This window comes from Ruegeria sp. AD11(2025), from assembly GCF_056542405.1.
The window spans coordinates 57,180-170,370 of sequence record NZ_JBQFZU010000006.1; the positions used below are offsets into that span (position 1 = coordinate 57,180).

Below are 113,191 nucleotides of genomic sequence, written 5' to 3' on the forward strand. Positions count from 1 at the left end.
CCATGAATCCCCCGGTGCCCAACGACACCTGACCGCAATACCCCACCAGAATGTTCAGGCCGATCGCCGCGATCGCGTAGATCAGGAACGGCAGCAACAGCGCGTTGGCCAGATAGTCGTTGATCAGGAACGGAATGATCCCGAACGCCACCGCCAGCACGACATAGTACCGATATCGGTCGAACTTGATCGGAAAGGTCTGGCTGTCATCAATGTACGAGGTTTTGAAGTCCCCGGCCTCACGATAGAACATGTCTTACTTTTCCCATTCTTCCTGCGCCCGATTGCGGGCTTCGGTGTCAAGTTGATTGGACCCTTTGGCGTACCCGCTCGCCTCGGAAGCGCGGACCAGTTTCAGATAAGCCAGCACGCCCATGATCAGCCCTGCAAAGGCCAGGATCGCCGCGATGGTCAGCTGACCGTCCGTCAGATCGTCCGATGTGAGGGCGATGTATCCAAAGGCCCAGAACCCGGCCCACGCGACGACATTGATGATGGCGATGAATTTGGTCATGCCCTACACCCTCTCGATAATCTTCTCGCCAAACAGGCCTTGCGGCCGGAACACCAGAAAGATCAGCGCCAGAACATAGGCAAACCAGTTCTCTGTTGCACCGCCCACCAGCGGGCCGATCGCGAACTCGAACAGTTTTTCACCCACACCGATGATCAACCCGCCGACGATGGCGCCGGGGATCGAAGTGAACCCGCCCAGCATCAGCACCGGCAGTGCCTTGAGCGCGATCAGCGACAGTGAGAACTGAACGCCCGATTTGGTGCCCCACATGATCCCGGCGACCAGAGCGACAAAACCCGCAACCGACCAGACCATGATCCAGATGAAGTTCAGCGAAATCCCAACCGACAACGCCGCTTGGTGGTCATCTGCCACCGCGCGCATTGCCCGGCCTTGCTTGGTGTATTGGCTGAACGCGACCAGAGCCGCCACCAGCAGCGCCGCAATCACCGTCGCCACGATGTCGAGATTGTCGATGAAGAAGCCATAGCCAAAGATGTTGTACGTGCTCTCATCGATCCACAGGTTGATACCCTGCGGCAGGCCCACATCCAGCGTCTTGATCTCGGATCCCCACATCAGGTCGGCCACGCCCTCAAGGAAATAGGCCAGACCGATGGTGGCCATGAACAGGATGATCGGCTCCTGCCCGACCAGATGGCGCATGACGAACCGCTGCACCGCCCAGGCCAGCAGCACCATGACACCCATAGTCAGGATGATCGCCAGCAGCGCCGGCACATTCCAGCCGAACTTGTGCACATGTGTCCCGAAGGTCGCGTTGATCAGATGCGCGAACGGCACCTGACCGCTCATGATACCGACCAGTGTCATCGCCGCGAACAGGGCCATAACCCCTTGGGCATAATTGAAAATTCCGGATGCCTTGTAGATCAGCACAAAGCCCAGCGCGACCAGCGCATAGAGCACCCCGGCCATCAGACCGTTGAGGATGACCTCCATCGCGAATACGAGTTGTTCAGGCATCTGCGCCGCTCCTCATGTCTGTCGGATGCTTAGTCATGGCTGACCCCCAGATAGGCATCGATGACGTCCTGATTGCTGCGCACCTCGTCTGGTGTGCCGTCGCCGATCTTCTTGCCGTAATCCATCACGACCACCCGGTCGCTCAGGTCCATCACCACGCCCATGTCGTGTTCGATCAGGGCGATGGTGGTGCCGAACTCGTCGTTCACGTCGAGGATAAAGCGGCTCATGTCCTCTTTCTCTTCGACATTCATGCCGGCCATCGGTTCATCCAGCAGCAGCAGCTTGGGTTCGGCCGCCAGCGCGCGCGCCAACTCGACCCGTTTTTTCAAACCGTATGGCAGGCGGGAAACGGGTGTCTTGCGGATGTGCTGGATTTCCAGAAAGTCGATGATCTTCTCAACGGCTTCGCGGTTTTGCACCTCTTCCGCCTCGGCCTTACCCTTCCACCAGGCCTGCTGGAACATGTTGGTCTTCATGTAGTTCAGCCGCCCGGTCATGACGTTGTCCAAAACGCTCATGCCTTCGAACAGGGCAATGTTCTGAAACGTGCGGGCAATGCCTTGCCGGGCCACCTCATAGGGGCGCATCGGTGGGCGTTTGGCCCCATGAAACCAAACCTCGCCCTCCTGCGGGACATAGAACCCCGAGATCACGTTCAGCATCGAGGACTTGCCCGCCCCGTTCGGCCCGATGATGGCGCGAATCTCGCCCTCACGAATGTCGAATGAGATATCCTTGATCGCAATCACACCGCCAAAGCGCAGGGTGATGTTTTTCATCTCCATCACCACGCCGCCGATCTTGCGACCGTCCTCGGTGACATATCCTTCGGTACTATCCAGCATCAGTCACTCCCTGACTTTTGCAAAAACGGGACGGCGGGCGGGGCGATGACCAGAGGTCGAGCGGCGCACGACCGGCACTCATTCCGCAGCCACCTTGTGCTGCGCCACCGGTACCACCGGCGCGTCCACAATCTCCAGCGTCGCCGAGATCGACCCCTTGCGGCCGTCCTCATAGGTCACCTCGGTCGTAGTTGAGACACTCTTGGACCCGTCGTAAAGCGCATCAATGATGTCCTGGAACTTCTCTTCGACGAACCCGCGCCGCACCTTCCGCGTGCGGGTCATCTCACCGTCATCCGCATCCAGTTCCTTGTGTAGAACTACAAAGCGATGCACCTGGCAGCCCGACAGCATCTCATCAGCCGCCACGGATTTGTTCACCTCTTCCACGTGGGACTTTATCGTCTCTAACACACGGGGATGACCCGCCAGTTCCTGGTAGGACGCATAGGCCACATTGTTGCGTTCCGCCCAGTTCCCCACTGCGGTAAGGTCGATATTGATGAAGGCGACGCAGCGATCCTTGCCATTGCCGAACAGCACGACCTCCAGAATATCTGGATAGAACTTCAGCTTGTTCTCGACATATTTCGGCGCGAACATCGAGCCGTCGGCCATCTTGCCTACATCCTTTGCGCGGTCGATGATCCGCAGATGACCCGAGCTTTCCTCGATGAATCCAGCGTCTCCGGTGGCCACCCAGCCTTCGGCATCCTTGGTCGAAGCGGTGGAATCGGGGTTGTTGTAGTACTCGACGAACACACCGGGCGAGCGATAATAGATCTCGCCATTATCGCCGATCTTCAACTCAACCGCCGGCGCGGGCACACCAACCGTATCGGCACGCACCTCACCGTCCGGCTGAACCGTGATGAAAACGGTGGCTTCGGTCTGGCCGTAGAGCTGCTTCAGGTTGATGCCCAGCGACCGATAGAAATCGAAAATCTCCGGCCCGATCGCCTCACCAGCAGTATACCCCACACGAAAGCGGCCATAGCCCAGCGTATCCTTGAGCGGGCCATAAACCAGCAAATTGCCCAGCGCATATTTCATACGGTCGCCAAAACCCACGGGTTTACCGTCCAACAACAGGCCTCCGACCTTCTTTGCATGGGCCATGAAGTGATGGAACATGCGCTGCTTCAGCTTGCCCGCATCCTCCATCCGGATCATCACATTGGTCAGCTGAGTCTCGAACACGCGCGGCGGGGCGAAGAAATAGGTCGGCCCGATCTCGCGCAGGTCGGTCATCATCGTGTCGGCGCTTTCGGGGCAGTTCACGCAGAAGCCGCACCAATAGGCCTGGCCGATGGAAAAGATGAAATCCCCAACCCAGGCCATCGGCAGGTAGGACAGGATGTCCTCGTTCCGGGTCAGGTGGTCAAATTCCGCTGAGTTTTTGGCGCTTTCGATCACGTTGCGGTTCGACAGCACCACGCCCTTGGGCTTACCCGTGGTGCCCGAGGTATAGAGCATCACGCAGGTGTCGTCATAGGTGATCGCAGCAGTTCGCTGGTCCAGTTCCACATCAAAGCGCTGATGGCCCGCGCTGCCCTCGGCCTTCAGGTCTTCCAGCGCATTCATCTGGGAGTGGTCATATTTCCGCATCCCACGCTTGTCGGTGTATAGTATGTGTTTGACCTGATGGAGATTTTCCTGAATCTCGATGACCTTGTCGACCTGCTCCTGATCGCCGCAGACGACATATTTCGCGCCGCAATGTTCCAGCACATAGGCCATCTCTTCGGCGACCGAGTCCTGATACAGAGGCACCGGAACCGCGCCCACCATCTGTGCCGCAACCATCGACCAGTAATGCGCCGGACGGTTGCGGCCGATCACGGCAATATGGTCACCCTTTTCAACGCCAATCTCAAGAAATCCAAGCGCCAGCGCGCGGACCTCGGCAGCGGTTTCCGCCCAGGTCCAGCATTGCCAGATGCCGAATTCCTTTTCCCGATAGGCCGGGGCATCCCCGAACTGTGTCGCATTTCGATGTAGCAGCGCCGGAAGGGAGGCCATCCCGTCCGCGCCCGACTGCGTCTGAGCCAATCTCTCTCTCCTCCCCACCCGACCCCTCCTCCGGGTCGGAAATGGCGGGTCCGGGATGGTGCCCGAACGCCAATGCCCCGATAAGGGACGCGAGAAAGATCATCGTCAAGTTTTGCCTGATGTTTTCTCAATTATTACGAATTGTAACAGGCGACCGGAAAAGTGCTGCGCCAAACCAATGTAGTCTCATTGGGAAAGGGTGAGGTGGCAACAATCGCATCTCTCCCTCCACGATGCCCAAAAGTTGACGTGAGGACACTCGAATGCGATCCTGAACCTTATTTTCTTTGGGAGAGTAATTATGAAACATATTGTAGCCGCCATGATACTGGCCTTTGCGTCAACCGGCGCTTTGGCGGATGATCAGAGTTCTGACGACGTCCACTGGAGCATTGTTATGTCCATCAACGAAGGCATGGGGGACAACGTTGTGCCACTGTTGACCCGGATGTCGGACGCAACGATGACCAACGAACCCGACGCATTGATCTATGAGTATATGCGGTCCGGCGACACGGTGCATATCTATGAACGTTATGCCAATAATGCGGCAGCAATGGTCCATATGGGGAATTTTGGATCAAATTTCGCTGACGATTTTTTTGCCACCTTCACTGTCGAAAGCATAGCCGTCTATGGCCCGGCCGAAGATGATCTCAAAGAAGTCTTTGCAGACGCACCAGCGGTCTACCTGGAGAAAATTGCAGGCTTTGCCCGCTGAGCATCCCAAGGCGTTGATCGATGCGGTTTGCCTAATTCAACAGAGTTCGGCACCGGCGGCGCAGTGCTGCTACAACCAATCCCGCAATATCGGGATCAGCGGCACGTCCGCCGCAGGCATCGGGTAATTGCGCAGCTCTTTCGCATGCGCCCATTTCAGCGCCTGACCTTCTTTGGACTGAGGAATGCCTTCCCACTTCCGGCAGGCAAACAGAGGCATCAACAGGTGGAAATCATCATAGCTGTGGCTGGCAAAGGTCAGGGGGGCGAGGCACGAGGCCCAGGTGTCGATGCCCAGCTCCTCATGCAATTCGCGGATCAGGGCGGCCTCGGGGGTTTCGCCGGGTTCGATCTTGCCGCCGGGGAACTCCCACAGGCCGGCCATGGATTTGCCCTCCGGGCGCTGCGCCAGCAGCACCCGGCCCTCAATATCGATCAGGGCGACAGCAGATACCAGAACAGTTTTCACGAGCGGTAATCCGCGTTGATCTCAATATATCCATGGGTCAGGTCGCAGGTCCAAACGGTGGATTGCCCCTCACCCAGCCCCAGATCGACGGCGATCACCAGATCCTGACCTTTCATATAGGTGGCCGCGTCTTCCTCGCGGTAGTCCGGGCTGACCCAGCCTTTTTCGGCGACCAGAATGTCGCCGAAAGAGATGCTCAACAGGTCGCGATCCGCTGCCGCACCGGATTTACCGATGGCCATGACGACGCGGCCCCAATTCGGGTCCTCACCCGCGATGGCGGTTTTCACCAGCGGAGAGTTGGCGATGGCCAGACCGTGCACCTTGGCATCCGCGTCCGAGGCGGCCCCGGTCACGCGGATTTCCACGAACTTCGTGGCCCCTTCACCGTCACGCACCACCTGCTGGGCAAGATCCAGCATTACGGTTTCCAACGCCTCGGCAAAAGCCGCGCTGCCGGTGGCATTCACACCCGAAGCTCCTGTTGCGCACAGCAGCAGGCTGTCCGAGGTCGAAGTGTCACTGTCCACGGTGATGCAGTTGAACGTCCGGTCGGTCTGCGCACCCAGCATCGCCTGCAATGCCAATTGCTCGACCTGCGCATCGGTGAAGATATAGACCAGCATCGTCGCCATATCCGGCGCGATCATGCCCGAGCCCTTCGCAATCCCTGCAATAGAGACTGTTTTGCCGTCGATCTCGACCTGTGCCGAGGCGCCCTTCGGGAAAGTGTCGGTGGTCATGATGGCGCGTGCGGCATCCTCGATGGCATGGCGGCTGAGCCCCGCTTTCAGCGTCTCAAGCTGGGCAACGATGCGGTCGTGGGGCAGCGGTTCGCCGATCACGCCGGTAGACGAGGTAAAGACTCGCTCGACCGGAACTCCAGTGGCTTTGGACACAGCCTGCGTCACCTCGGCCACCGAAGTCTGACCGTAATGCCCGGTGAAAGCGTTGGCATTGCCCGAGTTCACAAGAATCGCCGCCGGGCCGTCACTGGCCCCACCGATCTTGTCCTGACAATCCAGCACCGGTGCCGCGCGGGTGGCAGACCGGGTAAAAACCCCGGCCACCGAAGTGCCCGGATCCAGAACCGCCAGCATGACGTCGGTGCGTCCCTGATAACGCACGCCTGCCTCGACGGTGGCGAAACGCACACCGTCAATTGCGGGCAATTCGGGAAAAGCCGCCGGAGCCAGCGGAGAGACCTTGGTGATCGTGGCCACGAGTGTTTACTCCTGAATCAGATCGGTCTGACGCAGAACCTCGGGACCGGCGCCTTCCAGCGCAGGGCGTTCAATCTCGGCCTGCTGTGTCAGTTCGTCGATCCGGGCCTGAATGACTTCTTGCTGCAGGGTCTGGCTCAACTCGGCACGGACCTGCTCCAGTTCGGGCGCTTCGGATTTGCGCTTGTCGTTCAGGGTGACCACGTGCCAGCCGAACTGGGTTTTCACCGGCTCAGATACCTGACCCTTTTCCAGGCTGATCACGGCCGCCTCGAAGGCTGGAACCATCTGGCCCGAGCCGAACCAGCCCAACTCACCCCCATTCGGACCGGAGGGGCCGGTCGATTTTTCCTTGGCCAGTTCGGCAAAATCGGCGCCGTCGTCCAGTTGCGCCTTGATCTCTTTGGCTTCTTCTTCGGTTTCCACGAGGATGTGGCTGGCGTTGAATTCATCCGCACCTTTGAAATCGGCGTATTTCGCGTCATAGGCCGCCTGGATCGTCTCATCCGTCAGCTCTTCTTCGATCAGCGCATTCACTGTCTGCACCGCCCGCAGGGACCGCGTCTCGTTTTCGATCGCCAGCGTATTCAGCTTGGACAAAGCATCCTGCTGCTGGCCCAGCAGGGTCTGCTGGATCAACTGGTCGACAATCAGTTCGTACAGGACGTCGTCTTCGATCTGCTGGTATTGTTCCGGCAGAACCGCTCCGGTGGCGATGACGTGACCCAATGTGATCTCATCCCCGTTCACGCGCGCGATGACAGTGCTGGCGTCGGGTTTGGTTTCGGCGGCCAATGGCAGGGCCATCGTTGCGGCAAGCGCCAGCGATGGCAGAAAAGTGAGGCCTTTGGGCATGGAATCATCCTATTTCTTTGCCGCGACAGGGCGCAGCGTTGACACTCTGGGACCTGCCGCTTACATCGCTTTGAAGCCTTGGACAGGGCCGCCTTTCACCCCCCGTATCTATGGGTTGCGCGCAAGGTGGGCAAGCCTGTCGCAACCACGATAAGAACAGATCCGCTGGAGTGAACATGCTGGGACTCGGAACGCTCGCCAAAAAGGTGTTCGGAACACCGAACGACCGCAAGATCAAGGCGACCCGCCCGCTGATCGAAAAGATTAACGCGCTGGAACCCGAGTTCGAGAAGCTGTCCGACGAAGGCCTGATCGAAAAGACCGCCGAGTTGCGCAAGCGCGCGCTGGATGGCGAAAGTCTGAATGATCTTCTGCCGGAAGCCTTTGCCAACGTGCGCGAAGGCGCCAAGCGCGCGTTGGGTCTGCGTGCCTTTGACGTGCAGCTGATGGGCGGAACCTTTCTGCATCAGGGCAACATCTCGGAAATGAAAACGGGTGAGGGCAAGACGCTGGTCGCCACCTTCCCTGCCTATCTGAACGCGCTGACCGGCAAGGGCGTGCATGTGGTCACGGTGAACGAATACCTGGCCAAACGGGACTCGGAATGGATGGGCAAGGTGTTTGCTGCCGTCGGCATGACCACCGGCGTGATCTGGTCGGGCCAGCCCGATGCCGAAAAGAAAGCCGCCTACGCCTGTGACATCACCTATGCCACCAACAACGAGCTGGGCTTCGACTACCTGCGCGACAACATGAAGGCCGATCTGGCCGAGATTTACCAGAAGTACCACAATTTCGCGATCGTGGACGAGGTCGACTCGATCCTGATCGACGAGGCGCGGACGCCGCTGATCATCTCGGGTCCGTCGCAGGACCGCTCGGACCTGTATACCGCCATCGACGCACTGATTCCGTCGCTGAGCGATGATCACTTCTCGCTGGACGAGAAATCCCGCAACGTGACCTTCACCGACGAGGGCAACGAGTTTCTGGAACAGCAGCTGATTGCCGCAGGCCTGATCCCCGAAGGCCATTCGCTTTATGATCCCGAAAGCACCACGGTCGTGCATCACGTGAACCAGGGCCTGCGCGCGCACAAGCTGTTCACGCGCGACAAGGATTACATCGTGCGTGACGGCAATGTCGTGCTGATCGACGAATTCACCGGCCGCATGATGCCGGGCCGCCGCCTGTCGGAAGGCCTGCATCAGGCCATCGAAGCCAAGGAAGGCGTACAGATCCAGCCCGAGAACGTGACGCTGGCCAGCGTGACCTTCCAGAACTATTTCCGCCTGTACGACAAGCTGAGCGGCATGACCGGCACCGCGCTGACGGAGGCCGAGGAGTTTGCCGAAATCTACGGTCTGGGCGTGGTCGAGGTACCAACCAACAAGCCGATCGCCCGTTTGGACGAAGACGATCAGGTCTATCGCACCGGTGCCGAGAAATACAACGCGATGATCGAACAGACCAAAGAGGCGCAGGAAAAGGGCCAACCGGTCCTGCTGGGCACCACGTCCATCGAGAAATCCGAACTGCTGAGCCAACTGCTGCAAAAAGAAGGAATCGCGCATAACGTTCTGAACGCCCGCCAGCACGAGCAAGAGGCGCAGATCGTCGCCGATGCCGGCCGTCTGGGCGCGGTGACCATCGCCACCAACATGGCCGGCCGCGGTACCGACATTCAGTTGGGCGGCAATGTGGAAATGAAGGTTCTGCAGGCGCTGGCGGAAAACCCCGAAGCCGACCCGGCACAGTTGCGCGCCGCCGAAGAGGCGCGTCACGCGGAAGAAAAAGAAAAGGTTCTCGCCGCAGGTGGTCTTTACGTGATGGCGTCCGAACGCCACGAAAGCCGCCGCATTGACAACCAGCTGCGTGGCCGTTCGGGCCGTCAGGGCGACCCGGGCCGCACGGTGTTCTACCTGAGCCTCGAAGACGACCTGATGCGCATTTTCGGGTCAGAGAGGCTGGACAAGGTCCTGACCACACTGGGCATGAAAGAGGGCGAGGCCATCGTTCACCCTTGGGTCAACAAGTCGCTGGAACGCGCGCAATCCAAGGTCGAAGGCCGCAACTTCGACATGCGCAAGAATGTTCTGAAATTCGACGACGTGATGAACGATCAGCGGAAAGTGGTGTTCAGCCAAAGGCGCGAGATCATGTCCTCGGATGATCTGTCCGAGATCGTCTCGGACATGCGCGAACAGGTGATCGACGACCTGATCGACGAATACATGCCGCCGAAATCCTATGCCGATCAGTGGGACACGGACGGTCTGCACGAGGCGGTCAAGGACAAGCTGACCATCGACGCGCCGGTTCAGGACTGGGCCGCCGAAGAAGGCGTGGATGACGAACAGGTGCGCGAACGCCTGATCAACGCTGCCGATGAGATGATGGCGCAGAAGGCAGCCGCCTTTGGCCCTGAAAACATGCGCAACATCGAAAAACAGGTTCTGCTGCAGACCATCGACAGCAAATGGCGCGAGCATCTTTTGACGCTGGAACATCTGCGCTCGGTCGTGGGTTTCCGCGGGTATGCCCAGCGTGATCCGCTGAATGAATACAAAAACGAAAGCTTCCAGCTGTTCGAAGGGATGCTTGACAGCCTGCGCGAAACCGTGACCCAGCAATTGTCGCGCGTGCGTCCGTTGACCGAGGAAGAGCAAAAGGAAATGCTGGCGCAGATGGCGGCTCAGCAGGCACAAGCGCAAAAGTCCGTTGATCAGGCTGCGGACCGTGCCGAAGCCACGGCCGAGGCCCAAGCCTCGGGCGATCCGCTGCCCGGTTTTGACGAGAACGATCCCAGCACATGGGGCAACCCGTCGCGCAACGACCGGTGCCCCTGTGGGTCGGGCAAAAAGTTCAAACATTGCCACGGACGCCTGACCTAACGTCAGCTAATCGCAGACACATTGAGTCCCCGCCACGGCCACATATTGGCCGTGATTGACCATCAATGTGCGACTCGCTCCTTCAACTGGGGAGGGTGTCTTGTTTGTAATTAAGAACTACGTGACCACCGGCGGCACTGTCGTATGCGCGTTGGCGATTGGTTACCTGATGCAAAACGGGTTTCCTGCCGGACCAAACGGTTCGCAGGATCCTGAAATTGTGGCCACCGCCCCGAACGCAGCTGTGTCCGGGCTGGAGGACATTGTCCTGACTTCCTCGCCACCCGCTCCGGGAACGGACCAGATCACATCATCGACGCAACGGACGTTAAAGCCCCGCCGGTCAACGCCCTCTGACCGCGCCGATTGTGGCCTCAGCGCCCGGGCTCGTGCCGTGCCCGGTGCCGCCGCCCGCCTGATCGTCAAAGCCCCCTGCCACGGCAATGAGCGGATCGAGGTGCATCATAGCGGTCTGACCGTCACGCAGGAAACAGACGCAAACGGCACATTGGATCTGACTATACCGGCCCTGTCGGAATACGCGATCTTTCTGATCTCGCTTGACGATCAGAAAGGGACCGTAGCCACCACTCACATTCCCGACATTGGCCAGTATTCCCGCGTCGCCCTGCAGTGGCAGGGTGAAACCGAGCTACAGCTGCATGCGCTGGAATTTGGCGCCAGCTATGGCGACGCGGGTCATGTCTCGGCCGGGTCCGACACGCAGGGTACGGGCAACGTCGTGCATCTGGCACAGCCTGCATTTAATGATGCCCGCAACGTGGAGGTCTACTCTTTTCCAGCGGCGCAGTCGCCCCAATCTGGGTCGATCGTTGTGACGGTCGAGGCCGAGGTGACCGAGGCCAATTGCGGTCAGGACCTGAGCGTTCAGTCCCTGGAACTTCAGTACGACCGGAGCTTGCGTTCGCGTGACCTGACGCTGAACTTTCCGGATTGTTCCAGAACCGGTGAGTTTCTGGTGTTGAATAATCTGTTTCAAAACCTGACAATCGCGGCAAACTAAACCCGCAGGCAGGCTCGAATTTCCAATGACATTTCTTCGTGTGGCGGCGGCCGCACTGTTTTCGGCAACATTTGCCTCAGCTGTTCAGGCGCAAGACATTACGCTCACCTCTCATGACGGCAAGGTCGAGGTGACCGGAACCCTTCTGGGCTTCGATGGCGAGTTTTACCGCGTCGACACCCAGTTCGGCGAGCTGACCGTCGACGGCTCAGGGGTCAGCTGCGACGGACCCGCCTGTCCCAACCTGATCGACTTCGTGGCTGAACTGCGGTTTTCGGGATCGTCCGTTATGGCCGAGAAGGTGCTGCCCGCGCTTCTGATGGGCTTTGCTGAACAGGAGGGGTTGTCCGCAAAGCCCCTTACGAAGCAAAGCGACAAACTGATGTATGAACTGCACCAGACCGGGCGCGAAGCCCCGCTTGGACGGTTCTTTTTCGACATCGGCAATACAGGTCGCGGTTTTACCGACCTGATCGCAGGGCAAACCGATATCGTGATGGCCTTACGCGAAATCCGCCCGGCTGAGCACAAGGCCGCCGAGGCCGCCGGTCTGGGAGACCTGACCCGTGCGCGCCGGTCGCGGGTTGTGGCACTGGACGCGCTTGTTCCCATTGTGGCACCCGGCAACCCGGTCCCGCATATTTCCCTATCCGATCTCGCGCTGGTGCTGTCCGGTGAGATTGCCAACTGGTCTGCCCTGGGTGGGCCGGACGCACCGATTGCCTTGCATCTGCCCGATGCCGGGTCGGGATTGGCGCAAGGGGTCCAGGATCGTTTTCTAACCCCCGCCGACGCTTCCCTGTCGAACACCGTCCTTCGACATACGCGTAGCAGCGACCTGGTGCGTACTGTGGCCGATGATCCCTTTGCCATCGGTATCGCCAGTCAGGCCGAGGCCGATATGGCCCGTGCCTTGCCGCTGGCCGGAGGATGTGGTCATGCTCTGATGGCCACCCGGCAAACGATCAAGACCGAGGATTACCCGCTGACCTCGCCCATGTTCCTGTATCTGCCCCAGCGCCGCCTCCCCCGTATCGCCCGTCAGTTTCTTGCCTATACCCAAAGCTCTGAGGCACAGATGGTGATCCGCGATGCGGGTTTTGTCGATCAGGCACCCGAGAGGATGCCCATCGAACTGCAGGGAAACCGGTTTGCAAATGCCGTTGCCTCGGGCGGCGCCGAGGTTGGTCTGGAAGAGCTGCAGCGTATGGTCACGACGTTGCGGCCTTTGTCCCGTTTGTCGTTGTCTTTCCGGTTCGAGACAGGGTCCTCGCGGCCCGACGCGCAATCGCGGTCAAACATCCAGCACCTGGCCCAACAGCTTGAGGCTGGTACGCTGGATGCACGCAAACTGGTCTTTGTCGGCTTTAGCGACGGCGAAGGCGAAGCAGCGGCCAATGCGCAGATTGCCCTGCTGAGGGCAAAAACGGTGCGTAATGCGGTGCTGGCTGCGGTGGAAACCGCGATCCCCGACAGTATCGAACTTGAGGTCGACGGGTTCGGCGAGGCCATGCCGATGGCCTGCGACGACACCGATTGGGGCCGCAAGGTCAACCGCCGGGTCGAGGTCTGGGTTCGGTAGCCCGCTACAGATACCCTTCCGATCGAAAGCTCAGTTCATTTGATTTTCCGATGATCAGGTGGTCATGCAGTGTCAGGCCCAAAGCCAGACAGGCGTCCTGAATCCGGTTGGTCATGTCGATATCTGACTGCGACGGGGTCGGATCGCCTGATGGGTGGTTGTGCACAAGAATCAGAGCCGATGCATTCAGTTCCAGCGCCCGTTTCGCCACCTCACGCGGGTAGACCGGCACGTGATCGACGGTGCCCTTGGCCTGTTCCTCATCTGCGATCAGTACGTTCTTGCGGTCCAGATAGAACACCCGGAACTGCTCGGTCTCGCGATGGGCCATGGTTGTGTGGCAGTAATCCAGCAACGCGTCCCAGCCCGAGATCACATGTCGCTGCATCACCCGCGCACGCGCCATGCGGTGGGCGCAGGCCTCGAGGATTTTCAGGTCGGTGATGACCGTATCCCCAACGCCCTTGATCTGGCGCAGCCGTTCTTCGGGCGCGGTCAGCACCCGGTTGAAATCGCCAAATGTATCCATCAGCGCCCGTGCCAGTGGTTTGACGTCCTGCCGGGGGATGGATCGGAACAGGGCCAGTTCCAAAAGCTCATAATCCGGCATCGCCGCTGATCCACCGGACATGAACCTTTCGCGCAGCCGTTTGCGGTGATCTTTGATATAGGATGGCAACCGCCCCGAAGGCAGCGGCTGCACCGGGGCTTCGTCAGTTTCAAACAGCATCGGGGCTTCGGCAAAGGCGTCCTGGGTCATACGCCAAGACTGGCGCAGAATCGGTTTCCGAAAGGTTAACGCGCCTCACCCGCCATGCGGGCCGTGGCGCGGCGGACCAGCATATGCAGCAGGATCGAGAACACCCCCAGCGTCAGCATCGCCGCAAACATCAGATCGGTCTTGGCCCGGCCATTGGCCAACAGCATCAGATACCCCAAACCTTGCGAGGAACCGACCCATTCACCGATCACCGCCCCGATGGGCGCATAAACCGCCGCCAGTCGCATCCCCGACGCCAGCGAGGGCAAGGCGGCCGGTATCCGGATATGCCACAACACAGCGCGCGGGTTGGCCTGCATGGTGCGCGCCAGATCGAGATACCCGGCTGGCGTCCGCATCAGCCCGTCGAAAAAGGACGAGGTAATCGGGAAATAGATGATCAGCACCGCCATCGCCACCTTGGACCACAACCCGTAGCCCAGCCAGAGGGTCAACAGAGGAGCCAGCGCAAAAACCGGCAGCGCCTGCGTGAACACCAGCATCGGTTGCACCAGAACCCGCGCGGCGCGGGAATTGGCCAGTTGCAACGCAGTGACCACCCCCAGAACCGTGCCACAAGCAAGCCCGACCACCACCTCAATCGCAGTGATCCACGTGTGTTCGGCAATCAGCCAACGGTTCTGCCACCATGTTTCTGCGACCAAGGCGGGTCCGGGCAGGATGAATTTGGGCAGACCGGTCAACGAGACAATGGCCTGCCAGACCGTCAGTGCAAACAGGGTCGCGGCAAGGGCCGAAAGGTACTTCACGCCGCCTCCTCTCGCAAAAGACGCAGCAGCGCACCTTGTGTCTCCAGCGACCCAAGGTCATCGACCTTGCGCGGAACGGGCGCGGCTGGCGGCTGGCAGGGGGTCAGGCCGTGCTGAGTCATCACCAAGATGGACTGGCCCAGCCGGGCGGCCTCGGCCGGGTCATGGGTGACCAGCAGGACGGTCCGCCCCTGCAAAGCCTCAGCCGCCAGATCCTGCATGTCCGCGCGGGTGCGGGCGTCGAGCGCTGAAAACGGCTCATCAAGCAGCACAATCGGCCGATCTTCCATCAACGTGCGCGCCAAGGCCACGCGCTGCCGCTGCCCTCCCGAGAGTTCGCGGGGTCTCTTGGTCACGTGATCCTGCAGGCGCATCCTTTCGATCAGCCGGTCGCGGCGGGCAAGATCCGGCTTCTCACCCCGCAGCCGCGCGCCCAGTGAAACATTCTGCGCCACCGTCGCCCAGGGCAACAGCAGATCGTCCTGCGCCATATAGGCTACGCGCTCGGTCACCAGTTGGATATCGCTGGCCGCAATCTTGCCGGTGAACTCAGCCCCGGTGTCCAGCCCTGCAATCAAGCGCAGAACCGTGGTTTTTCCAACACCCGACCCGCCCAACAGGCACGTCCATTGCCCCGCCCCAAGGGTCAGCGTCAACGGTGCGAACAGAGTCGCGCCACCGATTGTGGCCGAACCGCTGATGGTCAGGTCGGGTGCCGGGGTCACGGGGTCAGGCCCATTTGCCAGAAATTCACCTCAAGCTCTGTCGCGGTGCGGAAGGTCCGACACAGACGTTGCCACCGCGGTGAGGCCTCGAAATCCACCCCAATGCGACGTGTTAGAGCCGTATCCAGCAATTCTCCGACCGCCTGACACGCCTCTTGAAAGTCTGGACTGGCATAGGTGTTGATCCAGTCCTGATAGGTGACGGATGTGGCCTCGGTGGCCAACCGGGCACCGATCTCACCATATCCCATCACACAGGGCGTCAGCGCGGCCAGCAGGTCCAGCAGATCGCCACTATACCCGGCCTCGAGCACGAAGCGGGTATAGGCCATGTTTTCCGCCCGTTCCTCGGTCGCGAACAATTCTTCGCCCGAGATGCCTTCTGCCGCGCAAATACCGATATGCAGCTGCATCTCTTCGGCCACCAGCGCGTTTACCGTCGCAACAGCTGTCAGCATCTCGGAATGGGTCTCGGATTTCACCACCGCCAGTGCCCAGGCGCGGGAAAAGTGGATCAGGAACACGTAGTCCTGCCGTAGGTAATGCAGAAACGCCGCGCGCGGCAGGGTGCCGTCCTTCATCCCTTCGACAAAGGCGTGGCGGGTATAGTCCCGCCACGACCCTTGCGCCGCATCACGCATCAGCGTGAACGCTTTGCCGTATCCGCTCATTGCACGGTCACGTCGATGGTGATGTCGCTGACCGGGTTGATGCTGTCGATCATGCCGCTGTCTTTCAGGAATGCCTCGAACCGGGCATATCGGCCAGCGTCAAAGCCCGCGGGACGCAGGGCAAAGCGGGGCAGCGTGTCGACCCAGGCGCGGGCGTTCAGCTCATCCTGCAACTCGGGCGAAGTGGCGGCGAAAATCTCCCAGCTTTTCTCCGGGTTGTTGACGATGAACTGGGTCGCCTTTTCGGTGGCAGCCAGAAAACGTGCAACCTTTTCGGTGTCCATTGTTTCGGGGTTGGCCACATAGATCAGCTCATCGTAGGGCGGTACACCTTCTTCTTCGATATAAAAGCACCGGCCGGCTACGCCTTCGATATCCATCTGGTTCAGTTCAAAGTTGCGGAAAGCCCCGATCACCGCGTCCACCTGACCGCTCATCAGTGACGGCGATAGCGAGAAGTTCACGTTGATCATCTCGATATCGTCCAGCGCGACGTCATGGGTGTGCAGCATCGCCGACAGAACCGCCTCTTCCACACCGGCGACAGAGAACCCGACTTTCTTGTCCTTGAGGTCGGCCAGCGTTTCAATCGGACCATCCTCAAGCACCAGCAGGCAGTTCAGCGGAGTAGCAACCAGTGTGCCGACGCGTTTCAGCGGCAGGCCCTCGTGAATCTGCAGGTGCAACTGGGGCTGATAAGACACCGCCAAATCCGCCTGACCAGCGGCCACCAGACGCGGTGGCGCCGAGGGATCGGCGGGCGGAATGATTTCGACCTCAAGCCCCTCATCGGCGAAGTAACCGTTTTCCTGTGCCACGATAATGGGACCGTGGTCGGGATTGATGAACCAGTCCAGCAGAACGGTCATCTTGTCTTCGGCCCAGGCGGGCGCGGCGGCCAGCAGGGCGATCATTGTGATCAGTTTCTTCATGTCTCGCGTTTCCTTTTCGCTCATGAGGTCGAGGCCGCGACGAGGACAATCTCGCCCGGCCAATCCGGTTGCAGTTCTTCAGCGGCCCGCCACGCGCGAAGGCCGGTAGCGCAGCAAAGCGCCAGTCTTTTCCCTTTATTTGGCTCTGATTTGAGTGACTCCACGGATTCGCGCCGGACATTGGGATGGATCGGATCTGGGACCTCATCCGGACCGCGCAATTCGATGATCAGGTCTTCTGAGGTCAGTTGATTGGCCGAAATGAAAGCAAAGCGCCGTTCTGGCTCGGGAGCTCCGTCAAAGCGAAATGTGGTGCTGCGGAACGTTTGCCCATCGATCTGCAACATCTGTCCCAGCGGCGAAGGCTGAAGGCCAAGGATCAGGTTCAGTGCCATCTGCGCCTGCATCGCGCCGATAATTCCCACGACGGGGCCGAGCACACCAGCCGTCGCACAGCTTGCACCGCTGTCAGGTGCATCGGGAAAGACCGCCCGCAGGGACGGCGCTCCACCGCAAAAGCCGCCAACATATCCCGTGAACCCCAGCACCGATGCTGAAATCAAAGGCCTACCGAGCGCGAAACAGGTGTCAGACAGGACATAGCTGGCCGCATAGCTGTCAGCGCAATCAAGAACCAAATCAACCTGTTCCACGGATTCAGTCACATTTTTATTTGTCAGAGTCTGTTTTTTGGCAATCACAATGACTTCCGCGTTCAGGGATCGACAGCGATCCGCCGCGACCTCAACCTTCGAACGGCCGCTGTCTGCCTCGGCAAACAACGTCTGCCGGTGCAGGTTCGACAGCGCGACCTCATCACGGTCCATGATGGTCAATTGACCTACCCCAGCCCCCGCCAGTAGTGGCAGCGCCGGGGCAGCCAGCCCGCCCGCGCCCACCACCAGAACGCGCGCGACGGACAGGCGGGCCTGTCCTTCTGCCCCGACCTCGGGCAGGATTGTCTGACGAGAGTAGCGGTTCATCGCGTGGCCTCGATCCATTGGCGCACGCGGGCCTCTGGATCAGCGTTCAACGTGATATCAGTGACGGCTGATACGATATCGGCCCCCGCCTGCAACACACCCGGCGCGCGTTCAACGCTCATCCCGCCGATACCGACCAGAAGGATTTTACCCACCCGCGCCTTCCATTCGGTGACCCGGGGCAAACCCTGCTGATGCCACTTCATCTTTTTCAGGATCGTCGGATAGACCGGCCCTAACGCCACATAGTCCGGGTCTATCGCCAGAACCCGCTCCAACTCATCGTCATCGTGGGTCGAGACGCCCAGTTTCAGCCCCGCCTTGCGGATGGCAGTCAGATCGGCCGCGTCCAAGTCCTCCTGTCCGAGGTGAATCCAGTCACACCCGGCCTCAATCGCCTGCTGCCAGTAGTCGTTGATCACCAGAACCGCGCCATGCTGGCGGCAGAGATCGCGCGACAGGGCAATCTGTTCGCGCACCACCGCATCGGGCTGGTCCTTGATCCGCAACTGTACCAGTTTCACACCCAAGGGCAGCATCCGGCGCAGCCAATCCGAGTGGTCGAAAATCGGGTAAAACCGGTCGAGGGTCATGACAGAAAGGCCTTTCCGATCACCGGGGTGGAGGGTTCCGCCATATCGCGCGCTTCGATCGGGTCAGCCTGATATGCCAATTGTCCGGCCTCAATCGCCAGCATCATCGCGCGGGCCATGGCGGTAGGATCTCCGGCCCGTGCCACCGCGGTGTTCAGCAGAACGGCGTCATATCCCAGCTCCATCGCCTGCGCCGCATGGCTGGGCAGTCCGATCCCGGCGTCGATCACCAGCGGTACCTCCGGGAATTCAGCCCGCATCGCGCGCAGAGCGTATACGTTGTTCAAGCCCCGGCCCGACCCAATGGGCGCCCCCCAGGGCATCAGAACCTCGCAACCCGCCGCCAGCAGACGTTCTCCCACAATCAGGTCGTCAGTGGTGTAGGGGAAAACCTGAAACCCGTCCCCGGTCAGGACGCGTGCGGCCTCGACCAGTTGAAACACATCCGGCTGGAGGCTGTCGGTGTGACCGATCAGTTCCAGCTTGATCCACCTTGTGTCAAACACTTCCCGCGCCATATGGGCGGTGGTCACGGCCTCTTTGACGGTGTAGCATCCGGCGGTGTTCGGCAGGACCAGCACACCCATGTCGCGGATCATCTGCCAAAAGGTTTGCCCGGCCCCGGCTTCGCGCCGCAGCGACACAGTGGCAACCCCGGCACCACTGTCCCGAAACGCCTGTTCCAGGATCGCGGGGCTGGGATATTGCGCCGTACCCAGCATCAGAGGGTTGGGCAGTTGGGTGCCGTAGAAGCTCTTCATTTTCACCCCCCCTGCATTGGCGCAACAACCTCGACCCGGTCGCCATCAGCCAGTTTGTGGGTAATGCGCAGACCCGAGGGCACGAAATCCTCGTTGACGGCCGTCGCCACCCGGCCTGAGAACCCGCATTCGACCAGCAGGTCCGAGAGGGTTTCGGCGCGCACCTCGCGCGATTCACCATTAAGCTCGATCTTCATCGACCATCTCCGAATGTTTGTTATCCAGCGCCAGATCCGCCACGCCCTGCGCCAGCGCCGGGGCCAACAAATAGCCGTGGCGGTATAGTCCGTTGGCATAAATCGTGCGCCCCAGCCGCCGGATACGCGGCAAGTTGTCAGGAAAGGCCGGGCGCAGATCGACCCCGATCTCGAGCACTTCGGCCTCACCAAAGGCGGGGTTCAGCGCATAAGCCGCGCTGAGCAGTTCCAGCATCGAGCGCGCGGTGATGCGGCTGCTGTCCTCGCTTTCGATCATCGTCGCGCCCAGCATGTAAATACCGTCGCCACGGGGTACGATGTAAAGCGGCATCCTTGGGTGCAGCAGACGCACGGGCCGCGTCAGGGTCACGTCCGGGCAGCGGATTACCAGCATCTCACCCTTCACGCCCCGCAGATCATGCAGCACTTCGCGGGCGTGCAAACCCCGACAGTCGATTGCGTTTTCAAGCCGCGATGGAGCGAGTTTGCGGTGGAATTGAACCCCGTGTTCCAGCAAATGCTTATGAAGGTCCCGCAAGGCCTGGCGTGGGTTTAGATGCGCTTCATTCGTGAAATGGAGACCCTTGCTGAATCCGTTCAGATCAGGCTCTAACTTGGCGATTTGGGGCTGCTCGACGTCCCTGTAGCCTTCGGTCCGGCGGGCAAACCGGCGCAGATCGGGCAGGTCGCGCGGGCGGGCCACGACCAACGTGCCCCGCCGGTCCACCGGCGTTCGCTTCGCCCACCAGCCCAGCGCAGCCTGACCCAACCGCAACACCGGCTCCTCGGCGTTTTCATACTCACACCAAGGGGCCAGCATACCGCCCGCCCACCAGGAACACCCATGCGGACCCGGAGGGCCGGCGGGATCGAAGACCTGAACCCTTACTCCGCGCGAAACAAGCTCGCTGGCCACGGCCAAACCGGCCACACCCGAGCCTATGACCGACCAGACCGTCACGCGGGCCAGACCCGGTGAAAATGGTGGACCGGCCCGTGTCCATGTCCGATCATAAGACCGTCCGCCCGGGCAATAGCGCCCTGCAGGTACTCATGCGCCTGCGCGACGGCCTCAGTCAGGCCGAAGCCCCGAGCCAACCCCGCTGCAATCGACGACGACAAAGTGCACCCGGTGCCATGTGTATTGCGCGTTTCGCGCCGAGAGGCGGTGAACTCGGCCACCCGACCGGAGGTATCAACCAGCAAGTCATAGCAGATTTTCCCGTGGCCATGTCCCCCTTTCATCAGCACCGAACCCGCGCCCAACCCACACAAGGCAAGCCCTTGCGCGATCATCTGATCGGGAGAGTCGGCCTCGGCACCACCCAGTAAACAGGCGGCTTCGGGCAGGTTCGGGGTCAGTACGGTAGCGCACGGCAGAAGAAGATCGCGCAAAGTCTGCACCGCGTCCCGCGCCAACAACGCATCGCCGGATTTCGCAATCATCACCGGGTCCAGCACGACGGGGCCATCAAACCCGGCAATGGATTCCGCAACCGTTTGTATAATCTCTGGCGTCGCCAGCATCCCGATCTTGATCGCGCCGACGTCCAGATCGGTCAGAACCGCCTCGATCTGGGCGGACACCACATCCAGCGGTATCCCATGCACCGCCGTCACCGCTTGGGTATTCTGCGCCGTCACTGCCGTAATCACGCTGGCGCCGTACACGCCCAAGGCGGACATCGCCTTGAGGTCTGCCTGTATCCCGGCCCCGCCACCACTGTCCGAGCCCGCAATTGTCAGGGCAATATGCGCCATATCGTTGCTCCAATTCAAAATGGGCAACGGGGCATGGAAAACGTCTTAGCACTGTGAGACCGTTCCCTACGCCGGTATTGCCCGGATCAGGTTCGATGGGTTAGCGCATTTACGCCTCTCAGCCCTTTGATCAGGGCACCCCAACGGTTGGGCGGACAATCTCAGGGGTTGGCAGGGGAATCAAGGGCCAATTTTGGCGCAGTTGACAGGCAAACTGGACTTATGGGGTGAAAAAAAGCCGGCCCATTGGACCGGCTCATTTATTACAATTACTGGATGCGGACTCAGCCTTTCATCCCGTCCCAAAAGGACTTGACGGAAGAGAAAAAGCTATTCGATTCCGGGTGGTTATCCTCACCCAGATCGTCGAACTCGCGCAGAAGTTCTTTCTGGCGAGCCGTCAGGTTGACCGGAGTTTCCACAGCCAGTTCGATGAACATGTCACCAACACCGCCGCCGCGCAGGGCAGGCATACCCTTGCCGCGCAAGCGCATCTGACGGCCCGATTGGCTACCGGCCGGAATCTGCACGCGACCACGGCCACCGTCAATGGTCGGCACTTCGATCGATCCGCCCAGCGCGGCCTTGGCCATGCTGACCGGCACGCGGCAATACAGGTTCACGCTGTCGCGTTCGAACAGTTTGTGATCGGACACTTCGACAAAGATATACAGATCACCCGGAGGACCACCGCGCATCCCGGCCTCACCCTCGCCTGCCAGGCGGATTCGGGTACCGGTTTCGACACCGGCGGGGATATTGACGGACAGCGCGCGTTCTTTTTCGACGCGACCTGCTCCGCTACAGGACTTGCAGGGATTCTTGATGATCTGGCCCAATCCGGAACAGGTCGGACATGTGCGTTCAACAGTAAAGAAACCCTGTTGCGCACGAACCTTGCCCATGCCCGAGCAAGTTGGACAAGTGACTGGTTCCACACCACCTTCAGCACCCGAACCGTCACAGGCCGAACAGGCAACGGCTGCGGGCACGCTGATGGTTTTCTGCAGGCCCGAGAACGCCTCTTCCAGTGACACCCGCAGGTTATAGCGCAGGTCGGACCCGCGTGCGGCCCGACGTCCGCCACCAGCGCCACCGCGTTGGCCACCCATGAAATCGCCGAACAAATCGTCGAACACATCAGAGAACGCGCTGGAGAAATCGCCTTGACCGAAGCCGCCGCCGGGACGACCGCCGCCACCGCCCATGCCGTTTTCAAAGGCGGCATGACCAAATCGGTCATAGGCGGCCTTTTTGTCGGCATCGCGCAGAACGTCATAGGCCTCGTTGGCTTCTTTGAACTGCGATTCAGCATCCGGGTTGTCCTTGTTGCGATCGGGATGCAATTCTTTGGCCTTCTTGCGAAAGCCCTTCTTGATCTCGTCCGCCGATGCGCCCTTGGACACGCCGAGCACATCGTAGTAGTCGCGTTTTGACATCAGTGTTTCCTTCTGCCTCAACGTAATCGGGCCGGCCCGGCAACCGGACCGGCCCGAATTGGCCCGGTTACCCGTTAGTTACGCTTATCGCCGTCCAGATCTTCGAACTCGGCGTCGACGATGTCGTCATCACCAGCCGGAGCAGCATCTGCCGCTGCAGGTTCGTCGTCGGCCTCTTCGGACTGCGCCTTGTAGATGGCCTCGCCCAGCTTCATCGCAGCTTCGGTCACGTTCTGGATACCGGACTTGATCTTGTCAGCATTTTCGGTTTCCAGCTCGTCCTTCAGTGCGGCAATCGCCAGCTCGATGGCTTCGATGGTGGTCGGGTCGACCTTGTCGGCATGCTCTTCCATCGACTTTTCAGTCGAATGGATGAGGCTTTCCGCCTGGTTCTTGGCATCGACCAGCTCGCGGCGTTCCTTGTCGGCTTCCGCGTTCTCTTCGGCATCCTTGACCATCTTTTCGATGTCCTCGTCGGACAGACCGCCCGATGCCTGGATGGTGATCTTCTGCTCTTTGCCGGTGCCTTTGTCCTTTGCCGAAACCGAGACAATACCGTTGGCGTCGATGTCAAAAGTCACCTCGATCTGAGGCATGCCACGCGGTGCGGGCGGGATGTCTTCGAGGTTGAACTGACCGAGGATCTTGTTGTCCGCAGCCATTTCACGCTCACCCTGGAACACGCGGATGGTTACGGCGTTCTGGTTGTCCTCGGCGGTCGAGAAGACCTGAGACTTTTTCGTCGGGATCGTGGTGTTGCGGTCGATCAAACGGGTGAACACGCCACCCAGCGTCTCGATACCCAACGACAGCGGGGTCACGTCCAGCAGAACCACGTCTTTGACGTCACCCTGCAGAACACCGGCCTGAATGGCGGCACCCATGGCAACCACTTCGTCCGGGTTCACACCTTTGTGCGGCTCTTTCCCGAAGAACTTGGTGACCTCTTCGATCACTTTCGGCATCCGGGTCATGCCACCGACCAGAACAACTTCGTCCACGTCGGCAGCCGACAGACCGGCGTCTTTCAGAGCAGCGGCACAAGGCTTCATCGACTTCTTGATCAGGTCCGAGACCAGCGATTCCAGCTTGGCACGGGTCAGTTTCATGACCATGTGCAGCGGCTGACCGTTCGAGCCCATCGAGATGAACGGCTGGTTGATTTCGGTCTGCGAGGTCGAGGACAGCTCGATCTTGGCCTTTTCTGCGGCTTCCTTCAGACGCTGCAGGGCCATCTTGTCTTTCGACAGGTCGACGCCGTGTTCCTTTTTGAACTCGTCCGCCAGGTAGTTGACGATGCGCATGTCAAAGTCTTCACCACCCAGGAAGGTGTCGCCGTTGGTCGACTTAACCTCGAACAGGCCGTCGTCGATTTCCAGAATGGTCACGTCGAAGGTACCGCCACCGAGGTCATAAACCGCAATGGTTTGGGTTTCTTGCTTGTCCAGACCATAGGCCAGCGCGGCAGCAGTCGGCTCGTTGATGATCCGCAGCACTTCCAGACCGGCGATTTTCCCAGCGTCCTTGGTGGCCTGACGCTGTGCGTCGTTGAAATAGGCCGGAACGGTGATGACCGCCTGCGTGACTTCCTCACCCAGATAGCTCTCGGCAGTTTCCTTCATCTTACCCAGAGTGAAGGCCGAGATCTGGCTTGGGGAGTACTTTTCACCGCGGGCTTCCACCCACGCGTCGCCATTGCCGCCATCGACGATGGCATACGGCACCATTTTCTTGTCTTTTTCGACTTCTGCATCATCCACACGACGACCGATCAGACGCTTGACGCCAAAGATCGTGTTGTCAGGGTTGGTGACCGCCTGACGTTTGGCAGGCTGACCGACCAGTCGCTCATCCTCGGTGAAGGCGACGATCGAGGGCGTGGTCCGCGCCCCTTCTGCGTTTTCGATGACCTTGGGCTGCGAGCCGTCCATGATGGCCACACACGAGTTGGTGGTCCCGAGGTCGATTCCGATTACTTTTCCCATATGTTCAATCCCTTTCTCTTCAAGGCGATGTCCGAGGTCCGAACCCGTTATGGCACCCGGCCCCGATCTGATATGCACGAACGGTCCTACACCATCGCGCGTCCCGGCGTATATAAGGGCGTGAAACGAGCCCTGCAAGCGGTGTAAAAGGCAGGTTTTCGGGAATCTGCAGCCTTTTTGGCAAGGTTTTGGTTAGGATTGGGGAATCTTGAATGGCGCGACTACTTTTGCGCGGTTTTGAAATCAGGAAAGGCTATCTGGACAGCGCAGCCCAAGTGCAGTTGATCGAGGTACTGCGCCCGATTCTGAAATCGGCCCCCTTGTTTCGGCCAGTGACGCCTTCGGGCAAAGAGATGTCGGTGCGCATGACTTCGGCCGGATCGCTGGGCTGGGTGACCGACAGGACCGGATACAGATACCAAGGACAGCACCCCAAAGGGGCGGATTGGCCCGCGATCCCTGATTCCATCCTTGATATCTGGCACCAATTGGCCAGCCCTGACCGCGACCCCGATTGCTGTCTCATCAACTATTACGGTGAAGGTGCCCGGATGGGGCTGCATCAGGACAAGGACGAGGTCGATTTTTCCTGGCCGGTGCTGTCAATCTCATTGGGGGATGACGCGCTGTTTCGCATCGGCAACCAGACGCGCGGCGGCAAGACCGAGTCGATCTGGCTGAACTCCGGCGACGTGGTGATCATGGGCGGCCCGGCCCGGCTGACATATCACGGGATTGACCGTATCCGGTTCGGGTCTTCGAAACTGCTGCCCAAGGGTGGTCGGATCAATCTGACCCTGCGCGTGGCAGGCTAGCGGCGCGCGCTCCAGCTCTGGGATACATGCTGACGCGAGAAAAAGATCCCCAAAAGCCCGATCAGCAGCAAGGCCAGCCCAACCCAAAGCGCATATTCCCAACTGGTATTGCGGGGAAAGTAGTTGCGGAACACGAACCCCCTGCACTGGTCGATGATGTGAAACAGTGGGTTCCACGCAAACATGGCCAGCGTGGCGCCACCCAACGCATTTGCCAGAAACATTTTCCCCGAAAAGATCATGTTCAGACGGCGGTAGATGTTGCTTAGAATCGTGGAAACGGTTGGCAACCATGGTTTCAGGGCCATGAATACCACACCGACGGAACATCCGGTGAACCAGGCCAGTATCAACATCCCAAAAGCACCGCCTGGGTCCTGAATCTCAATTGGCGACACAGTGACACTGTAAAGGAACAGTATGATGATGATTGTGACCATCTGCGTATAGAGCGTGCCGAACGCGGTCGCCAGCAACATGACCATCATGTTCATCGGCGAGTGCAGCATCATCGGGTTACCCCCGGTGCTGACCCCCGCCACCGAACTGACAGATCTGATATGCGTCACAAACAAGAAAACGCCGGACAGCAGATACAAAACGAACTCGCCCCGGATTCTGGCAATACGCGGGCCCATGAAAGACATGATCACGTAAATCACCGCGACCAGGGCCAGGACTTGCAGAATATTGACCAGGATGGCCAGCACCGCGTTGCTGTGTTGTGATCGCACACTGCGCACAACGGCATGGAAAATAAGCTCGGCGGTTGTGAACGCGCCGCCCAGTAATGTCTGGTTTCGCTTGAAATAATACACCCGAAGCGTCTTTCCCGTTTTTTCGCCTGTAATCTGCCACGAATTTCTTGCCGATCCGTAACCGGCACATCATAAGGCCGTCAGGATATTCGATCAACAAATCGCAGGAACGGAGCATTTTTGTGACCTACGACGCCCTCATCCCCGTCATTCGACGTCTGGCCCTGGAAGCGGGCGACAAGATCATGGAGATTTACAATTCGGATGATTTCGACGTCAAAGTCAAATCCGACGCCAGCCCTGTGACCGAAGCGGACGAGGCCGCCGATGCGTTGATCTCGGCCGGTCTGCGCGACGCCTTCCCCGACATCCTGCTGGTGACCGAGGAACAGGCCGCTTCACATTCGAAAAAGGGTGACACGTTCCTGATCGTCGATCCGCTGGACGGCACCAAGGAATTCATCAACCGCCGCGGCGATTTCACGGTGAACATCGCGCTGGTGGAAAACGGCGTTCCAACCCGCGGCGTGGTTTATGCGCCTGCGAAAGAGCGCATGTTCTATACGCAGGCCAATGGTCAATCGGTCGAAGAAACCGGCGCGCTGGACAAAGCGCAAGCCGGGGATGCTTTGCCGATATCAGTCTCTAAACCAGACAATTCGGCGCTGTTGATCGTGGCGTCGAAATCGCACCGGGATCAGGCGACCGAGGATTACATCAACAAATACCAGGTACAGGACAGCAAGAGCGCGGGCTCGTCGCTGAAATTCTGTCTGGTGGCAACGGGTGAGGCCGATCTGTATCCCCGTGTAGGTCGCACGATGGAGTGGGATACCGCCGCAGGTCACGCCGTTCTGGCGGGCGCCGGCGGTAAGGTTGTGCGCTTTGATGACCACACACCGCTGACCTATGGCAAAGACGAATATGCAAACCCGTTCTTTATCGCCTACGCTCCGGGTGTTGAGCTGAAGGAGGCCTGATGTCCGTTCTGATCGCCATTCCCGCCCGTTACGCCTCGACCCGGTATCCGGGCAAACCGCTGGTCCCGCTGACCGGCGCCAGTGGCAATGCAATGACCCTGATCGAACGGTCCTGGCGCGCGGCATGTTCGGTCTCGGGCGTCGACAAGGTGGTTGTCGCCACCGATGACGACCGCATCCGCGAGGTGGCCGAAGGCTTCGGGGCCGAGGTGGTGATGACCTCGGAAACCTGCGGCAATGGCACCGAACGCTGCGCCGAAGCGCATACTGAGCTTGGTGCCGGTTACGACATCGTGGTGAATCTGCAGGGCGATGCGCCGCTGACCCCACACTGGTTTGTTGAAGACCTGATCGCCGGATTGCGCGCCGCGCCCGAAGCCGGGGTAGCGACACCGGTTCTGCGTTGTGACGGCAACGCGCTGAACAGTCTGCTGAACGACCGCAAGAACGGGCGCGTCGGCGGCACCACCGCGGTGTTCGCCGCCGACAACAGCGCGATGTATTTCTCGAAAGAGGTCGTCCCCTATACCGCCGAAACCTTTGCCGGAGACGACGCAACCCCGGTTTTCCACCATGTCGGCGTCTATGCCTATCGCCCCGATGCGCTGGCCGCCTACCCCGCATGGCCCGTTGGTCCGCTGGAGCAACTGGAAGGGCTGGAACAGCTGCGTTTCATGGAAAACGGCCGCAAGGTTCTGTGCGTCGAGGTCGAGGCCAAAGGCCGCCAGTTCTGGGAGCTGAACAACCCTCAGGACGTCCCCAAACTGGAAGAAATGATGGCCGCCATGGGGTTGGAGTGAGGTCTTTCCCCCAATCGACATAGGCCTGACGGCGTAGCTGTGCACAGTTAATAAACCTGGAAGAATAGATGACCAACATTCTTGTAACCGGCGGTGCCGGATATATCGGATCGCACGCCTGCAAGGCGCTGGCGCAGGCAGGCTATACACCAGTGACCTATGACAACCTGATCACTGGCTGGCAGGACGCAGTAAAATTCGGCCCGTTCGAACAGGGTGACCTGCTGGATCGCGCCCGACTGGATGAGGTCTTTGCCAAGTACAAACCTGCCGCCGTGATGCACTTTGCCGCCCTCAGCCAGGTGGGTGAAGCCATGTCCGAGCCCGGCAAATACTGGACCAACAACGTCACCGGCTCGCTGTCCCTGATAGAAGCTGCGGTCGCCGCAGGTTGCCTGAACTTTGTCTTCTCGTCGACCTGCGCCACCTATGGCGAACATGACAATGTGGTGCTGGACGAAGACACGCCGCAAGAACCGCTGAACGCCTATGGCGCATCGAAACGCGCCATCGAGGATATCCTGCGCGATTTCCAGGCCGCACACGGTCTGAATCACGTCATCTTCCGCTATTTCAACGTCGCCGGCGCCGATCCGGACGGCGAGGTGGGCGAATTCCACCGCCCCGAGACCCATCTGGTGCCGCTGATGCTGGACGCCATCGACGGCAAGCGCGACGGGCTGACCGTGTTCGGCACTGATTACGACACGCCGGACGGCACCTGCATCCGCGACTATGTGCATGTCTGCGATCTGGTCGATGCACATGTGCTGGGTCTCAATTGGCTGGAACAGGGCAAAGGCAGCCGGGTGTTTAACCTGGGAACCGGCTCGGGCTTTTCGGTGATGGAGGTAATCGGCCATTCCAAAGCCGTCACCAATCGCGAGGTGCCGTATTCTATCGGCCCCCGCCGCGCCGGGGATTGCACCAAACTGGTCTCGGGCTCGGTCCGCGCCGGGCAAGAGCTGGGCTGGACGCCGAAAAAATCAACGTTAGAGACGATGATCGGCGATGCCTGGCGCTGGCATCAGAACGGCAATTACGCGAAGTGAGCCGCCCATGACCGACCGTGCAACCGATACTCTTCCGCCCATAGGATGGGTGCAGAAATACCGGTTGCGTCTGAAACGGCGGCGGCTGCTGTGGCGATCCTTCCGCAGCCGCCATCAACTGACCAGCCTGAACGATCAGACTGCACAGATCAGGCCCGGTGCCGTTCTGGCCTTCACCACGCTGCGCAATGAACTCAACCGCCTGCCGTGGTTCTTCCGCCACTATCGCGCGCTGGGGGTAGATCATTTTCTGATCGTGGATAACGGCAGCGATGACGGCTCGGTCGATTTCCTGCGTGATCAGCCGGATGCGTCGCTGTGGCAAACCCCGACCAGCTATCGCGAGGCGCGATACGGGCTGGATTGGCTGACATGGCTGCAAATGCGCTATGGGCATGGTCACTGGACCTTGATGGTGGATGCTGATGAGCTGCTGATCTATCCCCATCACGACAGCAAACCCCTGCAGGACCTGACCGCAGAGCTTGACCGGCAAGGCCGTGCCGCCATTGGCGCGCTGATGCTGGATCTTTATCCCAAGGGTCCGCTGGGTACGCAAAGCTTTGACCCTGAAACCGACCCGACCGAGGTTCTGAACTGGTTCGATCCCGGCCCCTACCGGGCGCAGCGGCAAAGCCCTTTGGGCAACCTGTGGGTACAGGGCGGCGCGCGGGAACGCATGTTCTTTGCCGACCGGCCCCGCCATTCGCCGACGCTGAACAAAATCCCTCTGGTCCGGTGGTCGCGACGCTATGCCTTTGTGAACTCGTGCCACTCGGCCCTGCCCCGGTATCTGAACGCGATCTATGACGGTCCCGGGGGCAACACCCCTGCAGGGGTGTTGCTGCACACCAAATTCCTGCCCGAAGTGGTCGGCAAGTCAAAATCCGAGAAAGCGCGGCGTCAGCACTTCCACGATCCCGACCAGTTTGCTGCCTATTATGATGCAATCGCCGACCGTCCCGACATGTGGACGCCCCAATCGGTCCGCTTTCAAGACTGGGCCCAACTGCAGAAACTGGGCCTTATGGGGAATATTTGCTGAAAAGCCGCATATGTGACTAACCAATTTTAAATGCGTTGCTATGAAAGATGCAAAGGTGGCATAAATCGGCAATTGCCCGGCACCACTCTGGATCGTCCAGCCCCCGGGCAAGCTCGCGGAACAAAAAAGGCAGAGCGCACGCGTGAGCCTGTTGGATTCATACCGAATGAGATTGCGGCGCAAGCGCCGCCTTGCGCGCTGCGTTCTGAAACAGCGACAGCTGAAGCCGGTGTCCGACAAAACCGCCAACATCCGAAGCAACGACGTGTTGTTGATGAGCGTGTTGCGAAACGAAAAAATCCGCCTGCCCTATTTCTTGGATTATTACCGCAAGCTGGGCATCGACCATTTTCTGTTCGTCGACAATGACAGCGATGACGGATCGCGCGAATATCTGGTCAGTCAGCCCGACACCTCAGTCTGGCACGCGCAAGCCAGCTACAAACGAGCCTCGTTCGGGCTGGACTGGTCTAATTACTTGCTGCGCAAATACGCGCATGGACGCTGGGTCCTGACCGTCGATCCGGATGAGTTCTTCATCTACCCGTTCTGCGACACCCGCCCGATCGGTGCCCTGACCGATTGGCTGGATGGCTGCGCTGTGCGCAGTTTCGGCACCATGCTGATCGACATGTACCCGCAGGGGCCGGTGGATGCGGAACTCTATCGCGAGGGGCAGGATCCGTTTGAGATCGCCCGCTGGTTCGATTCCGGCAATTACATGATCACCAAAAACCCGGATTACGGGAATCTGTGGATTCAGGGTGGCCCGCGCGCGCGGGTGTTTTTCCGTGACACCCCCTCGAAGGCGCCGGCGCTGAACAAGATCCCTTTGGTCAAATGGGACCGGCGCTATGTCTATGTCAGTTCGACACACTCGCTGCTGCCGCGCGGGCTGAACCAGGTCTATGACGAATGGGGCGGCGAAAAGACCAGCGGCGCCTTGCTGCATGCCAAGCTCATCAACACTTTGGGTGAAAAGGCGCAGGAAGAGATGCAGCGCCGCCAGCACTTCCGCCGGTCGGGCGAGTACCGCGCTTATGCCGAGGGATTGGGGGACAAGCCGGTTTTCTGGTGCGAGCAATCCGAGAAACTCATCAACTGGCGGCAGCTTGAGATCCTTGGCCTGATGTCGAAAGGAAACTGGGCATGAGCCGTCTGGGCGTCATCATGCTGGTCCACACGGCACTTCACCGGGCCGAGCAGGTGGCGCGCCATTGGACAGCCTCAGGCTGCCCGGTGGTGATCCACGTGGACCGCAAAGTACCCGCCCGGGTCTATACCGAATTCACCGCTTCATGTGCCAACGACCCGCTGATCCGGTTTTCCGACCGTCATGTCTGCGAATGGGGTGGTTGGGGCATCGTTGCGGCCTCGCAATCCGCTGCGGAACTGATGCTGAGCACCTTTCCGGACGTGCATCATGTCTACCTGTCATCAGGCGCCTGCCTGCCGTTGCGGCCGGTAGAAGAACTGATCGACTATCTCGCGGACCGGCCCCGCGTTGATTTCGTCGAAAGCGCCACCACCGCCGATGTCAGCTGGACCATTGGCGGGTTGGATCAGGAACGATTCACCCTGCGGTTCCCGTTTTCCTGGCGCAGAAACCGCAAACTGTTCGACGCCTATGTGAAGTTGCAGCGCGCGCTCGGCATACGCCGAAAAATCCCCGACGGGTTGGTGCCGCATATGGGCAGCCAGTGGTGGTGCCTGACTCGCCAGACCCTCTCGGCCATTCTGCAGGACCCCAGGCGACAGACTTATGACCGCTATTTCCGGCGTGTCTGGATTCCGGATGAAAGCTATTTTCAGACGCTGGCGCGGCTCTATTCCACCCATATCGAAAGCCGGTCGCTGACCCTGTCCAAATTCGACTATCAGGGTCGGCCGCATATCTTCTATGACGACCATCTGCAGCTGCTGCGCCGCTCAGACTGCTTCGTGGCGCGGAAAATCTGGCCGCACGCAGATCGGTTGTATCAATCCTTCCTGGCCGATCAGAACAGCGCCATGCGACCGGCCGAGCCCAACCCGGGCAAGATCGACCGTGTGTTTTCCAAAGCGGTCGAGCGTCGGACCTGTGGGCGCGACGGGCTGTATATGCAAAGTCGCTTTCCGCGCCACGGCAGCGAGAATGGGCTTACCTCTTTCCCCTATTCGGTGTTCCAAGGCTTTACAGAGCTGTTCGAAGGGTTCGAGCCCTGGCTGACCGAAACCACGGGTGCGCGCGTGCACGGGCATCTGTTCGGCCCCGAACGTGCCGAGTTTTCCGGAGGTCAATCGATTATCAACGGGTCGCTCAGCGATTGCGCCGTTCTGAGGGACTATAACCCCACGGCCTTTGTTTCAAACCTGATCTGGAACACCCGAGGCGAGCGGCAGTGCTTTCAGTTCGGTCCCGCGGATACCCAGCAAATCAACTGGTTTCTGACCCGGGACAGGAACGCGCAAATCTCGGTCATCACCGGGGCCTGGGCGATCCCGCTGTTTCGGTCAAACAGGAACTTTGCCGACATCCGCAATGAAGCCGCCCGCCTGCAGCAAATCGAGACCAAACAGCTTGAGGTTCTGAACTCGGTCTGGACCAAGGCGCGGGTGCGTATCTGGTCGCTGGCCGAGTTTGTGGAATCTCCGATGGAGCCCTTGCAGACGGTGATCGAGGAAATCGGTACCTCACGCGCCAGCCACCTGACAAAGGCACCGTTGATGGTGGATCTTTCGGGGTTCGGGAAATTCCTTCAAAATCTCAAGAATCAGGGGATGCACCCCTATCTGATGGGCGACTTCCCCACCGATGATGTGTTTGGCGCCCGCGCCCGGCCGTTCAAAAAACCCTATCTGGTGCAATAGCCTGTGATGACGTCGGAATTTGACTATTTCATCGTTCTTGCCGCGATGCGCACCGGGTCCAACCTGTTGGAATTCAACCTGAACGCACTGGATGGGGTTACCTGCCATGGCGAAGCGTTCAACCCGCATTTCATCGGCCGCCTCAAATCCGAAAGCCTGCTGGACGTAACGCTTGAGGAACGGGACGACGACCCGATGAAACTGGTCCAGGCGATCAGGTCCGCACCGGGCGAGATCAACGGGTTTCGGTTCTTTCAGGGGCACGATCCCCGTGTATTAGAGCCTGCGTTGTCCGACCCGCGTTGTGCCAAGATCATCCTGACGCGCAACCCGCTGGACAGTTACGTTTCGCTGAAAATCGCGCGCGAAACCAAGCAGTGGCAACTGAAGAACATCAAACGTCGCCGCGAGGCACAGGTTGAATTCGAGCCGCAGGAATTCGAGAAGTACCTGGACCAGCAGCAGGAGTTTCAACTTCTGCTGCTCAACGCGCTTCAAACCTCCGGGCAGACCGCGTTTTACATCGCCTATGACGACCTGACCAATCTGGACGTTCTGAATGGGTTGGCCGCATGGCTGGGGGTTCCGTCGCGGCTGTCCTCGATCGACGACACGATCAAGCCGCAGAACCCTGATATGGCCCTGTCAAAAGTGACTAATCCGGAAAAGGCCGAGCAGGCGCTGGCCCGGATCGACAGTTTCAATCTGCACCGCACTCCGAATTTTGAGCCCCGTCGCGGGCCCGCGATCGGCACTTATGTCGCCACACCTGAAACGCCGCTGATGTACCTGCCAATACGCGGCGGGATCGAGGGACCCGTGACCCAGTGGCTGGCCGAACTTGATGCGACCAAGACCGACAAGCTGATCACAAATCAGAACCGCAAACAGACGCGGCGCTGGCTGCAGGCCCACCCCGGACACCGGAAATTCACCGTGCTGCGGCACCCGCTGGCGCGGGCGCATTCGGCCTTTTGCTCCTATATCCTCAGCACCGAATCCGGTGCCTACCTGAAAATCCGCAACATGCTGCGCAACCGGTTCAAGATGCCGATCCCCGGCCAGCTGCGTAAAGGTAACTATTCGCGCGATCAGCACTATGAGGCGTTTTCTGCCTTCCTCACCTTTCTGCGGCAAAACCTGGCCGGACAGACGCCGGTGCGGGTGGACGGTGTGTGGTGCAGCCAATCTCAGGCCCTTGAGGGGATGGCTACTTTTGCTATCCCCGACCTGATCCTGCGAGAGGACGAGATCACCGCCGCCCTGCCCGATCTGGCGCGCCGGATGGGGCACGACCATCCGCCGACACCCGGCCTTAGCGCACCGGATGTCCCGTTTACGCTGGCCGAGATTTACGACGACACGCTTGAGGCGCTGGCGGCGGATGCTTACCAGCGCGATTACATGCAATTCGGGTTCGAGGCTTGGAAGCCGCTTACGGGCGCAGCGTGATCAGCGTACCCCGGTTTACCATCGCATAGATCTCTTCGATCTCTTCATTCTTGACTGCGATGCAGCCCGCGGTCCAATCCGGCGTCTTTTTGGCGCGCTTACGCTCGGACCGTTTCTTGGGCTCACCGTGAATGAAAATATCACCGCCCGGATCCACACCCGCCGCCTTGGCCTGCGCAATGTCATTCGAGTTTGGATAAGAAATGCCCAGCGAAAGGTGATAGCTGCTATTGGGGTTGCGCCGATCAATCAGATAGCTGCCCTCGGGCGTGCGACCATCGCCACGCTGGGTCTTTGTCCCCGTCGGAGCAAACCCAAGTCTGACATCGTATGATTTGAGGATTTTCTCATTGTGCAGAAGGTACATCTTCCGCGCACCCTTGTTGATGACCAGTGAGGTCACTTCGGGTCCATCATAAGTTAGAAATCTGGGGCTTGCCGAGGCACAAGCTGAAAGACTCAGCGTTGCCATTGCGCCCAATCCAAATGCTCGACGATCCATGTTTCACTGCCTGCTCATTTTTTTCAGCATTATGCCAGAAAATGGAAAAACTGAAATCACTTTTTGCTGTGTGATTGTTCGGTCAGACGACGCTCGATGCTTTCCAACCGTTCCAAAACCTCATCACGATAGGCGTCGGTTTTCACCTCATCCTCGGCATGGTGTGCATCCTGCATCGAGTTCACGATCAGACCCACCAGCAGGTTCACCACCGCAAAGGTGGTGACCATGATGAAGGGCACAAAGAACACCCAGGCATACGGGTACACCTCCATGACCGGGCGCACGATGCCCATCGACCAGCTTTCCAGCGTCATGATCTGGAACAGCGTATAGGCCGACTGACCCAAGTCACCGAACCATTCAGGGAAAGACGTCGAGAACAGCTTGGTCGAGATTACCGCACCGATATAGAACAAGATCGCCATCAACAGGAACACGCTGGCCATGCCCGGCAGAGCTGAAATGAAGCCTTCGACAACCCGCCGCAGGCGGGGTGCCACCGAGATAACACGTAAAACCCGCAATATTCGTAGCGCCCGCAGCACCGACAGCCCCCCGGCACTGGGAATCAGGGCAATGCCGACGACGATGAAATCAAAGACATTCCAGCCGTTTAGAAAGAACCGCCGCCCAGTGGCCAGCAATTTCATGGCGATCTCGGCCACAAAGATGGTCAGACAGATGCTGTCAAGCGTCACGATCAAGGGGCCGGCGGCCTCCATCAGGGTGGGTGATGTCTCCATCCCCAGCAAAATTGCATTGAAAATGATGACCCCGGTGATGAACCGGCCGAAGATGGGATTTTCAATGATGCCAAGCAGGCGTTGATTGAATCCCATTGTGACTTTCTCCTGTGTGCTCATGATGTGGGCCCCAAGACAAACCGCGCGGCCAGTTCGGTGTGTGATGACCATCGAAATTGGTCCACCACCTGTACCCATTCAAGGGTGTAGCCCGCGTTAACCAGCGTTTTTGCATCCCGGGCGAAAGTGACCGGATTGCACGATACATAAGCGATCACCGGGCGCTGCGCCTGCGCCAGTTCGGATATCTGTGCCTCGGCCCCTGCGCGGGGCGGGTCGATGACGACAGCGTCAAAGCTCTTCAATTCATCCGGCATCAGCGGGCGGCGGAACAGATCGCGGGCCTCGGTGGTGACGCGTTTCAAGCCTTGCGCACGACGCCAGCCCTGATCCAGGGCGTCGGTCATCGCGGCCTCACCTTCGACCGCGTGGACCTCAGCAGTTTCGGCCAGGGGCAGTGAGAAGGTACCGCTGCCTGCAAACAGATCAACAACCCGCTTTGCACTCTGCGTGGCCAGCAAAACCGCCTGCATTAGAGCCTGTTCACCGTCTTTTGTCGCCTGCAGGAACGCACCGGGCGGCGGCACAACCCCGGCCACGCCAAACCGCTGCACCGGAGGCTGGCGCATCGCGATCACCTCACTATCCCAGCTCAGCCGCGCCAGCCCGTGTTTCTCGGTTGCCTGCGCCAGCGCCAGTTCCAGAGGACCATCCAGGGGCTTGCCGCCCTTGACCGCCACATCCAGACCGCCTTCGGACAGGGTCAAAGTCACCGCCAGTACACCCTTGCGGCTGCCACCCAGAACAGCAAGCGCTTCGGCCACCGGAATGGCCGCGATCAGGGCCGGGTCCAGCAAATGACAGTCAGGAATCTCGGTAATCGTGTCCGAGGCGCGGCCATGAAACCCGGCCAGCGTGCCCTTTTTCGTCCGTCGTACCGCGATTGTCGCCCGGCGGCGCGAGCGTTCCGCAGAGGTGTGGATCGGACGCATCGGCGCCTCCAACCCCTGTGCCGTCAGGGCGGTACGCACTACCTCGACCTTCCAATCGGCCACGAATTCATCCGCGGCGTGCTGCAACTGACAGCCACCGCAGGCCTTGTAGTGGCGGCACCGAGCCTTCACCCGCTCATCCGAGGGCGTTTCAACCCGGATATCGGTCAGCAACTGGCCAACCAACGTGCCGCTGACCACCTCACCCGGCAGGGTCCGGGGTGCGTAAACGGGACCGTCGGCGATGCCATCGCCCTGATGGCCCAAGCGGGTTATGGTGAACTGCTGCGTCATGGAAGGCCTGATACCGGGGCTTTGCGCGCAACAAAACCCCTTTGCAAGCAATGCGCGTTATTCGGCGGCTTCAGCCTGAATGAACCCGCCGGATTGACGGTGCCAGAACCGGGCATAGAGCCCGCCTTGATCCAACAGCGCGTCATGGGTGCCTGTCTCCACTATCCGCCCTTCATCCAAGACAATGATCCGGTCCATCTCGCTGAGCGTGGACAAGCGATGTGCAATCGCCAGCACGGTTTTGCCCTGCATCACCCGGTGAAGCGCTGTCTGGATCGAGGCTTCGACCTCGGAATCCAGCGCGGACGTCGCCTCGTCCAACACCAGTATCGGCGCGTCCTTGAGAATGGCACGGGCCAGGGCGATCCGCTGCCGCTGTCCACCGCTGAGCTTCACACCGCGCTCGCCCAGATGCGCGTCATAGCCGATGCGACCATGGGCATCCTGCAGGCTGAGAATAAACTCATGCGCCTCGGCCTTTTTGGCGGCCGCGATCATCTCATCCTCGTTGGCATCCGGGCGGCCATACAGGATGTTCTCACGTGCTGATCGATTGAACATTGCGGTTTCCTGCGTAACCATGCCGATCTGCCCGCGCAGACTGTCCTGCGTCACATGGCGCACATCCTGCCCGTCAATGCGAATTGCGCCATTTTCCCCGTCATAGAGCCTGAGTAGCAGCGACACCAAAGTCGATTTCCCCGCCCCCGAGGCGCCAACAATGCCCAGCTTCTCTCCCGGGTGAACGGTCATGGTCACTTCAGTTACACCGCCCACATCGCGGCCATAGGCAAAGCTGACATGGTCGAAATCAATCTGTCCTGCCGCTACGGTCAGGCCGGTCGCGTCGGGCACATCCTCGACCCGCTCGCGCTTGGCCAGCGTTTTCATTCCATTTTCGATCTCGCCCACATTGGCATAGAGCCCCATCAGCGTAAAACTGACCCAGCCGGTCATCTGCGAAACACGGATCGAGATCGCACCCGCAGCCACAATATCCCCCGCCGTCGCAACTCCGTTGCGCCACAGCAACAGCGTTGCACCGATCAGCAGAACTGGCAGAACACCTGCCAATACCATCAGAATAAAGCGGAAGCTGGCAGACAGTTTGCCGAAGGCCAGCATTTTCTCGCGCAGATCGACCATCGAGCTTCGCGCGGCCTGATCCTCGAAAGCGGAATGAGCGAACAGCTTGACGGTCTTGATATTGGTGATCGTGTCGACCACCTGCCCCGACACCATCGCCCGCGCTCCCGCCCGCGCCGAGGACCGCACGCGAATGCGCGGCAGATACCAGCGGATCAGCAGGAAATAGACCGACAGCCAGGCAGCAAAGGGCAGGATTACCAGCGGGTGAATAGACCCTAACAAAAGCAAAGAGCCTACAAGTGAGGCCAAGGCGAACACAATTGCGCTGATCGTCTCGGACACCACCGAGGCCATCGCGTTCGACGTCTGCATTTGTTTCTGAGCAATTCGGCCCGCGAAATCGTCATCGAAATAAATGACCGACTGGCCCAGCGTCCAGCGGTTCAGCTTCGCCAGAACCAGAGGTGGGATGTTGGGCATGACGACATAGTTGTTCGAAAACGCCGAAAACCCGAAAAACACCGGGCGCAACAGCATGAAAAAAGCGGCAACACCCAGAATCGTCCACAAATTGCTGCCTGTCAGGATGTTCTGTGGCCCGCTCTCGGTTGCAAGATCGATCACGAGTCCCAGCATCCAGGCCGTCCCGGCCTCCATCGCGCCCGCCGAGGCCGAGAAAAAGGCCGCAACAAAAATCATCGGCCACGCACCCGACAGGCACCAGCGAATAAACGCCCCCAGCGTTTGCGGCGGGGGCGTTTCAGTGTTTTTGAACGGATCGATCAGGTCGGCAACCTTCATTCCGCGGCCTCCGGGTTCAGGAAGCCTCCAGATTGCCGCGCCCAGAACCGGGCGTAAAGCCCGCCATGCGCCAACAGCTCGGAATGTCCGCCCTGTTCCACGATCCGGCCGCCATCCATGACCAGAATGCGGTCCATCTGGGCAATCGTACTCAGTCGGTGGGCAATAGCGATCACGGTTTTACCTTGCATCATGCCGTAGAGAGTTTCCTGAATCGATGCTTCGACCTCGGAATCCAGGGCGGATGTCGCCTCATCCAACAACAAGATCGGCGCGTCTTTCAGGATCACCCGCGCCAACGTCACCCGCTGCCGCTGACCACCAGAGAGTTTCACGCCGCGTTCCCCTACATGCGCGTCGTAGCCGGTGCGCCCCTGCGGGTCCTGCAGATCGAGGATAAACTCATGCGCCTCAGCCTGTTTTGCAGCGCCGATCATCTGCTCTTCGGTGGCCTCGGGACGGCCATAGAGAATATTGTCCCGCACCGAGCGGTGCAGCAAAGCGCTGTCCTGCTGCACCATACCGATATGACTGCGCAAACTGTCCTGCGTGACGCTTGCAATGTTCTGCCCGTCGATCAGGATCGCCCCCTTTTCCACGTCGTAAAACCGTAAAAGCAGCTTTACTAGGGTCGATTTCCCGGCACCAGACCGCCCGATCAACCCGATCTTTTCGCCGGGATGAATTGTCAGGTTGATATGATCCAGGCCACCTGTCTTGCGCCCGTAATGGTGCGACAGGTCGCGAATGTCGATCTGTCCTTTGGTGAGTTGCAACGGTTTAGCCGCTGGCGCATCCAACAGATCGATGGGTTGGGCAATTGTCTCCATCCCCTCGGCCACAACACCCAGTTGGCGGAAGAAACTGGTCAGTGCCCACATGATCCATCCGGTCATCGCGTTCAGCCGCAGCGTGAGCGCGGTGGCTGCAGCGACCACACCGACAGAGGCGCTGCCCTGCATCCACAGGGCAATCGCCCAGCCGACAACGCCGACGATCAGCAGACCGTTCAGCGTGACCAGAACCGCATCCATGATGGTGAAAATTCGCATCTCGACCTGAAAGGTCCGGCGGGTTTCCTCGATGGCTTCGCGGGCATAGTCCAGTTCTTGATCGTCATGGGCAAACATCTTGACCGAGTGGATGTTGGTATAGCTGTCTACGACGCGACCCGTTACCGCTGAGCGCGCATCGGACGCCGCCTGCGATGCCGGGCCAACCCGCGCCACTGTCCAGCGCACCAGCAGGCCATAGAGCACGAGCCAGATCAGCAGCGGCAGAAGCAGCCGTGGATCTGCCGCCATCAACAAGATCGCCGCCCCGATCAGATAGGCCAGCGAGAAAGAAATGGCGTCAAACACCTGAAACACCGCCTCACCCGCCGCGGGCGGTGTTTGCATGATCCGGTTGGCGATGCGACCGGCAAAGTCATTCTCGAACCACCCCACCGATTGCCGCAGCACGTGCTTATGTGCCCGCCAGCGGATCAGGGTGCCGAAGTTCGGCAGGATCGTGTTGTTCAGCAACAGCACGTCGACCACATGCAGCATCGGGCGCAGCAGCAGCACGAACACAGCCATCAGGATCAGTTCAGTGCCGTGGGCCTGCCAGACCTCGGCAGGTGACCCGGACAACAGGTCAACAACCCGACCCATGTAATAGATCAGACCGACCTCGACTGCCGCAACAATGACCGAGATCAGCGCGGCCCAGAAGAAAACCCGCACGAACGGCCGGGAATAGTCCAGCATGAACGGCCACAACCGCGTGGGCGGCGTGTCGGTCTCTTCATACGCAACAAAAGGGTCAACTAGGTTTTCGAAATAGCGAAACATGGAGGGTGCTCCGATTGAGCAGGAAATTCAGGACGTGCGAAAACAGATGGCGCCAGAACACCACCCTTACGGGTCAAAGTGTTCCGGCTTTAGCCGAACCAGATCCCGTAATACATTCGCATGCCTCCCTCCAAATCAGGTAACAGGGGCACGTAACCACAATATGATTATTTTGTCATCCCTTTTTGAGACTTCGTCTCAACCGCCCAGCAGGTCCTTGCGATTCAAGGAAAAGCCAGAAGCGATCCAGCGGGTTTCAAGCTCGGCCAGTTTTTTACCCAGCGCGGGGCCGGTGAAGTCAGGGATCAGGTCGGTCGCCTGAACCGGAAAATCGGCGGCGGCACCTTTGCGCAAATCCTGCCGCATGTCTTCGGACCAGGGCTGTTCCAGAAAAGCGCAGCGCAACAGGGTTTCGTGCATCCCGCCTTCTTCCCCATAGCGGAAGCCCAGTTCGGCAATACTGGCGGTGCCTGCGGCCTCATCCCGCATCCGGGTCAGCCGTTGCAACTGCGCCTTGCTCAGGCGCAAGGTTTTGGCGATCTCAGGGGTGGCAATGGCGGCCAGACGTCGGATCGGCTCGGGGGTGACCCCGGCCTGGTGTTCCAAAACGACCAGAGGCGCCAGCGACCGGTCTTCGGCCCCCGGGGTCAGCTGTGCCAGGACACCCGCCTGACGCATGGCAGCAACCGAAGGCGCGGGATCGGGTGCGCCCATAAGCTTCAGCAGCTCGGCCCCGACCCGTTCGCGCGACAGGCCAGCCAGCCCGTCCAGATTGGCCGCAATCGCCGCCAGTGCGTCCGGGTCGAACCCGGCCTCGGCATCGCCATACCAGGCGTGGAACCGGAAATAGCGTAGCGAGCGCAGGTAATCCTCGCGAATTCGGTTTTCGGCCGTGCCGATGAACCGCACGCGCCGCGCCTGCAGGTCGGGCAGACCATTCAACGGGTCCAGCACTGTGCCATCGGGCCGGGCATAGATCGCGTTCATGGTGAAATCGCGGCGCGCGGCGTCCTCTTCCACCTTGTCAGAAAAGGCCACCACAGCACGGCGGCCATCGGTTTTTACATCGCGGCGAAAGGTGGTGATCTCGTGCGGGGCACCACCACTGACCACGGTAATGGTGCCATGATCAATGCCGGTGGGAATAGCCTTGAGACCTGCCGCCTGTGCCAGTTCCATCACCCGCTCAGGGTGCGCATCAGTGGCAATGTCGATATCCGAGACTGGTGCACCCAGCAGCGCGTTTCGAACGCAGCCACCCACAAACAGCGCCTGTGCCCCAGCCCCGGTCAACGCCGCGCAGACCTTTTGTGTTGCCGGGTCAGTAACCCAGTCTTCCGATATTTGCGTCATTCACTCACCCGCGCGGCCAATCCCCGCAACATCCGGGCCGTCGCGCCCCAGATGTAATAAGGACCGAACGGCACAGTGTAATAATTCCTTTTGTGACCCCGCCAACGGCGCGATTCAACGAAATAATTCGCAGGGTTGAGTACATGTGCAAGCGGAACCGAGAATACCTCATCAACTTCACCGGGTTCCGGGGTCAGTTGGAACGGTGCCCGTAAGATCGCGACAACCGGCGTCACGGTAAAAGATGTGACGGTCTCATGGGTCGGCAGGTGTCCCAGAATCTCGGGCAAGTCAGGCGGCAGACCGATTTCCTCCTGCGCCTCACGCAGGGCAGTGGCGGTGACATCCACATCGCCCTCATCCTGCTTGCCGCCAGGAAAGGCGATCTGGCCGGGGTGATGTTTCAAGGCCGAGGACCGTTTGGTCAGGATCAGCCGTGGTATTCCGGTTGAAACCGAGATCGGCACCAGAACGCCTGCCGGGCGCAACTTGCGGCCCTCGGGTAAAACGGTTTCCGGGTTAAGGTCGAAATCGCTCGACCCGGGACCAGGGCGGCTGAGCGCCGCCCGTAATTGCTCGGTTGGATCAGGTGTCGTCCGCATCAAATCCGACCGTGCCCGGTTCCAGCACATAATGGGCACCGCAGAACTGGCAATCGGCGGTCACTTTGCCCTCGGGCGTTGTCATCTTTTCGATGTCCTTGGCCGAGTAGATCGACAGGCTTTGCCGCACGCGGTCCTCGGAACAGGTGCAGCCGAACTGCACCGCTTGCGCGTCGTAAACCCGCGGCTGTTCCTCGTGAAACAGGCGGACCAGCAGGTCGGTCGGTGCGATCGAAGGCCCGATCAATTCCAGATCTTCGACTGTATCCAGCAGGATATTGACGCGGCCCCAGTTTTCACCCTCTTCGCCATCCACCAGATCTTCGGCGGTCAGGATCTGGCCTTCACCCTCGCTGGTTGCCACAAACGGCGAGGCTTTGGGCATGTGCTGTAACATGACCCCGCCGGCGCGCCAGTGCTCACCAACACCCGGCTCGGTCGATTTGCCGAAGCTTAGCGAGAACCGGGTCGGCAGCTGTTCGGACTGCGCAAAATATGCCTCGGCACAGGCGCTGATCGAACCACCGGCCAGCGGTGTGATCCCCTGGTAGGGCTGCGAACCCTTGCCCTGATCGATCATGATGGCGAAATAACCTTCACCCACCTGATCAAACGGCGCGCCATCGGTCAGGCGGTCGCGGTCGAAACTGGCATAGGCGCGGATCCGGGCCGGTTCACCCTCTTGCTTGGGTGCGTAATAATCGGTGGCAATCATGCGCACCGGGCCCTTGGACTGAACCTGCAACGACAGTTTCCAGCGCAGCGAAATGGTCTGGCCGATCAATGCGGTCAGCAGGGCCATCTCGGCCACCAGCGCCTCGACCTTTTCCGGATAATCATGCTGCTTCAGGATGCCGTCGAGTACGCCATCCAGACGGGCCACACGGCCGCGCATATCCGATACATCAAGTTGAAAGGGCAGGACGGTATCGTCCCACGCTATTTTCGTTCCAAGAGACATGGGGTTTCCTTAAACGCCACAGGTTGGCATACCGCCACCATATAGGTCGAACACTTCGGGTTGTAAGGGGCCATACATGATCAGACGGTTCGGTGAAACCCCGCAAGCGGGGCAGAAATACATCAGACGTGTGGGTGTTTATGCATTGTTGCCTCGTGGTCGGCACCTTTTGCTGACTTGTCAGATGGAGCCCGGCCCCGACCTGCAACTGCCCGGCGGCGGGATCGACCCCGGCGAATCACCTGTCACCGCCCTGCACCGCGAAGTGTTCGAGGAAACCGGCTGGCTTGTGGCCGCGCCACGTCGCGTTGGCGCGTTCCGGCGGTTCACCTACATGCCCGAATACGACCTGTGGGCGGAAAAGGTCTGCCTGATCTACCGCGCCCGCCCCGTACGCCGTATCGGCCCGCCGACCGAGCCGTTTCATGAGGCGTTGTGGATGGATACCGCAGATGCAACGCAAATGCTGGGCAATGCCGGTGACCGTCACTTTGCCGCTCAACACCTGAACCGGCTCTAGGGCCCGTTATATTCAAAGAAAACGGCCGAGACGTCGTCATCCGTGCCGCTGCCGGGGGCCATGGCCTGTGTCAGGCGCCAGAACATGTCGTCCAGAAACTCGGTCCCGCTGCGGCCGGGGGCGCATTCCAAAGCCATCCGACGCAGCCCTTCCTCTTCCAACAGCCCGCCACTGGCGAGCCCGCATTCGGTAAAGCCATCTGAATACAGCAACAGCTTGTCGCCGGGATGCAGATAGGTTTCGGTCTGCTGAAACGAGACGTCCGACAGCAATCCGATGGGCAGCCCGCCTTCGCCCAGAAACTCGGTCCTGCCATCGTGGCGCAACACCAGCGGGTGTGGGTGCCCGGCTTGCACCATTTTCAGATGCCCATTGCGCAAGTCAACGATCGCATAAACCATGGTAAAATACTCTTCGACACCCGCATCGGCCATCAGGCGGCAATTGAGCATTTCGGCCACCTGCTCGGGCGGTAGCAGCGCATAGAACTTGTCCATCCGCTTTTCCATCGCCACGTTCTGGTCAAAATGCTTGCTGGACAGATAGCCCCCCAGCCGCGCTGTCATCATCGCCGAGGTGATACCGTGGCCCGACACGTCGATGCTGTAGAACCCAAGCCGATTGACCCCGGGCGAGAACATTCCCACCAGATCGCCGCCAATATGGCCACAGGGTTTCAGCAACATGCTGACCCGCGACTTGCCGAATTCGCGGGTCAGTTCCGGCACCAACGAGTCCTGAATTTTCCGGGCCTGCATCAGATCCTTGTCGATGGCATCATGCGCCACGCGCAATTCTTCCAGAGCGGTTTCGATCAACCGGTTTTTCTCGGACAGTTCCCGCTGCATATCCAGAATACGCGCCCCAGCCGAAATGCGCGCGCGCAGCTCATCGGCCTCAAGCGGTTTGATCAGAAAGTCGTCGGCCCCTGCATCCAGTCCTTTTGCCACCTCCTGCTTTTCGCTTTTTGAGGTCAGCAGGATGAAGTAGCTGTACTGCTCACTGTCCAGCGCCCGGAACGCGCGGCAGAATTCCAGCCCGCTCATCCCCGGCATGACCCAGTCGCTGACCACCAGATCCGGGGGGTAGGCGTGGCACATCTCGATGGCCGCATCACCGCTGTCGGCCTCAAGCACTTCGAAGCCCCATTTTTTTAGCGAGGCAACCAGAATCCGCCGTTGCAGGCGACTGTCATCAACGACAAGTACCTTTTGGATCGCGCCAAAATCCAGCTCTGTCCTGGCCTCTGCCTGACTGCCTTCTGCCACCTGTACCCTCTGCACTGCAACCATACCTGAACGCGCCGACCCTAGCGCGCGGCTATTTAACATCCCGTGAAGGCGTCTTGATTGCGTTGCTTAACCCGCTCTTTACCCGCCTCGGGCTACGCAGGTCATGTCGCGATAAGTGTGGAGAGGCAGAACATGATCGACTGGTCCAGGGTCAGACAGCTGCGGAATGAGGTGGGCGCCGGTGAGTTTGACGAGGTGGTGCAAGTCTTTCTGGACGAAGTGCAGGAAACCATTGAACGGGTGCACCGGGACACAAACCGGGCCGAGTTCGAGCAAAACATGCATTTCCTCAAGGGCAGCGCGCTGAGCCTTGGGTTCGACCGCTTCTCAAGCCTCTGTCAGGATGCCGAACGCAACGCCGCCGCTGGCAAGGCGGCTGAGGTTGATCTGCCCGCGATTTTGAAGATCTATGACGAGTCCCGCACTGTGTTCCTGACTGACAAGGCCGTGAACCTGACCTAGATCACGAACTGCGCCAATGTCTCGTCTTCGGTGATGTCGGTATAGGTGAACCCGGCCTCATCCAGATGCGCGAACAGGCGGGCGAAGTTTTCGGGCTTGCGGGTTTCGATTCCGATCAGGACCGAGCCGAAATTGCGCGCCGATTTCTTCATGTATTCGAACCGGGCGATGTCATCCTCAGGGCCGAGAATGCTTAGAAACTCCTTCAGCGCGCCGGGGCGCTGCGGCAGGCGCAGGATGAAGTATTTCTTGACGCCGGAGTAACGCTGCGCCCGCTCCTTGACTTCGGGCAGACGCTCGAAATCGAAATTACCGCCTGAGGTGACGCAGACCACAGTCTTGCCACGAATAAAGCTTTGGACATCAACAATGGCCTCGATCGCCAGTGCGCCGGCGGGCTCCAGCACTATGCCTTCGACATTCAGCATCTCGATCATGGTAGTGCAGATGCGGTCTTCGGACAGGACCAGCACGTCGGACAGATGGCGATCCTTCAACAGCTCAAAAGGTTTCGCACCGATTTTCCCCACAGCCGCGCCGTCGACAAAGTTGTCTACCCGATCCAGCGCCACCGGATGCCCCGCCGCCATCGCCGCGTGCAGGCAGGCCCCACCCTTAGGCTCGACAAACAGGCAATGGGTCCGGTCCCCGAACCACGTCGCCACGCCCGAGGACATGCCACCGCCACCCACCGGCAGGATCACGTGATCGGGCAAGTCGCCCAGCTGTGCCTCAATCTCAACCGCCAATGAGGCCTGCCCTTCGATCACATCCTCATCGTCGAACGGAGACAAAAAATGCCCGCCCTGCTGCGCGCACCACGCCTGCGCTGCGGCCAGCGTGTCGTCGAAATAGTCGCCGATCAGGTGAATCTCGATATTGTCGCCGCCAAAGATGCGGGTCTTTTGGATTTTCTGCTGCGGCGTCGTCACCGGCATGAAGATCACACCCTTCACGCCCAGATGCTTGCACATATAGGCCACGCCTTGCGCGTGGTTGCCCGCACTGGCGCAGACAAAAAGGTCCTGCCCCTGCTGCTTGCGCATGGCATTGAACGCGCCGCGTATCTTGTAGGACCGCACCGGGCTCAGGTCCTCCCGCTTGAGCCAGATATCCGCGCCATAGCGGTCGGACAGATGGGCATTCCGCTGCAGAGGTGTGGGCGGAAACACGGTGCGCATTGCCTGTTCGGCGGTGCGGGCGCGGGTCATGAAATCAGTCATGACCGTTTCACTGCCGTATCACCGCCGAAAGGGCAAGGAATACATATGTGTACGTGGCTCAGGAGAGCTCGCGTTTTTCAACACAAACCCCATAAAACGTTGTCAGAACGCTCAAACTGGTCATTGCAATCGCCCAGTTCACAACAGACTGAAGCACAAACCCAAGAAGTTCAGAAAACGCTCCGAAAAACCCTGATACAAGACCAAGAGCAAAGCCAAACGCGCCCAAAATTACAAAAACGAGCAGGACCGCCGTCGCAATGGGCCGCGTAGCACGCCACGAGTCATCAAGCTTAATTGGCTTACCTACAGCGCTTGCTGGAAGCACCAAGCTAAGCCGCTGAATAACCCAAAACATGAAAATCAACCCGACGACCAAAAGAGCTCCGCCAAACAATGAAAGCGAACCGCCTGCAAAACCTCCGGCTGCGTAAACTACGCCGAACAGCAGAGCTCCCAAACCTATGAGGATCGCCCCCAACAAGAAACCCCATCCAAAATACGAAACGATGCGTGCCCCGTTGAAATCCGGAAATGTTTTTTCCGGGTACTCTTCCAGCAGGCAATAACGATGCCATGAAACGGCCACCCAAAGGGCCGCAACGTAGTTCAAAAGGCCAAGCAGCAATACGCCGCCAAACTCTCCTTGTTCTCCGCTGAGATAGGCCGGCCCCTTAACAATGAACAGCACCACCCCCAGAAAGGAAACTGCAATGATCGGAGAAGACACGCGCAACGCAGTTCCGAAATCATTGAAAATCATCCCAAGCGCATGTTTGAAAATCTGCCAACTCAACATCGAAAACCGCCCTCTCAACCAATCCTTGTTCTCTTTGCACCCGTTTCACCCCAATTCCCGCCCAGCGTCAACGCAGATAACTTGCCCCCGCTTTCAAAACCCGTTAGGGGCCAAGCGTTCTACGCATAAAGGGAAGTCAGATGTCCGCGCCCAAGAAAGTTGTTCTGGCCTATTCCGGTGGCCTTGATACCTCGATCATCCTGAAATGGTTGCAGACCGAGTATGGCTGTGAGGTCGTCACCTTCACCGCCGATCTGGGTCAGGGTGAGGAACTGGAACCCGCCCGCAAGAAGGCCGAGATGCTGGGGATCAAGCCCGAGAACATCTATATCGAGGATATCCGCGAAGAGTTCGTCCGGGATTTCGTCTTCCCCATGTTCCGCGCCAACGCACAGTACGAAGGCCTGTATCTGCTGGGCACCTCGATCGCGCGCCCGCTGATCTCGAAACGTCTGGTTGAGATTGCTGAAGAAACCGGTGCTGACGCCGTAGCACATGGCGCGACCGGCAAGGGCAACGATCAGGTTCGCTTTGAGCTGGCAGCTTATGCGCTGAACCCCGAGATCAAGGTTATTGCCCCATGGCGTGAATGGGATCTGACCAGCCGTACCAAGCTGCTGGAGTTTGCCGAAGCAAACCAGATCCCGATTGCCAAGGACAAACGCGGCGAGGCACCCTTCTCGGTCGATGCCAACCTGTTGCACACCTCGTCGGAAGGTAAGGTTCTGGAAGACCCCGCCGACATGGCGCCCGACTATGTCTATCAGCGCACCGTCCACCCCGAGGATGCGCCGAACGAGCCCGAGTACATCGAGATCGGTTTTGAAAAAGGCGACGCGGTCAGCATCAATGGCGAAGCGATGAGCCCCGCCACCATCCTGACCAAGCTGAACGAATATGGCGGCAAGCACGGTATTGGCCGTCTGGACCTGGTCGAAGGTCGTTTCGTGGGTATGAAATCGCGCGGCATCTATGAAACGCCGGGCGGCACCATCCTGCTGGAAGCACACCGTGGCATCGAATCCATCACCATGGACCGTGGCGCGATGCACCTGAAAGATCAGCTGATGCCGCAATATGCCGAATTGATCTATAACGGTTTCTGGTACTCGCCCGAGCGTGAGATGCTGCAGGCCGCAATTGACAAGAGCCAAGAACACGTCACCGGCACCGCCCGCGTGAAACTGTACAAAGGTCTGGCCTCGACCGTTGGCCGCTGGTCGGATCACTCGCTCTATTCCGAAGCACATGTGACCTTTGAGGAAGATGCAGGCGCTTACGATCAGAAGGACGCGGCAGGCTTCATCCAGTTGAACGCGCTGCGCCTGAAACTGCTCGCAGCACGGGACAAACGCCTGAAGTAGAGGAACTTCTGCACAAAAAAGTTGAATTGACCGGACGGGTCGCAACTTTGCCGCAGAATTGCCCGGTTGGTTGAACACACAGAACGGGTCGGTCCAGTAAGGAGTCCGGCCCGTTTTTCATTCAATCCAATCGAGGCATTCATGCAGGCAGATCACCGACAGGAACCCCCGGCAGAATTTGAGTTTCGGGGATCAGCGAGCGAGTACTTCGGCATCTGGATCGTAAACCTGCTGTTGTCGCTATTGACCTTTGGCATCTACAGCGCCTGGGCCAAGGTGCGCTCGAAAAAGTACTTTTACCAGAACACCTATGTCGCCGGGCGCAGCTTTGATTATCACGCGACGGGCGCGCAGATCCTGATCGGGCGGCTGATCGTGATCGCCGGGATCATCGCCTTCACCGTTCTGGGCGCAATTCCGCTGGTGAACCTGGTCATGTTGCTGGGTTTGGTGTTCCTGATCCCCTACCTGCTGGTGCGGTCCTTGCGGTTTCAGGCACGCATGTCCAGCTGGTCGAACGTGCGGTTCGATTTTCAGGGCAGATGGGGGTCGGCCGCGGCCAACTATTTCCTATACCCCCTCATCGCGGCGCTGACGATCTATACCACATGGCCCTTCGTGACCCGCTCGATCCAGAGGTTTCACGTGAACGGGCACAGCTTCGGCACCACGCCTCTGCATTTCGACAGCCCGATTGCGCCTTTTTACAAGGCCTTTCTGGCAACAGCTGCCTGGGTCATTGTCAGCGTTGCCGTGATTGGTACCCTGCTGGGGGTGAACCTGTCCACGTTCGACGCATTTCTGGCCCTTGAAGACAACCCCGAAGACATCACGGCAATCCTGGCCGTTTTCACGATCTACGCATTTCTTCTGCTGGTGCTGGTTCCAGCAACGATCATTTATCGCGCCATGGTTCGCAATACGGTCTACAACTACACTATTCTGGGCGACGGGCACCGGTTCTATTCGGATGTGAACGCCCTGCGTCTGCTGTGGATTTCCGTTTCGAATGCTGTAATTGTCGCGATGACACTGGGTCTGATGCTGCCCTGGGCGCATGTACGCCGGGTACGCTATCTGGCCAATCACACCACATTCGTCCCTGCCGGTCCGCTGGATGATTTCGTGGGCGACGTCAGCGCACAAGTCAGTGCCATTGGCGACGCCTACGGGGATATCGAGGGCTTTGACATTGGCATCGCGGTCTGACCTTTGAGCACGTTTCCCGAAGATATCGGCGCGCCTGTCCACGGGCGCGCCTATCCGCCTCTCAGCTCGCGCGAGATCCCTGCGCGGCTGGCAGTGGGCACCAATACCGTCTGGCTGATTGGCGATCAGGGTCAGATCCAGACCCGCTGCACCCCCGAGGAGCTGTCGGTGGAGACCCGCGTCGGATCAACCGAACGGCGGGTGAAGTTCCCGGACGGCACCCTGTTTCTGACCGACAAGCACGCAGCGCTCGAGCATCTGATCGCCGACTCCAGCGGATCGCGCCTGCATCAGGCAGAGAAGTTCCACCCCCGTCTTATCCTTGTCACACTGGCCAGTCTGGTCGCGATCTGGGGTGTGTGGAAATACGGGCTTTCGGTGCTGGTGGCGTTGGCGGTGTGGATGACCCCTCCGCCGCTTGTGGCCGCCATTGATGCCGGTGTGATGCAGGCGCTGGATCAGATCATGACTGAGCCCAGCGCCCTGAGCGACCAGAACAAAGCCAGGGTTCAGGACAGTTTCGATCGGGTCCTGGCGGCGCTGGGTCCCGCAGCCGAGGATCACGACTACACTCTGGAATTCCGCGACCTTCCGGGAATGGGCCCGAACGCCTTCGCCCTGCCGGGTGGCACGATTGTGGTGACCGACGACCTGGTGCGGCGGGTCTCAACCGATGCGCTGGCCGGGGTGATCGGGCATGAGATCGGGCATGTGGCCGAACAGCACGGGCTGACACAAATCTACAGCTCGCTCGGGGTGTTTGTGCTGATCGGGATGATGGCGGGCGATACCGGCCCGGTGCTGGAACAGGTGCTGCTGGAAGGTAACCTGATCCTGTCCCTGTCCTATTCCCGCCAGCACGAGTTGGCAGCGGACCAGTTCGGCGTCGATCTGGCCAAAAAGGCTGGTTTCGACCCCAATGGCCTGTCGGACTTCTTCGAGTTGCTGGAACAGGAATTCGGCGATCAGGATATAGATTGGCTCAGCACGCACCCGCGGTTCGAGGATCGTCTGGAAAACCTGAAATCCGTGACCCAAGGTCACTAGGCGCGGGCTATTGCCTGCGCCCCGACTGCCCCCTAACCCTGTGGCTGAAACAGGAGGGACCCCATGACACTTGCCGCTATCGCCGATGGCATTCAGAAAAATCTGGTCGGGCGCAGCTTTGAAGGCTCGCTGAAATTCGACTGCGGCGATGACGGCGTCATCGTGCTGGCCGACAATCAGGCCAGCACGCAGGATCGCGACACCGATTGCACCATCCGCATCTCGCAGGACAACCTGACCAAGCTGCTGACCGGCAAGCTGAACCCGATGACCGGGGTGGCACTGGGAAAGCTCAAGATCTCGGGCAATATGGGTGTGGCGATGAAGCTGGGGCAACTGTTGGGCTGAGGCGATAAACTCGTCTCACCACCGCGTGACAAACCATGTCAGCGGATTGCGCCGGTGCATAAGTCAGGGCAGCCTGATCCCGAAAGGAGCCCTGCCATGACCCGCATCGCCTATTTCGACTTCGTCAAACCAACGCTGCTGTTTGCTTTGATCGCACTGGCCGCCCTGCTGCGCGCCGCGCCCGCGCCGGCCGCCGGGACCGAGACCCTGACGGTTGCGGGGGGCTGTTTCTGGTGTGTCGAATCCGATTTCGAATCCGTACCAGGCGTGATCGGAGCGGTCTCGGGCTTTACCGGCGGTAAAACCGCAAACCCGACCTATGATCAGGTTACCAAAGGCGGCACCGGTCATTACGAGGCGGTCCAGATCACATTTGACCCGGCCCGGGTGTCCCGTGAAACGCTGCTGAACATGTTCTTCCGCTCGGTCGATCCAACCGATGCAGGCGGTCAGTTCTGCGACCGGGGGGACAGTTATCGCACGGCGATTTTCGTCTCTAACGCGGGGGAAAAGGCGCTGGCGCAGCAGGCCAAGGCTGATGCGCAGCGCGCCTTGGGACAAACGGTTGTCACGCCGATCCTGCAGCAAGGCGCGTTCTTTCCGGCAGAAGCCTATCATCAGGATTACTACAAGGGCACCAAGCTGGTCCTGACCCGCTTTGGCCCCAAGCGCCAGCACAGCGCCTACAAAGCCTATCGCAAAGCCTGTGGCCGCGATGCCCGGGTCAAGCAACTCTGGGGCAGCGCGGCGCCGTTTGCCGGGTCTTAATCGAACCGCGCCTCGTGCACCTCTTTGAGGTCGGGGATCACATCCGCCGTTCCGTGCCGCGTGACCATCAGGGCCGCGGCACGATTTGCCTGAGCGATTGCTTGCGCCATCGGCATCCCGTGATCCATTCCCGCCAGGACATATCCGGTGAACGTATCGCCGGCACCTGTAGTATCCACGGCTTGCACCTTATGGGCGGGAAAGTCCGAGGCCTCGCCGCGATGGTAATACCGCGCGCCTTTTGAGCCCAACGTGACGATCACATGTTCGATCTTCAGGTCGGTCACCGATTGTCCGGTGGCATCGCGCAACTGCTCGGCCTCGACCTCATTCAGGATCAGAAAATCCAGATAGGGCAATACGGCCTGCACCGCTGCGGCCTGAAACGGGGCTGCGGCGTAGCAGACGGACAAGCCCAGCGCACGGGCTATCTTTGCGGCCTCGACCTGCAGGGTGGTTTCGTTCTGCATCACCAGCAGATCACCCTGCGATGCAGAGGACAGCGCCTGCCCTAGCTGGTCCGGCGTGATTGCGTGGTTCGAACCCGGAAACAGGATGATATTATTCTCGCCCTGCGCATCCACAGCAATGATGGCGTGACCGGTGGGTATATCGACCTCAGCAACATAGCGGGTGTCGACGCCGTATTCCGTCAACCGATCCCGCGCCCAGCGCCCATCTGGCCCCACGGCCCCGATATGCGCCACCTGTGCCCCGGCTCGCGCCGAGGCCACGGACATATTTGCCCCCTTGCCACCCAGAAACCGATCCAGTCGATTGGCCGATAGCGTCTCTCCCGGCCCAGGCAGGTACGGCACATCATAAATCATGTCCGCGTTGATCGAGCCGAGATTCCAGATCGTCATGGTTTGCCCGAAATATCGCACGAGGCCAGAATGGCCATGTTCAGGATGTCATTCGCCGTCGAGACGGTCGAACAGATCTGGATCGGCTTGTCGACACCCGACAGGATTGGGCCGATCACCGTGGCGCCACCCATTTCCTGCATCAGCTTGGTCGAAATCGACGCCGAGTGCCGTGCGGGCACGATCAGGATATTCGCAGGGCCGGTCAGACGCTGGAACGGGTAACCCGCCTGTTGGTCCACGTTCAGGGCCACATCCACGGTCATTTCGCCTTCGTATTCGAAATCGACGCCGCGTTGGTCCAGAACGGCAGGAGCGCGGTGCATCTTCTCGGCCCGTTCCGACACCGGATAACCGAAGGTCGAAAAGCTGACGAAAGCCACGCGCGGCTCAAGCCCCATGTGGCGGGCCACGGCGGCCGCCCGTTCGGCGATATTCGCCAAGTCGTTCTCATCCGGCCATTCATGCACCAGCGTATCCCCGATCAGAACGATGCGGCCTTTGTGCAGCAGCGCGGTGACACCAGCCGCGCCATGGGCCGCGTCAGCGTCGAACACGTGGTTGATCCGGTCCAGAACATGCGCCGATTTGCGCGTGGCCCCGGTTACCAGACCGTCGCCATGCCCGTGCGCCAGCATCAGGGAGGAGAACACATGCCGGTCGCGGGCGGCCAGCCGGTGAATATCCTTGCGGTCAAACCCCTTACGCTGCAGGCGTTTATACAGGAAGTCGTTATAGGTATCGAGATGTGCGGTGTTGGCGGCATTCACCACCTCCAGCTCGCGCACGGCATCGCCCAGACCGGCCTCTTCCAGCTTTTGCTTGACGTCCTCGACACGACCCACAACCAGCGCCTTGCCAAAGCCCGAACGCTGATAGGTCACCGCCGCGCGCAGCACGCGGGGATCGTCGCCCTCGGCAAAGATCATGCGGCTTTGGGCCTGGCGCGCGCGGGCGTTCAGGCCGCGCAGGATGCTGGCGGTCGGATCCATGCGGGATTTCAGGCTCAACTCATACGCGTCCATGTCGATGATCGGACGGCGGGCCGCGCCGGTGTCCATACCCGCCTTGGCCACGGCGGGTGGGATACGGTGGATCAGACGAGGATCGAACGGCGTTGGAATAATATAGTCGCGACCAAAGGTCAGCGATTTGCGATAGGCCATGGCGACCTCATCCGGCACATCCTCGCGCGCCAGGCGGGCCAGCGCATGGGCACAGGCGATCTTCATCTCGTCATTGATGGCGCGGGCGTGAATATCCAGCGCGCCCCGGAACAAGTAGGGGAAGCCCAGAACGTTGTTCACCTGATTCGGGTAGTCGCTGCGACCGGTAGCGACGATGGCATCCACGCGGACCTCATGGGCTTCTTCCGGTGTGATCTCGGGATCGGGGTTCGCCATGGCGAAGATCACCGGGTTGTCGGCCATGCTGGCAACCATATCCTGCGTCACCGCCCCTTTGACCGACACGCCCAGGAACACGTCGGCACCTTTCATCGCATCTTCCAGCGTTCGCAGATCGGTGGTGATCGCGTGGGCCGATTTCCACTGGTTCATGCCCTCGGTCCGGCCCTGATAGATCACACCCTTGGTGTCACAGACGATGCAGTTCTCATGCCGCGCGCCCATCGACTTGAGCAGTTCGATACAGGCAATCCCCGCCGCCCCCGCACCATTCAGGACGATCTTCACATCCTCGATCTTCTTACCCGAGATATGCAGCGCGTTCAGCAGGCCCGCCGCACAGATCACCGCTGTGCCATGCTGGTCATCGTGGAAGACCGGAATATCCATCTCTTCCTTTAGGCGTTGTTCGATGATGAAACACTCGGGCGCCTTGATGTCTTCCAGATTGATGCCACCGAAGGTCGGTCCCATCAGCCGCACCGCACGGCAGAACTCATCCGGGTCCTCGGTGTCCAGCTCGATATCGATCGAGTTCACGTCGGCGAACCGTTTGAACAGGACTGATTTGCCTTCCATTACCGGTTTCGACCCCAGTGCGCCCAGATTTCCAAGGCCCAGAACCGCGGTCCCATTCGAGATCACCGCAACAAGGTTGCCCTTGTTGGTATAGTCATACGCCGTCTCAGGCGCTTCGGCGATGGCTTCACATGGAACAGCAACTCCCGGGCTGTAGGCCAGCGACAGATCGCGCTGCGTGGTCATGGGAACGGTGGCTTGCACCTCCCACTTGCCGGGGGTCGGATCGAGGTGAAAGGCCAGCGCCTCTTCTTTGGTGATCTTCGTTTTGGGCATCTTTTTGGTCGTTTCCATGACTTCGGGGCTGTCGCCTCATAACGCAGGAGAACGCCCGCCTCAACGAGAATGAGTTTTCGGCTTTTACAGAAGATGCGGGATTTGTAAGGTCGCGCCCGGAACACGCCAGAAAGGGACCGCTTTTGTCCACAGTCACGCCGATGATGGCGCAATATCTCGAGATCAAAGAGGCCCATTCGGACGCCCTGCTATTTTACCGCATGGGCGATTTCTACGAGATGTTTTTCGAAGACGCGGTGAACGCGGCCGAGGCGCTGGACATCGCCCTGACCAAGCGTGGCAAGCACAATGGCGAAGATATCCCGATGTGCGGTGTCCCAGTGCATTCGGCCGAAGGGTACTTGTTGACCCTGATCCGCAAAGGCTTTCGCGTCGCCGTCTGCGAACAGATGGAAAGCCCGGCTGAGGCGAAGAAAAGAGGCTCTAAATCGGTTGTAAAACGCGATGTGGTGCGTCTGGTGACTCCCGGCACACTGACCGAGGACGCCCTGTTGGAAGCCCGTCGCCACAACTTCCTGGCCGCCTATGCCGAAGTCCGGGACGAGGCGGCGCTGGCCTGGGCAGATATCTCGACCGGCGCGTTTCACGTGATGCCTTTGACCTCCGTCCGCCTCAGCCCAGAGCTGGCGCGGCTGGCCCCGTCCGAGTTGATCGTGGCCGATGGTGTACAGGATAAGCTGGGAGAACCGGTGCGCGATCTGGGGATCTCATTAACCCCGGTTGGGCGGGCCAGCTTCGACAGCACCGCCGCCGAAAAACGCATCTGCGGATTGTTTCACGTGGGCGCGCTGGACGCGTTTGGTTCGTTTGGGCGCGCCGAGATTTCGGCCATGGGCGCGCTGATCGACTATCTCGAGATTACGCAAAAGGGCAAACTGCCCCTTTTGCAAACACCGCTGAAGGAATCCGAAGACCGCGTTGTACAAATTGACGCCGCCACGCGCCGCAATCTGGAACTGACGCGATCCCTGGCCGGCGGTCGCGCCGGATCACTGTTGTCCGTGATCGACCGAACCGTGACTCCGGGCGGCGCGCGCTTGCTGGAGCAACGCCTCTCCAGCCCCTCACGCAATTTAGATGTAATCCATGCCCGGTTGGACGCGGTGTCCTACGCCACCGATGACAGCCTGACCGCCTCGGACCTGCGCGAAGCGCTGCGCAAAACCCCCGATCTAGACCGCGCCTTGTCTCGCCTGTCGCTGGACCGCGGCGGCCCCCGCGATCTGGCCGCCATTCGCAACGGGCTGACCCAAGCCGCGGCAATTGCCGGAATTTGCGAGGGTCAGGACCTGCCGGTTTTTCTGGCGACCGCTTTGCAAAACCTCGTGGGTTTTGATGATCTGTTGAACCTGCTGGACGAGGCCCTTGTCGCTGAACCGCCCCTTTTGGCCCGCGACGGCGGTTTCATCGCCCCCGGTTTCGACGCCGAGTTGGACGAAGCCCGCACCCTGCGCGACGAAGGCCGCTCGGTCATCGCCGGATTTCAGCAGAAATACGCGGAACATACCGGCATCACCTCGTTGAAGATCAAACACAACAACGTGCTGGGCTATTTCATCGAAACCACGGCCACCCATGCCGAGAAGATGCTGAACCCGCCATTCTCCGAGACCTATATCCACCGCCAGACCACCGCCAATCAGGTGCGGTTCACGACCGTGGAACTCTCCGAGATCGAAACCCGCATCCTGAACGCCGGAAACTTGGCGCTGGAGATCGAAAAGCGGCTCTATCAAAGGCTTTCTGATGGTATTCTGGCCCTTGCTGCCCATCTTAACCAGGCCGCCCGCGGGCTGGCCGAGCTGGATTTGACCACTGCTCTCGCCGATCTGGCGCGTGGAGAAAACTGGTGCCGTCCGCAGGTCGACACCTCGCGCGCCTTTGATATACAGGGTGGCCGTCACCCCGTCGTGGAACATGCGCTGCGCCAGCAAAGCGGCGACGCCTTTATTGCCAACGACTGCGATCTGAGTGCTGACCAAGGCGCTGCGATCTGGTTGCTGACCGGTCCCAACATGGCTGGTAAATCGACTTTCCTGCGCCAGAACGCCTTGATCGCACTGCTGGCCCAAATGGGCAGCTATGTCCCTGCGGAACAGGCGCATATCGGTGTCGTCAGTCAGCTTTTCAGCCGGGTCGGAGCCTCGGACGATCTGGCCCGGGGCCGCTCGACCTTTATGGTCGAGATGGTTGAAACCGCCGCCATCCTGAATCAGGCAGATGACCACGCGCTGGTCATTCTGGACGAAATTGGTCGCGGTACCGCTACTTATGACGGCCTGTCCATCGCCTGGGCCACGCTGGAACATCTGCACGCCGCTAACAAATGCCGCGCGCTTTTCGCCACCCACTACCACGAATTGACTTCTCTGGCCGGTAATCTGGAAGGTGTCGACAACGCCACCGTCGCCGTCAAGGAATGGGAAGGCGAGGTGATCTTCCTGCACGAGGTTCACAAAGGCGCCGCCGACCGGTCCTATGGTGTTCAGGTTGCGCAGTTGGCTGGCCTGCCTGCCTCGGTCGTGGAGCGCGCCCGCGTGGTTTTGGATCAACTGGAGAAAACTGAACGCGAAGGTGGCAAGCAGAAAGCCCTGATCGACGACCTGCCGCTGTTCTCAGCCGCCCCGCCGCCGCCTCCGGCGCCCAAAACCTCACCGGTTACGGATTTGCTGGATGTCATCCTGCCGGATGAATTGACCCCGCGCGAAGCCCTGGATCTGATCTACAAACTGAAAGAGGCGGCCAGAACCTGACCGCCTCGACACTGTTCAGTTCCATAGCCTCTTAGCTTGCGGGCGTCGATGACACGCCAACCTGCGCCGGGCGCAGCAAGCGGTCATGCAGCATGAAACCTTCGGCTGAAACCTGAATGATGTCACCAGCACGGGTACCGGGCACCGGCGCTTCGAACATGGCTTCATGGATATTCGGATCGAATCGGTCACCAACCTCGGGCGTGATGACTTCAATCCCGTGTTTCTGAAACACGTCCTTCAGCGCGCGCATGGTCAGTTCCACTCCTTCCAGCAGGCCAGCAGCAACTTCTTTCTGCTCATCGGTCGCCGCTTCAAGTGCGCGTTTCATGTTGTCATAGACCGGCAGCATGTCACGCGCCAGCTTCGACCCACCATACTGTTCCGCATCCCGGCGGGCTTTGTCACCACGCTTGCGCGCATTCTCGGCATCCGCCAAGGCGCGCATGAACTTGTCCTTGTAATCGTCACGCTCGGCACGCAGCTCATCCAGTTCCAGCGCTTCGTCGCTGAATTCCGCGATTTCTTCCGCCAGCTCTTCCGCTTCGGCCGTTGCGATATCGTCCAGAAAATCTTCGTTCTTGGGCTCTGCCATCTCTTACCCTCTAGCTCCGGTCGGATATCAGCTTGCCGACCAGTTGCGCCGTATAATCCACGATCGGCACGATCCGTCCATAATTTAGACGCGTGGGTCCGATGACCCCGACCGCACCGATTATCTTTCGATCAGCGTTCATATATGGAGACACCACCAAAGAGGAACCCGAAAGTGAGAAAAGTTTGTTCTCAGAGCCGATAAAAATGCGCACACCCTCGCCTTCTTCGGTCAATTCGAGGAATTCCGCGATATCTCGCTTGCGTTCCAGATCGTCAAACAGGGTTCGGATACGGTCCAGTTCCTCTTGCTGACCCGGTTCATTCAGCAGATTCGCCCGTCCGCGTACGATCAGACGGGCCGAGTCGCCGCTGCCCCCATCCCAGGCCGCCATGCCGCTTTCCACCATCTCGCGCGCCAGCACGTCGATCTCTTGCTTACGGGCGTCGATCTGGGTCTGCATCTGACGGCGTACTTCACCCAGTGTTCGCCCCTCGATCAGCGCGTTCAGGAAATTCGCCGCCTCGCGCATAGAACTTGGCGTCTGCCCGGGTGGCGGTGTGAACAGGCGGTTTTCCACCTGACCGTCCGAGAACACCAAAACCACCAAAGCCCGGTCATGACCCAGAGAAACGAACTCAATATGCTTGATCTCGGCCTCATGCTTGGGTGTCAGCACCAGCGAGGCGCCTTGTGTCACGTGTGACAATGCCGCACCCACACGATCCAGCATTCCGCCCACATCACCTGCGTTAGAGCCTAACGTCTCGTCCAGTTTCTGCCGATCATCCGCACCCAGATCGCCGATTTCAAGCAGCCCATCCACGAACATACGCAGCCCCTGCTGTGTTGGAATCCGTCCCGCACTAACATGCGGGCTGTCCAATAAGCCCAGAAACTCCAGATCCTGCATCACGTTCCGCACTGTCGCGGCACTGACCTTTTCCGATAGGGTACGGGTCAGGGTACGGCTACCGACGGGCTCGCCGCTATCCAGATAGCTTTCTACGATCAACCGGAATACTTCGCGTGACCGGTCGTTCATCTCATTCAGAATTTTGCTCGCTTCGCTCATCAGCGGCCCCCTGCTGGGTCGTCATTAAATCGCAGGCAAATGAAAGGTCAATCGGGGTTGCATCGTAACGCCGCGGGGCGTTATCCCCAACCCAGCAATCAAAGGATTTTTCATGCGACCCTCAGGACGAGATTTAAGCGAAATGCGCACCGTTTCAATCGAAACGGGGTTCACCAAACATGCCGAAGGTTCCTGCCTGATAAAAATGGGCGACACCCACGTGCTGTGCACCGCCACGATCGAAGATCGCGTGCCGCCCTTCATCAAAGGCTCGGGCCTAGGTTGGGTAACTGCCGAATACGGAATGCTACCCCGTGCGACCAACACCCGGATGCGGCGTGAGGCTGCAAGCGGCAAGCAGGGCGGTCGCACCGTTGAAATCCAGCGCCTGATCGGCCGCGCCCTGCGCGCCGGTGTGGATCGGGTTGCGCTGGGTGAACGCCAAATCACTGTGGACTGCGATGTGATCCAGGCCGATGGCGGCACCCGCTGCGCGTCGATCACCGGTGGTTGGGTTGCACTGCGCCTGGCCGTGAACAAGCTGATGAAGGCGGGTGACGTGATATCCGATCCGCTGGTCGATCCGGTTGCCGCAGTGTCTTGCGGTATCTATGCCGGTCAGCCGGTTCTGGATCTCGACTACCCCGAGGACAGTGAGGCAGGCGTGGACGGCAACTTCATCATGACCGGTTCCGGCAAACTGATCGAAGTGCAGATGAGCGCCGAAGGCTCGGTCTTCAGCCGCGCCCAGATGGATCAGTTGATGGATCTGGCTGAAAAAGGCGTGGCCGAACTGGCTGCTGCGCAAAAGGCCGCCACTGCATGACCCGCAAGTTCGACAGCGACAAGCTGCTGGTGGCCACGCATAACAAAGGCAAACTTGAGGAGATGGCCCATCTCCTCGAACCCTTTGGCGTGACGGTCATTGGTGCGGCAGAGATGAACCTGCCCGAACCGGAGGAAACCGAGGACACATTCGTCGGCAACGCCCGGATCAAAGCCCATGCCGCCGCCAAGGCGACCGGCCTGCCTGCCCTGTCGGACGATTCCGGGATCACTATCGATGCGCTAGGCGGCGCACCAGGTGTTTACACCGCCGATTGGGCCGAAACCGGCAACGGCCGCGATTTCCTGATGGCGATGACCCGCGCCCATGACGAGCTGGAGGCGAAGAACGCCGCCCATCCCCGCACCGCACAGTTCCGCAGCACGTTGGTTCTGGCCTGGCCAGACGGCCATGACGAGGTGTTCGAGGGTATCGCCCCCGGCCATCTGGTCTGGCCGATCCGGGGCGAAGGCGGATTTGGTTATGACCCGATGTTTGTCCCCGACGGGTACGACATTACCTTTGCCGAAATGGATCGCTGGGAAAAGAACAAGATCAGCCATCGCGGCCGCGCGGTGGAGATGTTCGTGAAAGGCTGCTTTGGCGGATGATTGGCGCAACGGGGGCTTTGGCCTGTATGTGCATTGGCCTTTTTGCGAGGCCAAATGCCCCTATTGTGACTTCAACAGCCATGTTTCCCGTAATATTGATCAAAAACAATGGCTTAGATCTTACTTAAGCGAGTTGCGCCGCTCGTCCGCTGAAACGCCTGACCGCGTCCTGAACACGATATTCTTTGGCGGCGGCACCCCGTCCCTGATGCAGCCCGACACCGTCGCCGCCGTCATCGACGAGGCTCGTGCCCTTTGGCGGCCATCCAATGACATGGAAATCACGCTCGAGGCCAATCCCGGATCAGTTGAGGCTGGTCGCTTTGCCGCCTATCGCAATGCTGGCGTGAACCGCATCTCGATGGGTGTGCAGGCCTTGAACGACGAAGACCTGCGCCGGCTGGGTCGCATTCACACCGTGGCCGAGGCCCGCGTCGCCTTTGACATCGCCCGCAATTGTTTTGACCGGGTGAGCTTTGACCTGATCTACGCCCGCCAGCATCAAACCCCGGATGCCTGGCGCGCGGAACTGACCGAGGCACTGTCGATGGCCGTCGACCACCTGTCGCTGTACCAGCTGACCATCGAGGAAGGCACAGCGTTCGGCGACCGCTACGCCATCGGAAAACTGCGCGGGTTGCCTGAGGATGACAGCGCCGCCGATATGTATCTGGCGACGCAAGAAATCTGCGAGACACACGGCCTGCCCGCCTATGAGGTGTCCAACCACGCCAGACCCGGCGCGGAATCGCTGCACAACCTGATCTATTGGCGTTATGGCGATTATGTCGGTGTCGGACCCGGGGCGCATGGGCGCATCACGCTGAACGGTCAAAAACTGGCGACGGAAACCTATTTGTCGCCTGCCGCGTGGCTGAACGCTGTTGAAAGCGGGTCCGGAGAAAAAGAGCGCACCACACTTTCACGGCAAGATCAGGCAAATGAATACCTTATGATGTGTCTACGTATCAGGGAGGGCCTAGATATTGATAGATACAATACTTTATCAGACCTACCTTTACCACAGGACAAACTGTCTGATCTGGCTGGGTTTGGCATGATCGATCAGACAAACGGACGACTAATCGCCACCAAAGACGGGCGAGCCGTGCTGAATGCGGTTATCCGGGAATTGTTAGGATAGATGATGCAATATATCTGGGCCATTCTGGGATTGATCTGCGTCGGCCTTGCGATGGTGGGCATCGTCCTGCCCCTGCTGCCAACGGTGCCATTTCTGCTTTTGGCAGCGTTCTTCTTCGCTCGGTCGTCCTCGCGTCTGCATAATTGGCTGATCACGCACCGCTCCTTCGGGCCGTTGATTGTAGACTGGCAATCTTCGGGCGCCATTCGCCCGGGCGCAAAAAAGGCGGCGACCATTTCGATCGCCGCCGTATTTGGCTTGTCTATCTTGTTGGCCTTGCCCTCCCATGTCCTGATCATCCAGGCCGTGGTGTTGGGCTGCGTAATGGTCTTTATCTGGACCCGGCCTAACGGCTGAGCTTGGCGCAAAGATCGTCCAACTGATCCAGGTTTTCATAGGTCAGCACCACCTGCCCGGTTTCGGTTCCGGCCTTGTGGTTGATCACAACCTTCATCGCCAGAATCGCGGACAGATCCTTCTCAAGCGCCCGCGTGTCTGCGTCCTTACCTGCATCCAGGTTTCTGGAGCGTGGTGCAGCCTTAACCTGATCGCCCTGCTGTTTCTTCACCAGCGCTTCTGTCGCCCGCACCGAAAGTCCGTCCCGCACCACGATTTTCGCCAACTCAGACGGGTTTTCCGCGGTAATCAGCGCCCGTGCATGGCCCGCCGACAGCTTTCCTTCGATCACCAGAGTCTGCACATCCAGCGGCAGCGACAGCAAACGCAGCAGGTTCGCGATATGACTGCGGCTTTTGCCCAGGGCTTCGGCCAGTTTTTCCTGCGTATGCCCGAACCGATCCATCAGCTGTTTGTAGCCTGCAGCCTCTTCTACGGCATTCAGATCTGCCCGTTGAATGTTCTCGATAATCGCGACTTCCAGCACCTCGGTATCGTCAAAATCACGCACGATGACCGGAATATCGTGAAGCTGTGCCATCTGAGCGGCCCGCCAGCGGCGCTCACCAGCCACGATTTCATATTGGCTACCGTTAACTTCCCGCACGATCAGCGGCTGAATGATGCCTTTTTCTTTGACCGAGGCCGCCAATTCGTTCAGCTGGTCCGGCGAAAAGGTCCGGCGCGGCTGGTTCGGGTTGGCCCGCAGCTTTTCGATCGGGACTTTCATATCCGGCCGACGGGGTTCTGACGGGACAAGACCTTGGGCTTCCTGCGTCACATCTGCCATCAGAGCGGACAATCCGCGGCCCAAACCTCGGGGTTTTGATTTCTTGACAGCCACTGAGCCCTCCTCACTGCCGCTCAGGCGGCGGCTTTCTTATTCTTATACATGACTTCGCGCGCCAGGTGCCGATACGCCATCGCCCCCAACGACCCCGAATCATACTGCAGAACCGGCAAAGCGTAAGACGGCGCCTCGCTGACCCGCACATTTCTGGGTATCTTGGTTTTAAATACCATCTCACCCAGATTGTCACGTGCATCCTTTTCAACCTGACGGGACAAGTTGTTGCGGTTATCATACATGGTTAACACAACACCTTCGATTCTGAGATCCGGATTCGCGGTTTGGCGGACTTCTCGTATCGTCAGCATCAACTGCGACAACCCCTCAAGTGCAAAGAACTCGCTTTGCAGCGGAACCAGAACGGAATGAGCCGCAACCATGGCGTTTACGGTCAGCAGGTTCAACGAAGGCGGGCAGTCGATAAGCACAAAATCAAGCTCGAACTTATCAATTGACGTCTGCCGCAGCGCGTCATGTAAAAGGTAGCTGCGCTTTTCGTTCGAAATCAGTTCGATGTCGGCCGAACTCAAGTCGACGGTTGCGGGGATTACAAACAGGCCTTCTATTTCCGTCTCTTGCACGACCGCCTCAAGCGGCGCGTCGTCAAGGATCAAATCGTAAGTCGTCCAGTCCCGGTCTTCGACACCTAGGCCGGTTGACGCGTTTCCTTGTGGATCGAGGTCGACAACCAGTACCCTGCACCCGGCTTCGGCCAAACCTGCAGCCAGATTGATAGCCGTCGTCGTCTTTCCCACCCCACCCTTCTGATTGGCAACCGCAATTATCCGGGGCCCTGAGGGACGAGACAGATCAACCACGCGATACTCCTTTGATCCTTAGAATAACAGCTTGGGGTTCAGTTAAACTTGTAATCGCCTCGCACTCGAAATTCCATTCCTCACGTGCGGCTTCCAGCTCTTTTTTCCAGCTTGCACCTTTCGGCAACAAAGCTGTACCAGTTTTTCCTAAATGCCTGTCACAAAATGACAATAATGCTTTAAGATCAGCAAGAGCCCGCGCAGAAAGAACGTCCGCTAGTATCGGTTCCACGTTTTCGATTCGCTTTGAAACGACAGTACAATTGGCGCCGCATTCTCTTGCCACGCTGCGCAGGAACGCCGATTTACGCTGATCGCTTTCCACGAATGTGAACTTGGCTTCTGGCGCTTCTTCGATGCCCATGATTGCGCAGACCATACCGGGGAACCCGCCCCCGCTGCCCAAATCCACCCAGGTTTTGAACGCATCTGCACAGCGGTAAACCTGTACGGAATCCAGAATGTGCCGCGTCCAGATGTCCTTTAAACTGTTGCGGGATACCAGATTGATCTTCGGATTCCAGCGTTGCACCAGATCTACATAGGTCTCGAGCCGCTCGAATGTTTCACGTGAAACACTCAAACCATCAAAGATTTCGTGGCTCATGCCTTGCGTACCTTTTGCCCGCGCCTCAATTTGGCCAACAGCAATGTAAGTGCTGCTGGTGTCACCCCTTCGACGCGCCCGGCCTGAGCGATATTCACCGGTCGGGCCTGTGAAAGCTTTTGTTTCATCTCGGAAGACAGACCTTCCAGCGAAGAATAGTCGAAATCCCACGGAATTTCATAAGATTCATCACGTTTCATCGCTTCGACATCTTTTTGCTGACGCGCGATGTAGTTTGCATAAAGCGCGTCACGCTCAACTTGAAGCCGGATATCTGTTTCGACATCTCCCAATTCAGGGACAAGGGGAACCAGATCATCAAACGAGACATCTGGGAACGCCAATAGCGCCATACCATCCCTGCGATTGCCGTCCTGATTGACGTTAATTCCCACGGCGCGCGCCTCTTTCGGCGTGTATGTGCGATCCGTCAACATGGATTTGGCAGAGGTGAGTTTGCCCATCTTCTCGGCAAACCGGGCTTGGCGTTCCTCTCCCACGCACCCAAGGTCTGTACCCAAAGGTGTCAGCCGCTGATCGGCATTGTCTGCTCGCAAGGACAGTCGAAACTCCGCCCGAGAAGTGAACATACGGTACGGCTCCGCCACACCACGCGTGGTCAGATCGTCAATCATTACACCGATATAGCTGTCGGCCCGGGTGAAATGAACGGGATCTCGTCCAAATACAGCCAAAGCGGCATTCAGCCCCGCGACGAGGCCTTGGGCAGCAGCTTCCTCATATCCTGTTGTACCGTTGATCTGACCCGCAAGGTATAGTCCCGGTGCTTCAGGTAAGGACAAAGAGGATGTCAGAACACGTGGGTCGACATAATCGTACTCAATTGCATAACCAGGCTGCAGGATTTTGGCATTCTCAAGCCCTTTAATTGAGTGCACATAATCTTGCTGCACATCTTGAGGCAAAGACGTTGAAATACCGTTTGGATAGATCGTGTGATCATCAACCCCTTCGGGTTCAAGGAAAATCTGATGGGAGTCCTTTTCCGCAAATCGCACAATCTTGTCTTCTATCGAAGGACAGTATCTGGGCCCCACCCCATCGATATGCCCACCGTACATAGCAGATCGAGACAGGTTCTTTTCGATGATCTCATGGGTGCGCGCGTTTGTATGCGTGATACCGCATGAAATCTGCGGTGCGACAACGGACGTGGAGAGAAAGGAAAACAGCGTGGGGTCGTCGTCTCCGTCCTGACGTTCAAGATCGGACCAGTCGATTGTCCGACCGTCCAACCGTGGCGGTGTCCCGGTTTTCAAACGACCCATCGGTAGATCAAGACTGTCCAATCGTTCTGCCAGCTTGACTGAGGGCCGATCCCCCATCCGCCCCCCTGGCCTAGAAACATCGCCGATATGGATAATGCCGCGCAGGAACGTGCCTGAAGTCAAAATAACGGCACCAGCGTGAATTTCAGTATCGTCCGCCAGCCTGATTCCGACCACCTTGTGCCCGTCCATCAGAAAGTCGACGACCTCTCCGACCACGACAGACAAAAGATTCTGTGCCTGCGTTTCCTTTTGCATGGCAGCCCGGTATAGCGCACGATCAGCCTGGGTTCGGGGGCCTTGTACTGCCGGACCTTTGCGGCGGTTCAGCAAGCGAAACTGAATACCGGCCTGATCCGCGACCCGGCCCATAACGCCATCCAGCGCATCGATTTCACGGACCAAATGGCCTTTTCCCAATCCGCCGATAGCCGGGTTACAAGACATCACACCAATATCGGAGGCGGATAGGGTGACCAGCGCAGTCTCGGCTCCCATACGTGCTGCAGCATGAGCAGCCTCAGTACCAGCGTGGCCAGCCCCAACAACGACAACATCAAACTTCGAATGTTTCACGTGAAACACTCCTTACTTACCCAGGCAGAAACTGGAGAATATCTCGTCAAGAAGGTCTTCAACCCCGATCCTGCCAACCAGTGTTTCCAAGGCACGGATCGCCGTGCGCAGTTCTTCGGCAGCGATATCATACAAGTCCGGGCCTGATTCCAGAACCGCCATCGCCGCAGCCAATGCTGACCGGGCATCAATCAGCGCAACGCGGTGCCGTTCACGGGTTGCAATACCATGTTTGGTAGACCGATCACCAAGAACGCACGATATATGGGAAATTAGCCGATCAATCCCCTGCCCCGTTTTTCCGGAGATTCCGCCATTATGATCTTTCCGAAGGTCAGATTTCGGCAACATCTGAATATCGCCGTCCAGCATTTGAACGCCAAGCTCTGAGGGGTCTTCGGTCAAAAACACCCGCAAATCAGCGGCGTCTGCGCGTTTGCGGGCCAACTCGATCCCAAGGTTTTCGACAAGATCCTCGGTTTCACGCAGCCCGGCCGTATCCAGCAGTGTCACCGGCAGGCCGGCCAAATCCATGCGAACCTCAATGACATCACGGGTTGTACCAGCATATTCCGAGGTGATTGCGGCCTCTCGCCCGGCCAGGGTATTCAGCAAGGTCGACTTGCCCGCGTTTGGCAGGCCAACAATCGCAACCTCAAAACCGGTCCGGATGCGTTCGGCAATTTTCACGCCCTCCGCTTCACGCTGCAGGTCCTGCATGACACCGGTCACCAACATACGCACTTCGGGTGTGACATCCGTCGGCACCTCTTCGTCGGCAAAATCAATGACGGCTTCCAACAACGAAGCCGCCCGGATCAAATCACGACGCCAGCGCTCAGCCAATCCGCCCAATTCCCCGCCCAGAATGGTCTGCGCTTGCTTGCGTTGCGCCTCGGTTTCGGCGTCAATCAGGTCGGCAAGCCCTTCGACCTGGGTTAGGTCCATCTTGCCGTTTTCCAGCGCCCGGCGCGTGAACTCACCGGGTTCTGCCAATCGCAACCCGTCCGTATCCGACAGGCACCGCATCACGGCATTAACCGAGGCGGTGCTGCCGTGAATTTGCAGCTCGGCCACATCTTCACCGGTGAAACTGGCCGGCCCCTGAAAGGTCAGGACCAACCCATCGTCCAAACGCGAGCCATCAGCCGCATGCAAGGACCGAACCCGCATACCACGGAGTGGCAGCGGGCCGCCGGTCAGGCCAGCCGCAGCGGAATGCGCCAAAGGGCCTGAGAGGCGGATGACCGCCACCCCTGCTTTGCCTTGTGCGCTGGCCAAGGCGAATATCGTATCCATTCGAAGGCCTCGCGTCAGTTAAGACCTGTGTCAGGTGTTCATCGAATCGAAGAACTCGCCGTTTGTCTTGGTCTGTTTCAACTTCGACAACAGGAACTCGATCGCATCGGTAGTGCCCATCGGGTTGAGGATGCGGCGCAGGACGAAGGTCTTGGCCAGATCGCCCTTATCGACCAGCAGATCCTCTTTGCGGGTGCCGGACTTGAGGATGTCGATGGCCGGGAACACGCGCTTGTCTGCGATCTTGCGATCCAGAACGATTTCCGAGTTACCGGTGCCTTTGAATTCTTCAAAGATAACCTCATCCATACGGCTGCCGGTATCGATTAGCGCGGTGGCGATGATGGTCAGCGAACCGCCCTCTTCGATGTTCCGCGCCGCACCAAAGAACCGCTTGGGCCGTTGCAGGGCGTTTGCATCCACACCACCGGTCAGAACTTTACCCGAGGACGGTACCACTGTGTTAAAGGCCCTACCAAGTCTTGTGATCGAATCGAGAAGAATAACAACATCTCGTTTATGTTCGACCAAACGCTTGGCTTTTTCGATCACCATCTCAGACACGGCCACGTGACGCGTTGCCGGCTCGTCGAAGGTCGAAGATACAACTTCACCCTTCACCGAACGCTGCATGTCGGTCACCTCTTCCGGGCGTTCGTCGATCAAAAGGACGATCAGGTAGCACTCTGGGTGGTTCTGTTCGATCGAATGCGCGATGTTCTGCAGGATCACCGTCTTACCGGTCCGCGGCGGCGCCACGATCAGAGACCGCTGTCCTTTACCGATAGGCGAGACCAGATCGATCACCCGGGCCGACTTGTCCTTGATGGTGGGATCTTCGATCTCCATCTTCAGACGTTCGTCCGGATACAAAGGCGTCAAGTTGTCGAACAGGATCTTATGCTTGGCTTTTTCAGGTTCTTCAAAGTTGATCTTGGTGACCTTGATCAGTGCAAAGTACCGCTCGTTTTCATCCGGTGCTTTGATATCGCCTTCGACCGTATCGCCGGTCCGCAGCGAGTGCTGGCGGATCATGTCGGGTGAGACATAGATGTCATCCGGACCCGGCAGGTAGTTCGCCTCGGGCGAGCGCAGGAAGCCGAACCCGTCCTGCAGGACCTCAAGGACACCGTCGCCGCCGACGGTCCAGCCTTCATCCGCGCGTTCGCGCAGGATCTGGAACATCATCTCGCCTTTTCGCATTGTCGAGGCGTTTTCGATTTCCAGCTCTTCGGCCATCGCCAGAAGGTCTTTGGGGCTTTTGGCCTTCAGGTCGGCCAGATTCAGGGCATCAGTTGTCATGATATATACCTTCACCGCTGACAGCGCGGCACGAAGTGGAATTTCAGTACGGAAGATACGCCGCCCGGACGGGCGAGTTGATCCCTACATAAGCGCGGCAGCCGTCGGAGTCAAACAGGCCCTCAGAACTTCAGAATGACCGCCAGAACGATGGCAACCATCAGAATGGTCGGAACCTCGTTCATCATGCGGTACTGCCGCCCAGTGAGCTTGTTTCGGCCTTCCACGAAGTCCTTGCGCCGCGCCATCAGCCAATGATGGAACCAGGTCATCCCAATCACCGCCGCGCCTTTGACCCAGGGCCAGGACCAGTCCCAGCCGACAATGCCCGGTGTCAAGACCATGATCAGCCCGCAGATCCACGCCACGTACATTGCAGGACGCATGATCACGCGCAGCAGCTTGTCTTCCATTTCAAAGAAAATGGTTTCAGCCCCATCGACTGCCTGTGCCTTTTCTACGTGATAGACGAACAGTCTTGGCAGATAGAACAGGCCTGCCATCCACGAGATCACGGCCATGATGTGTAAAGACTTCACCCACGGGTAAATCGTGAAAAGAAGATCGGTCATTCTGGCTCCGGGCGTTGCTCGGAACTCTCCCTATTAAAAAAATAAGAAAAGAAAAAGGATGATGGTTTTGTAGGGTGAACAAAATCCGTGGATTACTTTTTTAAACATGTGTTTTCCCCAGGTGGAAAATTATCCGGTACAGGGGAGTGATTCTGTGAGTTACAACAATAATCGTTTAATTACAGTCATATACCATGTATTTTCTGCAATCTGTCTGGGGATAAATCGCGGGGTATCTGTGGAGTTTCCGCTTATCCCCCCTGTTCGACTTATCCTTGTCCCGGATGGACTGCGTTCGAGCGACTCAGGGAAGTTTTGCGCGAAATTCCCGGGGTTGCGTGTCAATCGGAAAACCATACAAACCGTTCAAGAACGCTCAACGATTTGCACACGGGGTTGTCCACATGTCTGTCCCCATCATCCTGGCCTCGGGGTCATCCATTCGCGCGCAGTTGCTGGAAAACGCAGGCGTGCCGTTTTCTGTTCAGGTCGCGCGCGTGGACGAAGAGTCCATGAAACGCGCGCTGCTGGCCGAAGGTGCCCCGCCCCGCGATATCGCCGACGCTCTGGCTGAGATGAAGGCGCGCAGGGTCAGTGACAAGACCACCGGGGCGATGGTTCTGGGCTGTGATCAGGTGCTGGATTTCGACGGGCAGTTGCTGTCGAAACCCGAAACGCCCGAGGATGCGCTGGCACAGCTCAAGGCAATGCGGGGCAAGCGGCACCTGCTGTTGTCGGCTGCGGTGATCTATCAGGATGGCGAGCCGATCTGGCGCCACGTCGGCCAAGTGCGCCTGCGGATGCGGATGAGCTCGGACGCTTATCTGCGCGACTATATAGAACGCAACTGGGACAGCATTCGCCACGCGGTCGGCGCTTATAAGCTGGAAGAGGAAGGCGTCCGCCTGTTCGCCACCATTGACGGCGACTATTTTAATGTCTTGGGTATGCCCCTGTTGGAACTGCTCAATTTTCTGGCCGCCAAAGGGGTGATCGATCAATGACGCATAACCGTATTCCGTTGGCCGGCGTGATCGGGCACCCGATTGCGCATTCCAAATCGCCGAAACTGCATGGCCACTGGCTGAAGAAATACGGACTGGATGGGCATTACGTCCCGATGGACGTAGCCCCCGAAGATTTTGAGACCGTTCTGCGGTCCCTGCCCAAGGCTGGGTTCGTCGGCACCAATGTGACGGTCCCCCATAAAGAGGCCGCGCTGCGCGTTGCCGATCACGTATCCGAGCGGGCCTCGGTCATCGGTGCGGCGAATACGCTGGTGTTTCATGAGGACGGCACGATCCACGCGGACAACACCGACGGCTACGGGTTCCTGGAGAACCTGCGCAGCGGCGCGCCGGATTGGACGCCCTCGGATGGCCCGGCCGTGGTGTTTGGCGCAGGCGGCGCGGCGCGGGCGGTGATACAGAGCCTGCTGGACGCGGACGTGCCTCAGATCTTGCTGACCAATCGCACCCGCGCCCGTGCAGACCAGTTGCAGAAGGAATTCGGCGACCGCGTTACCGTGGTCGATTGGCTGCAGGCTGGGAATGTCATCGAAAATGCGGAGCTGGTGGTCAACACGACCTCATTGGGTATGCAGGGGCAGCCCGAGTTGCGGGTGCCGCTGGATGGACTGCAACCCGGTGCCGTTGTGACCGATCTGGTCTACGCCCCGCTGAAAACCCATCTGCTGCAAGTGGCAGAAGAGGCCGGCTGTACCACTGTCGACGGGTTGGGCATGCTGCTGCATCAGGCGGTTCCCGGGTTCGAACGCTGGTTCGGTACCCGCCCCGAGGTGACAGATGACCTGCGCGCGGCGGTTTTGGGATGAGTTTCGCGCTTGGCCTGACGGGCTCGATCGGAATGGGCAAAAGCACGACGGCGCAGATGTTCGTCGCCGAAGGCTGCGCGCTGTGGGATGCAGATGCGGCCGTACATAGACTCTATACAAGGGGCGGAGCCGCTGTTGAGCCCATGCGGGCGGCCTTTCCCGGTGCCATTGTCGAGGAAGCGGTCAGCCGAGAGGCGCTGAAACAGATCATCGCGCGGGACTCGTCTGCGCTGAAACAGATCGAAGCCATCGTGCATCCGTTGGTGGCCGCTGATCGCGCTGCTTTCCGGGAACAGACCAAGGCCGATATTCTGGTGTTCGACATTCCGCTGCTGTTCGAAACAGGCGGAGATGTGGCGATGAATGCGGTTGCCTGTGTCTCGATTCCGGCCGACGAGCAAAAGCGCCGGGTGATGGAGCGTGGCACCATGACCGAGGCGCAGTTCGAGCAGATCCGCGCCAAGCAGATGCCGAATGAGGAAAAATGCGCGCGGTCGGATTTTGTGATCGTGACGGATACGCTGGACCACGCCCGCGCGCAGGTGCAGGATGTAATCAGGCAGATACGCGCGGGGCTGGCAGATGCGTGAGATTGTACTCGATACCGAAACCACAGGGTTCGACCCCGAAAGCGGCGACCGGATTGTCGAGATCGGTGCGGTCGAGTTGTGGAACCACGTGGCCACGGGCGAGACCTATCACGTCTACATCAACCCCGAACGGTCGATGCCTGAAGAGGCCTTTGGCGTACATGGGATCGGGCCGGACCTGCTGGAAAGCCCACGCCCGCCAGAAAAGGGTGAGGTCACGCTGAAGGACAAGCCGGTCTTTGCCAGGGTGGGTCAGGGTTTTCTTGATTTTATCCAGGATTCCAGGCTGGTGATCCACAACGCATCCTTCGATATGAAATTCCTGAACGCGGAACTCAGATGGATGGGGTTGCCGCAGATTCCGATGGATCAGGCGCTGGATACGCTGGCTATTGCGCGCAAACGCTTTCCGGGCTCGCCGGCCTCGCTGGATGCATTGTGCCGGCGGTTCAACATCGACAATACAAACCGCGTGCTGCACGGAGCGTTGCTCGACTCGGAGATTCTGGCCGAGGTCTATCTTGAACTGATCGGGGGACGGCAGCCGGATTTCGGTCTTTCTACCTCAGCGTCTTCGGGCGCAGGTGGACAGGACGACTGGCGTCCAATGGCGCGCCCGACCCCTTTGGCGTCAAAAATAACCGACGAAGAACGTGTGGCGCACGAGGCATTTGTGGAGAAGCTGGGCGGAAACGCCCTGTGGACCCGCGCCTGAGACACATCCCGGCGCGGGTCAGGCCAATCAGGCTTCGGTTTTCTGAGCTTCGGCCTGGCGGCGCATCAATTCATTGCGATACAGCGTGACGAAATCGATAGTGTCCAGGTTCACCGGCGGATAGCCACCGTCGCGGGTGATGTCGCTTACGATGCGGCGCAGGAACGGGAACAGCATCCGCGGGCATTCGATCATCAGGAAGGGATGCAGCTGATCATCGGCCACACCTTCGATGTGGAACAGGCCGCAATAGTCGATCTCGCACAGGAACAAAACGTCCTCCATGCCTTTGGCTTTCGACTTGAGGTTCAGCTTGATCGCCACTTCGTACTGATGCTCGACCGAGCGCTTTTTCGCATCCAGATTCACCTGAACCGCGATCTCGGGCTGAACGTCACCGGACACGCCTTTTTGCGCCATCACGTTTTCAAAAGACAGGTCGCGAATGAATTGTCCCAGAACGCGCATCTGAATTTGCGGGGCGGTCTGTGCCGCGTTGTTTTCTGCAGGGCTTTCGTCAGCCATGGATCTACTCCGAAAATGAAATTCGCCACTGCTTAGCAAGTTGGGCGCGGCACCTCAATGCTGGTGGGGGCCTTCGACCCATTTGGACGGCTTAGATGGGTCCTGACGTGGCCGGACCTCGGTAAATTCGCCGTCGATCACGTCATCCTGATCAAATGGCTGTGGACCGGACCGAAACTGTGCACCGGTGCCCATCTGGAACTGGGTGATTTGCACTTTCGACTTGAGATAGCGGAAAACGGCCACCCGAACGCTGGGGATCAGCAGCGCAAACCCGACCGCATCGGTGAAAAACCCTGGCGTCAGCAGCAAAACGCCCGACAGCAGTATCATTGCACCATGGGCCAAAGGTTCGGTCGGGTCGTCCAGTTCGGCAAAGGATCGCTGCAGATTGGCCAGTGCCATGCGACCTTGTGTCCTGACCAAGGCGGTGCCCAGAACGGCCGTCAGAATCACGATCGCAAGCGTTGGCCACAGGCCGATCAGACCGCCAACCTGAATGAACAGGGCGATCTCGATGATCGGGACCAATAAAAATGCCAAGAACAGATACATTTGCGTTATCCTTTACCAGAGGTCGGGCAGTGGACTTGCCACGAACTGTCACCTACATAGTGGCATGAGGCCGTGTATACAAAGTCGCGGTCTGAAAAGAGGATGAAATGAACGAACCGATGATCCAGTTGCTGGTCCTGGCCGGAATTGCCGTTTTCCTGATCCTGCGTCTGAAAAGCGTGCTGGGCACGCGTGAAGGTTTTGAAAAACCTCCCGTTCAGCAGCAGCCCGATACACAGAACGCCCGTCGCGGGTTCGAGGTGATCGAAGGTGGCCCGGATCACGACATCACTGACCATGTTGCCGAAGACAGCGAGCAGGCACAAACCCTGACTGCGATGAAGCGGATTGAGCCCAGCTTCTCGGTCAGTGAATTTGTGCAAGGCGCGCGCGGCGCTTATGAAATGATCGTTATGGGGTTCGAAAAAGGAAACCTGGACGAAATCCAGCCTTTCCTGTCCGAAGAGGTGTTTGACACCTTCGTTTCCGTCGTTGCAGCCCGCGAAGATCAGGGGCTGACCATCGAAGCCGAATTCATCGGCGTCCGTGAAACCACGCTGGCTGATGCGAGGTTCGACAAGGATACCAATCAGGCCGAGATCACCATGAAATTCGTAGGTGAACTGACCTCGGTCGTGCGGGATCGCGGCGGTGATATCATCGAAGGCAGCCCGAACACCGTCAAACGCCAAAAGGACAGCTGGACCTTTGCCCGTGTCATGGGCTCGGACGATCCGAACTGGCTGCTTGTCGCCACGGACGCATGATTGCTGCACTCCGGTCGCTCTTACTGGTGGGCGTGATGACCACCGCAAGCGCCGCCGGAGCCGAGGCGACGCGCTCGATCCTGTCGTTTGACGATCTTGAAGGCTGGGCCGCTGATGATCACGGGGCGGCCCTTTCTGTTTTTCTGAACACATGTGGCGATCTGGATGACCCGGACTGGCGCGCGTTGTGTGGCGTGGCGAAGACCTATGAGGCCGACGCCGCGCGGTCGTTCTTTGAGCTGTTCTTCCGCCCGGTTTTGGTCGAAGACGGCAATGATGCGCTGTTCACCGGGTATTTTGAACCCGAATTGGACGGGTCCCGCAGTCGGACAGATCGATTTAAATACCCGGTCTATAAGATGCCGCCTGAGGCGCGGGCCGAAGGACCTTGGCTCAGCCGCCGGGAAATCCTGACCGGCGATGCAATGACCGGCCGGGGGCTTGAGATTGCCTGGGTCGATGACCCGGTCGAGCTCTTCTTTTTGCAGATTCAGGGCTCGGGCCGTATTCGCTTGGCCGACGGCGGGGCCTTGCGGGTGGGGTATGGCGGTGCCAACGGGCACCCCTATCGTTCCGTCGGAGTTGAACTGATCCGGCAGGGCGCATTGGGGGCACATCAGGTCAGTGCCCAGATGATCAAGGCCTGGGTGCGCAAAAACCCCGAGGCCGGGGCGGAACTGCTTTTTCACAACCCCTCTTACGTGTTTTTTCGCGAGGTGACCCGTGTTGCGCCCGAATTTGGGCCGCTGGGTGCGATGAACCGATCCGTCACCACCATGCGCAGCATCGCCGCCGATCCGGCCTATACGCCGCTGGGGGCTCCGGTCTGGGTGGAAAAGGACGGGAAAGAGCCCATGCGCCGACTGATGATCGCGCAAGACACAGGTGCGGCCATCAAGGGGGCGCAGCGGGCGGATATCTTCTATGGCACCGGGGATGAGGCCGGACAGGCCGCCGGACGTTTGAAGGATCCGGGTCGGATGGTCCTGCTGGTGCCGATCCAGCGTGCCTATGCCCTGATCCCGGATGAGTTCTGATGCCCCGCCGCAAATTGACCTCTGAAGAGATCGAGCTGTGGCGCAAGGTCACCAAACAGGCCGAACGCCTGCACCCCGAACTGCCGCAATCAGTGCATCCGACCTCTCTGCCCAAGCCCAAACCGACCAAAGCACCGAAATTCCGGCTGGAGGGGTTTGAGATCGGCCAGAATGCGCAGGTAAAGCCGGTGCGGAATGCGTTGAAACCCTCGGTCACTGACAACCTGCGGGCCAGCCCGGTGCAGATGGACATCAAGGCCTATGGGCGGATGAAACGCGGCAAGCTCAAGCCCGAAGGAAAGCTGGACCTGCACGGGATGCGGGTTGACACCGCGCATCCGGCGCTGATCCGATTTGTCCTGACATCGCAGGCGCAGGGCAAGCGGCTGGTTCTGGTCGTGACCGGCAAGGGCAAGGACCGGGATGAGCCCGGCCCGATCCCCACCCCGCGCGGAGTGCTGCGAAATAACGTGCCACACTGGCTGTCGATCCCGCCTCTGGCGCAATCAGTACTGCAGGTGACGCCCGCGCATATCAGCCATGGTGGCGACGGGGCCTATTACGTCTATCTGCGGCGCACCCGATAGAACTCGGCCCGGGCACGGCGGATACCGGTCCAGGCCAACGCGCAGACCAGAACAAAGAAAACGGCAATCCACAGGAACTGAGCGCCCAGCGAAACGCCCCGGTCAATCAGCACCCCGGTCAGCGCCGGGCCGATGGCTGATCCCAACACCATAACCGCCGTTGCCAGCGCCTTGATCGCGCCTATGTGCCGTGTGCCGTAGAACTCGGCCCAAAAGGCGCTGGGCAAGGTGTTGTTCGCGCCGACGGTCAGGGCCAGAAAGATTAGCCCGATCAGTGCACCGCTGATTGTGTCGACTGCCGAGAGGATGGCAAAGCCGACAGCCATGGGCAGTTGGTAGAACGGCATGATCCGTGCGGTGCCCCATTTATCCAGCGCCCAGCCCGCCGCAAACATCGACAGGATCGAAACGCCGGTGAATACCGGGAACAAAGCGACCAGTTGGATATGCGGCCAGTCCTTGACCGCGGCCAGATGGACCTGATGAAAGAAGAAGGCCGTGATGAAGGCCGATGGCCCCAGGATCGCGGGTGCCATGAACCAGAACAGCGGATGGAGCAGCGCCGCGCGCCGGGTCCAGTGCCGATCCTGCATTCCGGTGGCGGTCTGATCGCCGGAGAGGCTCTGCGGGGTGCGTTCCTGCCGCAGCAAACCAATCAGAACCGGGATGCTCAGGATCGCCACTCCCGCGGCAATCACCCACAACCAGCGCCAGTCCAGAAAAGCCATCGCGGCCACAAAGATCAGTGGCAGCAGGGATTCCCCGATCGCGTAACCCAATGAGGCGATGGACAGCGCCTTGCCCCGGGTCGCGGTGAACCAACGCGCCATGGCGACCTGCGCCAGATGAATGCTCATCCCCTGACCGAACAGGCGCAGCAGAAAGATCACGATCGGCAGCAGCAACAATGCGCTGTTTGTCGCCATCACCAACGCCGCAAGCGCCAAACCGGCCAAAACCACCGGCCCAAAGATCCGCACGCGGAAGATGTCGGTCAGCCCCCCTGCCCAGATCATAACGATGGCCGACACGGTGGTGCCTAGCGAATAGATCGCCCCCCATGAACCATGGCTCAGGCCGAATTCAGCACGGATCTGCCCCGAGAAGATCGAGATGAAAAAGGTCTGCCCAAAGCTGGACAAAAAGGTCAGAAGGACACCCGCGCTCAGCCAGTTCGCATTTTCGATCAGATACCGACGCAGGCTGAACGTCACGGAGTGGTCACCTCGGCCTCGCCGGTTTCTGTCAGGACGATCTCGGTCGCACCATCGGGGTTGCGTTGGTTGCGCGGTACCAGAACGTCGATTCCGGGTCGTTCATCGGGTCCGAAGGTATTGCTGACCCGTCGGACCGAGCTGAGGATTGCTAGCAGTGCGGGAGAGGTCGCTGCCACGAAATGTGAAGACTGTGCATCACTGTTGAAGGCCGTGGTGTCGATCACGTTGATCGGAAACTCTGCCAGTTCGCCGATCGAGCTGATATTGCCCAACCTTTCCCCTTCCGCAGTTCCACGCAGACGGGCCGAGATGTTCAGGATTTTGTCTTTCTGCGACACCATAACAATAAAGGGGTCGGGCGGTGTGTCGATCCGCTCCATCTGCGAGCGGAACAGGTCCACGTCCAGGTCAGGCGAGATCAGAATAACCCCTTCGAGGTTCCTGTTGGCCCAGCCGGGTTCCTGCAATTCGGTTTGCCGCATCATTTCCATCGACAGTGCGCTGCCCATCGAATGCGCCACCAGAACGACACGCTTGACGCCCATGGATTTCAGTTCGCGGATGGTCTGCTCTAACCCGTCGCGGGCGAACAGCATACTGTCCAGGTCGTAGGCATAACCGTACCCTGTCGCGCGGCTGGGCCAGGAATAGACTAGGATTGAACCGGGCAAACCGATGTCATGAGTCAGCTGCGCCGCACGGAAGATAGTTTCCGTCTGAGTCGAGTTATAGCCGTGCACAAAGATCGTGACGTCGTCCTGGCCACGCAGGTGCTCTCGTAAACCCTGAGGACCGTCCAATTCTGTTATGTCAGCCAGAACGAATTCTTTCTGCGGGTTCGGATTCGCGTAGGAAAACTTAAGCGTTCCTGGCGTGTGGTTTGGCGGGATCGAAACCTTGGTTTCCAGAAACTGTAAAGTTTCACCGCGACGGAAGCCGTAAGACCCGTCCGGCTCGCGGGCGCGCGTTGTGCTGGCAAACACGGTTTGAGGCGTGCCAATGGTCAGGGCCGAGGGCACGGTCTCCGTAATCGTCCGGTCGACGCAGGCGGTCAAAGACACGGAGGCAATCAGAACAATAAAATAGCGCAGCACGGAAAACCCTCAGAGCATTTTGCGCTAAGCTATCGATTTCTGACCCCACGTCCAGCGACATGGGGCAAGGGGAACGGCAAAAACCAGCTGGCCGTGTTACAGAACGTAACGGCTGAGGTCGGTGGACTTGGTCAGCTCACCCAGATTGTCGTCCACGAACTGCGCGTCCACTGTGATCTCGGCGCCAGCCTGATCGGGGGCGGTAAAGGACAGCTCCTCGAACACCCGCTCCATCACCGTGTAAAGCCGCCGCGCACCGATGTTCTCGATGGTCTGGTTCACATTCGCGGCGATGCGGGCCAGTGCCGCGATGCCGTCTTCGGTAAAGCTGACGGTGACTTCTTCGGTACGCATCAAAGCGGTGTACTGGAGGGTCAGGGCGTTGTCGGTCTCAGTCAGGATGCGCACGAAGTCCTCTTCGGTCAGCGCGCGCAGTTCCACGCGGATCGGCAGCCGACCCTGTAGTTCCGGCAGCAGGTCCGAGGGTTTGGCGATGTGGAACGCCCCAGATGCGATGAACAGGATATGGTCGGTTTTCACCGGCCCGTGTTTGGTGGATACGGTGGTGCCCTCGATCAGAGGCAACAGATCGCGCTGAACGCCTTCGCGGCTGACATCGCCGCCGCGCGCGTCGGACCGGGCGCAGACCTTGTCGATCTCGTCCAGGAACACGATGCCGTTCTGTTCGACCGACTCCAACGCCACACGGTTGACGGTTTCGTCGTCCAGCAGCTTGTCGGCCTCTTCCCCGATCAGGGCGTCATAGCTTTCGGCGACGGTCATACGCTTCTTGACGGTACGCCCACCAAAGGCTTTGCCAAAGATATCGCCCAGATTCATCATGCCCATCTGGCTGCCGGGCTGGCCGGGCACGTCAAACATCGGCATCGGGTTTGAGGTGTCGGACAGCTCCAGCTCAATCACCGTGTCGTCCAGCTCACCGGCTTTCAGTTTTTTGCGGAACATCTCGCGGGTGCCCTCGCGGGCGTCTTCACCGGCGATGGCCGCGATCACGCGGTCTTCTGCCGCCTGATAGGCCTTGGCCTTCACGTCCTCGCGCATGTATTCTCGGGTCTGGATGATGGCGGCATCGGCCAGATCGCGGACGATCTGTTCCACGTCACGGCCAACATATCCGACCTCGGTGAACTTGGTGGCCTCGACCTTTATGAACGGCGCGCGGGCCAGTTTGGCCAGACGGCGGCTGATCTCGGTTTTACCTACACCAGTGGGGCCGATCATCAGGATGTTCTTGGGATAGACCTCGTCTCGGATGTCGTCGTCCAGCTGCTTGCGCCGCCAGCGATTGCGCAGGGCCACGGCCACGGCACGCTTGGCATCCTTCTGACCGATAATGAAACGGTCCAGTTCCGAGACAATCTCGCGCGGGGTGAGGTCGGTCAAAGCGCATCCTTTCGGTCGGCATAGCAAAACTTGGGCTTAGGTAATCACCGCTGAGGCGAAAACAACCAAGCCTTTTTCATTGGCAGCGTTGGTTAGCAATGCCCTACCCGGTTTGCAAATGCTTTCCATAGGTGAAACGCGGGCGTTCTGTTACATTGTTTTCAAGGCGTTGAACGTCAGGAGCGCGGACATGACGAAAATTGCCAAGATCACCTTGCTGTTTGTGGTGTTTGTCGACCTGATCGGACAGGGGCTTGTCTTTCCGATCATCAACTCGCTGATCATGGAGACGAAATCCGGTTTCCTGCCTGACAACACGCCGGATGGCCGACGCCATTTCTATTACGGGCTGGTGATTGGGTGTTTCTTTCTGTCGTGGTTTCTGGGAGTGGTCTATGTCTCTAAGGTTTCGGATTCCATCGGGCGCAAGAACGCGCTTTTGGTCTGCTTGTGTGGAGCGCTGGCGGGCTATGCCATCACCATCGCTTCGCTCTATATGGACAGTCTGCTTCTGTTGATCCTTGGGCGGTCGATCACCGGGTTCACGGCCGGAAACCAGCCCATCGCGCAGGCGGCGATGATTGATGGCAGCACCGATGCTGCCGATCGAGACCGAAACATGGGCTATATCGTGACCGGTGTCAGTTTTGGCCTTGTTGGCGGCCCGATCATTGGCGCTGTTTTGTCGGACTCGGCTCTGTTGGGTAGTATTGCCACGCTGAAAACCCCTTTCTACGGTGCATTTATTCTGGTGCTGATTGCCATCTTCCTTGTTCTGACATTCTTCAAAGACACGCGCACAGAACGCACAGCCTTTGTCTTCCGCCCCCGCGACATCACCGACAGTCTGATCGCGGTGCGCGGGCATCCGATGGTTCTGAAAATCCTGCCAGTCTATTCGTTCTTCATGATTGCCAATGTCACATTCTACGTGTTTGTCGACAATTTCCTGACCAGTCGCTTTGGCTATGGCGTGATCGGCGGCAGCGTGGCGATGGTGGTAATCGGCTTTGCGCTGGCCTTTTCCAGTACCTTCCTGGTGAAACCGGCGCAGGAGAGGTTCAGCAAGCACCAGATCGTCTATACTTCGCTAATCGTCATGGTGATCTGCGGCTTTGCCTTCGCCTTCAGCCCCAGCGGCGTGCTGAGCTACGTGCCGGTCTTCTTCTTCTATTTCTTCTTCGGAGTTTCTTACCCGACCCTGCTGGGCTTGTTTTCGTCCAGCGTAAGCGAGACGGATCAGGGCTGGGTCATGGGTGTGACCACGGCGGTCTTCTGCCTGGCCGGAGGGATAATGTCCCTGATCGGCGGCGGGTTGATGAGCATCGATATCCGCGTGCCCTACTACATAGTGATCATCGCCGCGATCATTGGCCTGATCGGGATGCATCGCCGCTGGAAAGGGAAAGAGATCAAGGCGCTTTTAGCCTGAAATAGTCTCGACCGTCAGATTGCCGTTGGTATAGACGCAGATATCTGCGGCGATCGCCATCGCCTCACGCGCGACCAGTTCGGCCGGTTTGTCACCGTCCATCATCGCACGGGCTGCGGCCAGAGCGAAATTGCCGCCCGACCCGATGGCCGCCACGTTGTGTTCCGGCTCCAACACGTCCCCTGCTCCGGTGATTACCAGCAGATCCTTGCCATCGGTGACAATCAGCATCGCCTCGAGCTTTTGCAGGTACTTGTCGGTGCGCCAGTCCTTGGCCAATTCGACTGAGGCGCGGGCCAGTTGACCGGGCGTGGCCTCAAGCTTGGCTTCCAACCGTTCCAGTAGAGTGAACGCGTCGGCGGTCGATCCGGCGAACCCGGCGACGACTTCGAACCCGCCCGGTGACAGGCGGCGGACCTTGCGGGCGGTGCCCTTGATCACAGTCTGACCCAGGCTGACCTGTCCGTCGCCGGCAATCACCACGTGGCCGCCTTTTTTGACGCCAATGATCGTTGTGCCGTGCCAACCGGGAAATTCGCTGTCTGCCATCAGGGCCTCCGTTCTTCGCTGGCATCCTATATGGGCCGGACCCGCCCGCAGCGCAACAGTTCACAAACTGCTCAAAAGATATGCAAGAATCGCAAATCGGGGTTACCGGACTAGCAATTGTGAGTCGCGCCGCCTGGTCCTAAATGAGGCTTACAACCGACGAAGGGTCGGCTGTTTCAGTTTGAAGGAATGCGCAAATGGCAACCACCGCAAATATCCATGCGCCGCTCGGAGCAGCTACCATCCTGCATGTAGTGGACGCGTTCACCGCAGCTTTCGAAAAAGCTGCCGAGTGGAATGAAACCCGCAAGACACGCAAAGTTCTGTCGGAACTGAGCGACGCACAGCTGGAAGATATCGGCCTGTGCCGCGCGGACATCAAGAATATCTGATCCGCGATCAGTACGACCGCAAAAGATGAGCCGCTCATTCGAGCGGCTTTTTCTTTGTCACACCAGTTTGTATTGACCCGAACGGTCAGGCAAGAAGGCCTCAATCGCAGCTGTTGCTACAACATGCCGGGTACCAGCTTCGGCGTCTTCTATATCCAGACCGCCTTTAACGGCCCGCACCTCGGCTCGGCCGCGGGGCAGATCAGCGGCTATTAGTTCACAATCCACACGTTCCGGTTCCTGTGCGCCAATCGTGACCATCACGCGCATTTCGGAATGGTCGATACCCAGCTTGGAAAACAGGGTGATCGACGAATGATGCAGCGCGTCCTGCACCGCCCGCCGTGCCGCCTTGGTGTAATCCTGCTCATACAGGTCGTTGCCGGTGCCCATCTCAAGTATGATGCGTTTTTCGGTCATCCCACGGGCTCCATGTCGAACGAGACAACGATGGCCGCATTGGCAATGACTGTGCGTCCCGCGGTATGCGGTTTTTCGATATCCAACCCGCCCTGCGTGACGGTGATATTCGGCTGGCCATAGGGAAAGATGGCTTTCAGCGCGTCCTGATCCACCTGATCGGGTTTCTGCACCCCAATCTCGGCGTCGATGACCATCGCTTCTTTCGGGAAGTCGAACAGCTCGGCCATGTTGACCGAATTGTGCCACAACGCGTCTTTGATCGCCCGCAGCGCGGCCTCAGTATAGTCTTCCCGCCGCAGCGAGGTGCCCATGCCGAATTCCACAAGAACCCGTGTTTTTGCCATTTGATCCTCTGGCGTAAAAAAGGCGCCCAGTGCGGGGCGCCTTTGATCTGTCTGCATCGAAACGGATCAGATGGATTCGTCGATCCAGCTTTGCAGCGCAGCCTTCGGGGCGGCACCTGCGCGGTTCGAGACAACCTGACCGTCCTTGAAGATGAACAGCGCCGGGATGCCGCGCACGCCCATGGCGGCTGCCGCGTTCGGGTTGCTGTCCACATCCACCTTGGCGATCTTCACTTTGCCGCCGTATTCAGCGGCCAGCTCTTCCAGAGCGGGGCCGATCTGCTTACAGGGGCCACACCATTCGGCCCAGAAATCGACAACAACGGGGATGTCGGAATTCTTGACTTCGGCGTCAAAGGTATCGTCGGTTACGGCTACGGTCGACATTTTCTGTCTCCTGAATGGGGTAAACTCGGGAACAGAACGTAGGGGCCGGGCATGGCAAGGTCAAGATATATGGGTGCGGGCCAGTGCATCCGTCACAAGATCGTGTGGCAACCACATAAGCTCCGCCGTTCGTGTCCAAAGGACTGCCGTTCGGATTTCTCGACCCGGATAAATCTGGGCCAGCGCATGCGCATAAGCCCCCATCTGCCTCAACAGGCCTTCGGGGCAGGCCGATGGGCTGCTGGGAACCATGGCATTTGATTTGAAATCAACCACCTGCACTTCGGTGTCCGTCACGATCAGCCGGTCGATCACCCCGTGCATCCGCCGCCCGCTCAGCTCGGCAGTCACCGGAACCTCGGCCAGTGCGTCGCCCGCAAAAACGGCTTGCAGATGGTCCGCTGTCAGCACGTTTTGCGCCTCGGTCAGTAGCTCTTGCCGGTCCACTTCCTGCATATCGGGCAGAACCCGGGCGCAGAGCTGAGGCCAGTTTTTTTGCGTATCCGACGACAAGTGTTCCAACAGCAGGTGCAGACGCGTACCGCGCAGCTTGGCGGCCTCTTCATCCTGACCGGTATCGCCGGGCAACGCCTTGGCCCCGCCCAGATCAGAGGGGCTGAGCGTTTCAGGTGCCGGCTCCGGTGCCGTGGCGGTGTTCAGGAACTGGTCCGGCAGCGGAGTTTGGGCAACCTCGGCCGCAGTGTGTTCCACAATCGGCAGCGCGTCCCAATCCGCATGGGACAGGCGCAACGTGTCAGTCTCTGACAGTTGAGTGGCCCCTGCCCGCGCCATCGCCGCCTCGACCATCTGATACCAGCTGGTTCCGTCCTTGCCGACATCCCCGGCCGCGCCCACGATTAACCACTTTTCAGCACGTGTTAGAGCCACATACAGAAGCCGAAGCCGTTCATTCTCCTCCCTTGCCCGCGCCTCGGTTCGTGCCTTGGCGATCAGGGCTGGCGATGCGTCCGCAGGCACTTTCCACAGTGGCGTGCCCTCACTCACCATGATCTCGGCGTCGCGCGGAGCCTGCCGTTTGCCGGTGTCCGGCAGGATCACGATCGGCGCCTCCAACCCTTTGGAACCATGCACCGTCATCACCCGGATCATGTTGCCGACGCCGCTCATCTGCCGCTTGATTTCCAGATCGTCTGTCTGCATCCAGACAAGAAATCCGGTCAGGCTGGGGATATCGGTGCGTTCATAAGCCAGCGCCTGCGACAGCAGCGCGTTGATGCCATCCTCGGCCTCGGCCCCCAGACGCCCCAGCAGTTTACGCCGTCCGTCATGGCGGGTCAGGATTCGCTCGATCAGGTCATAGGGGCGCAGGAAGTCGATTTGACCGCGCAAGTCGTTCAGGATTTCCAATGTTTTCGGAAACTCCTCGACGCGCTGGCGTAGTGCAGCCCACAGGAATTGCTCCTGCCGCCGATGCGCTAGGTCGAAAAGTTGCTGTTCGCTCCAACCAAACAAGGGTGATTTCAGCACGGTCGCCAGCGACAGGCTGTCCTCGGGCGTGGCCAGAAAACTCAGCAGCGCGGCCAGGTCTTTCACGGCCAGTTCGGCGCCGACTTTCAGGCGGTCAGCCCCGGCAATGGGCAGGCGCAGGGCCTTGCACGCTCGGATGATCTCGGCAAACAGATCCGATCGGCGCTGCACGAGGATCAGGAAATCCCCTGGTTGCACCTTGCGGCGTACAAATGTGCCTGGCGGGTCGCCATCCTCAGGGATCGTCTCTCCGCGGTCGATCATGTCCTTGATCGACCGGGCCACCTTCTCGGCCAGAATGACGGTGTGGTGCCGTGCGCCGGGGCGATCGACCGGATCAGTCCAGTCGCCATCATCGTCTTCTTCGACTTTCTCGACCACTGGCCACAGATCAACCCGACCGGGCAGATCAGCTTTGAAGGCACGGTGCAAGCTGTCCTTGTGAAACCCGGCCTCGGCGCGGTTCTCGAACAGAATATCGACCAGCGACAGGATCGCGCTGGAGGATCGAAACGAATACTCCAGCGTCGAATCCCACAGTTTAGAGCCTGATTCTGCCAGCCTGCGCCCAAACTCGGCCTGCATCCGATCAAAAGCCTGCGGGTCGGCGCCCTGAAAGGAATAGATCGACTGTTTCTTATCGCCGACGACGAAGATTGTGCGCTCGACCCCGGAACGGGCCCCTTCCCCGCTGGTGAATTCCTGCGCCAGTTTTTCAACCACGTCCCATTGGTCGGGGCTGGTGTCCTGAGCCTCATCGACCAGAATGTGGTCGATGCCACCGTCCAGACGGTACAGCACCCATTCCGCCACCGCCGGGTCGTTCAGCACTTGCCGCGCGCGCAGGATTAGATCGTCGAAATCCAGCCAGCCGCGCAGCTGCTTGCGGCGTTCGTATTCCGGCAGGAAGGCGGCGGCAAAGCGGTGCAGCACATGGGTTTTGCGCGCCGCAACCAGCGCCAACCGCTGCTCTCGCGCGGCCTCGATGCGCAGCATGAAGGATTCCAGCTGCGGCATCTGTCCGGCCAGCGCCCCTTCGCGCAGGGCCTTGGTGGGAAAGCTGTTGATCTTGGCGGTAAAGGGTTCCTTCGCGGATTTCCCGGTCAGAAACACGCTTTCCAACACGGTCAGGCTGCTAATCCGCGCCTCGGTGAAGGCCGACAGTTTGGCAGCCGCTTTGGCGTTGTTGCCGCCACTTTCGGTTAGTGCTGGCAGGATCGAGCGGATAAGGTCAACCTCACCGCCCAGAAAAACGCGGGCCTGCAGGGTGTCTTCATCAAGCCCCTCCGGCAGGTCGAACCGTTGCTGCAGGTCGCGCCAGTCCAGCGGTTGCGCAAACTGGTTGCGTTTATGAGTGATGGCCGCGGTCAGGTTTTCAAACCCGGTATCGGTGACGAATCGCGCGACATCCTCGATCAGCGCGGCTTGCGGGCCTTCGGCGAAATCTTCCACGATTTCTTCCCGCAGCAATGCCGCTGCGCGATCCTCCATTTCCGAGAATTGTGGACTGACCCCGGCCTCAAGCGGAAAACGGCGCAGCAGTGAGGCGCAGAACGAGTGGATCGTCTGAATCTTCAACCCACCCGGCGTCTCGATGGCGCGGGCGAACAAGGTGCGGGCCTGCGCCAACCTGTCGGGGTCAATGACGCCCGGCACGCCCAGGTCGGTCAGTTGGGCCAGCAGCGTACTGTCGCCCAACATCGCCCACTCACCGAGCCGCTTGAACAGCCTGTTCTGCATCTCGCTGGCGGCGGCTTTGGTGTAAGTCAGGCACAAGATGTGCTGCGGTTGCACCCCACCCAGCAGCAACCGCGCCACCCGATCGGTCAAAACCCGCGTCTTGCCCGAGCCGGCATTGGCCGCCAGCCAGGTCGAGGCGTCGGGCCGTGCGGCCTGCACCTGCCGCTCGGTTGCGTCGTTGCGTGCACTCATTTCAGCACCTCTGGATCGGTCTCATCGGTGCGATCCCATTCGCCGAAGCGGGCCAGATGGTCATAGTCGCCGATGTCGGTGTCTTTGTGCAGCATTCGGCGGGATGTGAAGCCTTGATCAGGCTCTAAATATGCGGAAACAAGCTCTGTCAGCTCGGCAAGAACCTTGTCGGGCGGTTCCTTGGCCAACGGGGCTGTGACCTCTTTATACGTGCCGCCCATGCCAATAAAGAAAGCCTCGGCCACGGGGATCGGGTCGATTCCGTCGATGGCGCCCCGCTCGGCCATCGCAGCTTCGATCAGCAGTTGTTTGTCGAACTTGGCTTGCTGGCTTTCGGTCGGAGGCGTGCCTGTCTTGTAATCCACAATCCGCAGCGCGCCGCGACTGTTGTGGTCGATCCGATCCGCCCGGCCTGCGATGGTGAAATCCACAGGGCTCAGCACCAGTTTCATCGCGGCCTCAAAGGCCACCGGACCTCCGTCGCCGCGCCGGGCGGTTTCGGCGGTCAGAAAGTCGTCGGCAATGCGTTCCAATCGCGCCAACCAGAGTTTGCGGGCCGTGGGCCAGGCCACATGTTGATCCAGCAGTGTCTCGGCCCGTTTCAGGAAGTTCTCGCGGGTCAGCAAGGCGCTGTCAAAAACACTGTCCTTGATGAAATGTTCGAGGATTTCGTGGATGACAATCCCGCGCAACAGGGCATCCGGGGCCTGAACCAGAGGGTCCAGGGGCCGCAGCCGCAGCACATGTTTGGCATAGATCGCGTACGGGTCGCGGATCAGGCGTTTGATTTCGGTGACGCTCAGACGGCGCGGACGTGCGGTGATCGGCGGGCGTGGAGACGGGCGCGGTGCCGGGTCGATCCGGGGCGCGGCTTCAAGTTGTTCCGACCAACGCAGGTACGACTGTCCACGGCCACGCATCGCCGACAAAGCCACAGGGCCACCCTGCCCCGGCAAACCCTGCAATAGGTTCGTCATCCGGTTCAGCCAGCGCGAAGGCACAGTTTCGGCGTCGTCCGACCGGGTCGCGCGGGTCAGCCAGACCTCGGGCGCGCCGACAGCCTGTTGAAAGTCGTGGGCTGACAGGCCAATGCGGCGTTCGGGCAGCAACAGCCCGGCCTTGTCGCGCATCTGGCGGTTCAGCCAGGGGTCAGGTGCAGCGGCTTCGGGCCAGCTGCCTTCGTTGAGGCCCCCAAGGATCAGCAGTTCGGCGCCCTGCACCCGTGCCTCAAGTGTGCCCCAGATCATGATATGCGGATGCGGCGCGTCGCGGTCGCGGACCTCTTCCCCGGCCAGCAAGGCACCCAGCAGGTCCGCGAAGTCGTGGGCAGTCATCGGGCCACCATGTTCAGCCTCATCCTCTAGCGCTGTCAGAACCGACAGTGCCTTTTGACCCGCGTTTTTCTCCCACAGCGGGCCGGTTTCGCCTTCGCTACCGGCGGAAATCGCCTCGGCCAAACTCCGCAGGCGCGTCACCCAGTCCGACAACGGCAGTTCGTCGTTCACATTCTGGTCGCAGAAATGCGTCGACAGCCAGCGCATCCAACTCTCGGGCACCTCTTTGCGGATGGCGAACGCGGTCAGGCTGGCGCTGTCAGGGTATGGTGGGCCGTGACGCCGCAAATCCAGTTCAAGATCGCGGCTATGCAGCAGATGTGCACCGCGATCACCGCCACCATGGCAGAGCGGATGTTTAAGCAGGGTCAGCAGCGCCTCACCTTCCAGCCGCCGGGCGAACAGACCTGCCACATGGCGCAGGAATCGGCCCGGAGGTGACAATTGCAGCGGCAGGCCCGCACTGTCATCAGGCAGGATGTTCCAACGATCCAGCGCGGCGCTGACCTGACGGGTCAGCATCCGGTCCGGGGTGATCAGTGCGGCGGTCTGGCCGGTTTCAGCCGCTTCGCGCAGTCGCAGCGCGATGGCCAGCGCCTCGGCCCGGGGGGATTGCGCCTCGACCAGTGTCAGGTTTTGCGTGGCATCGTCCAGATCGGTCAACTGCGGCCCTTCGGACATCCAGGCATCAGTGATCGGAGCGGGACGTAACGCCAGTGAAATCAATTTGTTGCGGGCAGGTGAGGGCGCGGGATCATCGGTCCAAGGTTCGATCTGACCAGGTTGCATATCAAGCCGTGCCATCAGCTTGCGGAACCGGTATTGCGGGTGATCTTCTGACGTCAGCGCCTCGTCCAGCCCCTGCCAGACGTGATCCGGCTGATCGAAATCGTAGCCGGGCAGAATCAGAGCGCCTTGGGGCAGGCGCGCGACGGCCTCCATCAGCATCAGCGTGGTGCCGCGCGACCCGGTTGAACCCGCAAGGATCACGGGATGCAGCGGCGGTGCCACCTGCCAGCGGTCGATCAGGTTTTCCACCACACGCCGTTGCCGCGCCTGAACGTCCAGCGCATTTGGGCCGGAGTCGATGATTTGATCGGCAATCCCAATGAACTTTTGCGCGCGTTCCCAATGCCCGGACATGTCGCTGACATCCAACTGCCGGATTGCATCAGGCAAAACGCCTTCACCCTGCATCTCATCAATCAGCGCGGCCAGACTGTCGGACAAGTCGAACAGAGAAGACCGCGCCGCTAGATCCGGCTGCTGTTCCAACAACTTGGCGACTAGTTGCGTCAGTTTCAGCCGGAGCCGAAGCGGTGGAATGGCGGGTGGGATTTGCGCCAGATCGACGCTTTCGCCTAGATCGGTGACCAGTGAAAGACGCGGCAGCAGGCAAGCGGGCCCCTGATCGAACAGATCCCGTACGCGGCGGGCCATGCGGCGGGTGTTCACGACAAGCTGAATACGTGCCAAGGCCTCGGGTGGGTGTTTGGTGCCGCGTAGGTGAAGCCCATCCACCAGTGCTTTGGGAAAATCTGATCCGGGCGGTACGGCAAAGACACGAGGTGTGGCGCTGGGCTTAAACATCCGAAATCAGCCCCTCGGCCAATGTAATCCCTTCGGGTCGTCCTACATCGCACCAGCGGCCGGGATAAGTAGCCGCGAACAGGCGACCTTGGCTATGCATGTGATCCCAAAGCTGGTTTAGCGAGAACGCCTTATCCGGTATGGCCATCAGACCCTCGGTCTTGAGAATCTGCGTCCCGCCATAAATCAAACCGGGACCACGGGTGATCCGGCCTTCGGCATCGGCGGTGAAATCACCTGTGCCGGAGTACCCGACGGTCTGGTCGATAGGTACGCACATCAGTAACGCATCCATTCGATCGGGATCCCACGCATCGCGCAGCAGGGTCAAAGGGTTCGGCCCGGCCCAAATCGCATCGGTGTTCAGGGTGAATACCGGATTCGCCCCCAACAGGGGTAATGCGGCGCGCAACCCACCTCCGGTTTCCAGAATCTCGGGTGCTTCCCGGGACAACAGGACACCTTTGGGGGCCAGATGGGCCTCAAGCTGATCGGGCAGATAGTGCAGATTGGCCACGACACGATCCGGACCCAGATCATCTACCAAATCTAGCGCATGATCGATCAGGGGGCGGCCTGCGACCTCGATCAGCGGTTTTGGGCGGTCTCTGGTCAGCGCGGCCATGCGGGTGCCAAACCCGGCGGCAAACAGCATCACGGCTTCGGGAAGTCGGGTCATGTCTGTCTGAGCCTGTCCAGGTTTTCCGGTGTTGGCGCGGGCAGGGCCGTACGTAGCAGATCAGCTATGGTTGCAAGTGCCGGGTGGTCCAGATCGCGCATCAGATGTGCCCACGTGGCCGGGATAAAATCAACATACTGAGGTTTACCGTATTCCGTCGCCAGACGGGCAAACACGCCCAGAATTCGAAGGTTCCTTTGCACCCCCAGGACGGCATAGGCGGTGCGGAAATCGTGATCATTCACCCCGGTCGCGGCGATATAGCGGTTGACCATTCGCATCTCGGTGCCCGGGGCTACGTCGCGGCGGACATCCTGCAGCATCGACACAAGGTCATAGGCCGGATGGCCCAGCATGGCGGTCTGGAAATCCAGCAAACCCACGCGTTTCACGCCTTTACGGCCCGGTAACCAGACCATGTTTTCGGCGTGGTAGTCGCGCTGGATCACCACTTTGGTCCCCGAGGTTTCCTGGTGCAGAATGTCCGAAAAACGGTATTCGAACTGTTGCCGCGCGCCCGTGTCGTGCTGACCCAGAACCGCCTGCGCGTATTTGGTGAAGGACAACGCCGCCAGCTCGGTCATCAGGGATGGGCCGTATGAGGGCAAAGACAGGGTGGGGGCCTGATGCAGCGCAATCAAAACGTCGGTTGCGGCCTCGTATAGCTGCCGCTCCATCATTGGGTCTTGCCTCAGAACGCGGGCAAACAGGTCGTCGCCCAGATCTTCCAGCAGCAGAAAGCCGAATTCCGTATCCTCGGCATAAATCTCGGGCGCGCTGAGGCCGATAGAGCGCAGGTGGTTTGCCATACGCACAAAGTTTTCGACCGGCTCGGCCTTCCCCGGAGGGGAGTCCATCAACACGGCGGTCCGGCCGGTTTCGGGATCGGTCAGACGCTCGTATCGGCGGTTCGAGGCATCCCCGGCCAGTGGCGCACGCCTTGCGTTGGCCCACGGTGTTTGTGCAATCAGCGCCTCGGCCAGCACAGCGCGGTTCGTCATGCGGCGCTCTCCATCTTGCGGGGCCATTTCGGATCGGACCACGACAAGGTCAGATGGCGGCTTTCCATCGTATCAGGATTTGTTTCAAAGCTAAGTTTCAGGGCAGTTTCAGGGGTCAGAGGACCCAGCTTGTCGGGCCATTCGATCAGACAGATGGCTGTATCAAATGCCTCGGTCAGGCCCAGCTCCTCGATCTCTTCCACGGCGCTCAGCCGGTAGAGATCGCAATGCCAGATCTCGCCCGCCGGTGTGTCATAGGCCTGCACCAGCGTGTAGGTGGGCGAGGGCACATCCTCGGGCTCAGTCATCAGGGATTGGATCAGGCTGCGGGCGAAATGTGTCTTTCCGCTGCCGATTACACCTTCAAGCAGCACCACGTCGCCGGGGCGCAATTCCGCCCCCAGCCGCGCGGCGAATTGCGATGTTTCTTCGGGCGAACTCAGGGTGATCGAACGAGGGTGCAACGTCATGGCGCCACAATGACCTCAGGCCCTGTCGGCTGCAACCCGGTTCAGGCGCTGATTTGGCGGATAGGCTGTGTTGTCGCAAGCTCCTCCACCACGAACCGGACAATCGTTGCGCCGTTCTGCATCGGGCTGACGACACAGGTCAGATCGGTGCCGTTGCGCATACGTATCTCACCCGACCATTCGGCGCGTTTGTCGCGCATCCCGACAAAGTCGCGAACCTCACCCAGCAGCGGTGTGGCGGCACATTGGTCCTGCCAGCTACGGGTCACGTCCAGCACGGAATCCGGTTCGAACCCGGTCTCATCAGAAGCCCCCCACAATTCTTGATAGGCGCGGTTGGTGAAGGCCAGCGTTCCGTCATCGCCGAACACCGCGATTGCATCGGCCAGCTTGTCCAGCACCGATTGCATCAGGTCCATTTCCGAGCGGAACCGGCGGGTCAGGGTAATCTCGGCGGTGATATCTTCGAACAGGAACGCCACCGCACCGTCGGGATGCGGGCGCCCGCTGACCGAATAGACCGATCCTGAAGGCAGCGACCAGGTTTCCTGATAATTCCCGTCCTCGGCGGCCTCGAGCAGATCATTCATCTGGCTGCGCCAACTGCGGTAATTCTTGGGTTCCGGCATCATGTGCTGATCGCGCAGCCGGTCGAAAAAGCTGGACAGGCTGGGGCGGCAACTGAGGAAGTCCGGGGGCAGGGTGGTCAGGTCAATCAGCGCCGGGTTGAACAGCGCCAGTTGCCGGTTGCGGTCGAAAATCGCCAGCCCGATAGATAGCTGGGCAAAGGTTTTCGTCATGGTCTGAACGAATTTGCGCTGGGCGGTTTCAGCGGCAACAATGGCATTGATATCAACGGCATAGCACAGGTGGCCTTCGGGGTGATCGACCAGCGTCAGGTCAAACCACAGCTTGTTCTCACTGCTCTCGGACGAGATAGAGATGCGGGTTTTTGCACCCAACCGCGCATCCCCGTCCGCGCCGGGAAACAGCGGCGCGGTCAGGTCGGTGTCGGGACCACGGACCTTTCTGACCAATGTGACATAGGCAGCATTGCACCAACGGACATTGCCTTGATGATCCAGCAGCCAGACAGGATACGGAGCGTGCTCCATCGCCAGACGGATCGGATCCTGCGCATCGCGCTGGACCAGGGTGGGGCGTTCGGCGCTGTCGCGAAGCTGAACGCGGACGATGCCGTCAACCCATTCGCACAGAATGTCCCGCTCGACGGTGCAGTCGATCGGGGGAATGACCAGCGAGCCCTGATGACGAATTTGGTCGGGGGTTTCGGGAAAGCTGGGAAAATCCCGCTTTAACAGGCGGCGCAGGTCGGGCCAGTCGCGGACGGCTTCGAACCCTTCGAGCGCGATATCGGAATGGCTGATCAGGCGGTTGCCGTCGAACAGAAACACCGCATCATACAGCGATGCGGGCGTGGACAATCCGAAATTGTCACCCTTGTGCCGTCGGCGGGGCAGAAGCCATTGTACGGCCAGGCTGGCAGACACCAGACTGATCGCGGCCAAAATGATCCAGTCGACCATGCGACCTCCGGAACTTATACCGAAGAAACTATGCGTGTTAATGGTTAACGGGGTCTTAACTCAGACCTGGATTTGCTGGTTCTCACCCGACGGAACGGGGGTGTCGCCAGTCTGGGCATCCACCATATTGCGCGGCCACGACACACGAACAATCGCGCCTCGGCGCTCGGGATTGTCACATAGGGTTTGGTATGGGTCCGCGCCGTTTGCAAAATCCAGCTCGGCGCCGCTGCGTTCCAGCAGGGTCTTGGCGATGAACAGGCCCAGCCCCATGCCCTCATATTCCGGGCGGGTTCTTTGATCGTTCTCGACCCGGCGGCGGCGCATGAAAGGGTCTCCGATCCGGCCAATCATCTGCGATGGATACCCGCGCCCGTCATCCATGATGTTAACGGTGATCTGATCCGTGCTCCATTCGGCCTCGACCCAGACGTTTGCGCGGGAAAAGTCCACCGCGTTCTGGATAAGGTTGCGCAGCCCGTGAATGATCTCGGGCTTACGCAGGATCGAGGGTTGTTGCACATCGCCATCCCCGGCCGGACCTTCGGAAAAGTGCACGGTCTTGCCCCGATGAAGGTGCGGCTCGGCGGCCTCATGCACCACGGTGGACAGGGGTGCCTGCCGCAGATGCAAGTCGTCTTTGCCAGCCCGGCCCATATCGCGCAGGATATCACGGCAGCGGTTGGCCTGTTCGCGGATCAGAGCGGCGTCGTCCTTCAGGTCGGGGCGGTCATCCAGTTCTTCGATCAGTTCGGAACTGGCCAGTTTGATGGTGGCCAGCGGCGTGCCCAGCTCATGAGCTGCTGCTGCGACCACGCCGCCCAGATCGGTCAGTTTCTGCTCACGCGCCAGGGCCATATGCGTGGCGGCCAGCGCCTCGGACATCGATTGCACCTCAGCGCTGACGCGGTGAGAATAGGCCCCGATGAACACGATCGCGATGACAACCGCCGCCCAGTTGCCGAACAGAAGCATATCCGGAATCTGCAGTATGAGACCCTGTTCGGTGCGCAATGGAAGGTGAAACTCAGCCAGTAAGCTGGTCAACACGATTGCCACTGTACCAACAATCAGAGTTGAACGCGTGCTCATAACATTGGCCGAGATTGTCACTGGTCCCAACAGCAACAGGGCAAAGGGGTTGTTCAGGCCGCCGGTCAGGTACAACAGGATCGCCAGTTGCGACAGGTCGAACAACACCATCAGAAAGTTTTCGAATTCGGTCAGGCGCTTGTTTTTCGGGAACAGCAGAATGGCGGTCGTGTTGCCCATGACCGAAATACCGATAGCCAGATAGCAAAGCGCCAACTCCAGCTGCACCTGAAAATACTGCTGCGCAACAGTGATGGCGGTAAACTGACCGATGATGGCCACCCAGCGCAGCAGGATCAGCGTGCGCAGGCGGATCCAGCTACTGCGTTCCTGACTGCGCCATAATGTGATGTTGGAAATTGCCATCGGTCTATTATGTCCTGTTGCATCGGCTGATCATCTTGATAGGTGTCCGCGTCGAAACGATCAACAACCCCTCTCATCCCAGGATTGATGCCATGATCCGTCTTTACGCCATCCTTGCAACCGTTGTTCTGGCCGTCGGTCTGGGCGCCATGTGGCTGCTGACGCGAGGGGCGGGATCGAACGATCAGTTCGCACAATGCCGTTCGGCGCAGATCGCGGGCGGTACTGCTGCAATTGGCGGCCCGTTCGAGCTGGTCAACGGCAAGGGTGAAACGGTCACCGACAAGGACGTGATCACCGAACCGACATTGGTCTATTTCGGCTATACGTTTTGCCCCGATATCTGCCCGTTCGACATGTCGCGCAACGCCGAGGCCGTCGATATTCTGGCCGAGCGTGGCCAATCGGTGACGCCGCTGTTTATTTCGATCGACCCGGATCGTGACACGCCGCCGGTGGTAGATGACTTTGCCTTCAACCTTGGCGGCAAGACCATCGCACTGACCGGATCGCCCGAGCAGGTCAAAGCCGCCAGCCAAGCCTACAAGACCTATTACCGGGCACATGACAAGAGCGACGAATACTACCTGGTCGACCATTCCACCTTTACCTACCTGGTGACGCCCGAGCACGGTTTCCTCGAGTTTTTCAACCGCGACGACACCGCCGAGCAGATGGCCGACAAGGTTGGATGTTTTCTGGACAAGCTCTGATGCGTTTGACCTTTGAAATGGCGCTGCTATTACTCATGTTTAAGCCAAAGGCGTGAAATAGCGGAAAGAACAGAATATGGCGGACAGCTCTGACCTCGATATCGGCCCCGATAAATCCCTGCTTCTGGTGGATGATGACGAGCCGTTTCTGAGACGTCTTGCCAAAGCGATGGAAAAGCGCGGGTTCGAAGTTGAAACCGCAGGCTCCGTCGCCGCAGGCCGCGCAATATCCACCGCCCGTCCACCAGCTTACGCGGTCGTCGACCTTCGGTTGGAGGATGGCAACGGTCTGGATGTGGTTGAAGTGCTGCGCGAAAAGCGCCCCGACAGCCGGGTAGTGGTTCTGACCGGATACGGCGCGATTGCCACCGCAGTGGCAGCGGTAAAGATCGGCGCGACCGATTACCTGTCAAAGCCCGCCGACGCCACCGACATCACCAGCGCATTGCTGGCCAAGGGCGACGAACTGCCCCCGCCGCCGGAAAACCCCATGAGCGCGGACCGTGTACGCTGGGAGCATATCCAGCGTGTCTATGAGCTGTGTGACCGGAACGTCTCTGAGACCGCGCGGCGTTTGAACATGCACCGTCGGACATTGCAGCGGATTTTGGCGAAGCGTAGCCCGCGATAGTGAGCAGTATATTGGGTTCGATCTGAACAGGTTTCTGTTCAGAGGATATTCATTTAGTCTTCTTGTCAGAGTTCGGATAGATGAACCCGTTCACTGGGTACAAGCTGCCATACTGACCCGGAAGGCTTTCGACCCGAACCAGCGTCCAGTCATTGTGTTTGGATACGTCCTTGACCCCCATTTTCAAGGACACCTTGTTTCGGTGCCAGTTGGCGTGGTTCACAATGACTTCCCGGTCGGTGACAACATTGGACACGACAGCCACATGGCCAAGCGGCATCCCGTGGGTCGCCCGAAACGACATGACCGCGCCCACAACCGGCTCACTGCCTCGATCAAAAGTACTGCGCGCCTTACCCCACCAGTCCTTTGCGTTGCCGCGAATTTCGATACCGCTGAGGCTACGTGCGTAGGGAACACACCATACCCTTTGCCCCCTGGCCTGTTTTTGCGAGACCTCGCGCAATGCCATCGATTGGCGTACAGGATCGAGTTCCGCATTGGTTGGGCTATCGGTGCAGGCAGAGACCAGACCAAAAAGCCCCAACGCAATTGCGGTTCGGGCGGAGCCGGACAAGCGCGGCCAGCGCGTGTTCGTTTTGCGTACGCTGTTTTTCAAGAAGCTCTATTGCCCGTTGCAAGACAAATGGGGTTGTACGGTGACTTTACGGGTTGTGAAAAGAGGCCCGACTATTCCAAGGCAAGATTTCGCCGGTTCCTCGTTCCGCGATTGAGAAGACACCTGAATGAGCAGAAGCGTAAGTTGCATCTTTAATGTCTAGTACCGGGCTTGAAAACATAGCCCACTATGGGAGGAGAGCCGACATTGGAACTGGTTTGTATACTATAGCAAGGATATCAACGCCTCATGCCGTGCCATATACGCCTCTCGTACCTCAACTGGAGGCCTAAGCGTTATCCTTAAACCCTCCATCACCGCCCGATCCGGGCGACCGAAGAACTTCGTCGCTTCAGCCTCGGAGAACCCCGCGATTTGGGTGGCTTCCATCCAGGCGCTGATCTTGTCGGCCTTTTTGATCTGACGTTTCACCGTTTTCGGCACTGCAGCGGGCAGGCCAAAGCGGATGTGGATTGCAGCCGCCAACCGGTCATCCAGCGCGCCGTAATCGGGGCCGACGGCGGATTTCACCGGTGAGATCATATCTCCGATCACATATTCCGGCGCATCATGTAACAAGGCCGCGAGCCGCCATTTCACCGGTGTTTTGGGGGCAATCCGGCCAAAAAGCTCTTCGACCAGCAGGGAATGTTCGGCCACGGAATAGGCGAAATCGCCAGCGGTTTGGCCGTTCCAACGGGCTACAAAGGCCAGTCCGTGGGCGATATCTTCGATTTCGATGTCCACAGGTGTCGGGTCCAGCAGGTCCAGCCTGCGCCCCGACAGCATTCTCTGCCATGCCCTAGGTTGTGTTGCCATTCTGCCATACCATGTGAAGTTGGACACGTTAGTTTCGCGCTTTTGTGTTATGATGTACCTGTCGAGATCACCAGCTGCCAACTTTTTCTTGACCGGACGTGCTTTGAACCAGCGCGTGGTGATACCGACATTTGTGCTGAGGGGGGCGCATGCTCCTCCTGGTGTGCCCCTCTCGGAACGTAACTCGTATCGAAAGGAGCTAGCTATGTTTAAGCGACTGTTTGGAATCACCATGGCCTTTGGAATGGCCGCCACTGCCCCACCCGCATTTGCCCAAAGTTGTGCACAGCGCGAGCACGTGATCGCCAAGCTGCAGGACAGCTATTCAGAAGAGCTGGTCTTTGGCGGATTGCAGAAAACACGCGGTGCGCAGACGATCATGGAGGTCTGGACCTCGAAGGAAACCGGAAGCTACACGGTTCTGGTGACCCAGGCGAACGGCATTAGTTGTATTGTCGCCGTTGGCACAGATTTTTTTGAAGCGATCCCGAAGATTAGGCTAAAGGGTCAACCCAGCTGAATTGAGCGGCGGAATACCCCGTTTCCGGCCAATAACGTTGCCACCTGCCCCAAGGAATGCTAGGGGCAGCCGGAACGTGATTTACCTCAATGGAGCACCTGATGGCCGGGGACTATATCGTTAAAGACATTTCATTGGCCGGGTTCGGCCGCAAAGAGCTGGATATTGCTGAAACCGAAATGCCAGGTCTGATGTCCCTGCGCGCGGAATATGGCGAGAGCAAGCCGCTGAAAGGCGCACGGATCGTCGGCTCGCTGCACATGACCATCCAGACAGCTGTGCTGATCGAAACACTGGTTGCGCTGGGCGCGGATGTGCGCTGGGCGTCGTGCAACATTTTCTCGACGCAGGACCATGCCGCCGCCGCGATTGCCGAGGCAGGCATCCCCGTCTTCGCCATCAAAGGCCAGACGCTGGAAGAGCACTGGGATTACCTGGACAAATCCTTCCTGTTCGACGAAGGCCCGAACATGATTCTGGACGATGGCGGCGACGCGACGCTGTACATCCTGCTGGGCGCACGCGCCGAAGCGGGTGAAGACATCATCCCGGTTCCCGGTTCGGAAGAGGAAGAGGTCATCAAGGCCCAGATCGCCAAGCGCATGGCAGCAAGCCCTGGCTGGTTCACCAAGATGCGTGATCAGATTCAGGGCGTGTCCGAGGAAACGACCACCGGCGTGAACCGCCTGTATCAGTTGGTCAAAGACGGTCACCTGCCGTTCCCGGCAATTAACGTGAACGACTCGGTCACCAAGTCGAAATTCGACAACAAATACGGCTGTAAAGAATCACTGGTCGACGGTATCCGCCGCGCCACTGATACCATGATGGCCGGCAAGGTTGCAGTGGTTTGCGGCTACGGCGACGTAGGCAAAGGTTCGGCCGCATCGCTGCGCGGCGCTGGTGCCCGTGTGAAAGTGACCGAAGTTGACCCGATCTGCGCCTTGCAGGCTGCGATGGACGGGTTCGAAGTTACCCTGCTGGAAGACGAAGTCGCCAGCGCGGATATCTTCATCACCACCACCGGCAACAAGGACGTGATCCGCATCGACCATATGCGCGCGATGAAGGACATGGCTATCGTCGGCAACATCGGCCACTTTGACAACGAGATTCAGGTGGCCAGCCTGAAGAATCACAAGTGGACCAACATCAAAGAACAGGTGGACATGATCGAGCTGCCTTCGGGCAACCGCATCATCCTGCTGTCCGAAGGCCGTCTGCTGAACCTCGGCAACGCCACCGGTCACCCATCCTTTGTGATGTCGGCCTCGTTCACCAACCAGGTTCTGGCGCAGATCGAACTGTTCACCAAGGGTGACGAGTACGAAAATAAGGTCTACATCCTGCCCAAGCATCTGGATGAGAAAGTGGCCCGCCTGCATCTGGACCGCATCGGTGTCAAACTGACCAAGATGGACAACGAGCAGGCCGCTTACATCGGCGTGAAGCCTGAAGGCCCGTACAAGCCCGAGCATTATCGTTACTGATTTCCGTTTCTGTCGGAAATGAAACGGCGGCCGGTTGGCCGCCGTTTTCTTTTGCAGTCAGCGTAGCGATGGTATGAAGTCACCTCGGCCCTGCGGAGTGAAATCCAGTATGTTCCACAGGGGCCAGGCCGCATCCACATGCCGCGGATGCCATTCGCTGGGCTCAAAAAACAGCTCAGAACTCCAGAAATGAGTGATACTGCCTTGATCGCGTTGAAAGATATTCAGGATCGGTAATTGGCTTCCGTCCTCAGCCTGGGCCAGATAGTCGTGCTGATAGTCTGTACCAAGTGCGGAATAGAGCGGCAGATCGCTCCATCCCATCTTGGTTTTGAGACCAACCAGTTTATCCGGTGTGTTCTGAGCCACTACTGCAAAGGCAATATTCTGGGAAATATGCGTCACTTGCCCATTCAACCCATCCAGGAAGGCTGAGCACATGGGACAGGGCGACTGTGCTTCCGGACCGTACATGAGGGAGTAGACGGCCAGCGTATCATGAGAACCGAACAGAGAAGACAATTTTACAGTCTCACCCCGTTCTGATCTGAAAGTATAGTCCTGCGGAACCTCCCCTCCTTTGGGAAGGCTGCGCCGCAGGTTTGCGACATTCTCGACACTGGCTCTTAGTTCGGTTTCTGCCTTCAGCAAGGTGTTTCGGGCAGCTCTGTATTGCGGGCTCTCATTTGGTAGCGACACGGGCATTTTGTCCTCCTGATTCCAAGTGGCAACATTATTTAACTTAATTGTTAAATAATGTCGTGCGAAAATCAAGCCGAGGATGTACCGCGTGATTTTAGGGGGGAATGCTGGAGAATTTTCCCTTTGTGCTATTTTTCGCACCCGTTACCGTGTTCGCGGCGCTGGTGTAGCCAGAAACCAATATTGAACCAGGAGATGACAATGGGAAAACGCGACGAGTTGATCGCCAAATACGCTGCAGATCTGAAAGACAAATGCGGGATGGACGCTGATATGGACCTGCTGACCAAGGTTACCATCGGCTGTGGTCCGGCGATCTATGACGCCGACGCGTCAACCGTTGCGGCCACGCAAGAAGGCGAGCTTGAGACGGTCAAGAACAACTTCCTCATCAAGAAACTGGGCTTGGCTGATGGGCCCGAACTGATGGAAGCCATAAATAAAGTGCTGGAAACCTATGGCATGTCCGAGCGCAACAAGCACCGCGCCGTGGTCTATTACATGCTGACCAAGCATTTCGGCAAAGAAGCCGTCTACGGTTAAACTGTTCGTTTTCAACTGAAACGCCCGCCTCCCCATCGGCGGGCGTTTCGTATTTGAGCTGTTTTTTAGGCACTTGGTATTTGAAATGCCTGCTGAAACCCGGCTAGAGTCAAAGTGTGACCAGGACGGTCAGAACCAGAGATTTCCATACGCGTGTGGTGAGTAGGGAGCACGCGGGGGTAGGGAAGGTTCTGCATCCGTCAGAGCCTTCCCTTTTTTTCTTGATCAGTCCGCTTGTGTGTCGCCCAAGGCACAGATCACCTGCCATTCGGCCTCGCTGACCGGTTGCACCGAAAGGCGCGAATTCTTCACCAGCACCATCTCGGCCAGGCGCTCATCCGCTTTTATCTGGTCCAGAGTCACCGGCGTTGTGAACGGTCGCACCGCCTTGATGTCCACGCAATCCCAGCGCTCGTCCTCGGTGGTGCTGTCGGGATGGGCCTCGGCGCAGACCTCGACGATACCGACGATCGCCTTGTCCTTTTGCGAGTGGTAAAAGAATCCGCGATCGCCAACCGCCATCTGCCGCATGAAATTGCGCGCCTGATAGTTACGCACGCCGTCCCATTCTTCACCCGCATCCCCTTTGGCAATCTGCTGGTCCCAACTCCAGGTCGACGGCTCGGATTTGAACAGCCAGTACGCCATCAGCCGATCACTTTCTTCCAGGGGATCAGGTCGACGGAATCGAACAGTCCCGCCTTGGCATAGGGATCGTTTTCGGCCCAGGTTTCGGCGGCCGACATGCCTTCGACCTCCAATATCACCAGAGAGCCAATCATCGCGTCTCCGTCCAGCAACGGACCGGCCTGAGAAACAACACCGGTTTCCTCGATATAGGCCAAATGGGCGGCGCGGTTGTCCAGCCGGGTTTGCAGGGCGCCGTCCTTGTCACGGGCGATGAGAGCAATCAGCATGTTATTCCTCCTTCAGGGGGCGGTTGAGCAGGGTTTCGATGGCTTGCGCCACACTGTAGGCGCCGTGGCTCAGGTCTGCCACCGTGGCGCTGATAGGCATGTCCAACCCTTCTTTCGCGGCGATCTTGGACATGGCGCGGGCCGTGGCGACACCTTCGACCGTCGTATGGCTGTCAAAGGGGCGATTCAGGCCCAAACTAAGGCCAAAACGGTAATTTCGGGACAGTTCGGACGAGCAGGTCAGTACCAGATCCCCCAACCCTGACAGGCCCATCAACGTATCGGGTCGCGCACCACGCATCAGGGCGAACCGCTGCATTTCGGCGAACCCGCGGGTCATCAGGGCGGCGCGGGCACTGTCACCAAGGCCCGCCCCGATGGTGGCCCCGCACCCGATGGCCATGACGTTTTTCAACGCGCCGCCCAGTTCGGCCCCAACGACATCGGTTGTGCGATAAAGGCGCAGGTTGGCCGTGGTCAGCTCGTGCTGCAGGTTCTGGCTCAGGGCGTCATCGGCGCAGGCCAGTGTCAGTGCCGTGGGTAGGCCTCGCGCGATGTCATCGGCAAAGCTGGGCCCGGTCAGAAGAGCGGGTTGCGCGTCCGGGATGGTTTCTCGGATCACGGAAATGGGCCCGAGGCCCGTGGACAATTCAATCCCCTTGCAGCAGGCGACCAGCGTTTTTCCAGCCAGCGCCGAAGCGTGTTCGGTTAATGCTGCGCGCAATTTCTGCATGGGAACCGAAACAAGCAGCATCTGGCTGTCAGCGGCCTTAGCGATATCAGAGGTGACCGAGACACCTTCAGGCAAACTCACATTGGGCAGCCGCGCAGCGTTCTCGCGGGTGGTTTGCATCAGATTGGCCTGATCCGCATTCCGCGCCCACAGGGTTACAGGCCCGTTTCCTGCCAGCGAAATTGCCAACGCCGTTCCAAAAGCCCCTGATCCCAGAACAGAAACACTCATGCCTTTGCGCCTTTCTTGCCGCTGCCCAACATGGCGGGGCTGGTTTGGTCCAAGGGCCAGCGGGGCCGGGCCGTCAGGTCCAGACCATCGCGGGCGCCCGTGCGAAACCGCTCCAACCCGGCATAGGCGATCATGGCCGCGTTGTCAGTGCATAGGGAGAGAGGCGGGGCGGTAAAACACGCGCCTTTCTCGCTGCAAACAATCTCTAACGCGGCCCGAATGGCGGAGTTAGCGGCCACGCCGCCCGCAACGGCAATCACCGGGTTTGAAGGGTTTTCTTCCAGATACCGATCCATTGCGCGGCGGGTTTTCTCGGCCAGAGTATCCACGATGGCTTGTTGGAACCCGGCGCACAGATCAGCGCGGTCCTGACGGGTCAGGCCGCCCTTCTCGGCAACGATCTGGTCCCGCATCCGCATCAGCGCGGTTTTGAGCCCGGAAAATGAGAGGTCACATCCGGGTCGGTCCAGCAGCGGCCGGGGAAAGCGGAACCGTTTGGGATCGCCAGACCGCGCTTCGGTCTCGACCGAAGGACCGCCGGGTTGCGGCAGGCCTAGAAGGCGCGCGGTTTTGTCGAAGGCCTCGCCCGGTGCATCGTCAATGGTGCCGCCCAGGCGGGTGAACTGCTCCGGCCCGTGGGCGATCAAATACTGGCAATGCCCGCCCGATACCAGCAGCATCAGGTAAGGGAACGCGATCCCGTCTGTCAGGCGCGGCGTCAGGGCGTGGCCTGCCAGATGGTTTACCCCGATCAACGGCAGGCCGGTTGCGGCGCTCAAGCCCTTGGCGCACATGACGCCGGACATAACGCCGCCGATCAGGCCCGGCCCGGCGGTCACGGCTATGGCGTCCATATCAGCCAAAGTCAGACCCGCGGCCTCAAGCGCCTGCACCACGCATATATCCAGTTTTTCCGCATGGGCACGGGCAGCGATCTCGGGGACCACACCGCCAAAGGTGCTGTGCAACTCGGTCTGTCCATGCACGATGGATGACAGCACTTCAGCCCCGGCGCCGTCGGATTGGCGCACGACGGCGGCGGCCGTGTCGTCACAGCTGCTTTCCAGTCCGAGGACGGTAAGTGTTTGCACCATTGGCTCGATCCGCTACACCTTGATTGCCAAGCGGGGTATCACCCTGCGCGGACGCAAACAATCCCAAGGCGGAAGGCGCCGACTGTTGTATTTGCTGATGACCCGCCCGCGCGCTGCCTCTGAACGATTCGTTGCGCAGCTGCCGACCCGCACCAGATCCCGGGTCCAGGTCATCTATTCCCCGATCCTCGAAATCAGACCTCTGCCGATCAAAGTGAACACGCAGGGTTTTCAGGGGTTGATCTTTACCTCGGCCAATGCGGTGAATGCCGCCGTGTCCCTTGGACTGGCACGGGGCATGCCCGCCTTCTGTGTCGGTCCTGCGACGACCGGTACAGCAAAAGTGGCCGGATGGGACGCGCAGATGGTCGGCACAACCGCCGAGGAACTGGTGGCCTATCTGTTGAAACACCGGCCGGACAGTCCGCTGTTGCATCTGCGCGGCGAGCACAGCCGGGGCAATATAGCCACCCGCCTGACCGAGTCGGGTCTGACCGTGCGCGAACAGCCCGTCTATCTGCAGCGCCTGTTACCGCTGACACCCGAGGCTGCCGCGACCGCCGGCGGAGATACACCGGTGATTGCGCCCCTGTTTTCACCCAGAACGGCGCGACAATTTGCCGATATCTGGACCGGTACGGCACCCTTGTGGCTCGTCGCAATCAGCGAAGCGACAGCGGAACCCCTTTATTCCTTGGACTATGCGCACCTGAAGATCGCCAAGGAGCCGACCCCGAAGACAATGCAGAAAGCTGTTAAAAAGCTTGTGAAACATGCGATGCGGGTTGAGGGCAGCGAGACCACCGATTAACCTAGAGTGGCCTGTTATTCATGTGAAATTGGATTCGATAAGGGGAATGTTGCGGTGGCTCGTAAGAAAAAAACCGATCAAAAGCCAGTGGAAGACCCCAAGTCGGACGAAGCGGTTGAAACTGTTTCCACCCAGGACGATGCGTCTGTTGACGCGGCTGAGCCGGTAGAAGAGGTCCTTTCCGAAGCCGAAGCCGAAGCCGAAGCCGAAGCCGAAGCCGAAGCCGAAGCCGAAGCCGAAGCCGAAGCCGAAGCCGAAGCCGAAGCCGAAGCCGAAGCGGCCGTCGAGCCGGTTGCGGAAGAGCCCTTTGCGACGGTGGCAGAAAAACCCGCCGAACCTGAACAGGAAAAACGCGGCGGCTTTGTGCCAGCCCTGCTTGGCGGTGTACTTGCGGCCGGGATCGGTTTTGCGGCAGGCAGCGCGGGATTTTTCGGGTCAGGCGAATCTGATGGCCTAGCGGCGCTTGAGGCGAAACTCAATGATCAGTCCAGCCAGATCGAGGCACTTACGAAATCGCTGGCCGACAGTTCAGACACTTCGGAAGTGGACAGCAAAATCGCCGCCCTGACAGATCAGATAACGCCACTCAGCGCGGAACTAAACGCGGTGAAATCCGGCCTCGACGGGCTTGCGGGGAAGATCGACCCGCTGGCCGGCCGCCTGAGCGATCTGGAAAGCAGTGCGCTGACGCAAGGTGCATCGCCCGAAGTGTCAGCCGCTTTTGAGGCCGAGTTGAAGAAACTGCAGGATTCGCTGGCCGCGCAACGCGCCGAGGTCGAGAAAATGGTCTCGGACGCGCAGGCGCTCGAGGCGCAGGCCGCTGCCAAGGCGCAGGCGGCAACCAATGCATCGATCCTGTCTCAGGTGCACAGCCAATTGGACGCGGGTCAGCCTTATGAAAGTCTGGTTGCCGAGTTGGCAGCCGGTGGTGTGACCGTACCAGAGGCACTGACGGCCCCGGCAAAAGAAGGCGTTGCCTCCCTGGCCGCGCTGCAGGAGTCTTTCACGCCCGCAGCCCGCACTGCCCTTGCAGATGCGCGGGATGCGGACAAGACCACGGGTCTGTTCGCGTTTCTGCAACGCCAGACCGGCGCGCGTTCGGTCACTCCGCAAGAGGGCGATAGCCCCGACGCGGTGCTGTCGCGGGCCGAGGCTGCTCTGGCGGGCGGCGATGTCGCTGCGGCGTTGAGCGAACTAAAATCCCTGCCCGAGGCGGCAAAGGCGGCACTGGCCGGTTGGGAACAGGCGGCCCAGACCCGTGAGGCCGCCGTGGATGCCGCAAATGCGCTGCAATCCAGCGTAAACTCGAACTGAAGGACCTGCCATGCTGTGGTCATTGTTAAAGATCCTTGTTTTTGTAGCGATTATCGGCCTGCTGGCCATGGGCGCCATGTTCCTGATGGAAACCAGTGGCGGCGTGCAGATCACGGCGTGGGGTCAGGAATTCACCTTGGGGCCGCTGCAATCGGTGATCGCGCTGGGCGTGCTGGTTGTTTTGATATGGGTGTTCTTCAAACTGCTGACGCTGCTGATCGCGACACTGAAATTCCTCAACGGGGATGAAACCGCCCTGTCGCGTTACTTCGACCGCAGCCGCGAAAAGCGGGGCTATCAGGCGCTGTCCGATGGTTTGATGGCGCTGGCCTCGGGCGAGGGGCGCGTGGCGATGAACAAGGCGTACAAAGCCGAGAAGCTGCTGAACAAGCCGGAATTGACCAATCTTCTGGTCGCGCAGGCGGCCGAAATGAACGGCGATACCAAAAAGGCGTCAGATACCTACAAGAAGCTGGTCACCAACAACGCCACCCGCTTTGTCGGGGTGCGCGGCATCATGAAACAGAAACTGGCCGAAGGCGATGATGACACCGCCCGTAAGCTGGCCGAAAAGGCGCTGGCGATCAAACCGCGCCATGCCGAGACGCAGGATATCCTGCTGGGTCTGCAGACAAAATCGCAGGACTGGACCGGCGCGCGTTCGACCCTGACCGCTAAGCTGAAGGCCGGTCATCTGCCGCGCGACGTGTTCAAGCGCCGCGATGCGGTGCTGGCCTTGTCCGAAGCCAAGGATATTCTGGCCGAGGGTGCCACCGTAGAACAGCAGGAACACGCGATTGAGGCCAACCGCCTGTCGCCCGATCTGGTGCCGGCCGCCGCGATGGCCGCACGCGCTTATATCAAAAAGGGCAAGCCGCGCGCCGCCACCAAGATCCTGAAAAAGGCGTGGGAGGTGCATCCGCATCCCGATCTGGCCCATGCCTTTGCCGAGATTGCACCGGATGAAACGCCGGAGGCGCGGATCAAACGCTTTACGGCGTTGACCCGCATTCACCCGGAAAACCCGGAAACCCGCCTGATCGTGGCCGAGTTGAACATCGTCGCCGAGGATTTCCCCGAAGCCCGCCGGGCGCTGGGAGATGTGGTGGAAAAACAGGCCGACGCGCGCGCTTACACCCTGATGGCGGCGATTGAACGGGGCGAGGGTGCCTCGGACGCTGTGGTGCAGGGCTGGTTGGCCAAGGCGCTGAACGCGCCGCGCGGGCCGCAATGGGTTTGCGACAACTGCCATGACATTCAGGCCGAATGGGCCCCGGTCTGTCAGAACTGCCACAGCTTTGACACGCTCAGCTGGCAGACCCCGCGAACGCCCGAGATCGCAACGGCCACCGGCGTTCACATGCTGCCGCTGATTGTCGGCGCGCTTGAGGACAAACAGGAGCCCGAACCCGAGCCCGAAATCGAAGAAGTCGAAGAGATAGTCGAGCCCGAGGTTATCGAGATGGAGGCGGAACCTGTCCGGCCCGATGTCGAACCGGCGGTCAATGCCGAGGGAGAGCCGGTGGTCGAGAAACAGGCCTAGCGCGCGGTTTCCACGTCAAAGGCATCGTTCCACAGTTTGAACAGCTCTGCCCGGCGGTTCTGGTCCCGTGCGACCAGCAGCGCCGGGGACAGTGCAATAAAACGGCGGGCGCTTGGTGTCAGGCCGGTTTCGGCCGCATCCATCTGGGCAACAAGGCCCGAGGCCGCCAGCAGGCTTTGCGCCTCGGGAGACAGCAGAAAATCCAGAAACCCGGTTGCGGCGACCTTGTTGCCCGCCTGCGCCGGGATCATCAAGGCGCGGGACAGGACCAGCGTGTAGTCTTCGGGCAGGATCACTCCCACGCCCGGCGCATGGGCATTGGCCACATAGGATCCCAGAACGTTATAGGCGATAAGGAACCGGCCCTCGGCCACGTCGCGAATAATCTCGGACGAACAGCAGGTGGCCACGGCATCGATGCGGGCAAACCCCTCGATCAGAGAGCCAAAGGTTGTAGCCTCGAGGCTGTCACCATAGGCGAACAAATACCCAAGGCCCGAGGCGGCGATGTCATAAGTCGCCACCCGGCCCCGCAGCAGTTCGGGCTGCGTGCGCATCGCGTCCAGCAGGGCAAAGCGATTGCGAGGGACGTGCTGGTCGTCCAGGAGGACTTTGTTATAGGCGATGACGGCGGGTTCGGTGGTGATGCCCCAAAGCTCATCGCGCCAGCGCCGCGCGTCCGGCAGCGCCTCGGTCCGGGGCGAGCGGTAGCGGTGGGCACAGGCGGAATTGACCAGCCACACCATCTGCTGAATCGCCGAAGAAAACACCACATCGGCGGGAGCCTGACCGCCCTTGCAGACGGTGCGACTGTGCTGGAACAGCGCGTTCGAGCCCCATTGCTCGTAGGTGATCACCAGGTCGGGGTTCAGCTCGACGAATCGTTCCAGAACCGGAGCGATGATGGCGATATCGGTGGTTGACCGGATCAGCATCGGGTCGTCTCCACCGCCGAAGCTGGCCGTGGCTTCCTGCGCGCGCAGAGTGCCGGGCAGAGCAAACAGAAGGCAGAACAACAGGACGCGGATCATTCGATTCCCCTTGCGGCCGGAAAAATGAGTGCCGCGCGAAATCCAGTTTCGTCGCGGACCATCTCAACCGTGCCGCCAAAAGCCTCGGCGGTAGATTTCACGATGGACAGGCCCAGCCCGCTGCTGTCCTCGCCCGAGCCGGTGGTGCGGTTGAACCGATCTCCGACGTGATCGGCGATGGGCGTGGCGGGGCCGGGGCCGTGATCGCGGACCCACAGAACGGCGTGGTTGCCCTCCTGCTTCGCGCCAATGCTGACCGGCGGTTCACCGTGCCGCAATGCGTTGCCCAGCAGGTTCTTGGCCGCCTCGCCAAGGGAAAATGCATCGGCATTCACCAGCACCGGGGTTTCTCCGATTTCCAGCCGAACCTCGACGCCGGGCGCAACCAGTTCGTGATCGCTCTGTTCCAGCACATCCAGCGCCACCTCGCGCAGATCAACGGGGCGGCGGGGTGCGCTGTCGATGCGGTGGATCACCATGGCGCGGGACAGCAGCTGATCCAGCAAAGTGCCCAGTGACCGCGTGCGTCTTAGCAACCGATCCAATGCCCGCGCGCGGGCCGGGGGGTCGGGGTCGTCCTGCGCGATCTCGGCCTGTACTCGGATCGCAGCGACGGGTGTGCGCAGTTGATGCGCGGTGTCGGCGATCAGGTTGCGCATCGTCTCCACTTGCCGGTCCAATCGCCCCATGAACCGGTTCATCGCGGTCAGCATCACCTGCAACTCACGCGGCAACCCAGCGCTGGCCATCGGTGTGAGGTCATGCGGATCGCGGCGGGTGAGGTCTTCGGACAGCGCCTCGAGCGGGCGCAGGGCGGAACGGGTAACAAACCACGACATGACCAGCAGCAAAATCCCCGCGACGGCCATAGGCAGCAGCGCGTCGCGCATCAGCCCGGCGGTCATGGACTGGCGTGCGCGCAGGGTCTGGCCGACCAGCACCTCGACCTCGCCCGAGAAATCCCGTTCGGCAAACAGGCGGGCGACACGGACAAAGCGCGCGGGTTCTCCGTTCAGGTCGGCGGTGAAGTAGAAGGGTGCGGTGCCGGGTTGCTGTGGTACCTCGATCACCGTGTCGCGGTCCAGCCCGGTGATGAACGGACCACCGGGCACCTGCACCGCATAGAATATCCGGTCATCCGGGGCCTGCGCCAGCAGTTGAAAGGCCGAGACCGGCAGATCCACAAACGGCTCGCCATCCTGTATGCGCACGGATTCTGCAATGTCGCTGGCTGCGCCCAGCAGCAGGCGGTCATAAGCCTGCCGCGCCGCCAATCGTCCATTTGCCCAGATCGACAGCGCCACAAGGCAGCCGCCGAGTATCAGGATCAGCATCACCGCGCTTAGAACACGGGCGGTCAGACTGTGGGGCATGAGCAGTCTAGCCATCCAGACCGATCCGATAGCCCACTCCGCGCTGGGTGGTGATGCCGACTGTGCTGCCGGTGAATTTCTTCCGCAGGCGCGCGATATACAGCTCGATCGCGTTCTCGCCTACATCTGCGTCTTCGAACCCGTAAAGCGAGTCATACAGCCGCGTTTTCGATAGATACTGCCCCTCGTGCCGGATCAGTTCGTCCAGCACGGCGGCCTCGCGTGCGGTCAGGTTCAGGCGCTTTCCGTCCAGCGTGGCGCTGCGATCCTTGGGGGCGTAGATCAGTGGACCCAGCGTGATCTGTTCGCTCTTGCGGTTAGCGTCCCGGCGGACGAGGGCGCGCAGCCGCGCTTCCAACTCGCGCTGATCGAATGGTTTGCCCAGATAGTCGTCGGCGCCTTTGTCCAAGGCGGCCACGCGATCCTCGACCGAGGTCAGCGCGGTCAGCATCAGCACTGGGGTGCGGTCGCCCGAGGCTCGGATCTTGCCCAGGAAGTTCAGGCCGGACCCGTCGGGCAAGTTAATGTCCAGCAGCATGGCATCATAGCTTTGTACCGCACGGAAATCGCGGGCGGATTCCACGGTGGTTGCCAGATCACACACCACGCCGGAGCGGGCCAGATGGGCCACGACACCCTCGGCCAGATCCTCTGCATCCTCGATCATCAAAACGCGCATGACCCCTCCCAAAGCCGGACGCAGGAACCGTGACAGGTTCGTGACAGCATTATTCGGTAAACAGATACGACCTGCAAGGACACGCGCCTGCGGGGATCGGTTTCGGCCGCTGAAATGTGGCCCAAAAAGACCAAGGAGGAGACACGAATGAAACTGTTTGGAACCAGTGGCGCAATTGCAGCTGCTGTCTTTGCCCTGTCCGGCGTGGCCGCCAGCGCACAGGAATGTATCGCCCCGGCCAACCCCGGCGGTGGCTGGGATTTCACCTGCCGTCAGGTGGGTAAGTCGCTGCAGGATCTGGGCCTGATCGACCAGACCATGCAGGTGGTGAACCTTGCCGGTGGCGGCGGTGGCGTGGCCTTTGCCGAAGTGGTGAACAAGCGCGGCGAAGATAACGAGCTGATCGTTGCGGCCAGCGCGGCCACTGCGACCCGCCTGGCGCAGGGGGCCTATCCGGGCAACACCATGGAACAGGTGCGCTGGCTTGCCGCCATCGGGGCCGACTATGGCGTGATTGCCGTAGCCGCTGACAGTGCGGTCAACACGTTGCCGGAACTGCTGGACCAGATCAAGGCGGACCCGGCTTCGGTGTCGGTTGCGGGCGGGTCCGCGGTGGGCGGATGGGACCACCTGAAGGTTCTGATCGCAGCCAATGCCTATGGCATCGACGATGTGCGCTCGGTCAAATACATCGCCTTTGACGGCGGTGGCGAGGCTGTGACCCAGCTGCTGGCCGGATCGGTTCAGGCGTTCACCGGCGATATCTCCGAGGCCAAAGGTTTCGTCGATTCCGGTGACATCAAGGTGATCGCGGTGCTGGCCCCCGAACGGCTGCCCGGTGAATTCGCGGATTTCCCGACCGCCAAGGAGCAGGGCGTTGACGCCATCGGTGCCAACTGGCGTGGGTTCTACGCTCCTGGCGGTATGACCGATGAGGCCTATGGCGATTGGGTCGGCAAGATCGGTGACCTCTATGCCTCGGACGAATGGAAACAGGTGATGGCTGCCAACGGTCTCGCCCCGCTGGACCTGCAGGGCGCGGCCTTCCAGGACTTTGTCGCGGAATCCGTGGGTCAGATCCAGACCATCTCGAAAGAGATCGGGATCATCAAATAACCACTCACAGCGATCCGGGCACCCAGCCGTGCCCGGATCGACCCATTTACCCGAACAATAGGAGACACCGATGAGTGACCGTATCTTCGGGGTCGTCGGACTGCTACTCGCCATCGGATTTGCTTTTTCCGCATTGGCGATCGAGGAGAGCTTTCTGTCCGATGCCGTCGGACCCAAAGCCTTCCCCCTGATCATCGCCGCCATTCTGGGCCTGTCGAGCATCGTCATCGCCCTGCGCCCGGATACCGAGCCCGAATGGCCCACGCTGAGCCGTCTGGTCGAGGTCGGCGCCGCCGTGGTCATGATGATCCTTTACGCTGAACTGCTGCCCGA

112 protein-coding genes, 1 pseudogene and 1 riboswitch (2 of these 114 only partly in view) are annotated in these 113,191 nt (G+C 59.6%); of the genes and pseudogenes, 43 read left to right on the forward strand and 70 right to left on the reverse strand.

From position 1 onward, the window contains the following. The 5 genes from ACR1XY_RS07760 to ACR1XY_RS07780 form a co-directional block, all read right to left on the reverse strand. On the reverse strand, positions 1–253 hold the 5' portion of the coding sequence (locus ACR1XY_RS07760) for a branched-chain amino acid ABC transporter permease (protein WP_480591815.1). The gene continues 824 nt to the left of window position 1, outside the view; the window shows 253 of its 1,077 coding nt (coding positions 1–253); it begins with the start codon at positions 251–253; its stop codon lies off the left edge, out of view. Positions 254–256: 3 nt separating this feature from the next. Further along, positions 257–514, reverse strand: coding sequence for a hypothetical protein (locus tag ACR1XY_RS07765; protein WP_480591818.1), 258 nt, complete (start codon positions 512–514; stop codon positions 257–259). Positions 515–517: 3 nt separating this feature from the next. After that, the gene (locus tag ACR1XY_RS07770) at positions 518–1,504 is read right to left on the reverse strand and encodes a branched-chain amino acid ABC transporter permease (RefSeq protein ID WP_480591821.1); all 987 of its coding nucleotides are present in this window, start codon (positions 1,502–1,504) and stop codon (positions 518–520) included. Between the two features lie 29 nt (positions 1,505–1,533). Next, complete coding sequence (locus tag ACR1XY_RS07775; RefSeq protein ID WP_480591824.1) at positions 1,534–2,352, reverse strand: ABC transporter ATP-binding protein; 819 nt, start codon at positions 2,350–2,352, stop codon at positions 1,534–1,536. Between the two features lie 78 nt (positions 2,353–2,430). Next, a complete protein-coding gene (locus tag ACR1XY_RS07780) occupies positions 2,431–4,374 on the reverse strand; it encodes an AMP-binding protein (RefSeq protein ID WP_480592160.1) in 1,944 nt (647 codons plus the stop codon). Between the two features lie 331 nt (positions 4,375–4,705). On the opposite strand from ACR1XY_RS07780, the gene ACR1XY_RS07785 reads away from it, so the two are divergent. Beyond that, positions 4,706–5,125: a putative quinol monooxygenase gene (locus ACR1XY_RS07785; protein ID WP_480591826.1), complete on the forward strand. Its 420-nt coding sequence runs from the start codon at positions 4,706–4,708 to the stop codon at positions 5,123–5,125. A 69-nt stretch (positions 5,126–5,194) separates the two neighbouring features. Here ACR1XY_RS07785 and mutT read toward each other — a convergent pair whose 3' ends face one another. The 3 genes from mutT to ACR1XY_RS07800 are packed head-to-tail and all read right to left on the reverse strand — an operon-like array spanning position 5,195 to position 7,671. Next, a complete protein-coding gene (gene mutT, locus ACR1XY_RS07790; protein ID WP_480591829.1) occupies positions 5,195–5,593 on the reverse strand; it encodes an 8-oxo-dGTP diphosphatase MutT in 399 nt (132 codons plus the stop codon). Beyond that, a complete protein-coding gene (argJ, locus tag ACR1XY_RS07795) occupies positions 5,590–6,816 on the reverse strand; it encodes a bifunctional glutamate N-acetyltransferase/amino-acid acetyltransferase ArgJ (RefSeq protein ID WP_480591832.1) in 1,227 nt (408 codons plus the stop codon). Before argJ ends, mutT begins: the two co-directional genes overlap by 4 nt. A 6-nt stretch (positions 6,817–6,822) precedes the next feature. Next, positions 6,823–7,671, reverse strand: coding sequence for a peptidylprolyl isomerase (locus tag ACR1XY_RS07800; RefSeq protein ID WP_480591834.1), 849 nt, complete (start codon positions 7,669–7,671; stop codon positions 6,823–6,825). Positions 7,672–7,847: 176 nt separating this feature from the next. Between ACR1XY_RS07800 and secA the strand changes: the two genes are divergently transcribed. The 3 genes from secA (at position 7,848) to ACR1XY_RS07815 (ending at position 13,171) form a co-directional block, all read left to right on the forward strand. Beyond that, positions 7,848–10,565, forward strand: a complete 2,718-nt coding sequence (secA, locus tag ACR1XY_RS07805; RefSeq protein WP_480591837.1) for a preprotein translocase subunit SecA — start codon at positions 7,848–7,850, stop codon at positions 10,563–10,565. A 100-nt stretch (positions 10,566–10,665) separates the two neighbouring features. Then, a complete protein-coding gene (locus ACR1XY_RS07810) occupies positions 10,666–11,589 on the forward strand; it encodes a hypothetical protein (protein ID WP_480591840.1) in 924 nt (307 codons plus the stop codon). A 25-nt stretch (positions 11,590–11,614) separates the two neighbouring features. Further along, positions 11,615–13,171, forward strand: coding sequence for a phosphate ABC transporter substrate-binding/OmpA family protein (locus ACR1XY_RS07815; protein ID WP_480591843.1), 1,557 nt, complete (start codon positions 11,615–11,617; stop codon positions 13,169–13,171). Positions 13,172–13,175: 4 nt separating this feature from the next. Here ACR1XY_RS07815 and radC read toward each other — a convergent pair whose 3' ends face one another. The 13 genes from radC to dnaK form a co-directional block, all read right to left on the reverse strand. Beyond that, positions 13,176–13,931, reverse strand: coding sequence for a RadC family protein (gene radC, locus ACR1XY_RS07820; RefSeq protein WP_480591846.1), 756 nt, complete (start codon positions 13,929–13,931; stop codon positions 13,176–13,178). A 35-nt stretch (positions 13,932–13,966) separates the two neighbouring features. Further along, on the reverse strand, positions 13,967–14,701 hold the full coding sequence (locus ACR1XY_RS07825) for an ABC transporter permease (protein WP_480591849.1): 735 nt from the start codon (positions 14,699–14,701) through the stop codon (positions 13,967–13,969). Then, complete coding sequence (locus tag ACR1XY_RS07830) at positions 14,698–15,426, reverse strand: ABC transporter ATP-binding protein (RefSeq protein WP_480591852.1); 729 nt, start codon at positions 15,424–15,426, stop codon at positions 14,698–14,700. The genes ACR1XY_RS07825 and ACR1XY_RS07830 overlap by 4 nt, the downstream gene beginning before the upstream one ends. Continuing rightward, positions 15,423–16,097 carry a thiaminase II gene (gene tenA / locus ACR1XY_RS07835; RefSeq protein ID WP_480591856.1) on the reverse strand — a complete coding sequence of 225 codons (675 nt, stop codon included), beginning with the start codon at positions 16,095–16,097 and terminating at the stop codon, positions 15,423–15,425. Before tenA ends, ACR1XY_RS07830 begins: the two co-directional genes overlap by 4 nt. After that, entirely contained in the window at positions 16,094–17,029 is a 936-nt protein-coding gene (locus ACR1XY_RS07840) for an ABC transporter substrate-binding protein (RefSeq protein WP_480591860.1), read from the reverse strand. Before ACR1XY_RS07840 ends, tenA begins: the two co-directional genes overlap by 4 nt. A 20-nt stretch (positions 17,030–17,049) precedes the next feature. Next, positions 17,050–18,012: a ThiF family adenylyltransferase gene (locus tag ACR1XY_RS07845; RefSeq protein ID WP_480591863.1), complete on the reverse strand. Its 963-nt coding sequence runs from the start codon at positions 18,010–18,012 to the stop codon at positions 17,050–17,052. After that, a complete protein-coding gene (locus tag ACR1XY_RS07850) occupies positions 18,009–18,605 on the reverse strand; it encodes a thiamine phosphate synthase (RefSeq protein WP_480591866.1) in 597 nt (198 codons plus the stop codon). The genes ACR1XY_RS07845 and ACR1XY_RS07850 overlap by 4 nt, the downstream gene beginning before the upstream one ends. Then, a complete protein-coding gene (locus tag ACR1XY_RS07855; protein WP_480591868.1) occupies positions 18,602–19,366 on the reverse strand; it encodes a thiazole synthase in 765 nt (254 codons plus the stop codon). Before ACR1XY_RS07855 ends, ACR1XY_RS07850 begins: the two co-directional genes overlap by 4 nt. Positions 19,367–19,368: 2 nt before the next feature. After that, the gene (gene thiS, locus ACR1XY_RS07860) at positions 19,369–19,563 is read right to left on the reverse strand and encodes a sulfur carrier protein ThiS (RefSeq protein ID WP_480591871.1); all 195 of its coding nucleotides are present in this window, start codon (positions 19,561–19,563) and stop codon (positions 19,369–19,371) included. Continuing rightward, positions 19,547–20,524, reverse strand: coding sequence for an FAD-dependent oxidoreductase (locus ACR1XY_RS07865; protein ID WP_480591874.1), 978 nt, complete (start codon positions 20,522–20,524; stop codon positions 19,547–19,549). The genes thiS and ACR1XY_RS07865 overlap by 17 nt, the downstream gene beginning before the upstream one ends. Next, on the reverse strand, positions 20,521–21,324 hold the full coding sequence (thiD, locus tag ACR1XY_RS07870) for a bifunctional hydroxymethylpyrimidine kinase/phosphomethylpyrimidine kinase (protein ID WP_480591877.1): 804 nt from the start codon (positions 21,322–21,324) through the stop codon (positions 20,521–20,523). Before thiD ends, ACR1XY_RS07865 begins: the two co-directional genes overlap by 4 nt. Positions 21,325–21,370: 46 nt before the next feature. Beyond that, positions 21,371–21,477: riboswitch (TPP riboswitch) on the reverse strand. Positions 21,478–21,608: 131 nt separating this feature from the next. Beyond that, positions 21,609–22,763: a molecular chaperone DnaJ gene (gene dnaJ, locus ACR1XY_RS07875; RefSeq protein WP_480591880.1), complete on the reverse strand. Its 1,155-nt coding sequence runs from the start codon at positions 22,761–22,763 to the stop codon at positions 21,609–21,611. A gap of 74 nt (positions 22,764–22,837) precedes the next feature. After that, positions 22,838–24,748, reverse strand: coding sequence for a molecular chaperone DnaK (gene dnaK / locus ACR1XY_RS07880; RefSeq protein ID WP_480591883.1), 1,911 nt, complete (start codon positions 24,746–24,748; stop codon positions 22,838–22,840). A gap of 212 nt (positions 24,749–24,960) precedes the next feature. Here dnaK and ACR1XY_RS07885 point away from each other — a divergent pair, with 212 nt between their 5' ends. Beyond that, positions 24,961–25,563, forward strand: coding sequence for an alpha-ketoglutarate-dependent dioxygenase AlkB family protein (locus ACR1XY_RS07885; RefSeq protein ID WP_480591888.1), 603 nt, complete (start codon positions 24,961–24,963; stop codon positions 25,561–25,563). Here ACR1XY_RS07885 and ACR1XY_RS07890 read toward each other — a convergent pair. Continuing rightward, complete coding sequence (locus ACR1XY_RS07890) at positions 25,560–26,381, reverse strand: ABC transporter permease (protein WP_480591891.1); 822 nt, start codon at positions 26,379–26,381, stop codon at positions 25,560–25,562. The genes ACR1XY_RS07885 and ACR1XY_RS07890 overlap by 4 nt on opposite strands. A gap of 122 nt (positions 26,382–26,503) precedes the next feature. Between ACR1XY_RS07890 and cysQ the strand changes: the two genes are divergently transcribed. The 7 genes from cysQ to ACR1XY_RS07925 all read left to right on the forward strand — a co-directional run bounded on the left by cysQ (position 26,504) and on the right by ACR1XY_RS07925 (position 34,500). Further along, positions 26,504–27,301 (forward strand): 3'(2'),5'-bisphosphate nucleotidase CysQ, encoded by a 798-nt coding sequence (gene cysQ, locus ACR1XY_RS07895; RefSeq protein WP_480591894.1) that lies wholly within the window; start codon positions 26,504–26,506, stop codon positions 27,299–27,301. Beyond that, on the forward strand, positions 27,301–28,101 hold the full coding sequence (locus ACR1XY_RS07900) for a 3-deoxy-manno-octulosonate cytidylyltransferase (protein ID WP_480591897.1): 801 nt from the start codon (positions 27,301–27,303) through the stop codon (positions 28,099–28,101). Before cysQ ends, ACR1XY_RS07900 begins: the two co-directional genes overlap by 1 nt. 68 nt (positions 28,102–28,169) lie before the next feature. Next, positions 28,170–29,153, forward strand: coding sequence for a UDP-glucose 4-epimerase GalE (gene galE, locus ACR1XY_RS07905; RefSeq protein WP_480591899.1), 984 nt, complete (start codon positions 28,170–28,172; stop codon positions 29,151–29,153). A gap of 7 nt (positions 29,154–29,160) precedes the next feature. After that, positions 29,161–30,198 carry a glycosyltransferase family 2 protein gene (locus ACR1XY_RS07910; RefSeq protein WP_480591902.1) on the forward strand — a complete coding sequence of 346 codons (1,038 nt, stop codon included), beginning with the start codon at positions 29,161–29,163 and terminating at the stop codon, positions 30,196–30,198. A gap of 166 nt (positions 30,199–30,364) precedes the next feature. Further along, positions 30,365–31,351, forward strand: a complete 987-nt coding sequence (locus ACR1XY_RS07915) for a glycosyltransferase family 2 protein (RefSeq protein ID WP_480591907.1) — start codon at positions 30,365–30,367, stop codon at positions 31,349–31,351. Next, the gene (locus tag ACR1XY_RS07920; protein WP_480591910.1) at positions 31,348–33,048 is read left to right on the forward strand and encodes a DUF5927 domain-containing protein; all 1,701 of its coding nucleotides are present in this window, start codon (positions 31,348–31,350) and stop codon (positions 33,046–33,048) included. The genes ACR1XY_RS07915 and ACR1XY_RS07920 overlap by 4 nt, the downstream gene beginning before the upstream one ends. Positions 33,049–33,054: 6 nt before the next feature. Further along, the gene (locus tag ACR1XY_RS07925; RefSeq protein WP_480591914.1) at positions 33,055–34,500 is read left to right on the forward strand and encodes a nodulation protein NodH; all 1,446 of its coding nucleotides are present in this window, start codon (positions 33,055–33,057) and stop codon (positions 34,498–34,500) included. Here the strand turns inward: ACR1XY_RS07925 and ACR1XY_RS07930 are convergent. The 8 genes from ACR1XY_RS07930 to hslO form a co-directional block, all read right to left on the reverse strand. Then, positions 34,484–35,002 (reverse strand): L,D-transpeptidase family protein, encoded by a 519-nt coding sequence (locus ACR1XY_RS07930; RefSeq protein WP_480591917.1) that lies wholly within the window; start codon positions 35,000–35,002, stop codon positions 34,484–34,486. The genes ACR1XY_RS07925 and ACR1XY_RS07930 overlap by 17 nt on opposite strands. A 56-nt stretch (positions 35,003–35,058) precedes the next feature. Then, on the reverse strand, positions 35,059–35,844 hold the full coding sequence (locus ACR1XY_RS07935; protein ID WP_480591921.1) for an ion transporter: 786 nt from the start codon (positions 35,842–35,844) through the stop codon (positions 35,059–35,061). A gap of 20 nt (positions 35,845–35,864) precedes the next feature. Continuing rightward, complete coding sequence (locus ACR1XY_RS07940) at positions 35,865–37,094, reverse strand: class I SAM-dependent RNA methyltransferase (RefSeq protein WP_480591924.1); 1,230 nt, start codon at positions 37,092–37,094, stop codon at positions 35,865–35,867. A 57-nt stretch (positions 37,095–37,151) separates the two neighbouring features. Further along, positions 37,152–38,984: an ABC transporter ATP-binding protein gene (locus ACR1XY_RS07945; RefSeq protein WP_480591926.1), complete on the reverse strand. Its 1,833-nt coding sequence runs from the start codon at positions 38,982–38,984 to the stop codon at positions 37,152–37,154. After that, the gene (locus ACR1XY_RS07950; RefSeq protein ID WP_480591928.1) at positions 38,981–40,819 is read right to left on the reverse strand and encodes an ABC transporter ATP-binding protein; all 1,839 of its coding nucleotides are present in this window, start codon (positions 40,817–40,819) and stop codon (positions 38,981–38,983) included. Before ACR1XY_RS07950 ends, ACR1XY_RS07945 begins: the two co-directional genes overlap by 4 nt. 198 nt (positions 40,820–41,017) lie before the next feature. Next, positions 41,018–42,172, reverse strand: a complete 1,155-nt coding sequence (locus ACR1XY_RS07955; RefSeq protein WP_480591930.1) for a CCA tRNA nucleotidyltransferase — start codon at positions 42,170–42,172, stop codon at positions 41,018–41,020. Further along, the gene (locus tag ACR1XY_RS07960; RefSeq protein WP_480591932.1) at positions 42,169–42,774 is read right to left on the reverse strand and encodes a CoA pyrophosphatase; all 606 of its coding nucleotides are present in this window, start codon (positions 42,772–42,774) and stop codon (positions 42,169–42,171) included. Before ACR1XY_RS07960 ends, ACR1XY_RS07955 begins: the two co-directional genes overlap by 4 nt. Continuing rightward, positions 42,758–43,735, reverse strand: coding sequence for an Hsp33 family molecular chaperone HslO (gene hslO, locus ACR1XY_RS07965; RefSeq protein WP_480591934.1), 978 nt, complete (start codon positions 43,733–43,735; stop codon positions 42,758–42,760). Before hslO ends, ACR1XY_RS07960 begins: the two co-directional genes overlap by 17 nt. Before the next feature lie 76 nt (positions 43,736–43,811). On the opposite strand from hslO, the gene ACR1XY_RS07970 reads away from it, so the two are divergent. Next, on the forward strand, positions 43,812–44,255 hold the full coding sequence (locus tag ACR1XY_RS07970) for an NUDIX hydrolase (protein WP_480591936.1): 444 nt from the start codon (positions 43,812–43,814) through the stop codon (positions 44,253–44,255). Here ACR1XY_RS07970 and ACR1XY_RS07975 read toward each other — a convergent pair. Further along, positions 44,252–45,547, reverse strand: coding sequence for a PP2C family protein-serine/threonine phosphatase (locus ACR1XY_RS07975; RefSeq protein ID WP_480592162.1), 1,296 nt, complete (start codon positions 45,545–45,547; stop codon positions 44,252–44,254). The two genes, ACR1XY_RS07970 and ACR1XY_RS07975, sit on opposite strands and share 4 nt — an antisense overlap. A 132-nt stretch (positions 45,548–45,679) precedes the next feature. On the opposite strand from ACR1XY_RS07975, the gene ACR1XY_RS07980 reads away from it, so the two are divergent. Then, positions 45,680–46,009 (forward strand): Hpt domain-containing protein, encoded by a 330-nt coding sequence (locus ACR1XY_RS07980; RefSeq protein ID WP_480591937.1) that lies wholly within the window; start codon positions 45,680–45,682, stop codon positions 46,007–46,009. On the opposite strand, the gene ilvA is transcribed toward ACR1XY_RS07980, so the two are convergent. After that, on the reverse strand, positions 46,006–47,232 hold the full coding sequence (gene ilvA / locus ACR1XY_RS07985; protein WP_480591939.1) for a threonine ammonia-lyase IlvA: 1,227 nt from the start codon (positions 47,230–47,232) through the stop codon (positions 46,006–46,008). The genes ACR1XY_RS07980 and ilvA overlap by 4 nt on opposite strands. A 58-nt stretch (positions 47,233–47,290) precedes the next feature. Continuing rightward, positions 47,291–48,031, reverse strand: a complete 741-nt coding sequence (locus tag ACR1XY_RS07990; protein ID WP_480591940.1) for a hypothetical protein — start codon at positions 48,029–48,031, stop codon at positions 47,291–47,293. A 140-nt stretch (positions 48,032–48,171) separates the two neighbouring features. On the opposite strand from ACR1XY_RS07990, the gene ACR1XY_RS07995 reads away from it, so the two are divergent. From ACR1XY_RS07995 to msrA, 5 genes are all read left to right on the forward strand, one after another. After that, entirely contained in the window at positions 48,172–49,395 is a 1,224-nt protein-coding gene (locus ACR1XY_RS07995; RefSeq protein ID WP_480591942.1) for an argininosuccinate synthase, read from the forward strand. A 141-nt stretch (positions 49,396–49,536) separates the two neighbouring features. Continuing rightward, positions 49,537–50,604 carry a YjgN family protein gene (locus ACR1XY_RS08000; protein ID WP_480591944.1) on the forward strand — a complete coding sequence of 356 codons (1,068 nt, stop codon included), beginning with the start codon at positions 49,537–49,539 and terminating at the stop codon, positions 50,602–50,604. 3 nt (positions 50,605–50,607) lie between these two features. Beyond that, complete coding sequence (locus ACR1XY_RS08005) at positions 50,608–51,651, forward strand: M48 family metallopeptidase (protein WP_480591946.1); 1,044 nt, start codon at positions 50,608–50,610, stop codon at positions 51,649–51,651. Between the two features lie 63 nt (positions 51,652–51,714). Beyond that, entirely contained in the window at positions 51,715–51,999 is a 285-nt protein-coding gene (locus ACR1XY_RS08010) for an SCP2 sterol-binding domain-containing protein (RefSeq protein WP_170326135.1), read from the forward strand. A gap of 96 nt (positions 52,000–52,095) precedes the next feature. Next, positions 52,096–52,767: a peptide-methionine (S)-S-oxide reductase MsrA gene (gene msrA, locus ACR1XY_RS08015; protein WP_480591948.1), complete on the forward strand. Its 672-nt coding sequence runs from the start codon at positions 52,096–52,098 to the stop codon at positions 52,765–52,767. Here the strand turns inward: msrA and ACR1XY_RS08020 are convergent. Together ACR1XY_RS08020 and ACR1XY_RS08025 are read right to left on the reverse strand one after the other, a co-directional pair. Next, complete coding sequence (locus tag ACR1XY_RS08020; protein WP_480591950.1) at positions 52,764–53,633, reverse strand: ribokinase; 870 nt, start codon at positions 53,631–53,633, stop codon at positions 52,764–52,766. The genes msrA and ACR1XY_RS08020 overlap by 4 nt on opposite strands. Beyond that, positions 53,630–55,894, reverse strand: a complete 2,265-nt coding sequence (locus ACR1XY_RS08025; protein WP_480591952.1) for an NADP-dependent malic enzyme — start codon at positions 55,892–55,894, stop codon at positions 53,630–53,632. Before ACR1XY_RS08025 ends, ACR1XY_RS08020 begins: the two co-directional genes overlap by 4 nt. A gap of 161 nt (positions 55,895–56,055) precedes the next feature. Here ACR1XY_RS08025 and mutS point away from each other — a divergent pair, with 161 nt between their 5' ends. Then, positions 56,056–58,668 carry a DNA mismatch repair protein MutS gene (gene mutS, locus ACR1XY_RS08030; RefSeq protein WP_480592164.1) on the forward strand — a complete coding sequence of 871 codons (2,613 nt, stop codon included), beginning with the start codon at positions 56,056–56,058 and terminating at the stop codon, positions 58,666–58,668. A gap of 31 nt (positions 58,669–58,699) precedes the next feature. Here the strand turns inward: mutS and ACR1XY_RS08035 are convergent, their stop codons facing one another. After that, the gene (locus ACR1XY_RS08035) at positions 58,700–59,263 is read right to left on the reverse strand and encodes a nucleotide exchange factor GrpE (RefSeq protein WP_480591953.1); all 564 of its coding nucleotides are present in this window, start codon (positions 59,261–59,263) and stop codon (positions 58,700–58,702) included. A 10-nt stretch (positions 59,264–59,273) separates the two neighbouring features. Next, complete coding sequence (hrcA, locus tag ACR1XY_RS08040) at positions 59,274–60,338, reverse strand: heat-inducible transcriptional repressor HrcA (protein ID WP_480591955.1); 1,065 nt, start codon at positions 60,336–60,338, stop codon at positions 59,274–59,276. A gap of 112 nt (positions 60,339–60,450) precedes the next feature. On the opposite strand from hrcA, the gene rph reads away from it, so the two are divergent. The 4 genes from rph to ACR1XY_RS08060 are packed head-to-tail and all read left to right on the forward strand — an operon-like array spanning position 60,451 to position 63,276. Next, entirely contained in the window at positions 60,451–61,164 is a 714-nt protein-coding gene (gene rph / locus ACR1XY_RS08045; RefSeq protein WP_480559186.1) for a ribonuclease PH, read from the forward strand. After that, complete coding sequence (gene rdgB / locus ACR1XY_RS08050; RefSeq protein ID WP_480591957.1) at positions 61,161–61,775, forward strand: RdgB/HAM1 family non-canonical purine NTP pyrophosphatase; 615 nt, start codon at positions 61,161–61,163, stop codon at positions 61,773–61,775. The genes rph and rdgB overlap by 4 nt, the downstream gene beginning before the upstream one ends. Further along, positions 61,765–62,919: a radical SAM family heme chaperone HemW gene (gene hemW / locus ACR1XY_RS08055; protein ID WP_480591960.1), complete on the forward strand. Its 1,155-nt coding sequence runs from the start codon at positions 61,765–61,767 to the stop codon at positions 62,917–62,919. Before rdgB ends, hemW begins: the two co-directional genes overlap by 11 nt. 3 nt (positions 62,920–62,922) lie before the next feature. Beyond that, on the forward strand, positions 62,923–63,276 hold the full coding sequence (locus tag ACR1XY_RS08060) for a YbaN family protein (RefSeq protein ID WP_480591961.1): 354 nt from the start codon (positions 62,923–62,925) through the stop codon (positions 63,274–63,276). Here the strand turns inward: ACR1XY_RS08060 and ACR1XY_RS08065 are convergent. From ACR1XY_RS08065 to ACR1XY_RS08095, 7 genes are all read right to left on the reverse strand, one after another. Further along, positions 63,266–64,159, reverse strand: coding sequence for a ParB/RepB/Spo0J family partition protein (locus ACR1XY_RS08065; protein WP_480591963.1), 894 nt, complete (start codon positions 64,157–64,159; stop codon positions 63,266–63,268). The two genes, ACR1XY_RS08060 and ACR1XY_RS08065, sit on opposite strands and share 11 nt — an antisense overlap. A 20-nt stretch (positions 64,160–64,179) precedes the next feature. Further along, the gene (locus ACR1XY_RS08070; RefSeq protein ID WP_480591965.1) at positions 64,180–64,983 is read right to left on the reverse strand and encodes a ParA family protein; all 804 of its coding nucleotides are present in this window, start codon (positions 64,981–64,983) and stop codon (positions 64,180–64,182) included. Further along, a complete protein-coding gene (gene rsmG, locus ACR1XY_RS08075; RefSeq protein ID WP_480591967.1) occupies positions 64,976–65,590 on the reverse strand; it encodes a 16S rRNA (guanine(527)-N(7))-methyltransferase RsmG in 615 nt (204 codons plus the stop codon). Before rsmG ends, ACR1XY_RS08070 begins: the two co-directional genes overlap by 8 nt. Further along, positions 65,587–67,455 carry a tRNA uridine-5-carboxymethylaminomethyl(34) synthesis enzyme MnmG gene (gene mnmG / locus ACR1XY_RS08080; protein WP_480591969.1) on the reverse strand — a complete coding sequence of 623 codons (1,869 nt, stop codon included), beginning with the start codon at positions 67,453–67,455 and terminating at the stop codon, positions 65,587–65,589. The genes rsmG and mnmG overlap by 4 nt, the downstream gene beginning before the upstream one ends. 12 nt (positions 67,456–67,467) lie before the next feature. Continuing rightward, the gene (mnmE, locus tag ACR1XY_RS08085) at positions 67,468–68,754 is read right to left on the reverse strand and encodes a tRNA uridine-5-carboxymethylaminomethyl(34) synthesis GTPase MnmE (protein ID WP_480591971.1); all 1,287 of its coding nucleotides are present in this window, start codon (positions 68,752–68,754) and stop codon (positions 67,468–67,470) included. Between the two features lie 30 nt (positions 68,755–68,784). Then, positions 68,785–70,056, reverse strand: coding sequence for a transcription termination factor Rho (gene rho, locus ACR1XY_RS08090; protein WP_480591973.1), 1,272 nt, complete (start codon positions 70,054–70,056; stop codon positions 68,785–68,787). Between the two features lie 122 nt (positions 70,057–70,178). Next, a complete protein-coding gene (locus ACR1XY_RS08095) occupies positions 70,179–70,628 on the reverse strand; it encodes a CopD family protein (RefSeq protein WP_480591975.1) in 450 nt (149 codons plus the stop codon). 404 nt (positions 70,629–71,032) lie between these two features. Here ACR1XY_RS08095 and ACR1XY_RS08100 point away from each other — a divergent pair, with 404 nt between their 5' ends. From ACR1XY_RS08100 to dnaQ, 4 genes are read left to right on the forward strand one after another with little or no spacing between them, the layout of a single operon-like run. Beyond that, complete coding sequence (locus ACR1XY_RS08100) at positions 71,033–71,632, forward strand: Maf family protein (RefSeq protein WP_480591977.1); 600 nt, start codon at positions 71,033–71,035, stop codon at positions 71,630–71,632. Then, positions 71,629–72,462 (forward strand): shikimate dehydrogenase, encoded by an 834-nt coding sequence (locus ACR1XY_RS08105; RefSeq protein WP_480591979.1) that lies wholly within the window; start codon positions 71,629–71,631, stop codon positions 72,460–72,462. Before ACR1XY_RS08100 ends, ACR1XY_RS08105 begins: the two co-directional genes overlap by 4 nt. Continuing rightward, positions 72,459–73,052 (forward strand): dephospho-CoA kinase, encoded by a 594-nt coding sequence (gene coaE / locus ACR1XY_RS08110; RefSeq protein WP_480591980.1) that lies wholly within the window; start codon positions 72,459–72,461, stop codon positions 73,050–73,052. The genes ACR1XY_RS08105 and coaE overlap by 4 nt, the downstream gene beginning before the upstream one ends. Beyond that, positions 73,045–73,767: a DNA polymerase III subunit epsilon gene (gene dnaQ, locus ACR1XY_RS08115; protein WP_480591982.1), complete on the forward strand. Its 723-nt coding sequence runs from the start codon at positions 73,045–73,047 to the stop codon at positions 73,765–73,767. Before coaE ends, dnaQ begins: the two co-directional genes overlap by 8 nt. Before the next feature lie 27 nt (positions 73,768–73,794). On the opposite strand, the gene secB is transcribed toward dnaQ, so the two are convergent. Next, positions 73,795–74,292, reverse strand: coding sequence for a protein-export chaperone SecB (secB, locus tag ACR1XY_RS08120; RefSeq protein WP_480591984.1), 498 nt, complete (start codon positions 74,290–74,292; stop codon positions 73,795–73,797). A gap of 54 nt (positions 74,293–74,346) precedes the next feature. Next, positions 74,347–74,847, reverse strand: a complete 501-nt coding sequence (locus ACR1XY_RS08125) for an FxsA family protein (protein WP_480591987.1) — start codon at positions 74,845–74,847, stop codon at positions 74,347–74,349. Between the two features lie 107 nt (positions 74,848–74,954). On the opposite strand from ACR1XY_RS08125, the gene ACR1XY_RS08130 reads away from it, so the two are divergent. Genes ACR1XY_RS08130 through ACR1XY_RS08140 form a run of 3 tightly spaced genes read left to right on the forward strand, consistent with a single transcriptional unit; the run spans position 74,955 to position 77,238 of the window. Then, positions 74,955–75,614: a Tim44/TimA family putative adaptor protein gene (locus tag ACR1XY_RS08130; RefSeq protein WP_480591989.1), complete on the forward strand. Its 660-nt coding sequence runs from the start codon at positions 74,955–74,957 to the stop codon at positions 75,612–75,614. After that, positions 75,611–76,651: a murein transglycosylase A gene (gene mltA, locus ACR1XY_RS08135; RefSeq protein WP_480591991.1), complete on the forward strand. Its 1,041-nt coding sequence runs from the start codon at positions 75,611–75,613 to the stop codon at positions 76,649–76,651. Before ACR1XY_RS08130 ends, mltA begins: the two co-directional genes overlap by 4 nt. Next, positions 76,651–77,238, forward strand: a complete 588-nt coding sequence (locus ACR1XY_RS08140) for a Smr/MutS family protein (RefSeq protein WP_480591993.1) — start codon at positions 76,651–76,653, stop codon at positions 77,236–77,238. The genes mltA and ACR1XY_RS08140 overlap by 1 nt, the downstream gene beginning before the upstream one ends. On the opposite strand, the gene ACR1XY_RS08145 is transcribed toward ACR1XY_RS08140, so the two are convergent. The 3 genes from ACR1XY_RS08145 to hslU all read right to left on the reverse strand — a co-directional run bounded on the left by ACR1XY_RS08145 (position 77,217) and on the right by hslU (position 80,953). Beyond that, complete coding sequence (locus ACR1XY_RS08145; RefSeq protein ID WP_480591995.1) at positions 77,217–78,452, reverse strand: MFS transporter; 1,236 nt, start codon at positions 78,450–78,452, stop codon at positions 77,217–77,219. The two genes, ACR1XY_RS08140 and ACR1XY_RS08145, sit on opposite strands and share 22 nt — an antisense overlap. Further along, complete coding sequence (locus tag ACR1XY_RS08150) at positions 78,449–79,549, reverse strand: alpha/beta hydrolase (RefSeq protein ID WP_480591997.1); 1,101 nt, start codon at positions 79,547–79,549, stop codon at positions 78,449–78,451. Before ACR1XY_RS08150 ends, ACR1XY_RS08145 begins: the two co-directional genes overlap by 4 nt. A gap of 96 nt (positions 79,550–79,645) precedes the next feature. Beyond that, positions 79,646–80,953: an ATP-dependent protease ATPase subunit HslU gene (gene hslU, locus ACR1XY_RS08155; protein ID WP_480592000.1), complete on the reverse strand. Its 1,308-nt coding sequence runs from the start codon at positions 80,951–80,953 to the stop codon at positions 79,646–79,648. A 190-nt stretch (positions 80,954–81,143) separates the two neighbouring features. Between hslU and ACR1XY_RS08160 the strand changes: the two genes are divergently transcribed. After that, complete coding sequence (locus tag ACR1XY_RS08160; protein WP_480592002.1) at positions 81,144–82,385, forward strand: MFS transporter; 1,242 nt, start codon at positions 81,144–81,146, stop codon at positions 82,383–82,385. On the opposite strand, the gene hslV is transcribed toward ACR1XY_RS08160, so the two are convergent. Beyond that, positions 82,377–82,934, reverse strand: coding sequence for an ATP-dependent protease subunit HslV (gene hslV / locus ACR1XY_RS08165; protein WP_480592004.1), 558 nt, complete (start codon positions 82,932–82,934; stop codon positions 82,377–82,379). The genes ACR1XY_RS08160 and hslV overlap by 9 nt on opposite strands. 197 nt (positions 82,935–83,131) lie before the next feature. On the opposite strand from hslV, the gene ACR1XY_RS08170 reads away from it, so the two are divergent. Next, positions 83,132–83,326, forward strand: coding sequence for a DUF1127 domain-containing protein (locus tag ACR1XY_RS08170; protein ID WP_480592006.1), 195 nt, complete (start codon positions 83,132–83,134; stop codon positions 83,324–83,326). 57 nt (positions 83,327–83,383) lie between these two features. On the opposite strand, the gene ACR1XY_RS08175 is transcribed toward ACR1XY_RS08170, so the two are convergent. From ACR1XY_RS08175 to regB, 10 genes and pseudogenes are all read right to left on the reverse strand, one after another. Next, positions 83,384–83,746 (reverse strand): Lin0512 family protein, encoded by a 363-nt coding sequence (locus ACR1XY_RS08175; RefSeq protein ID WP_480592008.1) that lies wholly within the window; start codon positions 83,744–83,746, stop codon positions 83,384–83,386. Next, positions 83,743–84,093 carry a Lin0512 family protein gene (locus tag ACR1XY_RS08180; protein ID WP_480592010.1) on the reverse strand — a complete coding sequence of 117 codons (351 nt, stop codon included), beginning with the start codon at positions 84,091–84,093 and terminating at the stop codon, positions 83,743–83,745. Before ACR1XY_RS08180 ends, ACR1XY_RS08175 begins: the two co-directional genes overlap by 4 nt. 66 nt (positions 84,094–84,159) lie before the next feature. Continuing rightward, a pseudogene (gene trxA / locus ACR1XY_RS08185) lies at positions 84,160–84,498 on the reverse strand (thioredoxin); the annotation flags it as partial. 42 nt (positions 84,499–84,540) lie between these two features. After that, a complete protein-coding gene (addA, locus tag ACR1XY_RS08190) occupies positions 84,541–87,900 on the reverse strand; it encodes a double-strand break repair helicase AddA (RefSeq protein ID WP_480592012.1) in 3,360 nt (1,119 codons plus the stop codon). Continuing rightward, entirely contained in the window at positions 87,897–90,824 is a 2,928-nt protein-coding gene (gene addB / locus ACR1XY_RS08195) for a double-strand break repair protein AddB (protein WP_480592014.1), read from the reverse strand. Before addB ends, addA begins: the two co-directional genes overlap by 4 nt. Further along, positions 90,817–91,503: a nucleotidyltransferase family protein gene (locus ACR1XY_RS08200; protein WP_480592016.1), complete on the reverse strand. Its 687-nt coding sequence runs from the start codon at positions 91,501–91,503 to the stop codon at positions 90,817–90,819. The genes addB and ACR1XY_RS08200 overlap by 8 nt, the downstream gene beginning before the upstream one ends. Further along, positions 91,500–92,504, reverse strand: a complete 1,005-nt coding sequence (locus tag ACR1XY_RS08205) for an aminoglycoside phosphotransferase family protein (protein ID WP_480592018.1) — start codon at positions 92,502–92,504, stop codon at positions 91,500–91,502. Before ACR1XY_RS08205 ends, ACR1XY_RS08200 begins: the two co-directional genes overlap by 4 nt. After that, a complete protein-coding gene (gene tsaE / locus ACR1XY_RS08210; protein ID WP_480592020.1) occupies positions 92,501–92,974 on the reverse strand; it encodes a tRNA (adenosine(37)-N6)-threonylcarbamoyltransferase complex ATPase subunit type 1 TsaE in 474 nt (157 codons plus the stop codon). The genes ACR1XY_RS08205 and tsaE overlap by 4 nt, the downstream gene beginning before the upstream one ends. Before the next feature lie 41 nt (positions 92,975–93,015). Further along, positions 93,016–94,521: a PAS-domain containing protein gene (locus ACR1XY_RS08215; protein WP_480592022.1), complete on the reverse strand. Its 1,506-nt coding sequence runs from the start codon at positions 94,519–94,521 to the stop codon at positions 93,016–93,018. 60 nt (positions 94,522–94,581) lie between these two features. After that, complete coding sequence (gene regB, locus ACR1XY_RS08220; protein WP_480592023.1) at positions 94,582–95,979, reverse strand: sensor histidine kinase RegB; 1,398 nt, start codon at positions 95,977–95,979, stop codon at positions 94,582–94,584. Between the two features lie 92 nt (positions 95,980–96,071). On the opposite strand from regB, the gene ACR1XY_RS08225 reads away from it, so the two are divergent. Both ACR1XY_RS08225 and ACR1XY_RS08230 read left to right on the forward strand, forming a co-directional pair. Next, positions 96,072–96,692, forward strand: coding sequence for an SCO family protein (locus ACR1XY_RS08225; protein ID WP_480592025.1), 621 nt, complete (start codon positions 96,072–96,074; stop codon positions 96,690–96,692). A gap of 76 nt (positions 96,693–96,768) precedes the next feature. Continuing rightward, positions 96,769–97,323 carry an ActR/PrrA/RegA family redox response regulator transcription factor gene (locus ACR1XY_RS08230; RefSeq protein ID WP_058283361.1) on the forward strand — a complete coding sequence of 185 codons (555 nt, stop codon included), beginning with the start codon at positions 96,769–96,771 and terminating at the stop codon, positions 97,321–97,323. Between the two features lie 49 nt (positions 97,324–97,372). Here ACR1XY_RS08230 and ACR1XY_RS08235 read toward each other — a convergent pair whose 3' ends face one another. After that, on the reverse strand, positions 97,373–97,942 hold the full coding sequence (locus tag ACR1XY_RS08235) for a CHAP domain-containing protein (RefSeq protein ID WP_480592027.1): 570 nt from the start codon (positions 97,940–97,942) through the stop codon (positions 97,373–97,375). 225 nt (positions 97,943–98,167) lie between these two features. Beyond that, positions 98,168–98,761 carry an HD domain-containing protein gene (locus tag ACR1XY_RS08240; RefSeq protein ID WP_480592029.1) on the reverse strand — a complete coding sequence of 198 codons (594 nt, stop codon included), beginning with the start codon at positions 98,759–98,761 and terminating at the stop codon, positions 98,168–98,170. 205 nt (positions 98,762–98,966) lie between these two features. Between ACR1XY_RS08240 and ACR1XY_RS08245 the strand changes: the two genes are divergently transcribed. Continuing rightward, positions 98,967–99,281 carry a hypothetical protein gene (locus ACR1XY_RS08245; protein ID WP_480592031.1) on the forward strand — a complete coding sequence of 105 codons (315 nt, stop codon included), beginning with the start codon at positions 98,967–98,969 and terminating at the stop codon, positions 99,279–99,281. A 101-nt stretch (positions 99,282–99,382) separates the two neighbouring features. Beyond that, positions 99,383–100,771 (forward strand): adenosylhomocysteinase, encoded by a 1,389-nt coding sequence (gene ahcY / locus ACR1XY_RS08250; RefSeq protein WP_480592033.1) that lies wholly within the window; start codon positions 99,383–99,385, stop codon positions 100,769–100,771. A 57-nt stretch (positions 100,772–100,828) separates the two neighbouring features. Here ahcY and ACR1XY_RS08255 read toward each other — a convergent pair whose 3' ends face one another. Continuing rightward, positions 100,829–101,476, reverse strand: coding sequence for a DUF899 family protein (locus tag ACR1XY_RS08255; protein ID WP_480592038.1), 648 nt, complete (start codon positions 101,474–101,476; stop codon positions 100,829–100,831). Between the two features lie 198 nt (positions 101,477–101,674). Between ACR1XY_RS08255 and ACR1XY_RS08260 the strand changes: the two genes are divergently transcribed. After that, on the forward strand, positions 101,675–102,016 hold the full coding sequence (locus tag ACR1XY_RS08260) for a DUF2853 family protein (protein ID WP_480592040.1): 342 nt from the start codon (positions 101,675–101,677) through the stop codon (positions 102,014–102,016). A 225-nt stretch (positions 102,017–102,241) separates the two neighbouring features. Here ACR1XY_RS08260 and ACR1XY_RS08265 read toward each other — a convergent pair whose 3' ends face one another. From ACR1XY_RS08265 to tsaD, 4 genes are read right to left on the reverse strand one after another with little or no spacing between them, the layout of a single operon-like run. Further along, positions 102,242–102,664: an EVE domain-containing protein gene (locus tag ACR1XY_RS08265; RefSeq protein ID WP_480592042.1), complete on the reverse strand. Its 423-nt coding sequence runs from the start codon at positions 102,662–102,664 to the stop codon at positions 102,242–102,244. Next, the gene (locus ACR1XY_RS08270) at positions 102,664–102,933 is read right to left on the reverse strand and encodes a YciI family protein (protein ID WP_480592044.1); all 270 of its coding nucleotides are present in this window, start codon (positions 102,931–102,933) and stop codon (positions 102,664–102,666) included. The genes ACR1XY_RS08265 and ACR1XY_RS08270 overlap by 1 nt, the downstream gene beginning before the upstream one ends. Position 102,934: 1 nt before the next feature. Next, the gene (locus ACR1XY_RS08275) at positions 102,935–103,897 is read right to left on the reverse strand and encodes an NAD(P)H-dependent glycerol-3-phosphate dehydrogenase (protein ID WP_480592047.1); all 963 of its coding nucleotides are present in this window, start codon (positions 103,895–103,897) and stop codon (positions 102,935–102,937) included. Continuing rightward, complete coding sequence (gene tsaD, locus ACR1XY_RS08280) at positions 103,894–104,991, reverse strand: tRNA (adenosine(37)-N6)-threonylcarbamoyltransferase complex transferase subunit TsaD (protein WP_480592049.1); 1,098 nt, start codon at positions 104,989–104,991, stop codon at positions 103,894–103,896. Before tsaD ends, ACR1XY_RS08275 begins: the two co-directional genes overlap by 4 nt. 85 nt (positions 104,992–105,076) lie before the next feature. Here tsaD and ACR1XY_RS08285 point away from each other — a divergent pair, with 85 nt between their 5' ends. Genes ACR1XY_RS08285 through ACR1XY_RS08295 form a run of 3 tightly spaced genes read left to right on the forward strand, consistent with a single transcriptional unit; the run spans position 105,077 to position 108,659 of the window. Beyond that, a complete protein-coding gene (locus ACR1XY_RS08285; RefSeq protein ID WP_480592052.1) occupies positions 105,077–105,802 on the forward strand; it encodes a uroporphyrinogen-III synthase in 726 nt (241 codons plus the stop codon). Between the two features lie 54 nt (positions 105,803–105,856). Continuing rightward, positions 105,857–107,116 (forward strand): COG4223 family protein, encoded by a 1,260-nt coding sequence (locus ACR1XY_RS08290; protein WP_480592055.1) that lies wholly within the window; start codon positions 105,857–105,859, stop codon positions 107,114–107,116. Between the two features lie 10 nt (positions 107,117–107,126). After that, positions 107,127–108,659, forward strand: a complete 1,533-nt coding sequence (locus tag ACR1XY_RS08295; RefSeq protein ID WP_480592056.1) for a heme biosynthesis HemY N-terminal domain-containing protein — start codon at positions 107,127–107,129, stop codon at positions 108,657–108,659. On the opposite strand, the gene ACR1XY_RS08300 is transcribed toward ACR1XY_RS08295, so the two are convergent. From ACR1XY_RS08300 to ACR1XY_RS08310, 3 genes are read right to left on the reverse strand one after another with little or no spacing between them, the layout of a single operon-like run. Next, positions 108,656–109,690: an ABC transporter substrate-binding protein gene (locus ACR1XY_RS08300; RefSeq protein WP_480592058.1), complete on the reverse strand. Its 1,035-nt coding sequence runs from the start codon at positions 109,688–109,690 to the stop codon at positions 108,656–108,658. The two genes, ACR1XY_RS08295 and ACR1XY_RS08300, sit on opposite strands and share 4 nt — an antisense overlap. After that, positions 109,687–111,078, reverse strand: coding sequence for a sensor histidine kinase N-terminal domain-containing protein (locus tag ACR1XY_RS08305; RefSeq protein WP_480592059.1), 1,392 nt, complete (start codon positions 111,076–111,078; stop codon positions 109,687–109,689). The genes ACR1XY_RS08300 and ACR1XY_RS08305 overlap by 4 nt, the downstream gene beginning before the upstream one ends. Continuing rightward, positions 111,071–111,742: a response regulator transcription factor gene (locus ACR1XY_RS08310; protein ID WP_480592061.1), complete on the reverse strand. Its 672-nt coding sequence runs from the start codon at positions 111,740–111,742 to the stop codon at positions 111,071–111,073. Before ACR1XY_RS08310 ends, ACR1XY_RS08305 begins: the two co-directional genes overlap by 8 nt. A 147-nt stretch (positions 111,743–111,889) precedes the next feature. Here ACR1XY_RS08310 and ACR1XY_RS08315 point away from each other — a divergent pair, with 147 nt between their 5' ends. Both ACR1XY_RS08315 and ACR1XY_RS08320 read left to right on the forward strand, forming a co-directional pair. Next, positions 111,890–112,858 carry a Bug family tripartite tricarboxylate transporter substrate binding protein gene (locus ACR1XY_RS08315; RefSeq protein ID WP_480592063.1) on the forward strand — a complete coding sequence of 323 codons (969 nt, stop codon included), beginning with the start codon at positions 111,890–111,892 and terminating at the stop codon, positions 112,856–112,858. Between the two features lie 70 nt (positions 112,859–112,928). After that, positions 112,929–113,191, forward strand: the 5' portion of a protein-coding gene (locus ACR1XY_RS08320) for a tripartite tricarboxylate transporter TctB family protein (RefSeq protein ID WP_480592065.1). It continues 169 nt past the right edge of the window; the window shows 263 of its 432 coding nt (coding positions 1–263); its start codon is at positions 112,929–112,931; its stop codon lies off the right edge, out of view.

Coding starts and splice junctions, on each gene's coding strand:
- ACR1XY_RS07765 (WP_480591818.1), bottom strand. CDS start 514: ATGACCAAATTCATCGCCATCATCAATGTCGTCGCGTGGGCCGGGTTC.
- ACR1XY_RS07770 (WP_480591821.1), bottom strand. CDS start 1,504: ATGCCTGAACAACTCGTATTCGCGATGGAGGTCATCCTCAACGGTCTG.
- ACR1XY_RS07775 (WP_480591824.1), bottom strand. CDS start 2,352: ATGCTGGATAGTACCGAAGGATATGTCACCGAGGACGGTCGCAAGATC.
- ACR1XY_RS07780 (WP_480592160.1), bottom strand. CDS start 4,374: ATGGCCTCCCTTCCGGCGCTGCTACATCGAAATGCGACACAGTTCGGG.
- ACR1XY_RS07785 (WP_480591826.1), top strand. CDS start 4,706: ATGAAACATATTGTAGCCGCCATGATACTGGCCTTTGCGTCAACCGGC.
- ACR1XY_RS07800 (WP_480591834.1), bottom strand. CDS start 7,671: ATGCCCAAAGGCCTCACTTTTCTGCCATCGCTGGCGCTTGCCGCAACG.
- secA (WP_480591837.1), top strand. CDS start 7,848: ATGCTGGGACTCGGAACGCTCGCCAAAAAGGTGTTCGGAACACCGAAC.
- ACR1XY_RS07815 (WP_480591843.1), top strand. CDS start 11,615: ATGACATTTCTTCGTGTGGCGGCGGCCGCACTGTTTTCGGCAACATTT.
- radC (WP_480591846.1), bottom strand. CDS start 13,931: ATGACCCAGGACGCCTTTGCCGAAGCCCCGATGCTGTTTGAAACTGAC.
- tenA (WP_480591856.1), bottom strand. CDS start 16,097: ATGAGCGGATACGGCAAAGCGTTCACGCTGATGCGTGATGCGGCGCAA.
- ACR1XY_RS07840 (WP_480591860.1), bottom strand. CDS start 17,029: ATGAAGAAACTGATCACAATGATCGCCCTGCTGGCCGCCGCGCCCGCC.
- ACR1XY_RS07845 (WP_480591863.1), bottom strand. CDS start 18,012: ATGAACCGCTACTCTCGTCAGACAATCCTGCCCGAGGTCGGGGCAGAA.
- ACR1XY_RS07850 (WP_480591866.1), bottom strand. CDS start 18,605: ATGACCCTCGACCGGTTTTACCCGATTTTCGACCACTCGGATTGGCTG.
- ACR1XY_RS07855 (WP_480591868.1), bottom strand. CDS start 19,366: ATGAAGAGCTTCTACGGCACCCAACTGCCCAACCCTCTGATGCTGGGT.
- thiS (WP_480591871.1), bottom strand. CDS start 19,563: ATGAAGATCGAGCTTAATGGTGAATCGCGCGAGGTGCGCGCCGAAACC.
- thiD (WP_480591877.1), bottom strand. CDS start 21,324: ATGGCGCATATTGCCCTGACAATTGCGGGCTCGGACAGTGGTGGCGGG.
- dnaJ (WP_480591880.1), bottom strand. CDS start 22,763: ATGTCAAAACGCGACTACTACGATGTGCTCGGCGTGTCCAAGGGCGCA.
- dnaK (WP_480591883.1), bottom strand. CDS start 24,748: ATGGGAAAAGTAATCGGAATCGACCTCGGGACCACCAACTCGTGTGTG.
- ACR1XY_RS07885 (WP_480591888.1), top strand. CDS start 24,961: ATGGCGCGACTACTTTTGCGCGGTTTTGAAATCAGGAAAGGCTATCTG.
- ACR1XY_RS07900 (WP_480591897.1), top strand. CDS start 27,301: ATGTCCGTTCTGATCGCCATTCCCGCCCGTTACGCCTCGACCCGGTAT.
- galE (WP_480591899.1), top strand. CDS start 28,170: ATGACCAACATTCTTGTAACCGGCGGTGCCGGATATATCGGATCGCAC.
- ACR1XY_RS07910 (WP_480591902.1), top strand. CDS start 29,161: ATGACCGACCGTGCAACCGATACTCTTCCGCCCATAGGATGGGTGCAG.
- ACR1XY_RS07915 (WP_480591907.1), top strand. CDS start 30,365: ATGAGATTGCGGCGCAAGCGCCGCCTTGCGCGCTGCGTTCTGAAACAG.
- ACR1XY_RS07920 (WP_480591910.1), top strand. CDS start 31,348: ATGAGCCGTCTGGGCGTCATCATGCTGGTCCACACGGCACTTCACCGG.
- ACR1XY_RS07925 (WP_480591914.1), top strand. CDS start 33,055: ATGACGTCGGAATTTGACTATTTCATCGTTCTTGCCGCGATGCGCACC.
- ACR1XY_RS07930 (WP_480591917.1), bottom strand. CDS start 35,002: ATGGATCGTCGAGCATTTGGATTGGGCGCAATGGCAACGCTGAGTCTT.
- ACR1XY_RS07935 (WP_480591921.1), bottom strand. CDS start 35,844: ATGGGATTCAATCAACGCCTGCTTGGCATCATTGAAAATCCCATCTTC.
- ACR1XY_RS07940 (WP_480591924.1), bottom strand. CDS start 37,094: ATGACGCAGCAGTTCACCATAACCCGCTTGGGCCATCAGGGCGATGGC.
- ACR1XY_RS07945 (WP_480591926.1), bottom strand. CDS start 38,984: ATGAAGGTTGCCGACCTGATCGATCCGTTCAAAAACACTGAAACGCCC.
- ACR1XY_RS07950 (WP_480591928.1), bottom strand. CDS start 40,819: ATGTTTCGCTATTTCGAAAACCTAGTTGACCCTTTTGTTGCGTATGAA.
- ACR1XY_RS07955 (WP_480591930.1), bottom strand. CDS start 42,172: ATGACGCAAATATCGGAAGACTGGGTTACTGACCCGGCAACACAAAAG.
- ACR1XY_RS07960 (WP_480591932.1), bottom strand. CDS start 42,774: ATGCGGACGACACCTGATCCAACCGAGCAATTACGGGCGGCGCTCAGC.
- hslO (WP_480591934.1), bottom strand. CDS start 43,735: ATGTCTCTTGGAACGAAAATAGCGTGGGACGATACCGTCCTGCCCTTT.
- ACR1XY_RS07970 (WP_480591936.1), top strand. CDS start 43,812: ATGATCAGACGGTTCGGTGAAACCCCGCAAGCGGGGCAGAAATACATC.
- ACR1XY_RS07975 (WP_480592162.1), bottom strand. CDS start 45,547: ATGGTTGCAGTGCAGAGGGTACAGGTGGCAGAAGGCAGTCAGGCAGAG.
- ACR1XY_RS07980 (WP_480591937.1), top strand. CDS start 45,680: ATGATCGACTGGTCCAGGGTCAGACAGCTGCGGAATGAGGTGGGCGCC.
- ilvA (WP_480591939.1), bottom strand. CDS start 47,232: ATGACTGATTTCATGACCCGCGCCCGCACCGCCGAACAGGCAATGCGC.
- ACR1XY_RS07990 (WP_480591940.1), bottom strand. CDS start 48,031: ATGTTGAGTTGGCAGATTTTCAAACATGCGCTTGGGATGATTTTCAAT.
- ACR1XY_RS07995 (WP_480591942.1), top strand. CDS start 48,172: ATGTCCGCGCCCAAGAAAGTTGTTCTGGCCTATTCCGGTGGCCTTGAT.
- ACR1XY_RS08000 (WP_480591944.1), top strand. CDS start 49,537: ATGCAGGCAGATCACCGACAGGAACCCCCGGCAGAATTTGAGTTTCGG.
- ACR1XY_RS08010 (WP_170326135.1), top strand. CDS start 51,715: ATGACACTTGCCGCTATCGCCGATGGCATTCAGAAAAATCTGGTCGGG.
- msrA (WP_480591948.1), top strand. CDS start 52,096: ATGACCCGCATCGCCTATTTCGACTTCGTCAAACCAACGCTGCTGTTT.
- ACR1XY_RS08020 (WP_480591950.1), bottom strand. CDS start 53,633: ATGACGATCTGGAATCTCGGCTCGATCAACGCGGACATGATTTATGAT.
- ACR1XY_RS08025 (WP_480591952.1), bottom strand. CDS start 55,894: ATGCCCAAAACGAAGATCACCAAAGAAGAGGCGCTGGCCTTTCACCTC.
- mutS (WP_480592164.1), top strand. CDS start 56,056: ATGATGGCGCAATATCTCGAGATCAAAGAGGCCCATTCGGACGCCCTG.
- ACR1XY_RS08035 (WP_480591953.1), bottom strand. CDS start 59,263: ATGGCAGAGCCCAAGAACGAAGATTTTCTGGACGATATCGCAACGGCC.
- hrcA (WP_480591955.1), bottom strand. CDS start 60,338: ATGAGCGAAGCGAGCAAAATTCTGAATGAGATGAACGACCGGTCACGC.
- rph (WP_480559186.1), top strand. CDS start 60,451: ATGCGACCCTCAGGACGAGATTTAAGCGAAATGCGCACCGTTTCAATC.
- rdgB (WP_480591957.1), top strand. CDS start 61,161: ATGACCCGCAAGTTCGACAGCGACAAGCTGCTGGTGGCCACGCATAAC.
- ACR1XY_RS08060 (WP_480591961.1), top strand. CDS start 62,923: ATGCAATATATCTGGGCCATTCTGGGATTGATCTGCGTCGGCCTTGCG.
- rsmG (WP_480591967.1), bottom strand. CDS start 65,590: ATGAGCCACGAAATCTTTGATGGTTTGAGTGTTTCACGTGAAACATTC.
- mnmE (WP_480591971.1), bottom strand. CDS start 68,754: ATGGATACGATATTCGCCTTGGCCAGCGCACAAGGCAAAGCAGGGGTG.
- rho (WP_480591973.1), bottom strand. CDS start 70,056: ATGACAACTGATGCCCTGAATCTGGCCGACCTGAAGGCCAAAAGCCCC.
- ACR1XY_RS08095 (WP_480591975.1), bottom strand. CDS start 70,628: ATGACCGATCTTCTTTTCACGATTTACCCGTGGGTGAAGTCTTTACAC.
- ACR1XY_RS08100 (WP_480591977.1), top strand. CDS start 71,033: ATGTCTGTCCCCATCATCCTGGCCTCGGGGTCATCCATTCGCGCGCAG.
- ACR1XY_RS08105 (WP_480591979.1), top strand. CDS start 71,629: ATGACGCATAACCGTATTCCGTTGGCCGGCGTGATCGGGCACCCGATT.
- coaE (WP_480591980.1), top strand. CDS start 72,459: ATGAGTTTCGCGCTTGGCCTGACGGGCTCGATCGGAATGGGCAAAAGC.
- dnaQ (WP_480591982.1), top strand. CDS start 73,045: ATGCGTGAGATTGTACTCGATACCGAAACCACAGGGTTCGACCCCGAA.
- secB (WP_480591984.1), bottom strand. CDS start 74,292: ATGGCTGACGAAAGCCCTGCAGAAAACAACGCGGCACAGACCGCCCCG.
- ACR1XY_RS08125 (WP_480591987.1), bottom strand. CDS start 74,847: ATGTATCTGTTCTTGGCATTTTTATTGGTCCCGATCATCGAGATCGCC.
- ACR1XY_RS08130 (WP_480591989.1), top strand. CDS start 74,955: ATGAACGAACCGATGATCCAGTTGCTGGTCCTGGCCGGAATTGCCGTT.
- mltA (WP_480591991.1), top strand. CDS start 75,611: ATGATTGCTGCACTCCGGTCGCTCTTACTGGTGGGCGTGATGACCACC.
- ACR1XY_RS08140 (WP_480591993.1), top strand. CDS start 76,651: ATGCCCCGCCGCAAATTGACCTCTGAAGAGATCGAGCTGTGGCGCAAG.
- ACR1XY_RS08160 (WP_480592002.1), top strand. CDS start 81,144: ATGACGAAAATTGCCAAGATCACCTTGCTGTTTGTGGTGTTTGTCGAC.
- hslV (WP_480592004.1), bottom strand. CDS start 82,934: ATGGCAGACAGCGAATTTCCCGGTTGGCACGGCACAACGATCATTGGC.
- ACR1XY_RS08170 (WP_480592006.1), top strand. CDS start 83,132: ATGGCAACCACCGCAAATATCCATGCGCCGCTCGGAGCAGCTACCATC.
- ACR1XY_RS08175 (WP_480592008.1), bottom strand. CDS start 83,746: ATGACCGAAAAACGCATCATACTTGAGATGGGCACCGGCAACGACCTG.
- ACR1XY_RS08180 (WP_480592010.1), bottom strand. CDS start 84,093: ATGGCAAAAACACGGGTTCTTGTGGAATTCGGCATGGGCACCTCGCTG.
- addA (WP_480592012.1), bottom strand. CDS start 87,900: ATGAGTGCACGCAACGACGCAACCGAGCGGCAGGTGCAGGCCGCACGG.
- addB (WP_480592014.1), bottom strand. CDS start 90,824: ATGTTTAAGCCCAGCGCCACACCTCGTGTCTTTGCCGTACCGCCCGGA.
- ACR1XY_RS08200 (WP_480592016.1), bottom strand. CDS start 91,503: ATGACCCGACTTCCCGAAGCCGTGATGCTGTTTGCCGCCGGGTTTGGC.
- ACR1XY_RS08205 (WP_480592018.1), bottom strand. CDS start 92,504: ATGACGAACCGCGCTGTGCTGGCCGAGGCGCTGATTGCACAAACACCG.
- tsaE (WP_480592020.1), bottom strand. CDS start 92,974: ATGACGTTGCACCCTCGTTCGATCACCCTGAGTTCGCCCGAAGAAACA.
- ACR1XY_RS08215 (WP_480592022.1), bottom strand. CDS start 94,521: ATGGTCGACTGGATCATTTTGGCCGCGATCAGTCTGGTGTCTGCCAGC.
- regB (WP_480592023.1), bottom strand. CDS start 95,979: ATGGCAATTTCCAACATCACATTATGGCGCAGTCAGGAACGCAGTAGC.
- ACR1XY_RS08225 (WP_480592025.1), top strand. CDS start 96,072: ATGATCCGTCTTTACGCCATCCTTGCAACCGTTGTTCTGGCCGTCGGT.
- ACR1XY_RS08230 (WP_058283361.1), top strand. CDS start 96,769: ATGGCGGACAGCTCTGACCTCGATATCGGCCCCGATAAATCCCTGCTT.
- ACR1XY_RS08240 (WP_480592029.1), bottom strand. CDS start 98,761: ATGGCAACACAACCTAGGGCATGGCAGAGAATGCTGTCGGGGCGCAGG.
- ACR1XY_RS08245 (WP_480592031.1), top strand. CDS start 98,967: ATGTTTAAGCGACTGTTTGGAATCACCATGGCCTTTGGAATGGCCGCC.
- ahcY (WP_480592033.1), top strand. CDS start 99,383: ATGGCCGGGGACTATATCGTTAAAGACATTTCATTGGCCGGGTTCGGC.
- ACR1XY_RS08255 (WP_480592038.1), bottom strand. CDS start 101,476: ATGCCCGTGTCGCTACCAAATGAGAGCCCGCAATACAGAGCTGCCCGA.
- ACR1XY_RS08260 (WP_480592040.1), top strand. CDS start 101,675: ATGGGAAAACGCGACGAGTTGATCGCCAAATACGCTGCAGATCTGAAA.
- ACR1XY_RS08265 (WP_480592042.1), bottom strand. CDS start 102,664: ATGGCGTACTGGCTGTTCAAATCCGAGCCGTCGACCTGGAGTTGGGAC.
- ACR1XY_RS08270 (WP_480592044.1), bottom strand. CDS start 102,933: ATGCTGATTGCTCTCATCGCCCGTGACAAGGACGGCGCCCTGCAAACC.
- ACR1XY_RS08275 (WP_480592047.1), bottom strand. CDS start 103,897: ATGAGTGTTTCTGTTCTGGGATCAGGGGCTTTTGGAACGGCGTTGGCA.
- tsaD (WP_480592049.1), bottom strand. CDS start 104,991: ATGGTGCAAACACTTACCGTCCTCGGACTGGAAAGCAGCTGTGACGAC.
- ACR1XY_RS08295 (WP_480592056.1), top strand. CDS start 107,127: ATGCTGTGGTCATTGTTAAAGATCCTTGTTTTTGTAGCGATTATCGGC.
- ACR1XY_RS08300 (WP_480592058.1), bottom strand. CDS start 109,690: ATGATCCGCGTCCTGTTGTTCTGCCTTCTGTTTGCTCTGCCCGGCACT.
- ACR1XY_RS08305 (WP_480592059.1), bottom strand. CDS start 111,078: ATGGCTAGACTGCTCATGCCCCACAGTCTGACCGCCCGTGTTCTAAGC.
- ACR1XY_RS08310 (WP_480592061.1), bottom strand. CDS start 111,742: ATGCGCGTTTTGATGATCGAGGATGCAGAGGATCTGGCCGAGGGTGTC.
- ACR1XY_RS08315 (WP_480592063.1), top strand. CDS start 111,890: ATGAAACTGTTTGGAACCAGTGGCGCAATTGCAGCTGCTGTCTTTGCC.